Below are 112,723 nucleotides of genomic sequence, written 5' to 3'. Positions count from 1 at the left end.
AGCCAAGGTGGACGATGGCTTTGATGTGAAGCTGATCCAGACCGTGCGCGGCATGGGTTACGTGCTGGAGAGCCCTGAAACCCGATGAGGTCCATGCGCCTGACCCTGACCGCAAGGCTGACCGTGCTGTTCACACTGGTGGCGGCCTCGGTTCTGCTGGGACTGGGCGTGTTGGTGGCCTGGGCTACAGCCCGCCACTTCGTCGAACTCGACAGGATATTCCTCCACGACAAGGTGCACCTGGTAGAAAAACTCGTCGCTGAAGCCGCCACCCTTGCCGCCTTGAGGGGGGCGCTTGATGACATGCTGGACAGCCACAAGGGGCTGTTTGTGCAGGTCTGGCTGGGGGGCGATCTTATTTATGGCCAACAGGCGCTGACGCAGAACGTCCCCGCTGATTCTCTGGCACCTGGCAGGCTGATGGAGTGGAGCCACGCCGGGCAGGCGCTGCGCGGCGTCGTGGAAGACCTGCCACTCCCCGCAGCGTCGCCATTGGCGTCCACTGCCGATCGGCGAACCTTGCGGGTGCTGGTGGCCTTGGACACCGCGCACCACACCCATTTTCTGGCTGACCTGCGCAAGACGCTGGCCGCCTATCTCCTGGTGGCCACACTGGTCAGCGGTGTGTTGGGCTGGTGGGCTGCCCGCAGGGGGCTGGCGCCCCTGAAGGCGATGCGCGACAGGGCAACCTCCGTCACCTCTCACACCTTGCAGGAGCGCATGCCCGTGGCTTCGGTGCCCGTGGAGTTTGCCGAATTGGCCGCCAGTCTGAATGGCATGCTCGACCGGCTGCAGCAAGACTTCCAGCGGTTGATGGACTTTTCCAGCGACCTGGCGCACGAACTGCGCACCCCTTTGAGCAACCTGCTGACCCAGACCCAGGTGGCGCTTGCGCAGCGGCGCAGTGCCGACGAGTACCGCGACATTCTGGCCTCGAACGCCGAGGAGTTCGAGCGTCTGGCCAGGATGGTCTCGGACATGCTCTTTCTGGCCAAGACGGAAAACGGCATTGACTTGCCCCATCGCGAACGCATCCAGCTGCACCAGGAGTTGCTTGCGCTGTTCGATTTCTACGAAGCCGTGGCCGACGAAAAGCACATCCGGCTGGTGCTGGAGGGGCAGGCCGAAATGGAAGGCGACCGCCTGATGATGCGCCGTGCCATCAGCAACCTGCTGTCAAACGCGCTGCGGCATGCGGATGCCGGGTCAGATGTGGCGGTGCAGGTGGCGTCGAATGGAGGCGCCGTGACGCTGGCGGTCAGCAACCAAGGGCTACCGATAGCACCGGAGGACATCCCGCGGCTCTTCGACCGTTTCTACCGCGCCGACAGGTCCAGGGCCCATCCTGCTTCCGAAGGGGCGGGGCTTGGGCTGGCCATCACCAAGGCGATCGTCGAGTCGCACGGTGGGGCAATAGACGTCCAGTCTCATGCGGGGCAAACGCGTTTCACTATGTTGTTCGACACATCTCTCTAAGAGCCCTGGCATTGACGGTTTCAAGACAGCCATCGGGATAAAAGGGTGGCAGGACCGCTTGACCTTGTCACAGTGGCAACTCCGAGCATTTGGCTACCTCAATCGAAGGAGTCAACATGTCTCATTCACTATCTTTTGATACACCGTCCCCGGGGGGGTGGCGTATTCGTATCGCAGCTGCTGCTGTTGCAGCATTGTTGTCCGCGTGCAAGCCTGCCGTGGAGTCCGCCCAGGCAATGAGCGGATCGCAGGAAGCAGCCGCCGTTAGCGTCCAGGTTGCACGGGTCGTTGAACGTAACGCCGCGCCCGAGTCCACGCACTTGGCAAGGGTGGAAGCCGCCGAGCGCGTGGAAATCCGCCCCCGCGTTGGTGGACAGGTGATCGCGGTCCTGTTCCGCGAAGGCGAGATGGTGTCTGCTGGGCAGGCCCTGTTCAAGCTGGACCCCAGGCCATTCGATATTGCCGTTGATAAGGCAGAGGCCGAGTTGAAGCTGGCTGCGGCTCGCGAACAACTGGCGCGGCAGTCTCACGAGCGCGCGATGGCGCTGATTGTTGAGGAGGCCATTGCTTCCGAAGAAAAGGAACAGCGCGAGTCTGCGCACCGGCAGGCAGCAGCGCAGTTGGCGTCCGCAAAAGCGGCACTTGAAGCGGCTTTGCTAGACCGCGAATTCGCCACTATACGGGCGCCTATTTCCGGAATGGTTGGCCGAGCGTTGGTTACTCAGGGGCATCAAGTGGTTGGTGGTCCAACGCAGACCCCCATGGCGGTGCTGTCATCGTCCGTGCTGCATGTTCATCTGGACATCCCCTATGACGATGCTGCACTCGCCGCGGGTAAAGGTTTGGCGCTGCCGATCAAGGCAAAGCTGCAAACTGCGGGTCAAGACGGCCTCCTGGGCACAGCCACGCTGGACTACCGGGACCCAGAAGTGCAGAGCCAGACCGGTTCAGTCCGGTTGCGCGGCCGTATTGATTCGGATGCGCGCATGCTTACCGCCGGGCAACATGTGTTGGCCATCTTGCAACACCGGAACACGCAGCAAACGCTCTGGATTCCTGACAAGGCCGTAGGCACAGACCAGGGACTGCGCTTCGCAACGGCGTTTCGCCGCCTCACGCTGTACCAACGGCGCCTGTACGACGACGCGTTTCGCCTGCTAGACCCGCGCTGGCGACGCGACATCGTCGACGCGCAGCACGAGGTGGCGGCACTCATTTACGATCGCCTGCGCATCGGCCAGAGCCAGGAAGCCATCGTCGAGCAAGTGCTGGTCGACTGTATCGACGAACGCAGCCCCTACTTCGACACTGCGCGACGCGCCGAAGGGCGGCGCTACGGCGAGGCGATGATCGACAACGCGGTCGACGTGTTCAACGTACTGAACGCCTCTGTCGAGTACTGCGACGAAACGGTGCGCCGCCTGCGCCAGGAGCTCGCCGAAGGACGCCTGTCCGAGGTGCCGGAGGTGCGGCTGTCCGCGCAGGACCAGCAGGAATTCGCGGCCGCCGCGCAGGGCGTGCGGCAGGCGATGGCGCGCGTGCGCTCCGAGATCGAGTCGCTCAAGCGCTTCTATTCACGCTAAGGTCCGCCAGCCTCGGTGCGAGCGCCTGAATGACTGCTTTGATGAGAAAACGTGCCCTGACGGCTCGGCCGTGAACGGCAGCAACCGCTGCAGACTTGCCGGTCACTACTCTGATGGCGCGACAAGGCTGTTCGCTGCTTGAGTTCTTGAAGTCAGAGGCCGGTTGGTACAACGGTTGGTACAACGGGCATTTCAGGCGACACAAAGAAAAACGACTTACAGCCTTGTGAGCTGTAAGTCGTTGTTTTTTATGGTCGGCGTGGCGGGATTCGAACTCGCGACCCCTTGCACCCCATGCAAGTGCGCTACCAGGCTGCGCTACACGCCGTAAGCCTCAAATTATAGCGTGAAATCACACCATTACGGAATCGTTGAGAAGTTTCTTTATGGCGAGCAGTTCCGCGCGCACCTTGCCCCAGTCCAGCGGGCCACTCACCGGCACCGCGATGTCTGTTGGGACGGTGATGTCGGGTGTTTCCGCAACGGCCTGGGCTGTTGTGCCCGCGCGCCGCTGTTCGCGCTCCTGCTGGGCCAGTTCCTGCAGCTTGTTGCGCGCTCCGTTGATGGTGAATCCCTGTTCGTACAGCAATTCGCGGATGCGGCGGATCATCAACACCTCGTGGTGCTGGTAGTAACGCCGGTTGCCGCGCCGCTTCATGGGGCGTAGCTGCGTGAATTCCTGCTCCCAGTAACGCAGCACGTGGGGCTTCACGCCACACAGCTCGCCCACCTCACCAATGGTGAAGTAGCGCTTGGCCGGAATGGGGGGGAGATTGTTCTCCATGAAATCAATGACCTGCGAGGAAAACCATCGAATCTACTCCAAGTTCGCGCCCAATGCAAAGGGCGCGCACTCAGGCCGCTTTCAGCAGGTTCTCCAGTTTCACCGCGTCTGCGCAGAAGGCGCGTATGCCCTCGGCCAGTTTTTCGGTGGCCATGGCGTCCTCGTTCAATGCCAGGCGGAACCCGGGCTCGTCGTAGTGCACCGGCGCCAGGGTCATGTCGCGCGCCGCTTGCGCGTCCAGCCCCTTGGGCAGCGGCGCTTCGCTGGCAGCCAGTTGCGCCAGCAGGTCGGGGCTGATGGTCAGCAGGTCGCAGCCAGCCAGTGCCACGATCTGGCCGATGTTGCGGAAGCTTGCACCCATCACCTCGGTGGCGATGCCGAAGTGCTTGTAGTGGTTGAAGATGTTGCGCACCGACTGCACGCCAGGGTCGTTGGCTCCGGCATTGGCAGCTTCGTCCCACTGGCTGCCCGCCTGCTTCTTATACCAGTCGTAGATGCGGCCCACGAAGGGTGAGATCAGCTGCACCTTGGCCTGCCCGCACGCCACCGCCTGGCAGAACGAGAACAGCAGCGTCAGGTTGGTGTGGATGCCGCGTTGTTCCAGGTGGGCCGCCGCCTGGATGCCTTCCCAGGTGGATGCGATCTTGATGAGCACACGGTCGATGTGCACGCCCTCGGCCTGGTAAAGGTCAATGAGCCGTTCCGCGCGGGCAATGGTGGCTTCGGTGTCGAAGCTCAGGCGGGCGTCCACCTCGGTGGACACGCGCCCGGGCACGATGGACAGGATCTCGCAGCCAAAGCGCACCAGCAGGCGGTCCACCACCTCGTCCATGGGGCGGTTGCCGAAGCGGCGCACCGTGTCCTGCAGCAGCGGGGCGTACTCGGGCTTTTGCACCGACTTGAGGATGAGCGACGGGTTGGTGGTGGCATCGCGCGGCTGGAACTGCGCAAGCTGCAGGAAGTCGCCGGTGTCGGCAACCACCGTGGTGTGTTGTTTCAGGGCTTCGAGCTGGTTCATGGCGGGCGTTGTGTGGGTCAGACGAGGGGAACGGTCATGCGGCGGATGACCTCCGAGGTGTCGGGGCGCACGCCACGCCACCAGGCGAATGCCTCGGCGGCCTGTTCCACGAGCATGCCCACACCGTCGGCCAGGTGGCGCACGCCACTGTTCTTGGCCAGCTGCAGGAAGGGGGTGAGGCCCTTGCCGTAGACCATGTCGTAGGCGAGGCCATCGCGCCCCAGTGCACTGGCCGGAATGGGGGGCAGCTGGGCCGACAGGCTGGCCGATGTGGCGTTGATGACGACATCGAAGGTGGCCTGACCCAGGTCGTCGTAACCCCCGCCCGCCAGCACCTGGGTATCGGCGCCGCCTGCGTGGAAGTCTCGCACCAGGGCCGTGGCCTTGTCCACGGTGCGGTTGGCCACGAAGAGCAGGGCCGGCTGCTCACGCAGGATGGGGAGAATGGCACCACGGGTGGCACCACCCGCGCCCAGCAGCAACACGCGGCGCCCGGCCAGGGGCTGGCTCAGGTTGTGCGTGATGTCGCGCACCAGGCCCGTGCCGTCAAAGTTCTCGGCGTGGCAGCGGTCACCCTCGAACTTGAGCGCATTGGAGGCACCAGCGGCCCGCGCGCTTTCCGACAGGTCGGTGGCGTAGGCGCAGGCGTCGAGCTTGAAGGGCACCGTCACGTTCAGTCCCTTGCCGCCCTCTGCGCGAAAACGGTCCACGGTGGCCGCGAACTGGCCCAGCGGGCCCTCGATGGTGGTGTAGGTCAGGTGCTGGCCGGTGGCCTCGGCAAACGCCATGTGGATGGCGGGGGACTTGCTGTGGCTGATGGGGTTGCCTATGACGGCATAGCGGTCTGCAGATGCGGCGGACATGTTGGACGCAAAGTCGGTGGTGGGCAAACTTCAACATTGTCGCCGATGTGAATGGCGAACCGGATTGAACGCGGAGCCGCAATGGTTTGAATGCTGACGGCGCTGTGTTTCGTTACAGTCGATGCCATGGATACCACCGTTGCACTGCCCTCCTTGTTTGTTTCACACGGCTCGCCGATGTTCGCGCTCGACCCCGGCCAGACGGGCCCCGCGCTGCGTGCCTGCGGTGAAGCTTTGCAGGCCACGCAGCCTCGCGCGGTGGTGGTCATGTCCCCTCACTGGATGGCGCATGATGCCGCCGTGATGGCGGGCGCCCAGCCCGAAACCTGGCACGATTTCGGCGGTTTCCCAGAGCCGCTTTACCGGTTGCAGTACCCCGCTGCCGGTTCGCCGGCCTTGGCGCAAGAAGTTGTGCGGCTGCTGGGGGCGGCAGGCATACCGTCACACGCCGACCCTCAGCGCCCGTTCGACCACGGGGCCTGGGTGCCCTTGATGCACTTGTTGCCGCAGGCCAATGTGCCCGTGGTTCAGGTGGCGTTGCCTGCGTCTTTCGGGCCCAGGGAGGTGTACGCCATGGGGCGGGCACTGCGGGGTCTGCGCGAGCAGGGCGTGCTGCTGGTGGGTTCCGGCAGCATGACCCACAACCTGCGTGAGTTCTTCGGCGGCCGCCCAGAGCAGGACGCTCAAGCCGCGCCCTACGTGGAAGCGTTCAGCCGCTGGGTGGAGGACACGCTCAAGTCGGGCGACCGGGAGCGCTTGTTTGCCTACCGCGAACAGGCGCCGCATGCTGTTCGATCGCACCCGACGGACGAGCACTTTCTGCCGATCTTCTTCGCGCTGGGGGCTGCGGGCTGGGGCGAACCGGGCGGGCCGTTGCCCGACTACCTTACCCGGGAAGTCATGTACAGCTACCTGGCGATGGACGCCTTCGTCCTGCACTGAAGCACAGGGCAAGGGCGCTCAGGACACCCACTTGTTGTTGTCGTCCAGGGTGAAGCCGGTCAGGTCGCCCAGCATGGCTTCACGCAGGTTGTGGATGTCCATGAGCACGTCGAACGGGAAACCGTGCCGGCCGCCCCGGTGGTCGTGCGTGAGTTCGTTGAAGTAGTTCCGCAACCCATCCTTGTCGTCCTTGAGTTCGACCAGATGGTTGACGATGCGCGGGTACTGGCTGGCCAGGGCCGTTGGGAACTTGACGCCCTCGGTGTGGTTCAGGAACTGCTCGGCGCTCGCGGTCAGGGACTCGGGTGTCTCGTTCATGACGGCTCCTCGGCGTAGGTAGCGGCAGTTTACGCCCACCCGCTTTGCCAGGGCAACCCTTGGCGCATGCGCCAAGGGCAGCGTTCAGCACTCCACGATGTTGACCGCCAGGCCCCCGCGCGAGGTTTCCTTGTACTTGACCTTCATGTCTGCCCCCGTTTCGCGCATGGTCTTGATGACCTTGTCCAGGCTGACAAAGTGCGTGCCGTTGCCGCGCAGGGCCATGCGCGCGGCGTTGATGGCCTTGACCGAGGCAATCGCGTTGCGCTCGATACACGGAATCTGCACCAGGCCGCCCACCGGGTCGCAGGTCAGGCCCAGGTGGTGCTCCATGCCGATTTCGGCGGCGTTCTCCACCTGCTCGGGGGTGCCGCCCAGTACCGCGCACAGGGCACCTGCGGCCATGGAGCAGGCCACGCCCACTTCGCCCTGGCAGCCCACCTCGGCGCCGCTGATGCTGGCGTTTTCCTTGTAGAGGATGCCGATGGCCGCGGCCGTGAGCAGGAAATCCACCACACCTTCGTCGGTGGCGCCCGGCACGAAACGCCGGTAATAGTGCAGCACGGCGGGCACGATGCCCGACGCGCCGTTGGTTGGCGCCGTGACCACGCGGCCGCCCGCGGCGTTCTCCTCGTTCACGGCCAGGGCGTACAGGTTCACCCAGTCCAGCACCTGCAGCGGGTCCATCAGGGCCTTTTCAGGGTTGGATGTGAGGTCGCGGTGCAGCTGCGGGGCGCGCCGTTTCACCTTGAAGCCGCCGGGCAGGGTGCCTTCGGTGCGGCAGCCGCGTTCCACGCAGCCTTGCATGACGGACCAGATATGCAGCAGACCCTGGTTCACTTCCACATCGCTGCGCCAGTGGCGCTCGTTCACGCGCATCACGCCAGCAATGGACAGGCTGTGCTCGCGGCAGCGTTGCAGCAGTTCGTCGCCCGTGCGGAATGGGATCGGCAACTGCGTGGCGTCCGGGGCGATCACTTTCTGGCGCTGGCCGTCGGCGGCCACTTCCTCGCTCACCACGAAGCCGCCGCCCACCGAGTAGTAGGTGCGCTCCGCCAGCACGGCGCCGTCCGCATCCCAGGCCGACAGCAGCATGCCGTTGGCGTGGAAGGGCAGGGTCTGGGTGCGGTGGAAGAGCAGGTCTTCCTTGCCATTCCATGCGACGGTGTGCCTGCCCAGCAGGGGCAGGCACTTTTCCGCCTGGATGGCCGCGATGGCTGGCTCGATTTCCTCGATCGGCACGGTCTCGGGCTCATGCCCGCACAGGCCCAGCAGCACGGCCTTGTCGCTGCCATGGCCCTTGCCCGTGGCCCCTAGCGAACCGTAGAGCGCGCAGCGCACCCGCGCCGCCCGTTCAAGCAGACCGGCCGATTGCAAGCCCAGCACGAACATGCGGGCGGCACGCATGGGGCCCACCGTGTGCGAGCTGCTGGGCCCGATGCCGATCTTGAACAGGTCAAAGGCGGAGACAGCCATGGTCCGTTGTTCTCAGGCGTTGGCAGCGCTGGTTTCGCGCAGGTCTGCCGCGAAGGCTTCCACGGCTTCGGGTGTGGTGTCCCAAGCACACATGAAGCGGCAGCCACCGCCCGCGATGAACTGGTAGAACTTCCAGCCCTTGGCGTACATGGCCTCGATGGCTTGCGGCCGCAACTGGGCAAACACCGAGTTCACCTGCGGTGCATGCAGCACATTCACGCCGGGAATGTGGCGGATGGCTTCGTACAGCTGTTTTGCCATGGCATTGGCATGGCTGGCGTTGCGCAGCCACGCGTTGTCTTCCAGCAGTCCCACCCAGGGCGCCGAGATGAAGCGCATCTTGGACGCCAACTGCCCCGCCTGCTTGACGCGGTAGGCGAAGTCTTCCGACAGTTCGCGGTCGAAGAAGACCACCGCCTCGCCAATGGGCAGGCCGTTCTTGGTGCCGCCGAAGCAGAGCACGTCCACCCCGGCGCGCCAGGTGATCTCGCTCGGGTGGCAGCCCAGCGCGGCCACGGCGTTGGCAAAGCGCGCGCCGTCCATGTGCAGCTTGAGCTTGCGCCGCTTGGCGATGGCCGAAATGGCGCGCACCTCTTCCACCGTGTAGACCGTGCCCATTTCGGTGGCCTGCGTGATGCTGACCACCTTGGGCTTGGGGTAGTGGATGTCGCTGCGCTTGGTGACGAGCTGCTCAACGGCGTCCGGCGTCATCTTGCCCAGGCGGGCGGCGGGGCTGTCGGCCTCTGTGATGAGCAACTTGGAGCCGTTGGAGAAGAACTCGGGGCCGCCGCATTCGTCGGTCTCGATGTGCGCCACCGGTGTGCAGATGACTGAGTGGTAGCTCTGGCACATGGCGGCCAGCGCCAGCGAGTTGGCCGCCGTGCCGTTGAAGACGAAGTAGACGTCGCAGTCCGTCTGGAACAGGTCGCGGATGGCGTCGGTGGAGCGCTGTGTCCAGATGTCGTCGCCGTAACCGGGCTGGTGGCCGCTGGCGTTGGCTTGCATGAACCAGTGCGTCGCCTCGGGGCACATGCCAGCGTAGTTGTCGCTGGCGAAATGTTGGGTGTGGGGCGAGCGCACGGTCATGAATACTCCTTGAAGTCTTGTTTATTCGCTGTCGGTCACGGGCACGCAGCTGCAGAACAGGTTGCGGTCGCCATAGACGTTGTCGATACGGCCAACGGGCGGCCAGTACTTGGCATGCGCGCGGGTAGACGCGCTGGCGGCGCCCACGTCGCGGCCATAGGGGTGAGGCCAGTCGGCCTTCATCAGGCTGTCAGCCGTGTGCGGGGCGTTCTTCAGCGGGTTGTCGTCCTTGGGCCAGGCGCCGGTTTCCACCAGACGGATTTCCTCGCGGATGGCGATCATCGCGTCGATGAAACGGTCCAGTTCCTCCAGTGTCTCGCTCTCGGTGGGCTCGACCATCAGGGTATTGGCCACCGGGAAGCTCAGCGTCGGGGCGTGGAAGCCGTAGTCCATCAGGCGCTTGGCCACGTCCTCGGCCATCACGCCGCTGGTGTCCTTCAGGCCGCGCAGATCCAGAATGCACTCGTGCGCCACGTGGCCGTTGGCCGAAGCGTACAGCGTGGGGTAGTGGTTGGCCAGCCGCTTGCTGATGTAGTTGGCCGCCAGGATGGCTGCTTCGGTGGCGTGCTTCAGGCCTTCGGCGCCCATCATGCGGATGTACATCCAGGAGATAGGCAGCACTGCGGCATTGCCGAACGGCGCGGCGGAAACAGCACCCACCTTGGGCTCTACCGGTGCTGCGCCCACGCACGCACCCTGCGCCTGCGCGGAGGCATGGCCTGGCAGGAAGGGCACCAGGTCTTCCACCACGCAGACAGGGCCCACGCCCGGGCCGCCACCGCCGTGCGGGATGCAGAAGGTCTTGTGCAGGTTGAGGTGGCTCACGTCGCCACCGAACTCGCCGGGCGCAGCCACGCCCACCAGGGCGTTCATGTTGGCACCGTCCACGTACACGCGGCCGCCATGCTTGTGCACCAGGTCACACAGGTCTTTCACCTGCGTTTCAAACACGCCGTGGGTGCTGGGGTAGGTGATCATCACGCAGGCCAGGTTTGCGCTGTGCTGTTCGCACTTGGCGCGCAGGTCGTCCAGGTCCACGTTGCCGCTTTCGTCGCACTTGGTCACCACCACCTGCATGCCCACCATCTGTGCACTGGCAGGGTTGGTGCCGTGGGCGGACTGGGGGATCAGGCAGATGTTGCGATGAGCTTCGCCACGCGAGGCGTGCCAACCCTGGATGGCCAGCAGGCCGGCGTATTCACCTTGCGAGCCAGCGTTGGGCTGCAGGCTGATGCCCGCATAGCCCGTGGCTTGGCACAGCCATGCGCGCAGCTGCTCGTCCAGCAGCTTGTAGCCCTGCAGCTGGCTGGCTGGGGCGTAGGGGTGCACGTTGGCAAATTCCGGCCAGGTGATGGGGATCATCTCGCTGGTGGCGTTGAGCTTCATGGTGCACGAGCCCAGCGGGATCATGCTGCGGTCCAGCGCCAGGTCCTTGTCGGACAGGGCGCGGATGTAGCGCAGCATGCCGGTTTCGGAGTGGTGGCTGTTGAACACCGGGTGCGTCATGAACGCGCTGGTGCGGCGCAGCTCTTCGGGGATGCGGCTTTCCACGCCTTTTTCGAAGGTGTCGAAGCTGGGCAGGGCCTGGCCTTCCTTGGCGAACAGGCTCCACAGCTGGCGGATGTCGTCGCGGGTGGTGGTTTCGTCCAGGCTGATGCCGACGAACCCGGCACGCCCGCCCACGAAGCGGCGCAGGTTCAGGCCCCGGGCCACAGCGCGCTGGTGAACGGCATCGGCCGCGTCGGCGGCGCCCATGTCAAGCGTGAGCGTGTCAAACGCCGTGTGGTGCACCGTGCGTACGCCCAACTGCTCCAGCCCGGTGGCCAGGATGGCGGTGTAGGACGCCACGCGTTCTGCAATGCGTTTCAGCCCCTGCGGCCCGTGGTACACGGCGTACATGCTGGCCACCACAGCCGGCAGCACCTGGGCCGTGCAGATGTTGGAAGTGGCCTTTTCGCGGCGGATGTGCTGTTCGCGCGTCTGCAGCGCCAGGCGGTAGGCGGGGTTGCCGTGGGTGTCCACGCTCACGCCCACCAGGCGGCCGGGCAGCGAACGCTTGAATTCGTCGCGGCAGGCCATGTAGGCCGCGTGCGGGCCGCCCGCGCCCATGGGCATGCCAAAGCGCTGGGTGGTGCCCACCACGATGTCGGCACCCATTTCGCCAGGAGATTTGAGCACGGTCAGGGCCAGCAGGTCGGCGGCCAGGATCAGTGCAGCGCCCTTGGCGTGGATCTGATCGGCGCTGGCCTGCCAGTCGGCCAGCCAGCCGCTGCTGCCGGGGTACTGGTTGATGGCGGCAAAGTAATCATCACCCGCAATGGCGGCCAGCCATTCTTCGGTGGAGCGCACCACCTTCACGGTCAGGCCCAGCGGTGTGGCGCGGGTCTGGATGACTTCAATGGTCTGCGGGTGGCAGTCGCCGCTGACGATGAAGGTGTTGCCCTTGGCCTTGACGCTGCGCTTGGCCAGCGTCATGGCTTCGGCGGCAGCCGTGGCCTCGTCCAGCATGGACGCGTTGGCGATGTCCATGCCGGTGAGATCGGTCACCATCGTCTGGAAGTTCACCAGCGCTTCCATGCGGCCCTGGGAAATCTCGGCCTGGTAGGGCGTGTAGGCGGTGTACCAGGCGGGGTTTTCCAGGATGTTGCGCAGGATCACGCCCGGGGTGTGCGTGCCGTAATAGCCCTGCCCGATGAAGCTGCGCAGCACCTGGTTCTGGCTGGCCACGGCCTTGAGTTCTGCCAGTGCTGCTGCCTCGGTCACTGCCGGTGGCAGATCCATGGGCTGCGCGCGGGCGATGCTGCGCGGCACGATGCCGTCGATCAGGGCGCGGCGCGAGGCCTCACCGATGACCGAGAGCATCAGGCGCTCGTCGGCTTCAGAGATGCCGATATGGCGGGCAACGAACTCGTTGGCGTTTTCCAGGTCGGCCAGGGGCCGGGCGGTGGGCATGAGCATGGCGGGCTCCGGGGGGCTTGCGGGTGGGGTTTACTTGGTCAGTTCGCCGTAGGCGGTTTCGTCCATCAGCTCCGCGACTTCGCCAGCGTTGGACAGCTTGACCTTGAAGAACCAGCCAGCGCCCAGCGGGTCGCTGTTGGCCAGCGCGGGGTCGTTGCGCAGGTCTTCGTTGACTTCGGTGATCTCGCCGCTGATGGGCATGTACACGTCGGCGGCAGCCTTCACGGATTCGACGACGCCTGCCACGTCTTTCTGGGCCAGGACCTTGCCCACTTCGGGCAGTTCCACGAACACCACGTCGCCCAGCGCGTCCTGCGCGTGGTGCGTGATGCCCACGGTGGCGATGTCGCCTTCAACGCGGATCCATTCGTGGTCGGGGGTGTACTTCAGGCTCATGGGGTGGGCTCCTGGGGATGGAAAGGGAAAGAGGGCGGACGTGGCATCAGCCACGGAAATAACGGTTGGGCACGAAGGGCAGGGGCGCCACTTCCATCGGCACCGCCTTGCCACGGACGAGCGCCTGCACCTGCGTGCCGAGCGCAGCATAACCGGACTGCACGTAGCCCAAGGCGATGGGCTGGTTGATGGAGGGGCCGAGCAGGCCGCTGGTGACTTCGCCAATGCGCTCGCCAGCGGCGTTCTGCAGTTCCACATGCTCGCGCACGGGCACGCGCTCCTTGGCGATCAGGCCCACGCGCAGGCGCTGCGGCGGCTGCGTGCCGTCGAGCTGCGCCAGAATCTTGCTGGCGCCGGGGAAGCCACCCGCGCGGGCGCCACCCGTGCGGCGCACTTTCTGCATGGCCCAGTTGAGCGCGGCTTCCACTGGCGTGGTGGTGGTGTCGATGTCGTTGCCGTACAGGCACAGGCCTGCTTCGAGTCGCAGCGAGTTGCGCGCGCCCAGGCCGATGGGCTGCACCTCGGGCTGCGCCAGCAGGGCGCGGGCCAGCGCCTCGGCGTGTTCGGCGGGCACCGAAATCTCGAAGCCGTCTTCGCCGGTGTAGCCGCTGCGCGTCACGTACAGGCTGGCACCGTTCCACTGGTGCGCGGCACCGGTCATGAACACCAGTTGTTCCACGCCAGGCAGCAGTCGCTGCAGTGCGGTCACGGCTTGTGGGCCTTGCAGGGCCAGCAGGGCGCGTTCCGGCATGGGGATGACCTGGCAGCGCTGGCCGATGCGCGCCTGGATGTGGGCGATGTCGCCTGCCTTGCAGGCGCCATTGACGATCACGAAGATGTCGTCCCCCCGGTTGACGAACATCAGGTCGTCGATGATGCCGCCTTCGTCGTTGAGCAGCAGGCCGTAGCGCTGTTTGTTCAGGCCCAGGCCGATCACGTCCACGGGCATGAGGGATTCAAAGGCCGCAGCGGCGTCGGGGCCGACCAGGCGCAACTGGCCCATGTGCGACACGTCGAACAAGCCGGCAGCCGTGCGGGTGTGCAGGTGCTCGGCCATCAGCCCGGCGGGGTACTGCACAGGCATGCTGTAGCCCGCGAAAGGCACCATGCGCGCACCCAGTTCAATGTGCAGGGCGTTCAGCGGTGTTTGAAACAGGGGCGTGTCGGGGCTGGTCATGAGCGGACTCCATGGGGGCATGAAACAACCGTGGCATTCATCACCACGGCATCTAGCCCCCGCTGTCCGCTTTACCTGAGAGATTCACCGCCCATGCGGGGCGGCTTGCTCCTTCGGTGGGCAGCATCGTGTGCGGCCTCTCTCCAGTGGGGATGCGCAGTCAAACCCCTCGGGGCTGACGGCGTTTGCCAGTCCTTTTGCCTGAGCGTTCAGACCACCGCGATCAGCGGTCCTGCGCCTTCGGCGGCTTCCCTTGGGGAAGCGCTCTCCTGACAATCCGGAATTCTAACCCACGGCTGAAAATGTAACGTTTGGTAAACTGCTGGGTTGCCCAGAGTCCCGTGTGCCGCATTCACAAGCATAAGAAAGGTGCCTCGTGTCCGACGCCAAGCCGCTCCTCATGATCGTTGACGACAGCCGCATGTCACGCATGCTGATCAAGGCCATTGTCGTTGCGCAGCGCCCTGACTGGCGCATTGTCGAAGTCGCGTCAGGTGACGAAGCCTTGGCCCGTGTGGATGAGGAGACTCCGGATTTCATCACCATGGATGTCAACATGCCGGGTACCAACGGCCTGGAGGCGGCCGAACGCATTCTGCAAAAGCACCCTGGCATCCGCATCGCAGTCTGCACGGCCAACGTGCAGGAGCGCATGCGCGACGCGGCTGCCCGTGCCGGCCTGTTCTTCGTGGGCAAACCCATCACCGAGGCCACGGTGTCGCCTGCTCTGGCCTTTTTCGGGAAGTGACCATGGTCGATGTCAGCGACCTCAAGCGCGACGCGCTCCTGGAAATCTTCAACATCGGCGTGGGGCGTGCCGCGTCGAGCCTAAGCATGATCGTGGGCGACGAGGTGCTGCTGTCAGCCCCCAGCCTGAGCCTGTGCTCGCCGAACGAGGCGGCTGTGGCGTTGTCGGGCAAGCCGCTTACCAAGTTCAGCACCGTTTCGCAGCAGTTCTCTGGCCCCTTTGAGGCGCAGGCCATGCTGGTCTTCCCCGAGGCCAACGCATTGGAGATCGTCGGCCTGATGATGGGGGGGACCAACCTCAGTGCAGAGGAGCTGTCGGAATACGAGCAGGAGGCGATGTGCGAGATCGGCAACATCATCCTCAACTCCAGCATGAGTGTGCTGGCCGACATGTTCGCGGTGCAGTTTGACAGCACGCTGCCCGTGCACCGCTTTGGCGATTCGCAGGCCGCGCTGGTGTTGGAGGGTGAACCGGAGCAGGTGGTTCTGCTGCTGCAGGTGGACCTGAAGATCAGCCAGAAGTGCATCCACGGGCAGATCGTCTTCCTGTTGAGCGTGTCATCCCTGAGCACCCTGATGGAACTGGTCGTGTCGTACATGACGCGCATGGGCCTGGCTTGAGGGAGCAACCATGATTTCTAGGTTCGCCAATGCCCTGGAGCTGGGCATAGTGGGGCTGGATGCCGATGGCCGTGTGCGCCTATGGAACCGCTGGATGGCTGAACGATCCGGATGTTCCCGCGACGCCGTTCTGGGCCGCTCCCTTTTGGATGTGTTCCCGGAGGCGGCCAACAGCAGGCTTCAGCATGCCATCGATCTGGCGACCCGGCAGCGCCTGCCCGCTCTGCTTTCCCCGGCACTCAGCCGGGTGCGGCTGGCGCTGTATCACCGGCCTCAGGACCGGGAGATCGACCGGCGCATGATTCATCTCATTCATGTCGTGCCCTACGAGGACGACGATGAGCGGCAGGGCTGCCTGTTGCAGATCACTGACGTCACCGTCAGTGCGCACAGGGAGCAGGTGTTGCGCAACAAGGAGCACCAGCTGCGCAACGCGGCGCGGATCGCGCAGCTGGGCACCTGGGAGTGGGACCTGGAAGAGGGCGAGTCGGTGTGGTCGGACGAGCTCTACCGCATCTTGGGTTTGAGCCGCCAGACGCACGCGCCCAGCGACTGGGCATTCCTGTCGCTGGTTCACCCGCAGGAGCGCGACCAGATGGCCGAGGCGGTGGAGCTGGCAGCGCAGGGCGGGCAGGACGTGGAGCGGGACTGCACGCTGGTCCTGGCCGACGGGTCGCACAAGCACGTGCACTTCCAGGCAGAAGTGTCGCGCGCGCCCGAAGGCCGCGCCGTTAGCCTGTTGTGCACCGTGCAGGACATATCGGAGCGCAAGCGTATGGAGGCGGAGCTGCGCGAACTGGCCGCCACCGACGCGCTCACCGGTTTGCCCAACCGCCGCCATTTCCTGCTGCAGCTGGGCAGCGAACTGGCACGCGTGCAACGTCAGCCCAGCCTCAAGTCGGCGTTGCTGATGCTGGACCTTGATCACTTCAAGCTGGTGAACGACACCTATGGCCACGGCGTGGGTGATGCGGTGCTGCGGCATTTCGCGGAGCTGGCTGGCAACGAGATGCGCAAGGTGGATACCCTGGGCCGCCTGGGGGGCGAGGAATTCGCCATTCTGCTGCCCGATACCGACCTGCCCGGCGCACAGTTCGTGGCGGAGCGCTTGCGGCAGCGTGTGGAGGCTTCAGCCTTCCTGTCGAAGGGGCAGCCCGTTGCCTTGACGGTCAGCATTGGCATCGGGCTTGTGGACCCGGCCGACCACAGCCTGGAGGCCGTGCTGGCGCGGTGCGACCAGGCGCTGTACCTGGCCAAGCGCAAAGGGCGCAACCGGGTTGAGGTGAACGGGCGGTTGCCGGGCTGACCGGGCCGCGCCGCAACTGTCACGCAGGCGTGCGGTCCTGATTCTGGTCTTGTTCCAGCCGGTTCGACAACGCCCGGACTTCGAGGCGCAGGCGGTGCAGTTCGCCCAGGATCTCGGAGGCCATGGCCTTTTCGTCCTGCTCTACCTCTTTTTCAACGAAGATGGCTGCCAGCGATGCCGTGACCAGAGACAGCACCGCCAGGCCCAGCAGCACCACGAGCACCGCGAACAGCCGCGAAGCGTCCGTTGATGGCACGACGTCTCCATAGCCTACCGTGGCCGCCGTCGTGAATGACAGCCACAGCCCTTCGGAGATACTGTGCACGCTGGGGTCCAGCCACCAGAATCCCAGACCGCCAATGAGAAATATCGCTGCGACCAACGCCAGCGAGTAGAGCAGCCCTTGCCTGACCAGGCGGCGGCGATGCAGCGACAGCTTCTTCATTGCCCGGGACGACGTCACATGCCCGCGTAGTTCGGGCCGCCACCGCCTTCGGGCGTGACCCACACGATGTTCTGTGTCGGGTCCTTGATGTCGCAGGTCTTGCAATGCACGCAGTTCTGGGCGTTGATCACCAGCTGGTCGGCGCCGTCCTTGTTCACGAACTCGTAGACACCGGCAGGGCAGTAGCGGCTTTCGGGGCCTGCAAACTTCGCCAGGTTCACGCTCACCGGCACGCTGGCATCCTTCAGGGTGAGGTGTGCGGGCTGGTTCTCTTCGTGGTTGGTGTTGCTGATGAACACGCTGGAGAGGCGGTCGAAGGTCAGCTTGCCGTCGGGCTTGGGGTAGCTGATCTGCGCGCATTCGGCCGCAGGGCGCAGGTAGGTATGGTCGGCATTTGTGCGGCGGATGGTCCAGGGCGGGCGCTTCATGCCCAGCTTGGGCAGCAGCCAGTGTTCAATGCCGGTCATCAGCGCACCCACGGTGTTGCCCTTCTTGAACCAGCTCTTGAAGTTGCGCGACTGGTCCAGTTCCTGGTGCAGCCAGCTCTGTTCAAAAGCAGCCGGGTAGGCGCTCAGTTCGTCGCTGGCGCGGCCAGCCTGCAGCGCGTCGAACGCTGCTTCGGCGCAGAGCATGCCGCTCTTGATGGCAGCGTGGCTGCCCTTGATGCGCGCTGCGTTCAGGTAGCCCGCGTCGCAGCCTACCAGGGCGCCACCCGGGAACACGGTCTTGGGCAGGCTCATCAGGCCGCCAGCGGCAATGGCACGTGCACCGTAGCCAATGCGCTTGCCGCCTTCGATGTGGGCCTTGATGCTGGGGTGCGTCTTCCAGCGCTGCATCTCTTCAAACGGGCTGAGCCAGGGGTTGGCGTAGTCCAGGCCCACCACGAAGCCCAGCGTCACCTTGTTGCCTTCCAGGTGGTACAGGAAGCCGCCGCCGTAGGTGTTGCCATCCAGCGGCCAGCCAGCGGTGTGCACCACCAGGCCGGGCTTGGCCTTGTCCGCGGGAACTTCCCACAGTTCCTTGATGCCGATGCCGTAGGTTTGCGGGTCCTTGCCCTCGTCCAGCTTGAACTGGGCGATGAGTTGTTTGCCCAGATGGCCACGTGCACCTTCGGCGAACACGGTGTACTTGGCGTGCAGCTCCATGCCGAGCTGGAAGTTGTCGGTCGGCTCGCCGTCCTTGCCCAGGCCCAGGTTGCCGGTGGCCACGCCCTTGACGGAACCGTCTTCGTTGTAGAGCACCTCGGCGGCGGTGAAGCCCGGGAAGATTTCCACGCCCAGTGCTTCGGCCTGTTCGCCCAGCCATTTGGTTACGGCGCCCAGGCTGATCACGTAGCAGCCGTTGTTGTGAAAGTTGTTGGGGACGAGCCAGTCGGGCGTGCGGGTGGCACCGCCTTCTTTCAGAAAGAGCACGTCGTCACCGCTGACGGGTTGGCTGAGCGGCGCGCCCAGTTCTTTCCAGTTGGGGAAGAGTTCGGTGATGGCCTTGGGGTCCATCACGGCGCCCGAGAGGATGTGTGCGCCCGGCTCGGAGCCTTTTTCAAGGACGCAGACGTTGACCTCGGCGCCTTTCTCTGCAGCCAGCTGCTTGAGGCGGATCGCTGTGGAAAGGCCGGCCGGGCCGCCGCCAACGACCACCACGTCGTATTCCATCGCTTCGCGCGGGCCGAATTGTTCAAGCAGTTCTTGTGGGGTCATCTGGGAGTCTCTCTGGCGTTGTGGATGAGGAGCGCTCGGGCGCTAGCCAAGCAAGCTGACGCATGCCTGTCGTGCTGGCGACCGATTTTAGTGGCCTGAGGTGCACAATCTTTGTCGGCCCCCCGACATCGGGGGGGAACCCGAGGATTTCCTATGGCTTACCAGATCGATTTGTCGGGCCGCGTGGCCCTGGTGACGGGGGCGTCCAGCGGGCTGGGCGCGCAGTTTGCCCGCACGCTGGCGCGTGCCGGTGCTGCCGTGGTGCTGGCCAGCCGACGCACCGAGCGCCTGGACGACCTGCGCGTGGGCATTGAGGCCGATGGCGGTGACGCCCATGTGGTGGCGATGGATGTGACCGACCTGGCGTCCATCCGTGCCGCCGTGGCGCGAGCGGAAACCGAGGTTGGCCCTATCGACATCCTCGTCAACAACTCGGGCGTGAGCACCACCCAGCGCCTGCAGGATGTGACCGAAGCTGACTACGACTTCATCATGGACACGAATGTGCGCGGGGCGTTCTTCGTGGCGCAGGAGGTGGGCAAGCGCATGCTGGCAAGAGCCAAGGGGGCGGCGCCCGGTACCTGGGTGGGCGGGCGCATCATCAACATCGCCTCGATGGCGGGGCTGAAGGTGTTGCCGCAGATCGGTGTGTACTGCATGAGCAAGGCGGCCGTGGTCCACATGACCAAGGCCTTTGCCGTGGAGTGGGGCCGGTTTGGCATCAATGTGAACGCGATCTGCCCGGGTTACATCGACACCGAGATCAACCACCATCATTGGGAAACCGAGGCGGGCCAGAAGCTGGTGGCGATGCTGCCGCGCAAGCGTGTGGGCCAGCCCGCGGACCTGGACGCCGTGTTGATGATGCTGGCGAGCAATGAGAGCCACTTTGTGAATGGCGCAGTGATTGCTGCCGACGATGGTTTCGCGGTCTGAGGAGGTCGCATGAAGCTGGAAGTGCCCGAGCAGAAGAAACTGATCCACACGATGACCGTGCCCATACGCTGGGGTGACATGGACGCCATGGGCCACGTCAACAACACGCTGTATTTCCGTTACATGGAGATTGCGCGGTTGCAGTGGATGTTCGAGTCCGGTGTGCCGGCCAATCCGCAGGGCGAAGGGCCGGTGATCGTGAATGCGTTTTGCAACTTCATCCGGCAGCTTGAGTTCCCGGGTGAGGTGCTGGTGCGCACCTATGCCGGGGAAGCGGGCCGCACCTCGTTTGACACCTACCACGAGATGCTGCGCACAGACGACCCCGACACGGTTTATGCCAACGGTGGTGCGACGGTGGTGTGGGTGGACTTTCCAAACCAAAAGTCTGCGCCTATGCCGCAGCGGCTGCGGGAGCTTATTGGCTGACGGTTTGCTGCGTTGTTTGCGTTGACCTCAAGGGCTGTGTCCACCGGCCGCCTCGTTGAAGCGGCAGCCCCTGGGCACACACGCCTTGGCCTCCCACACATCCAGATCAGGCCGCTGGCTTGGCCTTGGGTACGCGGCCCATCAGGTAGAACTCAGGGTTGGGCTGCATGCCGCTAAAGGATGCGATGCGATTGCTCAGCCCGAAAAAGGCGGTGATGGCGGCGATGTCCCAGGCGTCCTCGTCGCTGAAGCCGTGGGCATGCAGCGCGGCGAAGTCGCTGTCGGCGATCTCGTGCGAACGCTCGCAAACCTTCATGGCGAAGTCCAGCATGGCGCGCTGGCGCGGGCTGATGTTGGCCTTGCGGTAATTCACAGCTACCTGGTCGGCCACCAGCGGCTTCTTTTCGTAGATGCGCAGAATGGCACCGTGCGCCACCACGCAGTACAGGCACTGGTTGGCCGCGCTGGTGGTGGTAACGATCATTTCGCGGTCGCCCTTGGTCAGACCGCTCTCGCGGCCAACGGTCTCAGGCGTCATCAGCGCGTCGTGGTAGGCGAAGAAGGCGCGCCACTCCGCCGGGCGGCGGGCCAGCGCCAGGAACACGTTCGGTATGAAGCCCGCCTTGTCCTGCACCTCCAGGATCTTGGCGCGGATGTCCTCGGGCAGGGTGTTGAGGTCGGGGAAGGGGTAGCGGGTCGTCTCCATCGTCTTTCTTCTGTGAGGGTCAATCTTCGAGAGATGCGCTCCAGCGGTCGTTCCAGTCTGGGGCGTTGCCGGATGATCGCAGATGCTGCAGCTGGCGCCTGTCGCGTTTGGTGGGGCGGCCCTGCTCAATGGTGGAAGCCGGTTCGGGTGCCAGACGCCTTTGCTCTGCCGACTGTTGCCGCGCCAGTATGGACGCCGCCGTTTCCTCATAGAGCAGTGCGGCTTGGGGTGCCGGGCCGCGCACGGCGCTCAGCGCCCTGACCACGACCGTGCGCGTCACGTGCCCGGCGCGGAATTCGATTTCGTCACCTACCCTGGGCTCGCGCGAAGCCTTCGCTACCTGCCCATTGACGCGCACACGGCCTTTGTCGATTTCGTCGCCCGCCAGACTGCGGGTCTTGAAAAAGCGCGCCGCCCAGAGCCATTTGTCCAGGCGGATTTTGTCTTGCACGGGAGGCTGATGGCTCATGATTCAGACCTTGGCTCCCATCGCAACGGCCCGCGCCCGGCTGGCCGTTGCGGCCTGAGCGTCCGGTTCTTGTTTGGTCGGCCACCCGCTCAGATGGCGTTCGCACAGGTCGCTCAAGGCGCGCATCCACGGTGCGCTGTCGTTCAGGCAGGGGATGTAATGGAAGGCCTTGCCGCCCGCGTGCAGGAAGGCTTCGCGCGCTTCTTGGTCGATCTCCTCCAGCGTCTCGATGCAGTCCGCGGCAAAGCCGGGGCAGACCACGTCCACGCGGCCCACGCCCGCCTTGCCCAGCGCAATGAGCGTGGGTTCGGTGTACGGTTCCAGCCACTTGGCCTTGCCAAAGCGGGACTGGAAGGTCACCACGTATTCCTCGGGTTTGAGGCCCAGCGCCTCGGCCAGCAGGCGGCCCGTCTTGAGGCATTCGCAGTGGTACGGGTCACCCAGGTGCAGCGTGCGTTCGGGCATGCCGTGAAAGCTCATGACGAGCTTGTCGGGGCGGCCGTGCGCCATCCAGTGCTGCTGCACGGAAACCTTGAGCGCGTCGATGTAGCCCGTGTCGTCGTGGTAACGGTTGACGAAGCGCAGCTCCGGCACGTTGCGCACCTGTTTGCCCCAGGCGAACACCGCGTCCAGCACGCTGGCCACCGTGGCACCGCTGTACTGTGGGTAGGCGGGCACCACCAGTATCCGCGTGCAGCCAGCAGCCTTCATCGCGTCGAGCTGGCTGGCGACGGAGGGCTGGCCATAGCGCATGGCGTAGCGCACTTCCAGCTTGTGGCCGCGCTCGCCCAGGTAGCCGCGCAGCAGGGTGGCCTGTTTCTCGGTCCACACCTTCAGCGGGGAGCCTTCGGGTGTCCAGACGGTAGCGTACTTGGCGGCAGACTTGGCCGGGCGCACCCGCAGGATGATCCCATGCAGGATCAGCCACCAGATGGGCTTGGGGATCTCCACCACGCGCGGGTCGCTCAGGAATTCCGCCAGGTACCGGCGCAAGGCGCTGGCCGTGGGCGCCTCTGGCGTGCCCAGGTTGCACAGAAGAATGCCTGTTCGGGCTGTCTGCCCATGGGTGTACGGGGGTTCTTTTCGGAAAGCCATGCGGTATTCTCACCCACCTATGCTCGATCCATCACGCATCAAGGCCATCACCCTGGACCTGGACGACACCTTGTGGCCCGTCTGGCCCACCATCGAACGCGCTGAACAGGTGCTGCTGGACTGGCTCGGGGCCAACGCGCCAGCCACGGCGGCCTTTCTGGGCGACACGGCCAACCGCAGAGCCGTTCGAACCGAGGTGGAGCGGCAATGGGCGCACATGGCCCATGACCTGTCGCTGTTGCGGCGCGAATCCATCCGCCTGGGCTTGCGCCGGGCTGGTGATGACCCGGCGCTGGCCGAGCCTGCATTCGAGGTGTTCTTTGAGCAGCGGCACCGCGTCACCTTTTACGAGGATGCGCTGCCTGCCCTGGAGGCCCTGGCCACGCGTTACCCCGTGGTCGCCTTGTCCAACGGCAACGCGGATGTGCACCGGGTGGGCATTGGCAAGCACTTCCATGGTCACGTGACTGCTCGAGAGGTGGGCGTGGGCAAACCCGATCCGCACATCTTCGGCGTGGCGGCGCGTCAGGCTGGCGTGGCCCCAGAGGCCGTCCTGCACGTGGGTGATGACGCTACGCTGGACGTGTTGGGCGCCCTGGGCGCAGGCATGCAGACGGCGTGGGTCAACCGCGCGGGGCACGACTGGCCGCATGCCCTGCACCAGCCGCATCTGGTGGTGAACGACCTGCACGCCCTGTGCGAATCGCTGCTTCGCTGACCCCCTTTTTTCGTTTCTGATCTGTGGAGACCCGCATGAGTCTGACCATTCACGGCATCGTTGCGTCACGTGCCATCCGCCCGCTGTGGGTTGCCGAAGAACTGGGTTTGGCCTACCGCCACGAGCCCACGCCCTACCAGGGCGGTGCCACGCGCACCCCGGAATTCCTGGCACTCAACCCCAACGGGCACATTCCCGTGGTGTTGGATGACAGGCCCGAGGGGCAGGTGGTGGTTTGGGAGTCGATGGCCTGCGCGCTTTACATCGCGCGTCACCACGGCAAGGGCGAGGGCATTTCACCCTCCAGCCCCCTGGAGGACGCCGAAGCCCTGCGCTGGGCTTTCTGGACCGTGACCGAGGTGGAGAAAGACGCGCTGACGGTGCTCATGCACCGCATGACGATGCCGCAGGAACAGCGCAAGCCCGACTTGGCCGAGCAGGCCGAAAAGCGCCTGCGTGTGCCTCTGCGTGTGCTGGAGCAGCATCTGGCCACGCAGGCGGCGCGCGGTTGGCTGCATCTGGCCGCCGAGCGCTTTACCGTGGCCGACATCTGCGTGGCGAGTGTGGTGAACTGGGCGCGCCCGGCGCGTCACCTGATGGAAGAGTTCCCTCTGGTCCACGAGTGGGTGCTGCGCTGCGTGAACCGCCCAGCCTACCTGGCCTTGCGCGCACGGGGTTGAGGTTTCAGCGGGGCAGGCTGCCCACCGTGCCCATGCCGCTGCGGATGGCGCCTTCCAGCGTGGCGGGGTAAGGGCCGTCGATCGCGTCTCCCGCCGCCCACAGGCCCGGGGCAATGCGTTGGTCTGGCCGCTTCAAGGCCGGCGTGCAGGCAAAGGTGGCGCGTTTTTCCACCACCGTGAGCAGTGCCTCGGCGTCCTGTAGGTCGAGTTGTTCGCGGGCCTGGGCCAGAACGGCGGTCTGCAGGGATTCCCTGTCCAGCCGGCAGGCGCTGCTGACGAAGGCCAAGAGGCCGCTGGGGCCGCCCAGGCGGGCGCGGTCGAACACGAACTGCGCGGGGCCGTGGCGGGGGCCGCTGCGCAGCGCCAGCATGGGTAACGGGCCCGGCCAGGCCGGGGTATGCCGAGTCAGCACGTAGGTGGTGGCAATGGGCTCGTAGTGCAGGCCTTCGGCGGCTGCCAGCCATTCAAGGGCTTGCGGTGCAGGGGAAGGCAGTCGCCTGACCAGGCGCGCCCCGTCCGCCACCGGGCAGGCCAGAACAACGTGATCGTATCCGGCGCCGCCATCTTCGACCCCTTGGAGCTGCCAGTTGCCTTCCTGCATGTGCAGCGCAGTGACGCGCTGCCCCAGCGCCAACCGCGCCCCGTGCCTGGTGAGCCATTGGGCAGCCTTGTCCGGGAACAGGCTTCCCAGGTCGGCTGTGGGCAGCAAGAGGTCGGCACTTCGGTAGGGCGGAAGGCCCTCGCCCAGCAGGGCGTCGCGCAAGACCCGCAGGAAAACCTGAGCGCTGGCCTGCTCCATTGGGGTGTTGAGGGCCGCCACGCACAGCGGTTCGATCATGTCCTGCTTCACGCATTCGGGCAGGCTGGAGCACAGCTCAGCCACCGTCAGGCCGGGTGCACACTTGAACCCGCGCACCCGCCAGCCCAGCGTTGCCCGCAGAAACGCCCAACGCTCGCTCCAGCGCCAGCCTGTCGCCGTGGCCATCGCGGCCAGCACGTCCAGCGGTGCAGGCCAACACCTAGCCCAAGGCGGCGTGGCAAGGCCGTGACCATCAGGGAACCGAAGGGCCAGGGGCATGGGGAGCAGGGCGTGCTGCCCTGATATGCCCACTTTCTGCATCAGGCGCAGGGTGTCGGTGTAGGCACCGATCAGGATGTGCTGGCCGTTGTCCAGCCGAAGCGCAGGCTGGCCTTCGGGGTTGGGCAGGCCGGCTGGCCAGGGGATGTCGAGCGCACGGGCCCGTCCGCCCCACTGGCGCGCCGCCTCGAACACGCTGACTTGCCAGCCCAGTTCCACGGCTCGCACGGCGGCAGCCAGCCCGGCCCAGCCGCCCCCGACGATGGCCAGGCGCCGTCCGGCTGGTTTCACAGCCGCCCCAGGGCCTGTACCTTCCAGGCCAGCCAGAACTTGCGCAAGGGCGTCAGGCTCACACGCTGCGTCAGTACCAGCATGGGGTCGGTGGCGATTTCGCGCAGCAGTGTGCGGTAGATGTTGGCCATCATCAGACCGGGCTTCTGTGTTCTGCGGTCGGCTGGTGGCAGCAGGGCCAGTGCCTCGTCGTAGGTGGCCAGCGCGCGCTCGATCTGGAAGGCCATCAGCGCCTTGAAGCGCGCGGGAAAGGTGTCGTCGCTCGCACTGCCGCGCTTGAGCAGTTCGTGGGCCTTCACGTCGAAGCGCTGCAGTTCGTTCACTGGCAGGTAGATGCGGCCACGCACGGCGTCTTCGCCCACGTCACGGATGATGTTGGTGAGCTGGAAGGCCAGCCCGAGCCGGTGGGCGTACTCGGTGGTCCGGGCCTCCGTCTGGCCGAAGATGCGTGCGGCCACTTCGCCAACCACCCCTGCCACCAGGTGGCAGTAGCGCTGCAGGTTGGCATAGTCCAGATAGCGGGACTGCTCCAGGTCCATCTGGCAGCCATCGATGATCTGCAGCAGGTGGTGTGCCTCTATGCCAAACGTGCCCAGGTGCGGCACCATGGCCTGCAGCGCGGGGTGGTCTGGCGTCTGTGCGCTGGTGGAGAAGGTGCGTGCCACCTCCTTGCGCCACCAGTCCAGCTTGGCCTGTGCCACGCCAGGGTCGGTGACTTCGTCCACCACGTCGTCGATCTCGCGGCAGAAGGCGTAGAACGCCGTGATGGCCGCGCGCCGCTGGGGTGGCAGGAACAGGAAGGCGTAGTAGAAGCTGCTGCCCGAAGCGGCGGCTTTTTGCTGGACGTAGTCTTGTGGCGTCATGCGTGGCTGGTGTGGGGCACCGGGAGTGTACCCAAGGCCGCAGCCGACGCTTCCCGGGCCAACCGGGCGGCGTGGCGGCGCATGAACATCAGGTAGAGCAGGGGCACCATGAACAGTGTGAGCACGGTGGAGAAGGCCAGCCCCCACACGATGCTGGCGGCCACCGGGCCCCACAGCAGGCTGTGCCCGCCCAGCCCGAAGGCCAGGGAGGCCAGCCCCCCGATGGTGGTGGTCGACGTGATGATGATGGGCACCACCCGCCGGCGTGCGGCGTACACGGTGGCGTGCATCAGCCCCATGCCGTTGTTCAACCTGTCGTTGGCCGCGTCGATCAGCACGATCGCGGAGTTCACCGCGATGCCTGTCAGCGCGATCACGCCGTACAGGGTGTAGAGCGAAAGCGGGTTGCCCGACAGCGCCAGGCCATAGGCCACCCCGGTGAACGCCAGCGGCACCGAGACCAGGATCATCATTGGCTGGAAGTAGCTCCGGAACTGCGCCGCCAGGATGAGGTAGATCAGCCCGATGCCAAACAGGAACAGCGACTGCATCGCCGAGAGGCTTTCCTCGATGTCTTCCAGCTCGCCGGAGAAGTCGAGGTCGATCCCAGGGTGCTGGGTGCGGACGCTTTCCCAGCCTCCCTTGATCATGTCGTTGGCCACGCGGGTGTCGGTGATCTCCTTGTCAAGGTTGGCTTCCACCGTGATGGTTCGCCGCAGGTTGTAGTGACGGATGAACCCCCGCCCCGGCTGCACGCTCACGTCCACCAGCGTTCCCAACCGCGTGACCTGGCCGTTCGGCAGCGCCACCGGCTCGTCCAGCAGTTGGCCGGGGTCGTCGCGCAGGCCAAGCGCCGCAGCACCTCGCACGCGCAGTTCGATCTTGTCGCCCTCGTCGCGGGTAAATGCCACGGTCTCGCCATCCACCGCCAGGCGCACCATGCGGGCGACCTGCGAGGCATTCAGGCCCAGGTCGCGCATCGCTTCACGGTTGAGCGCCAGCTGCAGCTGCGGTCTGCCAGGAAGGTTGTCGTCCTGCACGTCTTTCGCCCCGGGTACGCCGGCAACGATGGCCTTGATGGCGTCCGCCGCGGACTGGATCGCAGTGAAGTCGTCACCACGCACCTTGACGCTGATGGCCTTGCCAGCGGGCGGCCCGCCAGACAGCACGGTGAAGCTCTTCCTGCCTGGACCAGGCAAGGATTCGATGTCCGCGCGCATGTCCTCCACCACCTGCTGCACTTCGCGTGCCTCGGCGGTGTGCGGGTTGAGCGACACGAACACCTGGCCGTACTGGTCGCCATAGACGGGCTCGGTGTCGGTGAACTTCAGGCCGGCGGTGGACGTCACCGCACGGGCCTCGTGTTCTTCCAGGGCATCGCCCACACCCTTCAGGCGTTCACGCACGGCGCGCTCCACTGCCTGCGTGGCAGCCAGCGTGTCCTCGAGCGAGGCCGTGGCGGGCATGTCGACGTTGACGTAGAAGGCGCGAATCGGGTCGAACGCGAAGAACTGCACCCTCACCACGCCAGTGCCCAGCAATGCCACCGCCAGCCCCATGCTGGCCAGACCAACCAGTGCAAAGCGCTTCGGGCGGCGCAGCACATAGGTCAGCCATTGGCCGTAACGCAGGCGTATGGCACGGTTAAACCCGTTGCGCCAGCGTTGCACGCGCGACGGGCGGTCCAGGCGCACGCCGATCACACTGACGTGGACAGGCATCATCCAGAACGCTTCCGCCAGCGAGATGACCAGCGCCAGCGTGACGACGAACGGAATCACGAACATGAACTTGCCGACGATGCCGGGCAGCAGCATCAGGGGCAGGAAGGCCGCCAGCGTGGTGGCCACCGAAGCCAGCACGGGCTTCCAGACCTCGACCATGCCCTCCAGGCTGGCTTCCAGCGCCTGCTGGCCGCGCTCCATGCGGTAGTAGATGGACTCGACCACGACGACGGCGTCGTCCACCAGCATGCCCAGGGCGATGACGACGCCAAGCAACACGGACACGTTGACCGTGTAGCCCAGCGGAGCCAGTATGGCGAAGGTGCCAAGCAGGGAGAACGGAATCCCCAGCGCCACCAGCACGCCAATGCGCCAGCCCAGGAACAGCCAGCACACGGCCAGTACCAGCAGCATGCCGTACAGCGCGTTGGTCTGCATCACGTCGATGGCCTCCCGCGTCGGCACGGTCTGGTCGTCGGTGAGCGCCAGACGCAGGCCTTGCTGCAGGAGAATGGGGTTCTGTCCGTCGATGTAGGCGCGCACGCGGTCCATGAGTTCCAGCGTGTTGGTGCGCGATTTTTTGGTCAGCGCCATGGATATGGTCGGCTGCCCGTCCGACGCCGCGTATTGCGACGCGTTGGCGCGCGCGCGCTCGATTCGTGCCACATCACCCAGGCGCGCACCGGCCGAAGGGCGGCTGGCCGACGTGACGGGCAAGGTCGCGAGTGTCTGAGGGTCCGTGAGCACGCCGCGCAGGCTGACCGACCAGGCGCCGCCGCTGGTCTTCAGCGTTCCTGCCGAGGTGTCACGCCACCAGTTGCGCAAGGCATCTGCCACGTCGGTGGCGGTGAGTCCGCGCGCCGCAAGCGCTGCGGCGTCTGGGCTCACGAGAATTTCCGGGTCGCGCAAGCCGGAGGCAAACACCTGGTCCACGCCGCTGAGCCGCTCCAGGTCGCCCTTGATACGTCTTGCGGCGAGCCGCAGGGTTTCATCGTCGGCCTGCCCGATCAGGCGCAACGCCGCGGTGGGAAAGCCGTTGGACGTGGTGATCTCCAGGATGCGCGGGTCGCGCGCCTCGTCCGGCAGTTCGCTGGACGCCTTGTTCTGGATCTCGCGCCGCAGATCGTTCATGCGCTTGTCGAACGTGCGCTCGTTGATCTCGCGGAAGCGCACCAGCATGCTGGAGACGTTTTCCCGCGAGTTGGAGACGACGAAGCGCACATCCGCCACGCCCTTGATGGCGTCCTCAAGGGGGTTGGTGACCAGTCTTTCCACGTCCTCGGCGCTGGCCCCGGGCAGCGCGGTCGTGATGTTCACCCAGTTGAAGTTGATTTCCGGGTCCTGTTCGCGTGGCATCTGCCGGTAGCTGAACAGGCCCAGCAGCAGGACCACGACGAAGGCGATGTTGGCCAGCGGGTGGTTGGTGATCAGGGTGCGCATGATCGACACGGACGTGTTCTCCCGTCAGTCCAGTTTCTGGCCGTCTTGCAACGTGGCCTGTCCCTTGACGACAAGCTGTGTCTGCCCAGGCAGTGTGACCAGGGCGGCGCGGCCTTCCTGGGCGTGGGGAAGCGCCACGAACCGGATGGCATTGCCCTCACGGACAAACACGCCGAGCGTCTGCCCGCGTTTGACGATCAGCGTGGCGGGCACGTGCGGGGCCGGGTCGTTCCAGTGCAGCAAGCCGGTGGTTCCTGCGGGCGCGGCGCGGTCCGCCTGGGCGAATGCCAGGCGCGCGCTTTGCATCCTGGTGCTGCTCTGGACGGTGGCGGTCACCCGCAACAGGCGCAGGGGCAGCTTGTCTCCAGAGCCCTGCGGTTCAAAGGTGATCTGTTTTGCGCGTTGCAGGCTGGGGACGTCCAGAGGCGTCACGTTCGCGTGGAGTTCGGCGGCGTCCGATTGCGACAGCACGTACAGCACGCTGCCGGGTGTCACGGGTTCCCCCAGCTGCGCCAGCCTTTGCACCACGGTGCCGGAAAAAGGGGCGTGAATGCGGGTTTTCGATAGCTGCCTGCGCGCCGTCTGCAGCTGCGCTTCCGCGTTGGCCACTTCAGCCCTTTGCAGCGCCACCTCGGTTTCGCGTTGCGCCAGGGCTTCCTGTGAGAAGAAGCCCTGAGCAACCAGCTCGCGGGCACGCGTCAATTGCGCCTCGCCCAGTGTCAGCCGCGCCTGCGCGGCGTCCCGTGCGGCCTGCGCGCGTTGCTGCGCCAGTTCCATGTCTTTCGGGTCTATCTGCGCCAGCAGATCGCCCTTGCGGACCTGGGCACCCACGTCCACGGTCCAGCGCAGCAGCGTGCCCTGGACTTCAGCCGTCAGGCGCGACTCGTTGCGTGCAAGGACCTGGGCCGAGGCGCTGCGCGCCGGTTGGACCCAGACGCTGTCCAGCCGCGCGGTCTCGATGGCCGGGGGTGCCGTTGATGGGGCAGCTGCGGGTGCTTGCGCCGCGGCAGGCAGGGCAATCAGAAGGCCAAGCGCGACGGCGCCCAGCAGGCGCCGGGTTGTTGAGAGGTCTTGCATGTCAATCACTGTTCCACAGGCTCGGGTGAGAGGGATGGCCGCATTCTCGTGGCACGCCAGAGCATCAATGCCACGTCGGGCGCATGAAGGCGAGGGCGGCTCTGCCAGGTGCGCCAGTGGAGGGCTTCGATCTTGTCGAGGATGCGCAGGCCGCCCTGTACCACGAGCCGCAGTTCCCAGCCCACTCTTCCTGGCAGGCGGGCCGCCAGCGGCGCTCCCGACTCCATCAGCCGCCTCGCATGCACTGCCAGTTCCTTCACCATGGCGCGTGCGCCCGGGCTGTCGTGGTTGGGCGTCAGGCTGGTCAGCGTTACGCCATGGCGGCGCATGGTGTCCAGCGGCAGGTAATGCCGGGAGCGTGCCAGGTCCTGGCCCAGGTCCTGCCAGAAGTTGATCAGTTGCAGCGCGGAGCAGATGGCATCGCTTTCCGTCAGGGAACGGCCGTCGCGCACGCCGTACAGGTGGAGCAGCAGGCGCCCCACCGGGTTCGCGGACCGCCGACAGTAGTCGAGCAGTTCGTCCATGTCCGCGTAGCGCGCCGACTCGGCCGTGTAGCGGACATCCTGTGCGAAGGCATCCAGAAGGTCCAGCAGTGGCTGACGTGGCAGTTGGAACAGCGCCACCTGCCGCGCTAGCGGGATGAACACCTCGGGCCAGCGCGGGTCCGGGGGCGGTTCCCCGTCAAGGTGCTGCAGCAGTTCCTGCCGGTAGCTGTGCAGTGCCGCCAGGCGTTCCTCGGCAGGTGAATCGCCTTCGTCGGCCATGTCGTCGGCCGTGCGCGCGAACCGGTAGATGGCGGCGATGGGTGGACGCAGCCGCCGCGGGCAGAGCCACGAGGCCACGGGGAAATTCTCGTAATGGTCCACGCCTTGCATGCCCGGATGTTGCCACAGCGCCAAGGGCCGCCGCCGCCAGGACGGCCGGTTCGCGCACGACCCTCGGGCTTCGGTTATCATTTTGCGTTAATAACCCGCTGGTCATTAATTTTTTGGGGTGCCACAGCCATGTACCGGTTTCCTTCCCTGCCCGTTCTGCTCGTTCTGGTTGCCGCCTTGCCGGCATGCACACGTCAGGCACCGCAACTAGACCCCGTGCGCGCGGTGAAGCTGACAACGGTTGAAGCGCGCTCCCTTTCCGCTGAGCAGGAGTATGCAGCAGAGATCCGGGCGCGAACCGAATCCCGCCTGGGCTTCAGGGTAGGGGGCAAACTGGTTCAACGTCCGGCCGAGGTGGGTCAGGCCGTCAAGGCGGGCCAGTTGCTCGCCATGCTGGATGCCCAGGACCTGCGCTCGGGGGCCGAGGCCGCCGCGGCACAGGTTGTTGCCGCGCAGACGCAGCGGGACCTGGCTGCCGCGGACTTCCGGCGTTTCGAGGCTCTGCGCCAGCAAGGTTTCATCAGCGGCGCGGAACTGGAGCGCCGGGAAGCCGTTCTGCGCGCCGCCCAGGCGTCGCTGGACCAGGCCCAGGCCCAGGCCAGTGTCCAAAGCAATCAGGCGGGCTATGCGCGTTTGACCGCTGACGCGGACGGCGTTGTCGTCGGGGTGGACGCCGAGCCTGGGCAGGTCGTGTCCGCCGGTGCCCCGGTGGTCCGGCTCGCGCGCAACGGTCCGCGAGACGCGGTGCTGTCCGTCCCGGAAGATGTCGTGGCCGCCGTTCGCGCCGGGATGCCGGCCGAGGTGGCGCTCTGGTCGCGCAATGGTGACGGCAGCAAGCTGAAGCTGCCGGGGCGCGTGCGGGAAGTGGCCGCCAGCGCAGACCCGGTGACACGCACCTATGCCGTCAAGGTGGCCATAGAAGGCGCGGCGCAGCCGCCGCTGGGGGCCACGGCAACCGTCCGCTTAAAGCCCGCCACGGCTGCTGCCGCTGCGCCAGCGGTGATTCATCTGCCGACTGGGGCGCTGTGGAAGCAAGGCCAGGGAAGCGCCGTCTGGGTGTTCGACGCCGCAACGGGCACGGTGCGGGCACGGCCGGTGGAAGTGGCCGGGGTGGATGGCAATCTCGCGGTGATCGCAGGCGGACTGCGGCCGGGCGAGGAAGTTGTGAGCGCCGGTGTGCACGTGCTGACCGAAGGCCAGCAGGTCACGCGCTACGGCTCGGTCGCGTCCCGCTGATCAGGCTTTCGAGCGGAGATACCCATGAGCGACACCTCCATCCGTTCCCGTTTCAACCTGTCCGAATGGGCGCTGAACCATCAGCCGCTGACGCGCTACCTGATGGTCGTGCTGCTCGTGCTGGGTTTCGCCGCCTACTTCCAGCTGGGGCAGGACGAAGACCCCCCCTTCAACTTCCGGGCCATGGTTGTGCGTGCCTACTGGCCCGGTGCCAGCGCGCAGCAGATGGCCGAACAGGTGGCCGACAAGCTGGAGAAAACCCTTCAGGAAGTGCCGTATGCCGACATCATCCGAAGCTATTCCAAGCCCGGCGAGACGCTGATCATCTTCCAGGTGGCGGATTCTTCGCCGCCCAAGGAACTGCAGCAGATCTGGTACACCGTGCGCAAGAAGATCGGTGACATGCGCGGTACGTTGCCGCCAGGGGTGGTGGGCCCGTACTTCAACGACGAGTTCGGCGATGTGTTCGGTGTCATCTACGCGTTGCAGGGCGACGGCTATTCGCCTGCCGAACTCAAGGCCGAGGCCGACCGCATCCGCCAGGAGCTGCTCGGCGTCCACAGTGTCGCCAAGGTGGAATTGTTCGGCGTCCAGGACGAGAAGGTCTACATCGAGGTGTCGCGGCAAAGGCTTGCCACGCTGGGGCTGGACATGAACCAGGTGCTTGACCAGCTGGGGCAGCAGAATGCCGTGGCACCCGCTGGCACGGTACAGACGCCGCAGGATGCTGTGGCCGTGCGTGTGGTTGGCGCGTTCCAGTCGGTGGACGAGCTGCGGGCCATGCCCATCCGCGCAGCCAACGGCCAACAACTGCGGCTCGGTGACGTTGCTGATGTCCGGCGTGGATACATCGACCCGCCGCAGGTCAAGGTCCTGCACAATGGCAAGGACGGCATCGCCCTGGGCGTTTCCATGGCCAAGGGGGGCGACATCATCGCTCTCGGCAAGGCACTGAAGGCGAAGGTGGACGCGATAGGCGCAAGCCTGCCCGCGGGCATGCAGCTGGTCCAGGTGCAGGACCAGCCCGATACCGTGACCACCTCGGTCAACGAGTTCGTGAAGGTGCTCATCGAAGCGGTCGTGGTCGTGCTGGTGGTCAGCTTTCTCAGCCTGGGCCTGCACCGCAATCCCAACGGCCGCGGCCTGCGCCGCTTCACGCTGGACGCCCGGCCCGGGCTGGTGGTCTTCATCACCATTCCCCTGGTCCTGGCCATGACCTTCCTGGTCATGCATTACTGGGGCATCGGGTTGCACAAGATCTCGCTCGGGTCGTTGATCATCGCGCTGGGCCTGCTCGTGGACGACGCGATCATCGCGGTCGAGATGATGGTGCGCAAGCTGGAGGAGGGGTACGACATCATGCGTGCGGCCACCTTCACCTGGGACGTGACCGCCATGCCCATGCTCACCGGGACACTCATCACGGCCGCCGGTTTCCTGCCCATCGGTTTTGCCCGGTCAACCGTGGGCGAATACACCTTTGCCATCTTCGCCGTGACGGCCACGGCGCTGGTGCTGTCCTGGATCGTCGCGGTCTATTTCGTCCCCTTCCTGGGTGTCAAGTTGCTCAAGGTCAAGCCCCACACCGGGCCCGTGACCGAGGTGTTCGACGGACCCTTCTACGTGAGGTTCAGGCGCATGGTCGACTGGTGCGTCAAGCACCGTTGGCTCACCATCGGTGCCACGGTCCTGACCTTCGTGCTGGGCCTGGCCGGCATGACGCAAGTCCAGCAGCAGTTCTTCCCGGACTCCAACCGGCCGGAAATCATGGTTGACGTGTGGTTGCCTGAGGGCAGCTCCTTCTCGGCCAACGAGGAAGTGACCCGGCGGGTCGAGGAGCGCCTGCGTCAGGTGCAGGGCGTGGAGCACGTGACGACCTGGGTTGGCTCCGGCCTGCCGCGTTTCTTCCTGCCGCTGGACCAGATATTCCCGCAGAGCAACGTGTCGCAGCTGTTGCTAATGGCGGCGGACCTGAAACAGCGCGACCGGCTCGTGCGCGAACTGCCTGCGCTGCTGGCGCAGGAGTTTCCCGAGGTTCGCGGGAGGGTCAAGCTCCTGGCCAGCGGCCCGCCCGTGGCCTACCCGGTCCAGTTCCGCGTCATCGGGCCTGACCCCGCACTGCTCCGGGAGCGTGCCGATCTGGTCAAGCAGATCATGCGCGACAGCCCGAACACGCGCGGCGTGAACGACAACTGGAACGAATCGATCAAGGTGGTGCGCCTGGAAGTCGACCAGACCAAGGCGCGCGCGCTGGGCGTCAGCAGCGCGTCCATTGCCCAGACCGCCCGCATAGCCCTGGCAGGGAGCACGGTGGGGCAGTACCGCGAGGGTGACAAGCTCATTGACATCGTCCTGCGTCAGCCGCTGGCCGAGCGCGATGCGGTCTCGGAGCTGGCCAATGCCTACCTGCCCACGGCGAGCGGGCGGCCGGTTCCTTTGACGCAGATCGCGCGCCCGGTGTTTGCCTGGGAGCCCGGTGTGATGTGGCGTGAGAACCGCGAGTACGCCATCACCGTGCAGGGCGATATCGTTGCCGGACTGCAAGGGGCCACGGTCACCGACGAGTTGCTGCCCGCCATCCGTTCCCTGGAAGCGCAGTGGGCAGCCGCTGGGAACGGCTCGTACCGGGTGGACGTGGCGGGCACCGTCGCCGAGAGCAGCAAGGGCTCGTCCTCGATTGCCGCGGGCATGCCGATGATGCTTTTCATCACCTTCACCCTGCTGATGCTGCAGCTGCACAGTTTCAGCCGGGCGATGCTCGTCTTCCTCACCGGGCCGCTGGGCATGGCGGGGGTGGCCATGGCGCTGCTGCTGCTCGACCGCCCCTTCGGTTTCGTGGCGCTGCTGGGTGTGATCGCGCTGATGGGGATGATCATGCGCAACTCGGTCATCCTGATCGACCAGATCGAACAGGACCGTGCGCGCGGCGTGCCCGCTTGGGATGCGATCGTCGAGGCGGCAGTGCGCCGCCTGAGGCCCATCGTGCTGACCGCGGCCGCGGCCGTGCTGGCCATGATTCCCTTGTCGCGCAGCGTTTTCTGGGGACCCATGGCCGTGGCCATCATGGGGGGGCTGGTTGTCGCCACAGTGCTCACCTTGCTCGCCTTGCCGGCCATGTACGCGGCCTGGTTCCGAGTCAGGCGCGAGCCAGCCGTGGCCTGAGTTATCAGCCGCTGTTCAGGCCGCGAATAGGTGAATTCCCTTATCGATAAAAGTGGTATTATCTTCGGCGCTCAAGGCTTTGGACGTGTTCCGGTGCCTTGCATCCCGGATAAATGCGCTTTTGCTCATGCCGGGGTGCGGGACCGAGTGAAGCGCGTGCCCGTCCCTCACCGGCGGTTTGACGCATGGCCTTGTCTTATCTACCCACGAGAACAGGCAACTGGCGCTGCATGCACGATTCCCTCACCCACCTTGAACAGGTGGCTCGCCTGACGCACGTCAAGGACCGGGACACGACAGATTCCGTCCTTGTCGAGGTGCTTCGCGCCCTGTTGCAGCAGGCGGTCGTCACCCTGATCGAGGTGATGCCCTGGAACGACGAATGGCGCTGTCTGGTCAGGTCCCATATCGCCCCCGGCATGGTCGCGCCTGCTTCCACCTCGCCCTGGGCCTCGCCGGATGAGCTCGACCTTCTGAACGATTTCCCCCACCGCCTTGCGACGGTCGAAAGCCGGCAGACCGGCGTGTACGAGTATGCCGGGCGTCCGTGCCTGGTCGTGCCCGTGCTGTCAGATGGCGAGCGTGCGCTGCTGATCGAAGTCTTGCTGGGGGCCGAGCCAGAACCCTCCACCATCAGGATGGTGGAGGGCATTGCCCGGATTTACCAAAATTTCCTGAGCCTGCTGGACTACAGCGAACGCGATTCACTCACGTCGCTGCTCAACCGCAAATCTTTCGACGAGACCTTCTTCAAAGCCACGAGCTCTTCGGGCCGTACGCCTCCAGATGGTCTTGCCTGCGGGCAGCGGCGCGCCCACGACAGCTCTGCCTACTGGCTGGGCGTGATCGACATCGATCATTTCAAGCTGGTGAACGACCGCCACGGCCACCTGATCGGCGACGAGGTGCTGTTGCTGATCGCGCGCGTCATGCGCAGCACCTTCCGGCATGACGATCGCCTGTACCGTTTTGGCGGAGAGGAGTTCGTCGTGCTCCTGCGGGCAGACGACGAAAACGCCGCGCATGCGATCTTTGAGCGCTTCCGGCACAACGTGGAACAGTACCCCTTCCCGCAGGTTGGCCGTATCACGGCCAGCGTCGGCTTCACGCGGGTGCGTGATCACGACACGCCTGCGGCCGCCTTCGAACGGGCCGACAAGGGCGTGTACCTGGCGAAGGCCCAGGGCCGCAACCTGGTACGCGGCTATGAACGGCATGTGGGTGCCAGTGCCGAGCTGGAACACCGCCCCGAGGGAGACGTCGAACTCTTCTGATGCGCACATACGATTCCGGGTGCTGCGCAGCAGGCTTTACAATAGCCGGTTTGCTGCGTGACGCCCGCGGGCTGCGCAGCCAAAGCGTGCGCGGGTGGCGAAATTGGTAGACGCACCAGGTTTAGGTCCTGACGCCAGCAATGGTGTGGGGGTTCGAGTCCCCCCCCGCGCACCACAACGGATGGAAACACACACGGGGCAGCCGCCGGCTGCCTCATCCCTTATCTAGGAGAAAACCATGGCAGTGAACGTCGAAACCCTGGAAAAGCTGGAGCGCAAGATCACGCTTGAGCTGCCGGTTGACGCCATCCAGAAGGAAGTCGAAGCCCGCCTCAAGCGCATGCAGCGCCAGGTCAAGATGGACGGTTTCCGTCCTGGCAAGGTGCCCCTGGGCGTCGTGGCCCAGCGCTACGGCTACTCGGTGCAGTACGAAGTCATGAATGACAAGGTGGGCGAGGCTTTCAACGCCGCTGCCGCCGAGGCCAAGCTGCGTATCGCCGGGTCGCCCCGCATCAACGAAAAAGACGGCGCCGCTGAAGGCACCGTGGCGTTCGAAGCCATTTTCGAGGTCTACCCCGAAGTCAAGATCAATGATCTGTCTGGCGCATCCGTCGAGAAGCTTTCCGCCGAAGTCAATGACGCCGCCATCGACCGCACGCTGGACATTCTGCGCAAGCAGCGCCGCACGTTCGGCCAGCGCCCGCAGGCTGAGGCTGCCCAGGACGGCGACCGCGTGACCATCGACTTCGAAGGCAAGATCGACGGTGAGCCCTTCGAAGGCGGCAAGGCCGAAGGCTTCCAGTTCCTGGTGGGCGAAGGCCAGATGCTCAAGGAGTTCGAAGACGCCGTGCGCGGCATGAAGGCTGGCGAATCCAAGACCTTCCCGCTGAACTTCCCCGCCGACTACCACGGCAAGGAAGTGGCAGGCAAGCAGGCTGACTTCCTGGTCACCGTGCAAAAGGTTGAAGCCGCCAACCTGCCCGAGGTCGACGAGACTTTCGTGAAGTCCCTGGGCATTGCCGATGGCACCGTGGACGCCCTGCGCGCCGACATCAAGAAGAACCTGGAGCGTGAAGTCAAGTTCCGCCTGCAGGCCCGCAACAAGGCTGCCGTGATGGATGCGCTGATCGCCCAGGCCGAGCTGGACCTGCCCAAGGCCAGCGTGGAAGCCGAGCTGGAGCGTCTGGTGGAAGGCGCCCGCGCCGACCTGAAGCAGCGCGGCATCAAGGACGCCGACAAGGCCCCGATCCCGCCCGAGCTGTTCAAGGACCAGGCCGAGCGCCGCGTGCGCCTGGGTCTGGTGGTGGCCGAGCTGGTCAACGCCAACGAACTGCAGGCCAAGCCTGAGCAGATCGACGCCCACATCAACGAGCTGGCTGCTTCCTACGAGAGCCCGGCCGACGTGGTGCGTTGGTACAAGGCCGACAACCGTCGCCTGGCAGAGGTCGAGGCCATCGTGATCGAGAACAACGTCACGGAATTCGTTCTGGGCAAAGCTCAAGTGACCGAGAAAGCCATCAGCTTCGAAGAACTGATGGGTCAAGCTTGATCCAGCGACTGCCGGATTGACGCAAAAGGGCGGAATCACCTTCCGCCCTTTTTTCTTGCCGCTGCGCCCCCACTTGCCAAACACCCTTTCGGCTTTGGTTACAGTAGCGCTGTAACGTTTTCTGGAGCTTCCACACATGAGCGCATTGGACGCACAAAACCTGGGCCTGGTGCCCATGGTGATCGAACAGTCGGGCCGTGGCGAACGCGCCTACGACATCTATTCCCGCCTCCTCAAGGAGCGTGTGGTGTTCCTGGTGGGGCCGGTCAACGACCAGTCCGCCAACCTGGTGGTGGCGCAGCTGCTGTTCCTGGAGAGCGAGAACCCCGACAAGGACATCTCTCTCTACATCAACTCCCCGGGCGGTTCGGTGAGCGCGGGCATGTCGATCTTCGACACCATGAACTTCATCAAGCCCGACGTGTCCACCCTCTGCATGGGCATGGCGGCCAGCATGGGCGCCTTCCTGCTGGCGGCCGGTGCCAAGGGCAAGCGTTTTGCGCTGCCCAACTCGCGCGTCATGATCCACCAGCCGCTGGGCGGCGCCCAGGGCCAGGCCACCGACATCGAGATCCACGCCCGCGAGATCCTGCGCCTGCGCGCCGACCTCAACCGCGTGCTGTCCGAGCGCACCGGCCAGCCGCTGGACAAGATCGAGCGTGACACCGAGCGCGACTATTTCATGTCTGCCGCCGAGGCTGCCGAGTACGGCCTGGTGGACAAGGTGATCGACAAGCGCGGCGCCTGACCTCCCATCCGGCCCTGGCTGGCGCCGGGGCCGCTGGCTGCGCCTTCACGTATCATTGGCCCCCTGGATATCCCGAGACCGATCAAGGCACGCACACATGGCCGACAAAAAAGGCGCCAACAGCGAAAAAACCCTTTACTGCTCCTTCTGCGGCAAGAGCCAGCACGAGGTGAAGAAACTCATTGCCGGTCCGTCGGTGTTCATCTGCGACGAGTGCATTGACCTGTGCAACGACATCATCCGCGACGAACTGCCCGCCACCACGGTGAAGGCGGGCGAGGGTGACCGCCTGCCGAGTCCGGTGGACATCAAGAAACACCTCGACAACTACGTGATCGGCCAGGAAATGGCCAAGAAATCGCTGTCGGTGGCGGTGTACAACCACTACAAGCGCCTGCGCCACAAGGAAACCGCCAAGAAGGACGATGTGGAGCTGGCCAAGAGCAACATCCTGCTCATCGGCCCCACGGGTTCTGGCAAGACGCTGCTGGCCCAGACCATGGCGCGCATGTTGAACGTGCCCTTCGTGATGGCTGACGCCACCACGCTGACCGAGGCGGGCTACGTGGGCGAAGACGTCGAAAACATCATTGCCAAGCTGCTTCAGACCTGCGACTACGACGTCAGCAAGGCGCAGCAGGGTATCGTCTACATCGACGAGATCGACAAGATCACCCGCAAGTCCGAGAACCCCTCCATCACCCGCGACGTGTCGGGCGAGGGCGTGCAGCAGGCTTTGCTCAAGCTGGTCGAGGGCACCATGGCTTCTGTGCCGCCGCAGGGCGGGCGCAAGCACCCGAACCAGGACATGCTGCAGGTGGACACGTCCAACATCCTGTTCATCTGCGGCGGCGCGTTTGCGGGCCTGGAAAAGGTGATCGAGAGCCGCACAGAAGGCTCGGGCATCGGTTTTGGCGCGTCGGTCAAGAGCAAGCAGCAGCGCAGTCTGACCGAAATCTTCGCGGAGGTGGAGCCCGACGACCTGGTGCGCTTCGGCCTGATTCCTGAGCTGGTGGGCCGCCTCCCGGTGGTCACCGCCCTGGCCGAGCTGGGTGAAGATGCCCTGGTGGACATCCTGACCGAGCCCAAGAACGCCGTGGTCAAGCAATTTGCCCACCTGCTGCAGATGGAAGGCGTGGAGCTGGAGGTGCGTCCTGCCGCGCTCAAGGCCATCGCGCGCAAGGCCATCAAGCGCAAGACGGGCGCACGCGGTCTGCGCTCCATACTGGAGCAGGCGCTGATGGACACGATGTATGAACTGCCGAGCATCAGCAATGTCGAAAAGGTCGTGGTGGATGAATCCACCATTGACGAGGGCAAACCGCCCCTGCTGGTGTATCGCGAAGCCGCCCGGCAGGCTTGACCGGGCGGGCGTGGGCTCCCTGGCGGGCCCGCGCCCCCACTGGCAAGTGGGTTGAACTGGCCCGAGGTGCCCCCACTTGGCCCTACAGAAAGAGGTAAGACGATGTCCGGACACCCCCCCCTGCCCAGTGAACCCGTGACCCTGCCACTGTTGCCCTTGCGCGACGTGGTGGTGTTCCCCCACATGGTGATCCCGCTGTTCGTGGGCCGCCCCAAGAGCATCAAGGCCCTGGAGGCCGCGATGGAGAACGAGCGCCGCATCATGCTGGTGGCGCAGAAAGCCGCTGCCAAGGACGAGCCTGCCCCCGAGGACATGTTCGAGATGGGCTGCGTGGCCAGCATCCTGCAGATGCTCAAGTTGCCCGATGGCACCGTGAAGGTGCTGGTCGAAGGCGTGCAGCGCGCCAAGGTGCTGAGCGTGCAGGAGGGCGAAAGCCACTTCAGCGCGTCCGTGTCGCCAGTGGACGCGGCTGCCGAAAGTGCAGAAAGCGACGCGACCGAGCTGGAAGCCCTGCGCCGCGCGGTGATGCAGCAGTTCGATCAGTACGTCAAGCTCAACAAGAAGATCCCGTCCGAGATCCTGACGTCCATCGCCAGCATCGACGACGCCGGCCGCCTGGCCGACACCATCGCAGCGCACCTGCCGCTCAAGCTGGAGGCCAAGCAGAGCGTGCTCGACCTCGACCTGGTGTCGCAGCGTCTGGAGAACCTCTTCGCTCAACTTGAGCGGGAGGTGGACATCCTCAATGTCGACAAGCGCATCCGTGGCCGCGTCAAGCGCCAGATGGAGAAGAACCAGCGCGACTTCTATCTGAACGAACAGGTCAAGGCCATCCAGAAGGAGCTTGGCGAGGGTGAAGAGGGCGCCGACATCGAGGAGATCGAGAAGAAGATCAAGCTCGCCAAGATGCCCGCCGAAGCCCGCAAGAAGGCCGAAGGCGAACTCAAGAAGCTCAAGCTGATGTCGCCCATGTCGGCCGAGGCCACGGTGGTGCGCAACTACATCGACGTGCTGACCGGCCTGCCCTGGAGCAAGAAGACCAAGATCAAGCACGACCTGGCCTACGCCGAGGAGGTGCTCAACGAGGACCACTACGGGCTCGAAAAGGTCAAAGACCGCATTCTTGAATACCTCGCGGTGCAGCAGCGCGTGGACAAGGTCAAGGCGCCCATTCTTTGCCTGGTGGGGCCGCCGGGCGTGGGCAAGACCTCGCTGGGGCAGTCGGTGGCCAAGGCCACGGGCCGCAAGTACGTGCGCATGGCGCTGGGCGGCATGCGTGACGAGGCCGAGATCCGAGGCCACCGCCGCACCTACATCGGCGCCATGCCGGGCAAGGTGCTGCAAAGCCTGAACAAGGTCGGCACGCGCAACCCGCTGTTCCTGCTGGATGAGATCGACAAGCTGGGCATGGACTTCCGCGGCGACCCGTCATCGGCGCTGCTGGAGGTGCTGGACCCCGAGCAGAACCACACCTTTGGCGACCACTACGTGGAGGTGGACTTCGACCTGTCGGACGTGATGTTCGTGGCGACTTCCAACTCCATGAACATTCCGCCCGCGTTGCTGGACCGCATGGAGGTGATCCGCCTCTCCGGTTACACCGAGGACGAGAAGACCAACATCGCCCTGAAGTACCTGCTGCCCAAGCAGCTCAAGAACAACGGCATCAAGGACGGCGAACTGACCGTGACCGAGGATGCTGTGCGCGACGTGGTGCGTTACTACACCCGCGAGGCGGGCGTGCGTTCGCTGGAGCGCGAGCTGTCCAAGATCTGCCGCAAGGTGGTCAAGGGCCTGCTGCTCAAGAAGTACACGCCGACCGTGGTGGTGAACGCCGAGAACCTGAGCGAATTCCTGGGCGTGCGCAAGTTCACCTACGGGCGTGCCGAGCAACAGAACCAGGTGGGGCAGGTTGTGGGCCTGGCCTGGACCGAGGTGGGCGGCGACCTGCTGACCATCGAGGCGGCCTTGATGCCCGGCAAGGGCAACGTCATCCGCACCGGCCAACTTGGTGATGTGATGAAGGAGTCCGTGGAGGCTGCACGCACGGTGGTGCGCAGCCGCGCGCGCAACCTGGGCATCAAGGACGAGGTGTTCGAGAAGAAGGACATCCACATCCACGTGCCCGATGGCGCCACGCCCAAGGACGGCCCGAGCGCGGGTGCGGCCATGACGACGGCCATGGTGTCGGCGCTCACCGGTATCCCGGTGCGTGCTGACGTGGCGATGACCGGTGAGATTACCCTGCGTGGCGAGGTGACGGCGATCGGTGGCCTCAAGGAGAAGTTGCTGGCGGCGCTGCGCGGCGGCATCAAGACGGTGATCATCCCTGAGGAAAACGTCAAGGACCTCGCCGAGATTCCGGACAACGTCAAGGAAGGCCTGGAGATCGTTCCGGTGAAATGGATCGACAAGGTGTTGCAGCTGGCGTTGGAGCGCCCCACCGTGCCGTTGACCGAGGAAGAAGCGGCGCCTGTGGCAGCAGCAGCCCCTTCCGCCGACGCCTCGGGGGCCGTGAAGCACTGAAAATTTTTTCGAGCGCTTTGACGAGTGCTTGAAAATCGGTATAGAATAATGGCTTCAGACGACGCGAACAGCAATGTTCAAGAAAGCTGAAAAACGCGGGAATAGCTCAGTTGGTAGAGCGCAACCTTGCCAAGGTTGAGGTCGCGAGTTCGAGCCTCGTTTCCCGCTCCATTTTCCGAGAAAGGAAGCCCAGGCTTCCTTTTTTTATCCGGCGCACCATGCCGGAGTGCAACAGACAAGGCGCGGTAGCAAAGCGGTTATGCACCGGATTGCAAATCCGTGTAGGTCGGTTCGACTCCGGCCCGCGCCTCCAGGTTAAAGGTCTGCGCAAGCAGGTCTATGCGGGATTAGCTCAGTTGGTAGAGCGATACCTTGCCAAGGTATAGGTCGAGAGTTCGAGCCTCTTATCCCGCTCCAACACCGTCAAAAAAGGAAGCTTCGGCTTCCTTTTTTGCTTTGTGCCCTTCACACAGGCAGGGGAAGCGATATTGCCCCTGTTCGGTCTGGCAAGGCCTTTCAGGCCGCTTGCCGGTTGGTAAGTGCCGCGGGGTTGTCACCGATCTGCGCCAGGCCGCTCAGGACGTCACCCACCACAATCACCGAGGGGCTTCCCAGTTGCTGTTCGTACAGCGTCTGCTGCAGCCGCCCCAGGGTGGTGACGGCATGGCGCTGCTGGGGCAGGGTGGCGTGCTGCACGATGGCCAGGGGCGTGTGCGCGGGCAGGCCCTGGAGCAGGCCTGACTCAATCTGTTCGGCGCTGGACACACCCATGTAGATGACCAGCGTCAGCCTTGCCTGATGCGCACATTGCGCCAATGCCGCCCAGTCCGTGCCGCTGTCGCCGGGCTTGGCGTGCCCGGTGACGAACACCACACCGTGGGCGTGCTCGCGGTGGGTGAGCGGCACGTTCAGGGTCGTCACGGCCGCCAGGCCGGATGTGATGCCATTGACCACACGCACCTGGACACCCTCGGCCTCCAGGTGTTCCACTTCCTCGCCACCGCGCCCGAAGATGAAGGGGTCACCCCCCTTGAGGCGCACCACTGTCTCGCCAGCAAGGGCCGCCTGGATCATCAAACGCTCGATGAATGCCTGCGGTGTGGATTTGCAGCCCCCCCGCTTGCCAACGTGCACGATGCGGGCATCGGGCCGGGCATGAACCAGCACTTCGTCGTTGACCAGATCGTCCACCAGCAGCACGGTGGCCGAGGCAATGGCCTTGACCGCCTTGATCGTGAGCAGGTCCGGGTCGCCTGGGCCTGCGCCCACCAGGGTGACGGTGGGGCGTTGCGGTTGGGAGGTGGTCGGCATGGTCGGCTCCGGTGGGCGGGAATGAGGGGGGCGTCAGGCGGGCTGTGCCAGGGCGGCGAGGGCCGCCTCGATGTGGCGTATCTGGGTGGCGATGGGGCCGGGCAAGGCCCGTTCGCCGCGCAGAACCTGTGCGATGTACTGTGCGGTGGCCTCGCGGTCCTGGCCGGGCGGCAGGTCTGGCAGCGAGGCGAGAGAGCCTGCTTGCTGGGGTTCCACGGTGCGGCAATCGCCCTCGCTGAACAGGTCCAGCTGAGGTGTGCGGCGCGGGTCGGCTACGGGCTCGCCTTCGGTGCCGCGCAGAAGCATTGCATGGGTGCCGGTCAGGCGCAGCACGGCACCCATGCTGTGCAGGTATTCAGGGTGGGTGTAGCTGCTGACGAGCAGGCTGGGGCCGGTGCAGGGGTTGAGCAGCTTGACGAGGCTGTGCGCGCTGTTGCGCAAGCCCACGACGCGGCGCACATCAAGCAGTTTTTGCAGGGAAGGCAGCAGGCCTGCCGTGGGCAGGAACCATGTGCCGGCTTCGTCGGGCAGGTCTGCCAGAGAAGAAAGAACCGGTTGCCTGATCATGCCCTGTTGCGCCAGCGCGCCGAGCACCTCGTGTGTGGTAACGCGCCCCGGGTCCACGGTCTGGCCGTGGATCAGCACGCGCAGCCCTCGGCGGGCCAGCAACAGGGCCAGCAGGGCGGCGAGCGCAGGCAGCTTGCGCGCGCCGTTGTAGCAAGGCAGGATCACCGTGGGCACGCTGCCGCGGGCCGTGGCAGGCAGCCGGGCGTGTACGGCGTCCAGAAAACCGGCCATTTCGTCGGGGGTTTCGCCCTTCACGCGCATGGCGATGCAGAACGCGCCCACCTCCAGGTCGCTGGCCTGCCCGTCCAGCACCTGACCGAGGAGATCGCTTGCGGCCTCGCGCGACAGCGCACGAGCGCCGTCTTTGCCGCGACCGATGTCCTTGATGTAGTGAGAAATGCCCATGGCGGGATTTTCGGCGTTCTTATATGAAAACGGGTTATGTGCTGATGCGCGCAGCGACAGGATTCTGTTGAACGATGCGCTTGAGTTCGGGCACGCAGGAGCCGCACTGCGTGCCGCAGCCCAGGCGGGACTGCAGGGTGGCCAGGCGTTGGGCGGGTGTGCCATCGATGTCGGGCAGGGCCTGGCGGATGGCTTGTGCGGTGACGCCCAGGCAGTTGCATACCGGTTGGCTGCGCTCCACGGGGCCGCCGCCAGGGGCCGAGCCACGTGCCTGGAGCAGCGCCAGCCCGGTCACGGGGGTGGGCAAGGCATCGCGCAGCAAAGTGGCCAGCCAGGTGCTGCTGCGGCTGTCGCCAGCCAGCAGGAAGGCCTGCACCCGGGAGGTTCCCGTGCCAACTATACGCACGCGGCGGTGCTGGTGGCGCAGCGGATCGGCATAGCGCAGTGTGTCCTCGGTGTCCAGTTCCAGCGCCTGCACCAGGGTGTGGAGCCACCCGTCCTGATTGTCCGGTGCCTGTGCGCAGGCCGCCTGGAACCAGATGCCGCAAAGCGCAGGCAGGCCCGGGGCGGCGGCGCCCACCGCCGCGAAGGGTACACAGGCGGCGTAGTCGAAGCGGGCCATCAGGGGGCGCAGTGCCCGCTGGACTTCCAGCGCTTTTTCAGCGGGCAGCCAGGCCATGGCCTGCAGCGTCCAGGGCAACAGGGTTTTTTCAATGCGCACCGCCGCGTGCTTGAGTTCCGGTTGCCTGGACGTGGGGCAATAGGCCGATGTGGTGAGACCGTTGACGCCGGCCATGCGCTGGCCGTCCAGTCCACGGCCTCCCAGGTATTCGCTGCCCCAGTGCATCCCGATGAAACACTGGCGGCGCGCCAGTTCGTGCGATGCGCTGGCGGGCAGCACCAGTTGGCCGCGCTTGCTGGTGACGCGCACCAGGTCGCCTGTCTCGATGCCTGCGTCGGCCATGTCCTGAGGGTGCATCTGGACTTCGGGCTCGGCCACGTGGCCGAAGAGCTTGCCCAGGGTGCCGGTGCGGGTCATGCCATGCCACTGGTCGCGCAGGCGCCCGGTGGTCAGGGCGTAGGGGTAGCGCGACTCGCGTTCCTCGGCCAGGGGCACGTAGGGCAGGGCGGCGAAGCGGGCGCGGCCATCGGCGGTGGGGTACACGCCATCGGCGTAGAGGCGCTCGGTGCCGCTGGCCTGGCCTTCAGGCTGGGGCCATTGCTGCGGCGCGGCGTCCAGTTGGGCGTAGCTCAGGCCGGTGATGTCCAGGTCGCGGCCGCGAGTGCTTTCGCGGTGTTCGTTCCAGATCTGCTCGGGCGTTTCGTAGGGAAAGAGTGTGCCGGGGGCGCGCCGGGGCAGGCGTTGCTCCAGCTTGCGGGCCAGATTCACAGCGATCTGCCAGTCGTGGCGCGGGCCGTCTGCAGATGTGGCTGGCGGCGGCACGGCGGCACGCACACGGGTGATTCGGCGTTCGCTGTTGGTGACGGTGCCTTCCTTTTCGCCCCAGGTGGTGGCTGGCAGCAGCAGGTCGGCCCAGTCGCAGGTGGCAGCGCTGGCGTAGGCTTCCTGCACCACCACGAATTCGGCACGCTCGAGCGCGCGGCGCACGGTGGCCTGGTCGGGCAGTGACTGGGCCGGGTTGGTGCAGGCGATCCACAGGGCTTTGATTTCGCCGTCGGCGGCCGCCTGGAACATGTCCACTGCGGTTTTGCCTGGGGTGGCGGGCACGTCCGGCACGCCCCAAAGGGCGGCCACTTCGGCACGGTGCACCGGGTTGGCCAAGTCGCGGTGGGCCGACAGCAGGTTGGCCAGGCCGCCCACCTCGCGCCCGCCCATGGCATTGGGCTGGCCGGTGAGGGAAAAGGGCCCCGCGCCCGGCAGGCCGATCTGCCCGCAGGCCAGGTGCAGGTTGATGAGGCTGGCGTTCTTGGCGGTGCCGCTGGTGGATTGGTTGAGGCCCTGGCAATAGAGGCTCAGTGTGCGAAGGCGTGCGCTGGGGGCCATCTGGCTGGCGCCTTCTGGCACACCTGCGAACCAGCGGGCCGCGGTGAACAGGTCGGCCACGGGCACGCCGCAGATCTGGGCCACGGCATCGGGTGTGTAGCCTTGGACCAGTTCGCGCAGGGCGGTGAAGCCACTGGTGTGGCGGTCGATGTAGCCGGTGTCGATCCAACCCTCGGCCAGCATGATGTGCAGCAGGCCGTGAAAGAGCATGACGTCGGTGCCCGGCTGCAGCGGCAGGTACAGGTCGGCCAGGCTGGCGGTGTCGGTGCGGCGCGGGTCGGCCACGATGACTTTCATGCCTGGGCGTTGGGCCTTGGCATCTTCAATGCGACGGAACAGCACCGGGTGTGCCCAGGCGGCGTTGCTGCCGACGATGAAGAGACAGTCGGCGTGGTTGACGTCGTCGTAGCAGGCGGGTGGGGCGTCGGCGCCCAGGGTGAGTTTGTAGCCCGCCACGGCGCTGCTCATGCACAGGCGCGAGTTGGTGTCGATGTTGTTGGTGCCCAGCAACCCTTTGGCGAGTTTGTTGAAGACGTAGTAGTCCTCGGTGAGCAGTTGGCCGCTGATGTAGAAGCCCAGCGCATTGGGGCCGTGCTGGTGCACGATGGCCGCCAGGCGGTCAGCAGCCAGGTCAAGCGCAGCGTTCCAGGGCAGGGGCTGGGGGGCCGCACCGCGCTGGGCACGCAGCATGGGTTGGGTCAGCCGCACCTGGCGTGCGATGGCAGGGTCTGCCGTGAGGTGCAGAGTGGAGCCCTTGGTGCACAGCCGCCCGAAGTTGGCCGGGTGCTGCGGGTCGCCCCGCACGTGGGTGATGCGCTCGCCCACGGATTCGATGATCACGCCGCAGCCCACACCGCAATACGGGCAGGTGGAGCGGGTCTCCTGGGCCAGGGTGATCGGTTCGGCACTCACGTGGTTGTCTCCTCTGCGGGGCGTTCAGGCGGTCTGTGAGCAGCGCCGTGCGGGACCGGCGATGGGGCGGGCCAGGTCGGTGGCCTGGGTGGCGAGTTCACGGGCGTCCAGCCACACTTCGCCTGCTTCCACCTTGATGTTGAAGCGGGGCGTGCAACCCTCGTCCGGCGCGGCGGCCTGGCCGTCGCACAGGCCGATGGTCCAGTTGTGCAGCGGGCAGGCCACGCTGCGCCCGAAGACGATGCCCTGGCTCAGCGGCCCGCCCTTGTGTGGGCAGCGGTCGAGCAGGGCGAACACCTCGTCTTCGGTGTTGCGGAAGATGGCGACATCCAGTCCCTGCTTGCGCGCCACGCGGCGCGAGCCCAGCACGGGAATGTCTTCCACGCGGCAGATCAGGGTCCATTCGGGTTGGGGGGCGCTCATGCCACGGCTCCTTCGGAAACAACGGTCTTGACGGGTTCGAACTGGCGCACGTCCACTTCGGCTTTGGCGAATTCGAACCAGGGATCGGGTTCGCCTTCCAGTGCAGCTTGCAACTGTGCCCACAGGGCCTTGCGGCCTTCGTGGTCGTCCAGAATCTTCTTTTTCACGTAGTCCAGGCCCACGCGGTTGACGTAGTGCACGGTGCGCTCCAGGTACCAGCCTTCCAGGCGGTAGAGCTGCATGAAGGCGCCGGTGTACTCCAGCACCTCTTCGGCGGTTTTGAGCTTGGTGAAGAAGTGCGCCACTTCCGTCTTGATGCCGCCGTTGCCCGCGATGTACATCTCCCAGCCGCTGTCCACACCGATGATGCCCACGTCCTTGATGCCAGCCTCGGCGCAGTTGCGCGGGCAGCCGCTGACGGCGAACTTCACCTTGTGCGGGGCGTACATGCGCCACATGGCGCGTTCCAGGTCCTTGCCCATCTGGGTGGAGTCCTGCGTGCCCATGCGGCACCATTCACTGCCCACGCAGGTCTTCACGGTGCGCAGGGCCTTGGCGTAGGCGTGGCCGCTGGGCATGTCCAGGTCTTTCCACACGGCCACCAGGTCTTCCTTCTTCACGCCCAGCAGGTCAATGCGCTGGCCCCCGGTCACCTTGACGGTGGGGATCTGGTACTTGTCCACCACGTCGGCAATGCGGCGCAGCTCGCTGGCCGTGGTTTCGCCACCCCACATGCGCGGGATCACGCTGTAGGTGCCGTCCTTCTGGATGTTGGCGTGGCTGCGTTCGTTGATGAAGCGGCTTTGCGGGTCGTCCTTGGCCTCTTTGGGCCAGGTACTGATGAGGTAGTAGTTGACGGCGGGGCGGCACGAGGCGCAGCCGTTGGGTGTCTTCCAACCCAGGTGCTGGAACACCGCACTGGTGGTCAGCAGCTTGGAGCCATCGGGCAGCGGCGTGCGGATGGCTTCGCGCACTTCCTCGTGGCTGTGGTCGGTGCAGCCGCACATGGCCTTCTTCTTAGGTGTGGCGCTGTAGTCGCCACCGGCGGTGAACATCAGGATCTGCTCGACCAGGCCGGTGCACGAACCGCAGGACGCGCTGGCCTTGGTGTGCTTGCGCACCTCGTCCAGTGTGAACAGGCCTTTGTCCTTGATGGCCTTGCAGATGCTGCCTTTGGTGACGCCGTTGCAGCCGCAGACCTCGGCCTCGTCGGGCATGCTGGCGGCCTTGTTGTGGCCTTCGTGGCCGGTGTCGCCAATGTTGGATTCACCGAACATCAGCTTGTCGCGGATGTCGGAGACCTTGCGGCCTTCGCGCAGCAGCTTGAAGTACCAGGAGCCGTCCACGGTGTCGCCGTACAGGCAGGCACCAACAAGCTGGTCGTCCTTGATGACGAGCTTCTTGTACACGCCTCCCACCGGGTCGCTCAGCAGGATTTCCTCGCAGCCTTCGCCACCCATGAAGTCGCCCGCGCTGAACAGGTCGATGCCGGTGACCTTGAGTTTGGTGGACGTGAGCGAGCCGGTGTAGCGGCCGATGCCGAATTCGGCCAGGTGGTTGGCCAGCACCTTGCCCTGCTCGAACAGCGGGGCCACCAGCCCGTAGGCAATGCCGCGGTGGCTGGCGCATTCGCCCACCGCGTAGATGCGCGGGTCGGTCACGGTCTGCATGGTGTCGCTCACCACAATGCCGCGGTTGACGTGCAGGCGCATGCTCTCGGCCAGCGCGGTGTTGGGGCGGATGCCCACGGCCATCACCACCAGATCGGCGGGCACCTCGGTGCCGTCCTTGAATTGCACCTTGCTGACGCGGCCGCCGTTTTCACCGTTCTCGCCAGCCACCAGCGCGGCGGTCTGCGCGCCCATCAGGAACTTCATGCCACGTTCCTGCAGCGACTGCTGCAGCAGCTTGCCCGCCACATCGTCGAGCTGGCGCTCCATGAGCCAGGGGGCCACGTGCACTACCGTCACGCTCATGCCGCGCTTCATCAGGCCGTTGGCGGCTTCCAGGCCCAGCAGGCCGCCGCCAATCACCACGGCATGCTTGTACTGCGCTGCGGCGTCGATCATGGCCTGCGTGTCGGCAATGTCGCGGTAGGCCAGCACGCCAGGCAAGTCCTTGCCGGGGATGGGCAGGATGAAGGGGTTGGAGCCGGTGGCCAGGATGAGCCGGTCGTAGGGCTCGCTCATGGTGTCGCCCAGGGCGTTACGAGCGTGGACCATGCGGCGGGTGCGGTCCACCTCGGTCACGGTCCAGCCAGCGTGCAGGGTGATGCCGTTGTCCTGGTACCAGGCCCAGTCGTTGAGGACGATCTCTTCCAGCGTCTGCTCGCCCGCCAGCACGGGCGACAGCAGGATGCGGTTGTAGTTGGGGTGCGGCTCGGCACCGAAGACGGTGATGTCGTAGAGGTCCGGGGCGAGCTTGAGCAGCTCTTCCAGGGAGCGGACGCCGGCCATGCCGTTGCCGATCATCACCAGTTTTGCTTTCTTCATTGCGGCTACTCCAGTCTGAGGATTGGGGTGCTCCGGTCCCTGGCCAGGCGTGTACAGGCGCCGAGCTGGGCAGGAGCTGGATGGGAACGAGGGTGTTTCCCCGGCCGGGGACGGACGGGTGCTGGCAGGCCGGTGGCTTGCCTTTGTTTGGCAACGCACGTCGTTGTGCGCGCAACCCTTGACGCGAGGGGGTCAAGACTGGACGCTTCGTCACGCCCGCCATGAACTACGCAAGACTTGTGCCATCTGCTGCTTGCATGTGTTCGCGCTTGCGAGATACTCGGAGCCGTGCGCGTGTCCGCTGGCGTGGCGCGTGTCATCCTTCGGGCTGTCAGCCCATTTCATTCAGGTATTCAACGGGTATGACGTCGGTTTTGGTCTATTCCAGCGGTGCACGGGCCGCGGACTCCCTCTTGCCGGATCTTCAGAGCGCTGGTTTTACGGTCCTTGCCACGGCAGGCGAATGCAGCAAACTGGTGCAGGCGGTGGTGCGGCATGCACCAGACCTGGTGGTGGCCGACGTGCCCCAGCTGGACGACGCCTTTCTCAAGACCTTGCGCGCGCTGGGTGAGGTGGCACCGCTGCCCGTGCTGCTGTTCACGGCAGACGCCGACGCGCAACGCATGGCGAACGCGGTGGAGGCAGGCGTGCATGCATACGCGGTCTTGGGATACGGTGCACCCCGGCTGCGGCCTCTGGCGCTGCTGGCCCAGGCCCGCTTCAAGCGGGAGCAGGCCTTGCTCAAGCAGTTGAACGATGTTTCCACGCGCTTCGAGGAGCGCAAGGTGGTGGACCGGGCCAAGGGCATCCTCATGCGCGCGCGTCAGATGTCTGACGATGAAGCTTTCCAGTTGCTGCGTACAGCGTCGATGCACACCAACCGGCGGCTGGGGCAGGTGTCGCAACAGGTCATCCAGTCTGCACGTGATGCGGAATGCCTAAACCGTGCGGGGCAGCTGCGCATGCTCTCGCAGCGGCTGGTCAAATACCGTCTGCTGCAGTTCGCGGCGGCGCAGCCGGAACGCCACCGCCAGGGGATGGAGGAGTCGGTGCAGCGCGTGGCAGGCAACCTGGAGTTTCTGGACAAGAACCTGTCGCAACCCACCTTCGGCGACCTGCTGGCCCAGGTGCGCAAGACCTGGGCGGCGTTGATGCCCTTGTTGCGCGGTGATCCGCAGGGCGAGCGCGTGGCCGAACTCGATGCCCTGGCCGAACGGCTGCTGCAGGATGCGGAGCGGCTGGTGGGCAGCCTGGAGCAGACGGGCTCCGTGGCCACCCTGCACGTGCTCAACATGGCGGGACGCCAGCGCATGCTGTCGCAGCGCTACGCCAAGCACGTGCTGTTCGAGCTGCTGGGGGTTGGGCGTTCCACCCCGGAGCGCGAGCAGGCGATGTTTGACGCCCGGGTCGCGTTCGAAGATGGGCTGCGCTATCTGAATGGCATTCCCCTGTCGAGCGCGGCCATCCGCGACGGGCTGGCTGCGGCCGCCCAGGGCTGGGAGCAGATGTTGGCCTGCGCCAGTGGCGCGGCACGGGTGGCGGGCCGCGACCGGGCCGCGCGGCTGGAACTGCTGGCCAACGCCAGCGAAAACCTGCTGGAGGTGTTCGAGCAACTGTCCGCCCAGTACGAGAGCAGCATGCAGATGCTGATGGGGTGATGGCTGCCATCGCACCATCCTTGGGCGTGCTTCTTGCTTGAGTTGGTGCATGGCATTCGACATCGACATTGGCTTTGTCTCGCAGGCGGGCCGCAAGGACATCAACGAAGACTTCTGCGCTGCCATGCTGCCTGCACCCGGGCAGGAGGGCTGGGGTTCCATCGTTGCCATCGCGGATGGCGTGAGCACTGGCGGCATGGGCAAGGAAGCGGCGCAGACCAGTGTCACCAGCCTGGTGCGCGACTACTTCGGCACGCCCGAAACCTGGGACACCACCGTGGCGCTGGACCGCGTGATTGCCGCGCAGAACGCCTGGCTGGCGGGCGTCAACCGTCGCCGCCAACCGGCCATGGGGTTGACGACGCTTACCGCGCTGGTGCTGCGCGGTCAGTCCTACACCCTGGCGCACGTGGGCGACACGCGCTGCTACCTGCTGCGCGAGGGGCAGCTCCAGCGCCTTACACACGACCACGCGGTCAACCACCCAGACCTGCGCCACCAACTGCTGCGCGCCGTGGGGGCAGAGGATCACCTCGTGGTGGACTACCTCCAGGGCGACCTCCACGTGGGTGACCTGTTCGTGCTGGTGTCAGACGGTGTGCACGGCAAGCTGACCGAACGCCGCATGCGCGAACTGCTGAACGCATCAACTTCACAACAGGCCAGCCAGGCGCTGGTGGATGCCGCGCTGGCTGCGGGCAGCGACGACAACGTCACCGCCATGGTGGTGCGCGTGCTGGGGCTGCTCGACGCGTCGCTGCACGATGTGGCGCGCGTGGCCGAGGCGCTGCCCCTGCCCAGCCATCTCAAGGTGGGTGACGTGCTGGACGGGCTGACCGTGACGGCGCGCGTGGCCGACAACGGGGTCAATGTCCTGTACCAGGTGCGCGAACCCGCCAGCCAGACGCTCTACGCGCTCAAGGCGCTGCACCCCTCGCGGGCGCACGATCCCGACGAGCGTGCCATGCTGGCTCACGAGGCCTGGCTGGCGTCACGCATGCGCACATCGAGCGTGGCCAATCACCTCGTGCACATCCACGACACGTTGCCCCATGGCCGGGCGCGCTCGGCCTTCTACCTGCTGTACGACTGGCACAGCGGCGAGACCCTGCACCAGATGCTGGAACGCCAGAAGCGGTTCACACCCACACAGGCGGTGGGCCTGGCGGTGCAGGCCCTGCGCGTGCTGGGCCGCTTGCACCGGCAGGGCGTGGTGCACCGCGACGTGAAGCCCGAAAACCTGCACCTGGGTGAAGACGGCGTGCTGCGCCTGCTGGACATGGGCGTGGCCCTGACGGGGCGCGAACCCGAAAGCATGCGGCGCCTGCACGCGGGCACGCCCAGTTACGTGAACCCGGAGCAATGGGGTTTCCAGCTACGTGCTCTGGCAGCGGCGCCGGAAGGCGAGCATGAACTGCCCAACGCCCAGAGTGACCTGTTTGCCCTGGGCGTGACTCTGTACAAGCTGCTGACCGGCAAGCTGCCCTACGGCGAGGTGCTGCCCTACCAGGTGGGGCGCTACTACCGTGATCCCACGCCGCCCAGCCGCCACAACCCCGAAGTGCCGATCTGGCTGGACCACGTGGTCCTGAAGGCCGTGGCGCGGGACAAGGCGCAGCGTTTCGAGACAGCGGAGGAATTCGCGCTGGCGCTGGAGCGAGGGGCTTCCCGCCCGTTGACCGCGCCCCACCCGGCCACCCTGGTGGAGCGCGACCCGCTCGTCATCTGGAAGATGCTTTTCGCGGTTAGCGTGCTCTTCAACCTGCTGCTGATTTACTGGCTGCTCTTCCTGCCGAAGTGAAGTCCGGCGCTGCGGGGCGTGCCCGCCCGCCTTTCTCGGCCCAGGTGCGCGTCCAGCGGATCTGCATCACGCGCAGCATCAGCAACATGCCCAGGGCCAGCAAGGCGAACGCCACAAAACCCCACAGGTAGGTGTCGGTGTACTGCTTGCTCAAACCCATGGCATTGGGAATGAAGCCGCCGCCCAGCGCGCCCACCTCGCCAATCATCGATCCGGCCACGGCCGTGGTCATGGGCCAGCGCAGGGGCACCAGCTGGAACAGCGCGCCGTTGCCTGCGCCAAGCGCAGCAAAACAGAACATGAAGAGCAGGGTGGTGATCACCAGCGAGCCGCCGGACAGACCGCACAGCACCAGCGACACGGCCACCACACCCAGCACGCCCGACAGGGTGTTTATGCCGCCAATGCGGTCAGAAATGTAGCCGCCCACCACGCGCACGGCCGAGCCCATCAGCGCCGCCAGCATGGTCAGCTGACCGGCCTCCACCTTCGTCACGCCGAACTGGTCGTGGAAGTAGGTGGGCAAAAAGCTCGATAGGCCGATGAAGCCGCCAAAGGTCACCACGTAGATCAGGCTGAAGGCCCAGCCGTCCTTCTCGAACAGGCAGGCAATGTGCTGCCTGAAGGTCTGGTGTTCCACGTCCGGCGGCTCCTTGGCAAACACCAGCATCACCACCATCGGAATCAGCATGAAGAAGGCGGCCAGGCCGTACACGGTCTGCCAGCCGAACTTCATGGCCAGCGGCGGGGCGAACAGCACGGCCAGCACCGTGCCCGAGTTGCCCGCGCCCGCAATGCCCATGGCCAGCCCTTTGTGCTGGGGCGGGAACCAGCCCGAGCCGAGCGACAGCGCCACGCCGAAGCTGGCACCCGCGATGCCCAGCAGCACACCCATGGCCAGCACGTGGTCGTACTCGCTGATGAAGAAGTAGCCGTAAGCCAGGGCGACGATGATCAGGCCCATCTCCACCATGGCCGCGTTCTTGCGGCCGATGTACTGCGCCAGTATCCCCAGCGGAAAACGCATGAGCGCCCCGGCCAGGATGGGCACGGAGATCATGAAACCCTTCTGCGCAGCGGTGAGATCGAAGGCTTCGCTGATGAAAGGTGCCATGGCACCGTTGAGCACCCAGACCGCGAAACAGAAGTCGAAGTACAGGAATGCAGCGAAGAGGGTGGGCGCATGCCCGCTTTTCAGGAATGTGCGAAAGCCCGCCATGGCGTGAACCTTGTAAGAGGAGGGGGGGAACGGGGGGTGTCCCGGACCGGCGCTGGCCCGGAGGCAAGAGGTGCATCCATGCGGCGGCAGCCGCGGTGGAATGCAGAGGGAGGATGTCAGGCCGTCGTTAGCCTGAAACAGCGTGAGCAAAAACCGTGCCTCGGAAAGGGCGTGGCTGTGACGCTCTTTCCGAGGAGGTTTGTCCCGAATCGGGTGCTGTGGTGCACCATCTTGGTGATTCAGGGCGGGGCGTTGTCTCTCTCTGCCCGCTTTTTGTGGTTCAGGCGGCCTTTTCCACGTGGACCTGGCGGGTGTACAGGAAGTCGATCACCGCCTTGCGGTACTGCAGGTAGGCCGGGTCTTCGGCCAGCTCCACGCGGTTGCGCGGGCGCGGAAGTGCCACTGGCAGCACCTCGCCGATGGTGGCGGCAGGGCCGTTGGTCATCATCACGATCTTGTCGGCCAGCAGCACGGCCTCGTCTACGTCGTGCGTCACCATCACCACCGTGCTTTGCGTGCGTGCCACGATTTCCAGCAACTCGTCCTGCAGCTTGGCGCGGGTCAGGGCGTCCAGCGCGCCAAAGGGCTCGTCCATCAGCAGCACCTTGGGCTCCATGGCCAGGGCGCGGGCAATGCCCACACGCTGCTTCATGCCGCCAGAGATTTCGCCCGGGCGTTTCTGCGCGGCGTGCGCCAGTCCCACCAACTCCAGCGCTGCATGAGTGCGCGCGGTCAGCTGGGCCTTGTTCTCGGCAGCGGCACCGGTGCTTTTCGCCCCCGCGCCAAACACGCGTTCTACGCCCAGGTAGACGTTCTCGAAGCAAGTCAGCCACGGCAGCAGCGAGTGGTTCTGGAACACCACGGCGCGTTCCGGCCCGGGCCCCGCGATCTCGCGCCCGGCGCACAGCAGCACGCCATCGGTGGGCGTGGTGAGCCCGGCAATCAGGTTGAGCAGCGTGGACTTGCCGCAGCCCGAGTGGCCGATCAGCGCCACGAATTCGCCCTTGGCGATGCTCAGGTGGATGTCGCGCAACGCGGGGAACAGGCCCTTCTTGGTCTTGAAGGTCTGGGCCACGCCCTGGATGTCGATGTACTTTGCGTCGTTCATGATTTCACCTCTTCGAACGTGAAGGCCGTGGCCAGCTTGATCAGCGCCATCTCCAGCAGCAGGCCCACGGTGCCGATGACGAAGATCGCCACGATGATGTTGGTGACGTTGAGGTTGTTCCACTCGTCCCACACCCAGAAGCCAATGCCCACACCGCCCGTCAGCATCTCGGCGGCCACGATCACCAGCCACGCGGTGCCCACGGCCAGGCGCACACCCGTCAGCATGTAGGGCAGCACGGCGGGAAACAGGATCTTGGTCACGATCTTCCACTCGCTCAGGTTCAGCACCCGGGCCACGTTCATGTAGTCCTGCGGCACGCGCTGCACACCCACGGCGGTGTTGATCACCATCGGCCAGATCGAGCAGATGAAGATGGTCCAGATGGCGGCCGGGTTGGCGCCCTTGAACACCAGCAACCCGATAGGCAGCCACGCCAGCGGCGACACCGGCCGCAGCAGGCTGATGAGCGGGTTGAACATGCGGCTGAGGAAGCCGAAGCGTCCGATCATGAAGCCCAGCGGAATGCCCACCACCGCCGCCAGGCCGAAGCCCATGGCCACGCGCTGCAACGACATCAGCACGTTCCAGCCCACGCCCTGGTCGTTGGGGCCGTTGCGGTAGAACGGGTCCGAGAAGATCTGCAGTGCCTGCCTGCCCGTTTCCAGGGGCGACGGGATGCTGCTGCCCGTGGACACCGACACCAGGTACCACACCCCGATCAACAGCAACAGGCCGAGCACTGGCGGGACCACCCGCTGTGCCAGCTCCGTCAGATCGATCCAAGGGGCTTTGCGGGTCACCGCCTGAGGCGGTGTTGGCGCGGGTTTGCTGACAGCTTTGGTTGCCAGAGCCTGGGCCATGGTGGCGGGTTTCGCCGTGCTCGTCACTGGCGTGGCCGCTTCCAGCGGTGAATGAAAGACTGCGCTGACCATGGTGTTCTCCTCAGACCTTGACCTTGAAACTGTCTGCGTACTTCGCCGGGTCCTTGCCGTCCCACACCACGCCGTCCACCAGCTTGTGCGTGCGCATCTCGCTCTTGGGCAGGGGGGTCTTGCTGGCCGTGGCGGCCTGTTTGTAGATGTCGATGCGGTTGATGGCCTTGGCCACCCCCAGGTAGTCGGGGTGGTCCTTGATCAGACCCCAGCGCTTGTGCTGCGTCAGGAACCACATGCCGTCGCTCAGGTAGGGGAAGTTCACGGCACCGTCGTTGTAGAACTTCATGTGGTTGGGGTCGTCCCAGGTCTTGCCCATGCCGTCCTGGTAGCGGCCCAGAATGCGCTGGTTGATTGCGTCCACGCCGGTGTTCACGTAGGCGCGGTCGGCGATCGTCTCGGCCATCTTCAGTTTGTTTTGCAGGCCAGCGTCAATCCACTTGCCCGCCTCCAGAATGGCCGCCGTCACGGCGCGCGCCGTGTTGGGGTACTTCTGCACGAATTCAGCAGTGGTGCCCAGCACCTTTTCGGGGTGGTCCTGCCAGATGGCCTGGGTCGTGGTGGCGGTGATGCCGATGCCGTCCATGATCGCCCGGTGGTTCCAGGGTTCGCCCACGCAGAAGCCGTCCATGTTGCCCACGCGCATGTTGGCCACCATCTGGGGCGGCGGCACGGTGATGACCTTGGCGTCCTTCATCGGATTGATGCCGTGGGCTGCCAGCCAGTAGTAGATCCACATGGCGTGCGTGCCGGTGGGGAAGGTCTGCGCGAACGTGTACTCGCGCTTGTCCGTTTGCATGAGCTTGGCCAGGCTGGCGCCGTCCACGGCCCCCTTGTCTGCCAGCTTCTTGCTCAGCGTGATGGCCTGGCCGTTGTGGTTCAGGTTCATCAGCACTGCCATGTCCTTCTTGGGACCGGCCGTGCCCAGGTGCACACCGTAGATCAGACCGTACAGCACGTGGGCGAAGTCCAGTTCGCCGTTGACCAGCTTGTCGCGCACGCCAGGCCAGCTCGCTTCCTTGGTGGGGATGATCTTGACGCCGTATTTCTGGTCGAAACCCAGCACCGATGCCATCACTACACTGGCGCAGTCCGTCAGCGGGATGAAGCCGATCTTCACTTCCTTCTTCTCTGGCGCATCCGAGCCCGCTGCCCACACGCCGTGGTGGCCCAGGGTGGAGAACAGGGCAGCGCCTGCCAGCGCGCCCCCTTTCTTGATGAGTTCGCGCCGGTTGGGCTGCGCGGCCTGGGGTTCGGCGCGGGTTTCGACGGGGCTGGCGGTGGAGGGGAGGATTCGGCTCATGGCAATTCCTTGACAAGCGATGACCAAAAACAAAAACGGCGCCCATCACGCCGGCCGCTTTCGCAGACCGGTGATGGACGCCGTTGTCCGGGGGTGTGTCGTATCAGGACACTGGATTGGCGCCGCCGTTGGCCCAAACCGTCGATGGGGTTAAAGCACCTTCCGTGCCAGCTCTTTGTTCCAGTGGAGTGTCCGTCTTGCCGGTCAGGGCCATGCCCTGGGCTGGGCCTGCGCCCAGGCAGTGCCCAGCATGGTGCATGGTCAGGGATTTCCAAGAATGGTGCACCGCAGCAGTGCCCCCGGGCACGCTGTCAGCGCAAGCGGGCGGGCAGCACCTCAGCCATGGACAGCACGGCCTCTGCCACTTCCACCAGCCGCCGGCCCTGGTTCATGGCCATCTGCCGCATCGTGCGGTGCGCGTCCTCTTCGCTCAACTGGCGGTGTGCCATCAGCAGGCCCTTGGCCCGCTCGATCACCTTCCGCTCGTTCAGGCTGGCGCGCACGGTGTCCAGTTCCTCTTCCATCTTCTGCAGGCGGTGGGCCTGGGCATGCAACAGGTCCAGCACCCCTCGGTCAAGTTGCGAGCCCAGTGGGCGAACCGGTGCCTGCGCCTCCAGGGCGTCGGGTTCCTCAAAGAAGGGGGCGTGCGTTTCGGGCGCCACGGGGGATTCGTTCAGCGTGGCCTTCAGTCTCTCCAGGTTCTCCAGCTCCAGCCGGGCCTGCGCGAGCTTTCTGTCGCACAAGGCCTGCAGCGCCTGCGACAGGTGCATCTCCACCGTGCGCATGGCATCAATGCGGGCGCTGCAGCCTTCGAACCATGGTGTGCTCCACGCCGTGTTGAGCGCTCCGCCGTCGGCGCTCGTGCACAGCACGCGCCGCATCCGTTCCAGCTCGGCCAACTGCGGGGCCGACAAGCTGCTCTCCCACAAGGTGCGCGTACCGGGGTCGGCGAAGTCGGCGAACACCTCCAGGCACTGCTCCTGCGACTCGATCAGCCGCATCAGCCGCTGCTGCTGTCGGGCGTCCGCGCGCCCGGCGGCGAACATGGCGGCACCCGTGGCGCGCTCCTGCCCCACAAATTCCTTGCCCTGCATGAAGTTGAACAGGCTGACCAGCATGCGGGAAACGTCGGGATCGGTGGCCGTGTCTGCGGCCTCGAACACCACCGCCAGCAGGCCCGCGACCAGTTGCACGTAGGCCGCGGTCGCGCGCGGCGCGTCCCAGCGCTGGCGTTCCACACGGCGGCGCAGGCCGGGCAGGGCGTCCAGCCCCTGCAGCACGTAGGCAATGCGGCTGAACAGTCTCGCCCCGTTGGTCATGCCCTGCGGTTCGATGTTGAGTTTGTCAAAGCTGGCGCGCAGGGCTGCTTCGGTGGCGTCGCTGGCCAGCAGCTGCTCCTGGCGTGCGGTGCTGGCGTGAGCGCCGCCCGAGCCCAGGAAAAGATTCGTCAGCCCGCGCTCGCGCTGCAGGTCGTGGATCATGCGGGCGGTGGTGTCCACCAGCACGCTGGTCTGCGCCAGCTGGCGCAGATCGGCGATCTCGCAGCGCTTGGCCGCGACCAGGAAGCACAAACCCGTTTTCATCTCTTGAATACCCGCCTTTCGGAAAAACATCAGCAACAAACGTGCCTTGCCCCTGCCGCCCGGCTGGCGTTGGCGCCGCGCTTACACTCGCCGCATGCTGATTTTGGGTATCGAATCCTCCTGTGATGAAACCGGCGTGGCCCTGGTCGACGCCTCGGGTGCGGCCACGCCCAGGCTGCTGGGCCATGCCCTGCACAGCCAGATTGAGATGCACCAGGCCTACGGCGGTGTGGTGCCCGAGCTCGCCAGCCGCGACCACATCCGCCGCGTGTTGCCCCTTACTGCCGCCGCACTTGCCCAGGCGGGGCGCAGTCTGCAAGACGTTGAACTGGTGGCCTACACGCGCGGCCCCGGTCTGGCTGGTGCCTTGCTGGTGGGTGCGGGCGTGGCCTGCGCCATGGCCGCCGCGCTGGGCAAGCCCACCTTGGGCGTGCACCACCTTGAAGGGCATCTGCTGTCCCCCTTCCTCAGCGCCGATCCACCCGAATTCCCCTTCATCGCACTGCTCGTGTCCGGCGGGCACACGCAGCTCATGCGAGTGGATGGTGTAGGCCAGTACCAATTGCTGGGCGAAACCATCGACGACGCCGCTGGCGAAGCCTTTGACAAATCGGCCAAGCTGCTGGGTCTGGGTTACCCGGGCGGCCCAGCGTTGTCCCGGCTGGCGCAGCACGGCGATCCGCAGGCGTTCAAGCTGCCCCGGCCGCTGCTACATAGCGGTGACCTCGATTTTTCGTTCGCGGGCCTCAAGACGGCCGTGTTGACCCAGGCCAAGAAGCTGGGTGACGACCTGCCGTTGCGCCAAGCCGATCTGGCGGCGTCAACGCAGGCGGCCATCGTCGAGGTGCTGGTGAAGAAGGCGCTGGCAGCCGTGAGCCAGTCCGGGTTGCGACGGCTGGTGGTGGCGGGTGGGGTGGGGGCCAACAGCCTGCTGCGCGAGCAGTTGAACCAGGCCTGTGCCAAACGCGGCGTGCGGGTGCATTACCCCGAGTTGCACCTGTGTACCGACAACGGCGCCATGATCGCCCTGGCCGCTGGCTTGCGCGCCCAGGCCGGCCAATTGCCGCCATCTTCCGGCTACGGCTTTGACGTCAAACCCCGCTGGCCGCTGGCCGACTTGTCCCAGGCCGTGCAGTAAACTGGCGCACCCTTTTTGTGCTGGTGTCGCATATGTGACACTTTGCGGGCTGTGTCGAAACCCCTTTGGGCTTCCAAGAGCATCACCATGAAACTGCTGTCTTCCCTGACGCGTCTCGGCACGCGTACCCTGCGTGCGGTCTCGCGCCGCAGCGCCCTGGCCGCCATCGCTTCGATGGCCTGCATCGGCATGGCATCCGCCAACACCCCCGCTGCTGGTGCCCCCATCCGCCTGGCCCTCATCGAAGGCCTGTCGGGCCCCCTGGCCAACACGGGTGAAGCGGTATTCCGCAACCTGGTCTGGGCTACCGAACGCGTCAACGCCCGTGGCGGCGTGCGTCTGCCAGGCGGCGCACGGCCGCTGTTGGTCGAGCGTTTCGACAGCAAGGGTCAGACCGAAGAGGCGCTTTCCTCCTTGCGCGCCGCCGTGGACGCCGACATCCGCATCGTCATGCAGGGCAATTCCTCGGCCGCCGCCGCCGCCCTCATCGACGCCATCAACAAGCACAACGAGCGCGATCCTTCTCGTCAGGTGCTGTTCCTCAACTACTCGGCGGTGGACCCCATCCTCACCAACGAGAAGTGCAGCTTCTGGCATTTCCGCTTCGACGCCCATGCCGACATGCGCATGGCCGCGCTGATGGACGTCATCAAGGCCGACCGAGATGTGAAGAGCGTCTATCTGATCGGCCAGGACTACAGCTTTGGTCAGGCCGTGCAGCGCGAAGCCCGCCGCCAGCTGGGCCTGCAGCGTCCGGACGTCCGCATCGTCGGGGAAGAGCTGCACCCCATGGCCCGCGTCAAGGACTTCCTGCCGTACGCGACCAAGATCAAGGCCAGCGGCGCGCAGGCCGTCATCACCGGCAACTGGGGCAACGACCTGACGCTGCTGGTCAAGGCCGCGCGCGAAGTCGGCTTTGAAGGCAAGTTCTACACCTTCTACGGCAACGCCCTGGGCGCGCCCGCGGCCATCGGCGATGCAGGCATCGGCAAGGTGGTGGCCGTGGCCGACTGGTTCCCCAACGTCCCCGGTGCCGAGTCCAAGGCTTTCTATGAAAGCTTCCGCGCCCGCTTCCCACGCCCGGCGGACGATTACGTCCACATGCGCATGCAGCTGATGATCGAAGCCCTGGCACAGGCCATCGAGCGGGCAGCTGGTTCGACGGCAGGCATGCCTTCGGCCCAGGCCATGGCCCGGGCGCTGGAAAACGCCGACGTCACGCTGGCGGGGCAGCGTCTGCGCATGCGCGCGGCCGACCACCAGGCCCAGCAGGCGCTCGTGGTGTCCGTCATGGACCGCCAGGGAGCCCCCGGCGTGCCGTTCGACGTGGAAGGCTCCGGCTACGGCTTCCGCGTCATCCGCCAGCTGGCACCCAACGCGGCAGAGCAACCCCACAGCTGCCAGATGAACCGCCCCTGACGGCTGCTCGCCCATAATCGGCCCTTTGTTTCCAACGAAAGGGCAGGGCATGCGATCCGTCGTGGCAGAACTGGAAGAGTCGCGCATCCGTGAGGTGGCCAACGCTGGAATGGGGCGTGAAGACGTGCTGGCGTTCTGGTTTGGCGAGAGCGACGAAGTCACACCCGGTTTCATCCGCGACTCGGCGATAGCCTCCCTCAACGCAGGCGAAACCTTTTACGCCCACAACCTGGGTCTGCCTGCCTTGCGCGAAGCCCTGGGCCGCTACACGCACAGGCTGCACCCGCAGCACGACGCGGCGCATTGGCAGGGCCGCATTGCCGTCACTTCGGGCGGTGTAAACGGCCTGATGCTGGCCGCGCAAACCCTGGTGGACGCTGGCGATGAGGTGGTCGTCGTCACGCCGGTGTGGCCCAACCTGGTGGCGCAGCCGCTCATCATGGGCGGCAAGGTTCGTTGCGTCAGCCTTCACCCTGGTGCAGATGGCCTGTGGCGGCTGGATCTGGACGAGCTTCTGGCCGCTGTCACGCCCGGCACCCGCATGCTGGTGCTCAACGCGCCCAACAACCCCACCGGCTGGACGCTCACCCGCGCCGAACAGCAGGCCATCCTGGACCATTGCCGCCGCACCGGCACCTGGGTGCTGGCGGACGAGGTGTACGAACGCCTGTACTACGCCGCCAGCGGCAACGGCTGCGCGCCCAGCTTCCTGGATGTGGCCGAGCCCGATGACCGCCTTGTCGTGGTGCACAGCTTTTCCAAGAGTTTCCTCATGACGGGCTGGCGCCTGGGCTGGATGGTGTTGCCGCCCGAACTGGTGCAGCCGGTGGGCAAGCTCATCGAGTTCAACACCTCTTGCGCACCCGTGTTCACCCAGCGTGCCGCGGTAGTGGCGCTGGAGCGCGGCGACGAGGTGACGCCCGCCCTGGTTGCGCACCTGAAGCTTTGCCGCGACACCCTGGTGCCGCTATTGCAGGCTTTGCCCGGCGTTCAGGTGGCCGTGCCGCCGGGCGGCATGTACGCCTTCTTCAAGCTACCCGTCGAGGGAGACAGCCTTACGGTGGCCAAGCGCCTGGTGCGCGAGGCCGGGCTGGGCCTGGCCCCCGGTAGCGCCTTCGGCATGGAAGGGGAGGGTTGGCTGCGCTGGTGCTTAGCCAGCCGCGACGTCGATCGCCTGCGCCAGGGGGTGGCTCGCCTTCAGCGCTGGCTCGGGGTATAATCATCAGTTGCCTTCGCATGTGCGTGGGCAATTCACGCCCGTTGCGGCAGCTGGCAACCCTCCATGGGGTGCGGCAACCTGCGGCGGGTCGCATGTCAACCAAGGACTCATCCAAATGATCGCATCCTCCATCAAGGCCGAAGTCATCGCGGCCAACGCCCGTGCCGCTAACGACACTGGCAGCCCCGAAGTGCAAGTCGCCATCCTGACCGCACGCATCAACGAACTGACCCCCCACTTCAAGACCCACGCCAAAGACCACCACGGTCGCCGCGGTCTGCTGAAGATGGTGAGCCGCCGCCGCAAGCTGCTGGACTACCTGAAGTCCAAGGACTCCGACCGTTACGTCGCCCTGATCCAGAAACTGGGCCTGCGCAAGTAATTTGGTCCGGCGCAAACGCTGAACAAGAAACGCCTGGGTTGCCACGCTGCCTCAGGCGTTTTTCGCTTTTTCAACGGAGTGCTGTCGTTCAGATCGAAGCTGTGTCATTCCAACGGGGCGTCTGCAACGCCCGTCGCCTCGCTGGAATGGCATCGTGTTCTGAAGGCAAATCTCCAGGCAGGGTGCGTGGCCTCACACGCACACATCAAAGGAGCAGAACATGAGCATGTTCAACAAAGTCACCAAAACCTTCCAGTGGGGCAAGCACACTGTCCGCATGGAAACCGGCGAAATCGCCCGTCAGTCCAGCGGCGCCGTGCTGCTCGACATGGAAGGCACCGTCGTGCTGGCCACCGTCGTGGCCAAGAGCGAAGCCAAGGCCGGTCAGGACTTCTTCCCGCTGACCGTGGACTACATCGAGAAGTCCTACGCTGCTGGCAAGATCCCCGGCAGCTTCTTCAAGCGTGAAGGCCGCCCCAGCGAGCTGGAAACCCTGACCAGCCGCCTGATCGACCGCCCGATCCGCCCGCTGTTCCCCGAAGGTTTCTTCAACGAAGTGCAGGTGGTCATCCACACGCTTTCGCTGAACCCCGAGGTGGACGCCGACATCGCCGCCATGATCGCCACCAGCGCTGCGCTGTCCGTGTCTGGCATCCCGTTCAACGGCCCCATCGGTGCAGCTCGCGTGGGCTACATCAACGGTGAATACGTGCTCAACCCCGGCCAGTCCGAGCGTGCCAACAGCCAGATGGATCTGGTCGTCGCAGGCACCCAGGCTGCTGTGCTGATGGTCGAATCCGAAGCCGAGCAGCTGTCCGAAGAAGTGATGCTGGGCGCCGTGGTGTTCGGTCACGAGCAGGGCAACATCGCCATCAATGCCATCAACGAACTGGTGCGTGATGCTGGCAAGCCCGAGTGGAACTGGCAGCCTCCGGCGCAAGACGACGCCCTGATCGCCAAGGTCGAGGCCCTGGGCCGCGACAAGCTCGCCGCCGCCTACCAGATCCGCAACAAGCAGGCCCGTACCCAGGCCTGCCGCGAGGCCTACGCCGCCGTCATGGAAGGCCTGAAGGCCGAAGGCGTGGAGTTCGACGGCGTGAAGGTTGAAGGCCTGCTGTTCAACATCGAAGCTTCCATCGTGCGCGGCCAGATCCTGGCTGGTGAGCCCCGCATCGACGGCCGCGACACCCGCACCGTGCGCCCCATCGAAATCCGCAATGGCGTGCTGCCGCGCACCCACGGTTCCGCCCTGTTCACGCGTGGTGAAACCCAGGCTCTGGTCATCGCCACCCTGGGTACCGACCGTGACGCCCAGCGCATCGACGCGCTGGCTGGCGAGTTCGACGACCGCTTCATGCTGCACTACAACATGCCTCCGTTCGCCACCGGCGAGACCGGCCGCGTGGGCAGCCCGAAGCGCCGCGAGATCGGCCACGGCCGCCTGGCCAAGCGTGCCCTGGTGGCCGCGCTGCCCAGCAAGGAAGAATTCCCCTACACCATCCGCGTGGTGTCCGAAATCACCGAATCCAACGGCTCTTCTTCCATGGCTTCCGTCTGCGGCGGCTGCCTGGCGCTGATGGACGCGGGCGTGCCCATGAAGGCGCACGTGGCTGGCATTGCCATGGGCCTGATCAAGGAAGGCAACCGCTTCGCCGTGCTGACCGACATCCTGGGTGACGAGGACCACCTCGGCGACATGGACTTCAAGGTGGCCGGCACCACCAACGGCGTGACCGCCCTGCAGATGGACATCAAGATCCAGGGCATCACCAAGGAAATCATGCAGGTCGCCCTGGCCCAGGCCAAGGAAGCGCGCATGCACATCCTGGGCAAGATGCAGGAAGCCATGGGCGAGGCCAAGACCGAGATCTCGACCTTCGCGCCGCGCCTGTACACCATGAAGATCAACCCCGAGAAGATCCGTGACGTGATCGGCAAGGGCGGCGCCACCATCCGTGCGCTGACCGAAGAAACCGGCACCCAGATCGACATCGCTGAAGACGGCACCATCACCATCGCCTCCACCGACGGCGAGAAGGCTGAACTGGCCAAGAAGCGCATCGAGGAGATCACCGCCGAAGTCGAAATCGGCAAGGTCTACGAAGGCCCGGTCACCAAGATCCTCGACTTCGGTGCCCTGGTCAACCTACTGCCCGGCAAGGATGGCCTGCTGCACATCAGCCAGATCGCGCACCAGCGCGTCGAGAAGGTCACCGACTTCCTCAAGGAAGGCCAGATCGTCAAGGTCAAGGTGCTCGAGACCGACGAGAAGGGTCGCGTGAAGCTGTCCATGAAGGCGCTGATCGACCGCGAGGACGCGGCTGCCCAGCAGCAACAGCAACAACAGTGATCGTTGTTTCTGCTCATGGCTGAGTCGATGCAAGTCGTTGAGATCACCGGCTACGGCGCGCCAGAGGTGCTGCAGCTCGCCACGCGCGAGCGGCCCGCCCCCGGTGCTGGCGAGGTGCTGATCCGCGTGGCTGCGTCCGGCGTGAACCGCCCGGACGTGCTGCAGCGCACCGGCAACTACCCGGTGCCGCCTGGGGCTTCCGACATCCCTGGTCTGGAGGTCGCCGGCGTCATCGAGGCCGGTGATGCTGCTGCGCTGGCCGAAGCTGGCCTCGCCGTGGGCGACCACGTGTGTGCGCTGGTGGCTGGCGGCGGTTATGCCGAGTACTGCGTCGCCCCGGTGGGCCAGTGCCTGCCGGTGCCGCGTGGCTGGTCCGACCTGGACGCCGCTGGCCTGCCCGAGACTTTCTTCACGGTCTGGAGCAACGTTTTCGACCGTGGGCGCCTGCAAGCGGGTGAAACCCTGCTGGTGCAGGGTGGCTCCAGCGGCATCGGCGTCACGGCCATCCAGATGGGCAAGGCCATGGGTGCCACCGTCATCGTCACTGTGGGCAGCGACGACAAGGCGCAAGCCTGCCTGGCGCTGGGTGCCGATCACGCCATCAACTACAAGACGCAGGACTTCGTTCGCGAGGTGGCCAACCTTACGGGTGGCCGTGGCGTTGACGTGATCCTGGACATGGTTGCTGGCCCCTACGTGGCCCGGGAGCTGGACTGCCTTGCCGAAGATGGCCGCCTGGTCATCATCGCGGTGCAGGGTGGCGTGAAGGCCGAGATCAACGCCGGTGCCGTGCTGCGGCGGCGCCTGACGGTCACGGGTTCCACGCTGCGGCCCCGTCCGGTTGCGTTCAAGGCCGCCATCGCGCGCAGCCTGCGCCAGCACGTCTGGCCCATGCTTGAATCGGGCCGTATCCGCCCCGTGGTGTTCCGTGTGTTTCCGGCAGCTCAGGCCGCCCAGGCGCACGCCCTCATGGAGTCCAACCAGCATATCGGCAAACTGCTGCTGAGCTGGGTGGATTGAGCCTGTTTCCCTTCCCCATCGATTGACGAAGATGAAGAAACTCATTGCCGGCAACTGGAAGATGAATGGCAGCCTGGCTGCCAACAAGGCTCTGCTGGATGCGCTCAAGGGCGCTATGCCGGCGGCTGTTGGCGCTGATGTCGCGCTGTGCGTGCCTGCGGTGTACCTGCCCCAGGCGCAGTCAGAGCTGCAAGACAGTCCCATTGCCTGGGGGGCGCAGGATGTGTCTGCCCACGAGCAGGGTGCCTACACCGGCGAAATCGCGGCGGGCATGCTCAAGGACTTTGCATGCCGGTATGCCATCGTTGGCCATTCCGAGCGCAGGCAGTACCATGGCGAAAACGACGAGACCGTTGCAACCAAGGCGCAACGCGCCCTGGCCGCTGGCATCACGCCGATCGTCTGCATTGGCGAGACGCTGGCCGAGCGCGAGTCCGGCCAGACCGAGGCGGTCGTCAAGCGCCAGCTGGCTGCTGTGATCCACACCGTCGGTCACTGCACCAGCGAAATCGTCGTGGCTTACGAGCCGGTATGGGCCATCGGCACCGGCCGCACGGCCACTCCAGAGCAGGCCCAGGCCGTGCATGCGGTGCTGCGTGCCCAGTTGCAGGCGGCCACGGCCCACGCCGACCGCATCCGCATCCTCTACGGCGGCAGCATGAACGCAGGCAATGCCGCGCAACTGCTGGCGCAGCCCGACATCGATGGCGGGCTCATCGGTGGCGCCTCTCTCAAGGCCGAAGACTTTCTGAAAATCATCGCTTCATGCCCTCAAGTGGGTTGAGGCAAAAGCATCCGGAGAAAACATGAACATTCTGATGACCATCCTTCTGGCGGTGCAGTTGCTGTCCGCCATCTCCATGATCGGCCTGATCCTGGTTCAGCACGGCAAAGGTGCCGACGCGGGCGCTGCGTTCGGTGGTGGCGCTGGTTCTGCCACGCTGTTCGGCGCCACGGGTGGTGCCAACTTCCTGTCGCGGACCACTGCGGTGCTGGCGACGGTGTTTCTGGCGGCGACGCTTGCCCTGGCCTACTTCGGCAACCTGCGTCCGGCCAGCTCTGGCAGCGTCCTGGAAAACCTGCCCGCCGAAACGGTTCCCGAGACTGGCTCGCAGCAGATTCCCGCTCCCGCACAACCGGCGGCTGGCGCCGGTCAGATTCCTGGGCAGTGACGCCCCGGTCAACCTGGGTGGGGTCGGGTTCCTGCGTTGGAAATTTGACGTTCCGAGCGGGTAAATCCCGATACCCACAAAAATTCTGTCCCTATTCGGGGTAGAATGCTGAAGTTCGCTGAGCGGCGGGCGAGGTACAGCAAGAACCCGCAGCTCACCGATATCTTCCTAAGCCGACGTGGTGAAATTGGTAGACACGCTATCTTGAGGGGGTAGTGGCGAAAGCTGTGCGAGTTCGAGTCTCGCCGTCGGCACCATCACATACACAGGCGCCTGCAGGGCGTCTCCGGGGCAAGCAATGAACCTTGAGCAATACCTTCCCGTACTGTTGTTTGTGTTGGTGGGCTTGGCTGTCGGGGTACTCCCCCAGGTGTTTGGCTACATCCTGGGTCCCAACCGTCCCGACCCCGAAAAGAATTCCCCCTACGAATGCGGCTTCGAAGCCTTCGAGGATGCGCGCATGAAGTTCGACGTGCGCTATTACCTCGTCGCCATTCTCTTCATCCTCTTTGATCTCGAAATCGCCTTCCTGATTCCCTGGGCCGTGGCCTTCGCCGACATCGGTGCCACAGGTTTCTGGGCTGGCGTGATGTTCCTGGCCATCCTTGTCGTGGGTTTTGCCTACGAATGGAAAAAGGGTGCCCTGGATTGGGAATGATGTTGGCGTACAGGCTTCGGAGTAACGCATGATCGAAGGTGTCTTCAAGGAAGGCTTCATCACCACCAGTTATGACTCGGTGGTGAACTGGGCCAAGACCGGCTCGCTGTGGCCCATGACCTTTGGTCTGGCCTGCTGTGCCGTCGAAATGATGCATGCCGCCACGGCGCGCTACGACCTCGCACGCTTCGGTGCCGAGGTCTTCCGTGCCAGTCCGCGGCAGTCCGATCTGATGATCGTGGCCGGCACGCTGTGCAACAAGATGGCGCCAGCCCTGCGAAAGGTGTACGACCAGATGGCTGAGCCACGCTGGGTGCTGTCGATGGGCTCCTGTGCCAACGGCGGTGGTTACTACCACTACAGCTATTCGGTGGTTCGCGGCTGCGACCGCATCGTGCCGGTGGACGTCTATGTCCCGGGCTGCCCGCCCACGGCCGAGGCCTTGCTGTACGGCATCATCCAGCTGCAGCAGAAGATCCGTCGCACCAACACCATTGCGCGCGTCTGAGCGCGCCGGAGGTTTCAGAACATGACCGGTACTACGATGGACGTGGCTCCGGGGGCGGCTCCCGTTGCCGTTGACCCCGAGGCTTTGCGCCAAACCCTGGCCGACTGCCTGGGTGACAAGGTCCAGCAGATCAGCGTCGAACGCGGTGAAGTCACCGTAGTTCTGAACGCGGGCGGCTACTTCGAAGCCATGCAACTGCTTCGCGACGCGCCGGGTTGCCGCTTCGAACAGCTGCTCGACATCTGCGGTGTCGATTACTCCACCTATCGCGAGGGTGCCTGGGAAGGCGCCCGTTTTGCCGTGGTGGCGCACCTGCTGTCGGTCAGCCTGAACCAGCGCGTGCGTGTGCGCGTGTTCTGCCCCGACGACGATTTCCCTGTGGTGCCTTCGGTCTCGTCGCTGTGGACTTCGGCCAACTGGTACGAGCGCGAGGCCTTCGACCTCTACGGCATCGTGTTTGAAGGCCACGACGATCTGCGTCGCATCCTCACCGACTACGGTTTCATCGGGCACCCTTTCCGCAAGGATTTCCCGCTGTCTGGCCACGTGGAAATGCGCTACGACGCCGAGCGCCGTCGCGTGATCTACGAACCCGTCACCATCGAGCCGCGCGAGATCACGCCGCGCATCATCCGCGAAGACAACTACGGCGGACTGCACTGATCATGGCTGAAATCAAGAACTACACCCTGAACTTCGGTCCGCAGCACCCGGCAGCGCACGGCGTGCTGCGACTGGTGCTGGAGCTGGACGGCGAGGTCGTGCAACGCGCCGACCCGCACATCGGCCTGCTGCACCGCGCCACCGAGAAACTGGCCGAGCACAAGACCTTCATCCAGTCGCTGCCCTACATGGACCGGCTGGACTACGTCTCGATGATGTGCAACGAGCACGCCTATTGCCTGGCCATCGAGAAGCTGCTGGGCATCGAGGTGCCCATCCGCGCGCAGTACATCCGCGTGATGTTCAGCGAGATCACCCGCCTGCTCAACCACCTGATGTGGCTGGGTTCCCACGGCAACGACTGCGGCAGCTCCACCATCCTGATCTACGCCTTCCGCGAGCGCGAAGACCTCTTCGACATGTACGAAGCGGTGTCGGGTGCCCGCATGCACGCGGCGTACTTCCGTCCGGGCGGCGTCTACCGCGACCTGCCGGACGCGATGCCGCAGTACAAGGTCAGCAAGATCCGCAACGCCAAGGCGATGGACGAGCTGAACAAGAACCGCCAGGGTTCGCTGCTCGACTTCATCGACGACTTCACGAAGCGCTTCCCCACCTACCTGGCTGAATACCACACGCTGCTGACCGACAACCGCATCTGGAAACAGCGCACGGTGGGCATCGGCGTGGTCAGCCCCGAGCGAGCGCTCAACATGGGCATGACCGGCCCCATGCTGCGCGGCTCTGGCATTGCCTGGGACCTGCGCAAGAAGCAGCCCTACGACGTCTACGACCGTCTGGACTTCGACATTCCCGTCGGCAAGACCGGTGACACGTACGACCGTTACCTCGTCCGCATGGAAGAGATGAACCAGTCCAACCGCATCATCAAGCAGTGCGTGGACTGGCTGCGTGCGAACCCCGGTCCGGTCATCACCGACAACCACAAGGTGGCGCCGCCTTCGCGCGAGTCCATGAAGTCCAACATGGAAGAGCTGATCCACCACTTCAAGCTCTTCACCGAAGGTTTCCACGTGCCCGAGGGCGAAGCCTACGCTGCCGTCGAGCACCCCAAGGGCGAGTTCGGCATCTACCTGATGAGCGATGGTGCCAACAAGCCTTACCGCCTGAAGATCCGCGCGCCTGGTTTTGCGCACCTGTCCTGCCTGGACGAGATGGCTCGTGGCCACATGCTGGCAGACGCGGTGGCCATCATCGGCACCATGGACATCGTGTTTGGAGAGATTGACCGATGACCTCTGAAAAACAAGCCGTACAGGCACAGGCCTTTTCCGAGGCCACGCTGGCACGCTTTGCCCGCGAAGTGGCCAAGTACCCTGCCGACCAGAAACAGTCTGCCGTGATGGCATGTCTGTCCATCGTGCAGCAGGAGCAGGGCTGGGTCAGCCCCGAGGCCGAAAAAGGCATCGGCGACTACCTCGGCATGCCCGCCATCGCCGTGCACGAGGTCACGACCTTCTACAACATGTACAACCAGAAGGCGATGGGCAAGTTCAAGCTCAACGTCTGTACCAACCTGCCGTGCACGTTGCGCGACGGCGGCAAGGCGCTGCAGTACCTGGAAAAGAAACTCGGCATTCACATGGGTGAGACCACGGCCGATGGCCTGTTCACGCTGCAGCAATCCGAGTGCCTGGGTGCCTGCGCCGATTCCCCGGTGATGCTCGTCAACGACCGCCACATGTGCAGCTTCATGAGCAACGAGAAGCTCGACCAGTTGATCGACGGCCTCAAGGCTGCGGAGGGCCAGGCATGAACGTCAACCAGGTGTTGCAACAGTTCCAGGCCAAGGGCCTGGAAACCTGTTTCCACGGCCGCCACATCAACCCGCAGATCTATGCTGGGCTGGATGGCAGCAACTGGTCCATCAAGGACTACGAAGCGCGCGGCGGCTACGAAGCACTGCGCAAGATCCTGGGCAATGATGGCGGTGAAGGCCTCACCCAGGACCAGGTGATCGCGACTGTCAAGGACTCCGCCCTGCGTGGCCGTGGCGGCGCCGGCTTTCCCACCGGTCTGAAGTGGAGCTTCATGCCCCGCCAGTTCCCGGGTCAGAAGCATCTCGTCTGCAACTCGGACGAAGGTGAGCCCGGTACCTGCAAGGACCGCGACATCCTCATGTACAACCCGCACATCGTGATCGAGGGCATGATCATTGCCGCGTACGCGATGGGCATTTCCGTGGGATACAACTACATCCACGGCGAAATCTTCCAGGTCTACGAGCGCTTCGAGGCCGCCCTGGAAGAGGCGAGGGCGGCAGGCTACCTGGGGGACAACATCCTGGGTTCGGGCTTCAGCTTCCAGCTCCACGCCCACCATGGTTTTGGCGCCTACATCTGCGGCGAGGAAACCGCGCTGCTCGAATCGCTGGAAGGCAAGAAGGGCCAGCCGCGTTTCAAGCCGCCGTTCCCGGCCAGCTTCGGCCTGTACGGCAAACCCACCACCATCAACAACACCGAAACCTTTGCGGCGGTGCCCTGGATCATCCGCAACGGTGGCCAGGCCTACCTTGAATGCGGCAAGCCGAACAACGGCGGCACCAAGATCTTCTCGGTCAGCGGTGACGTGGAGCGCCCGGGCAACTACGAGATTCCCATGGGTACGCCCTTCAGCACACTGCTCGAACTCGCCGGGGGTGTGCGTACTGGCCGCCAGCTCAAGGCCGTGATCCCCGGCGGATCTTCGGCACCCGTGCTGCCTGCCAACATCATCATGGACTGCACGATGGATTACGACTCCATCAGCAAGGCAGGCTCCATGCTGGGTTCCGGCGCCGTCATCGTGATGGACGATTCCCGCTGCATGGTCAAGTCCCTGCAGCGCCTGAGCTATTTCTACATGCACGAGTCCTGTGGCCAGTGCACGCCCTGCCGCGAGGGCACGGGCTGGCTGTGGCGCATGGTCGATCGCATCGAGAACGGCCAGGGCCGTCCGAGCGACATGGCGCTGCTCGACAACGTCGCGGAGAACATCATGGGCCGCACCATCTGCGCGCTGGGTGATGCCGCTGCCATGCCGGTGCGCGGCATGATCAAGCACTTCCGCCACGAGTTCGAGCACCACATCGAACACAAGACCTGCATGGTCCCGGCTTACGTTTAACCAGAGCTGAACATGGTTGAAATCGAACTCGACGGCAAGAAGGTGGAAGTGCCGCCCGGCAGCATGGTCATGCATGCAGCCGAGAAGGCAGGCACCTACATTCCGCACTTCTGCTATCACAAGAAGCTGTCCATCGCGGCCAACTGCCGCATGTGCCTCGTGGATGTCGAAAAGGCACCCAAGCCCATGCCCGCCTGCGCCACGCCCGTCACCATGGGCATGGTGGTGCGCACCAAGTCCGACAAGGCCGTCAAGGCCCAGAAGTCGGTCATGGAATTCCTGCTGATCAACCACCCGCTGGACTGCCCTATCTGCGACCAGGGCGGTGAGTGCCAGTTGCAGGATCTGGCCGTCGGCTACGGTGGTGGCGCGTCCCGCTACGAAGAAGAAAAGCGCGTGGTGTTCCACAAGGATGTCGGCCCCCTCATCTCGATGGAAGAGATGAGCCGCTGCATCCACTGCACCCGCTGCGTGCGTTTCGGCCAGGAAATCGCCGGCGTCATGGAGCTGGGCATGAGCCACCGTGGCGAACACTCCGAGATCGAGACCTTCGTTGGCCAGTCGGTGGATTCCGAGCTGTCGGGCAACATGATCGACCTCTGCCCGGTGGGGGCGCTGACGAGCAAGCCTTTCCGCTACAGCGCCCGTACCTGGGAACTGTCGCGCCGCAAGTCCGTCAGTCCACACGATTCCACGGGCTCCAACCTGATCGTCCAGGTGAAGAACGGGCAGGTGCTGCGCGTGGTGCCCCTGGAGAACGAGGCTGTCAACGAATGCTGGATCGCCGACCGCGACCGCTTCAGCTACGAAGCACTCAACGGTGCCGACCGCCTTACCCAGCCCATGCTGAAGCAGGGCGGCGAGTGGAAGGCCGTGGATTGGCAGACTGCTCTGGAATACGTGGCCAATGGCCTGAAGCAGATCAAGAACGACCACGGCGCGCAGGCCATCGGCCTGCTGGCCAGCCCGCACAGCACGGTCGAGGAACTGGCGTTGGCCGGTGCACTGGTGCGTGGTCTGGGCAGCCAGAACATTGACTCCCGTCTGCGCGCCGCCGACTTCGGCAACGCGGCGCCTGCTGGACAGGCTCGCTGGCTGGGCCTGCCCATCGCCGCGCTGTCCAGTCTTCAGCGCGTGTTCGTCATCGGCTCCAACCTGCGCAAGGACCACCCGCTCTTCGCGCAGCGCATCCGCCAGGCCGCCCGCAAGGGCGCGCAGGTGAGCGCGCTGGTGGACGCCGCGCCCGCATGGGCCATGCCCGTGGCCAACGTGCTTCAGGCGGATGCCTCCGGCTGGAGCGCTGCGCTGGCTGGCGTTGCCGCGGCCGTGGCGCAGGCCAAGGGTGTGGCCGCTCCGGTCGATGCGCAGGCATCCGACGCAGCGCGCGCCATCGCCGAATCGCTGCTGAGCGGTGAAAACAAGGCTGTTCTGCTTGGCAACGCTGCCGCGCACCATCCCCAGGCTTCCAGCCTGTTGGCTCTGGCGCAGTGGATTGCTGCTCAAACCGGTGCGAGCTTTGGCTACCTGACCGAAGCAGCCAACACCGTTGGCGCGCAGCTGGTCGACGCGCTGCCCGGTACGGGTGGCCAGACGGCCGCACAGATGTTGGCTGGTGGCGTGAAGGCCGCCGTGCTGCTCAACGTCGAAGCCGGTGCCGATACTGCCGCGCCGGGCTCTGCCCTGGCGCAGGCCGACATGGTGGTCACGCTCAGCCCGTTCAAGACCAATCTGGACGTGAGCGACGTGCTGCTGCCCATTGCGCCGTTCAGCGAAACGTCGGGTTCCTTCGTCAACGCCGAAGGCCGCCTGCAGAGCTTCCATGCTGTGGTCAAGCCTCTGGGCGAGACTCGCCCTGCCTGGAAGGTGCTGCGCGTGCTGGCCAACCTGCTGGGGCTGCCCGGTTTCGAGCAGGAGTCTTCCCAGGCTGTGCTGGCCAAGGCGCTGCCCGGTGTCGAAAGCGGTGCCGTGGTGCCCGCTGGCCGACTGAATAACGGCACGTCCGCTGCCATCGACACGGGTGCGGCCCAAGGCAAGCCCTGCGTGGCCGCGATCTACGAACTGGACGCGCTGGTGCGTCGCTCGCCGTCGCTGCAGGCCACGGCCGATGCACGTGCCGCCCGCGCCGCCGAAGCCGAGGGAGTGAGCGCATGATCGACGCGATGTACAACGGGGGCCTGAACCTGATCGCAGCCTCCTGGTGGCAGACCGCAGCCTGGCCGGTGCTGTGGAACCTGATCAAGATCGTGGCGGTGCTGGCACCGCTCATGGGCGCCGTCGCCTACCTGACGCTGTGGGAGCGCCGCCTGCTGGGTTTCATGCAGGTTCGCCTCGGTCCCAACCGCGTGGGCCCCTTCGGTTTGCTGCAGCCCATCGCCGATGCGGTCAAGCTGCTGAGCAAGGAGCTCATCAACCCCAGCGCCGCGAGCAAGGGTCTGTTCCGACTGGGCCCGATCATGGCCATCATGCCCGCGCTCGCCGCGTGGGTGGCCGTGCCTTTCGGCCCGGAAGCCGTGCTGGCCAACGTCAACGCCGGTCTGCTGGTCATCCTGGCCATCACCTCCATCGAGGTGTACGGCGTGATCATCGCTGGCTGGGCGTCCAACTCTAAGTACGCCTTTCTGGGCGCGCTGCGCGCTTCCGCACAGATGGTGAGCTACGAGATCGCCATCGGCTTCTGCTTCCTGGTGGTCGTCATGACGGCCGGCAGCCTGAACCTGGTTGACATCGTCAACTCGCAGAACCGTGGCATGGCTGCCGACATGGGGCTCAATTTCCTGTCGTGGAACTGGCTGCCGCTGCTGCCCATCTTCATCGTGTACCTGATTTCCGGTGTGGCCGAAACCAACCGCCACCCCTTCGACGTGGTCGAGGGTGAGGCCGAGATCGTTGCCGGTCACATGGTCGAGTATTCGGGCATGGGCTTCGCCATCTTCTTCCTGGCCGAATACGCCAGCATGTGGCTGGTGTCCATCCTGGCCGTGCTGATGTTCCTGGGTGGCTGGGCCGCACCGATCGACAGCGCGCTGTTCAACTGGATTCCCGGCTGGATCTGGCTGGGCTTGAAGACCTTTGTCGTGGTGTCCATGTTCATCTGGATTCGCGCCACCTTCCCGCGCTTCCGCTACGACCAGATCATGCGTCTGGGCTGGAAGATCTTCATTCCCGTGACCCTCATCTGGTTGCTGCTGGTCGGCGGCCTGATGCAGACCTCCTGGAACATCTGGAAATAAGGAGGCCCGAACAACATGTCTGCCACCGCTGTTGCGCCTTTCTCTTTCCGCGACTTCTTCAAGAGCTTCCTGCTGGTCGAGCTGTTCAAGGGCATGGCCCTGACCGGCCGCTACGCGCTGCGCCGCAAGGTGACCGTGCAGTTCCCCGAAGAGAAGACGCCTCTGTCTCCCCGTTTCCGCGGCCTGCATGCCCAACGCCGTTACGAAAACGGCGAAGAGCGTTGCATTGCGTGCAAACTCTGTGAAGCTGTCTGCCCTGCGATGGCCATCACCATCGAATCCGACCAGCGCGAGGACGGCACCCGCCGCACCACACGCTACGACATCGACCTGACCAAGTGCATCTTCTGCGGTTTCTGCGAAGAGGCCTGCCCGGTCGATGCCATCGTCGAGACCCACATCTTCGAATACCACGGTGAAAAGCGGGGAGACCTGTACTTCACCAAGGACATGCTGCTGGCTGTTGGCGACCGCTACGAAAAAGAGATCGCCGCTGCCAAGGCCGCGGACGCCAAGTACCGCTGACCGCCCGAGGCTCAAGACGACCATGGATTACCAAGCTGGCTTCTTCTACCTTTTCTCGGCGGTGCTGCTGTTCGCGGCCTACCGGGTCATCACCGCGCGCAACCCCGTGCACGCGGTCCTCTACCTCATGCTGGCCTTCTCGCAGGCGGCAGCCGTGTGGCTGCTGCTGAAGGCCGAGTTCCTGGGCATCACCCTGGTGCTGGTGTACCTGGGCGCCGTGATGGTGCTGTTCCTGTTTGTGGTGATGATGCTGGACATCAACATCGACGCCATCCGCGAAGGCTTCTGGAAGCATTTCCCGCTCGCTCTGATTCTGGGCGGACTGGTGAGTGCCGAGCTGATCGCCGTGCTGTGGGCTGGCTTCCCGCGCCTGACGGTGAACGAGCTGGCCGCAACCAGCGCGATGCACGCGGCAGACCACTCCAACACCCACGCACTGGGCGTGCTGCTCTACAGCGAGTACCTGTATCCCATCCAGGTCGCTGCGGTCGTGCTGCTGGTCGCCATGATCACGGCGATTGCGCTGACCCTGCGCCACCGCAAGGACAGCAAGGCCATCGACCCGGGCATCCAGGTCAAGGTGAAGGCGGCCGATCGTCTGGTGGTGGTGCCCATGGCGGCCACCCGTACCGCCGAGCCTGCCGCAGAACAAGTCAACGAGGAGGGCAAGGCATGACGAGCCTCACGCTGGGTCATTTCCTGTCGCTGGGCGCGATCCTTTTCGCGCTGTCCGTGGTGGGTATCTTCCTGAACCGCAAGAACCTGATCGTGCTGCTCATGGCCATCGAGCTGATGCTGCTGGCCGTGAACATGAACTTCGTCGCGTTCTCGCACTACCTGGGCGACATGCAGGGACAGGTCTTCGTGTTCTTCATTCTGACCGTGGCTGCTGCCGAGTCGGCCATCGGTCTGGCCATCCTGGTGCTGCTGTTCCGCAACAAGTCGTCCATCAACGTGGACGAGCTCAACACGCTCAAGGGCTGAGGCTCAAGGGTTTTTACGCAAAGTCACAACAATGAGTACAAGCCTTTCTGCAAGCACGCTGCTGGCGGTGCCCCTGGCACCGCTGGTGGGGTCGGCGCTGGCCGGCATTCTGGGCACAACCTTGGGTGGGAACTGGATCGGCCGCCGCGCGTCGCACACCCTCACCATCCTGGGTGTGCTCGTGGCGTTCATCATCTCCGCCATGACGCTCAAGAGCGTGGCCATGGACGGGGCGCGCTTCAACGAGACCATCTACGAATGGATGGTGGTGGGCGGCCTGAAGATGGAAATCGGCTTCATGGTCGACGGTCTCACCGCCATGATGATGTGCGTGGTGACCTTCGTGTCGCTGATGGTGCACATCTACACCATCGGTTACATGGAAGAGGACGCTGGCTACAACCGCTTCTTTGCCTACATCTCTCTGTTCACCTTCTCCATGCTCATGCTGGTCATGAGCAACAACCTGCTGCAGCTGTTCTTCGGCTGGGAAGCGGTGGGCCTGGTGTCCTACCTGCTGATCGGTTTCTGGTTCAACAAGCCGACGGCGATCTTCGCCAACATGAAGGCCTTCCTGGTCAACCGCGTGGGTGACTTCGGCTTCATTCTGGGCATCGGTCTCATCGCTGCCTACACCGGCAGCCTGAACTACACCGAGATCTTCGCCAAGGCGCCGGAGCTGGCCGCCATCGAATTCCCCTGGTACATCCTGGGCCAGGACGCGATGCTGGTCACGGTGATTGGCATCTGCCTGTTCATCGGCGCGATGGGCAAATCCGCCCAGTTCCCGCTGCACGTCTGGCTGCCGGACTCGATGGAAGGCCCCACGCCTATCTCCGCGCTGATCCACGCCGCCACCATGGTGACCGCAGGCATCTTCATGGTTGCGCGCATGTCGCCGATCTATGAGCTGTCCGATACGGCGCTGAACTTCATCCTCGTGATCGGTGCCATCACGGCCCTCTTCATGGGCTTCCTGGGCATCATTCAGAACGACATCAAGCGCGTGGTGGCGTATTCCACGCTGTCCCAGCTCGGCTACATGACGGTGGCCCTGGGTGCGTCGGCCTACTCGGTCGCGGTGTTCCACCTGATGACCCACGCCTTCTTCAAGGCGCTGCTGTTCCTGGCAGCAGGCTCGGTCATCATCGGCATGCACCACAACCAGGACATCCGCTGGATGGGTGGCGTGCGCAAGTACATGCCTATCACCTGGATCACCTCGCTGCTGGGTACGCTGGCGCTGATCGGCACGCCCCTGTTCTCCGGTTTCTATTCGAAGGACAGCATCATCGAGGCGGTGCACTTCAGCAACCTGCCAGCGGCCGGTTTCGCCTACTTCGCCGTGATGGCTGGCGTGTTCGTCACGTCCTTCTATTCGTTCCGTCTGTACTTCCTGGTGTTCCACGGCAGTGAGCGTTACGACCAGAACCCCGATGCGCATCACGACGACCATCACCACGATGACCACGGCCACCATGGCGATGGCAAGCCGCATGAGTCGCCCTGGGTGGTGACGGTGCCGCTGCTCCTGCTGGCGATCCCTTCCGTTGTCATCGGTTACCTGACCATCCAGCCCATGCTGTTCGGCGACTTCCTGGCTGACGCCATCCGCGTGAACGCCGAGCTTCACCCGGCGATGGAACGTTTCGCCGAGGAGTTCCATGGTCCCCTGGCCATGGCAATGCACGCGCTGAGCACGCCTCCGCTCTACCTGGCTGCAGGTGGCGCACTGCTGGCCTGGTACATGTACATGGTGAACCCGGCGCTGCCGGCGGCCATCGCCAAGGCACTGCGCCCCATCATCGTGATCCTCGAAAACAAGTACTACATGGACTGGATCAACGAGAACATCATCGCCAAGGCCGCGCGCGGTATCGGCGTGGGTCTGTGGAAGGGCGGTGATCGCGGTCTGATCGAAGGAGCCGTGGTCAACCTGAGCTGGAAGATCATCGGTGCCGTGTCCGCGGTGGTGCGCCGTGCCCAGACCGGTTTCCTGTACCACTATGCGTTCGTGATGATCGTGGGCGTGCTGGCGTTCATGACCTACTTCGTGTGGCTCGCCAAATAAGGAGAAGAACAAAATGGGTTTGTTGAGCCTTGCGATCTGGGTGCCGATCTTCTTCGGTGCCGTGCTGCTGGCTGTGGGCCGTGACGAGCATGCCAACGCCGTACGCTGGATTGCGCTGATCGGCGCGCTGGCCGGCCTAGCCGTGACTGTGCCGCTGTACACCGGTTTTGAAGTCGGTTCCGCCGCGATGCAGTTCGTCGAGAAGAGCGTCTGGATCGAGCGTTTCAATGTGCACTACCACCTTGCCGTGGACGGCATCTCGCTCTGGCTGATCCTGCTGACGGCATTCATCACCGTGGTCGTCGTGATCGCCGGCTGGGAGGTGATCACCGAGCGTGTCAACCAGTACATGGGCGCGTTCCTGATCCTGTCCGGCCTGATGATCGGCGTGTTCGCCGCCGTCGACGCGATGCTGTTCTACGTGTTCTTCGAGGCCACGCTGATCCCGATGTACCTGATCATCGGCATCTGGGGCGGGCCGAACAAGATCTACGCAGCCTTCAAGTTCTTCCTGTACACGCTGCTCGGCTCGCTGTTGATGCTGATCGCGCTGATCTACCTGTACAACGTCTCTGGCGGCAGCTTCGATCTGGCCACGTGGCACAAGCTGCCCCTGGGTGCTGGTGCGCAGACGGCACTGTTCTTTGCCTTCTTCGCGGCGTTCGCTGTGAAAGTGCCGATGTGGCCGGTGCACACCTGGCTGCCCGACGTGCACGTGGAAGCGCCTACGGGTGGTTCCGCCGTGCTGGCAGCCATCATGCTGAAGCTGGGCGCCTATGGCTTCCTGCGCTTCTCGCTGCCCATCGCCCCCGACGCGTCCCACGAGTGGGCCGGCTTCATGATCGGTCTGTCGCTGATCGCGGTGATCTACGTCGGCCTGGTGGCCATGGTCCAGAAGGACATGAAGAAGCTGGTGGCGTACTCGTCCGTGGCGCACATGGGCTTCGTCTCGCTGGGTTTCTTCCTGTTCAACGATCTGGCGGTTTCCGGTGCCATCGTGCAGATGATCGCCCACGGTTTTGTGTCGGCAGCCATGTTCCTTGGCATCGGCGTGCTGTACGACCGCGTGCATTCCCGCGAGATCGCCGATTACGGTGGTGTCGTGAACACCATGCCCAATTTCGCCGCCTTTGCGCTGCTGTTCACCATGGCCAACTGCGGCCTTCCGGGAACCGCGGGCTTCGTGGGTGAGTGGATGGTCATCCTGGGCGCGGTGAAGGTCAACTTCTGGGTGGGCGTGGCTGCCGCCACGGCGCTGATCTTCGGTGCCGCCTACTCGCTGTGGATGTTCAAGCGCGTCTACCTGGGCCCCGTCGGCAACGACAACGTCAAGGCGCTGCTGGACATCAACAAGCGTGAGTTCCTGGTCATGACCCTGCTGGCCATCATGGTGCTGTACATGGGCATTCATCCCAAGCCCTTCACCGACGTGATGAACCCGTCGGTGACGGAGCTGCTGAAGCACGTGGCCGTCTCCAAGCTGCCCTGAGTTTGACCCTAGATTCGAAAGAGCACAACAATGATTGACAGTCTCAGCTGGGCCACGGTCTATCCCGAACTGCTGCTGTTGGGGATGGCCTGCGTGATCGCCCTGTTCGATCTGGTGGTCAAGTCTCCGCTGCGCGGCGCGACTTACCGTTTGACCCTGTTGACCTTGGCGGTGGTTGCCGCGCTGGAGGGTTACCTTGCAGCCAGCGGTCAGACGCTGGAAGGTTTTGGCGGCATGGTGGTGAGCGACCCCATGGGTGCATGGCTCAAGTGCTTCGCCGCGATCGCCATGATGGTGACACTGGTCTACGGCCGCCCTTACGCGGGTGCCCGTGACATGCTGCGCGGTGGCGAGTTCTTCACATTGGCCATGTTCGCGCTGCTGGGCATGTTCGTGATGATCTCCGGTCACAACTTCCTGGTCATCTACATGGGCCTGGAGACGCTGACCCTGTCCAGCTATGCGCTGGTGGCCCTGCGCCGCGACGAGGCCCGTGCCACCGAGGCTGCCATGAAGTACTTCGTGCTGGGTGCCTTGGCCAGTGGCTTCCTGCTCTATGGCCTGTCGCTGGTCTATGGTGCTACCGGTTCGCTGGACATCCCGACCGTGGCCCAGGTGATCGCCGCCGGGGTCGAGCAGAAGCAGGTGCTGGTGCTGGGTGTCGTGTTCGTGGTCGCCGGTCTGGCCTTCAAGCTGGGCGTGGTTCCCTTCCACATGTGGGTGCCTGACGTCTACCACGGCGCCCCCACGGCGATCACCCTGGTGATCGGTGGCGCGCCCAAGCTGGCAGCGTTTGCCATCGTCGTGCGCCTGCTGGTGGAAGGTCTGCTGCCCGTGGCTTTCGACTGGCAGCAGATGCTGGCGGTGCTGGCGGTGGTATCGCTCCTCGTGGGCAACCTGGCTGCCGTGGCACAGAGCAATTTCAAGCGCATGCTGGCCTTCTCGACCATTGCGCAGATGGGCTTCATGCTGCTGGCTTTCGTCGGCGGCGTGGTGAACGGTGACACGAGCAACGTGGCCAATGCCTATGGCGCGGCCATGTTCTATGTCGTGACCTATGTGCTGACGACGCTGGCCACCTTTGGTGTGATGCTGCTCCTGACACGCGAGGGTTTCGAGTCCGAGGAGATCTCCGACCTCGCCGGCCTCAACCAGCGCAGTCCGCTCTATGCTGGTGTGCTGGCAGCTTGCATGTTCTCGCTCGCAGGCGTGCCGCCCCTGGTCGGTTTCTACGCCAAGCTGTCTGTGCTGCAGGCACTGCTGCAGGCGGGCGGTGGCATCTACGTCGGTCTGGCCGTGTTTGCCGTCATCATGTCCCTGATTGGCGCCTTCTACTACCTGCGTGTGATCAAGGTCATGTACTTTGATGCCCCCACGCAGACGGCACAGATTGTTGCTCCCCTGGATGTGCGCGCGGTGCTGTCCGTCAACGGTGCACTGGTTCTGGCGCTTGGCATTGTTCCCGGCGGCTTGATGGCCCTTTGTGCCGACGCCGTGCGAGCCATGCTGGCCTGAGGTATCCTAGCCGGATGAGTTCTTCATTCTCCGTCTGGCTGGTGATAGCGGCGGCCTTCCTGGCCGCCAACCTCCCGTTTGTCAATGAACGGCTGTTGGCCGTGCTGCCCCGGCGTGCCTCCGTGGGCAAGTCCTTGTGGTTGCGGCTGGGCGAGCTGGCGCTTCTGTACGTGGTTGTGGGTGGGCTCGGGCTGGCACTTGAACAGCACCAGGGCCAGATCTACCCCCAGGGTTGGGAGTTCTACGCCATCACCGCGTCGATGTTCCTGACGTTTGCCTTCCCAGGATTTGTCTACCGCTACCTGGGCCGCCACAGGTAAACCCAACATGTCTTTGTTGCCAGAGTTGCAGCCTGCGCATTTGCGAGAGGTGACGCTGAGCAGTGAAACTGTTTTTCGCGGGCACTTTCTTCATGCGATGAGAGACCGGGTCGGCCTGCCGGATGGCGGTGAGGCGACCCGGGAATACATCGTGCACCCTGGCGCGGTCATGGTCATTCCGCTGCTTGACGACGGCCGGGTCGTGCTCGAACGGCAGTACCGTTACCCTTTGCAGCGCGCCATGATCGAGTTCCCGGCTGGAAAGCTGGACCCCGGTGAGGATGTGCTTGGCTGCGCGCAGCGCGAGCTGCAGGAGGAAACCGGCTACGCCGCCCGCGAGTGGGCGCGGGCCGGGGTGCTGCACCCGGTGATTTCGTACGCGACGGAATTCATCGATGTCTGGTTTGCCAGGGGGCTTGTGCCGGGGGCCAGGCAGCTTGACCAGGGGGAGTTTCTCGATGTGCTGGCGGCAACCCCCCAAGAGTTGCTGGACGCCTGCCGCGAGGGCGTGGTCACAGACGCCAAGACCTTGGTGGGGGCCCTGTGGCTACAGAACGTGCTCGCTGGGGCGTGGCAGCTCGACTGGCAGACGGCCAATCTTGAGGCATTGCCATGAAGGTGCTGAACCTGGCGTGTGCCGAGATGCACCTGTTCGAAGGGTGGTTTGCGTCGGAAGAGGATTTTCAGACGCAACTGGCGCGCGGCATGCTGGAGTGCCCAGTGTGTGGCGACAAGCACATCGAAAAGCGCCTGAGCGCTCCCCGCATCAACCTGGGCCAGCGTGCCGAGCCGCAACCGGGCGTGGCGGCAACGCCTGCCGCCGTGCCCGACCCTGCCGCCCATCCTCAGCTGCAGGCGGTCATGCTCCAGGCCTTGCGTGAAGTCATGTCCAGGACCGAAGACGTGGGCGAGCGTTTCGTCACCGAGGTGCGGCGTATGCATCAGGGCGAGATCGAACACCGGGGCATACGCGGGCGCGCCACGCTGGAAGACGCCCGCGAGTTGCGGGAGGAGGGTATCGACGTGGTGCCGTTGCCAGACCTCCCGCTCCTGAAGGAAACCCTGCAGTGAGTCCCCGCCCGGCCGGGGCGGGGTTGCCGGGTCAGGGGTAGAGGCCGCGCAGGTCGCGCGCACGCAGGATGCGGTGGCACGCCACGATGTACGTTGCAGTGCGCAGGCTGACGCCGTGCTCCTCTGCCACGTGCCATACCGTGTCGAAGGCGCTGCGCATGATCCTGATCAGGCGCTCGTTGATCTCCTCTTCGCTCCAGAAGAAACTGGAGAAGTCCTGCACCCATTCGAAGTAGCTCACGGTCACGCCACCGGCGTTGGCGATCACGTCCGGCAGGACGAGCACACCACGGTCGCGCAGGATGTCGTCGGCGGCGGGCGTCGTAGGGCCGTTGGCACCTTCAATGATCATGCGGGCACGGATGCGCCCGGCGTTGCTTTCGGTGATCTGCTGCTCCAGGGCTGCGGGGATGAGGATGTCGCAGTCCACTTCCCAGAAGGCGTCGTGGCTGATGACCTCTGCCTGGGGGAAGCCGGCCACGGAACCGGTTTCAGCGACGTGGGCCATCAGGGCGGGAACGTCCAGCCCGGCTTCGCGGTAGATGGAGCCCCCGTGGTCCTGCACGGCAACCACGCTGGCGCCTGCCTCGGCGAAGAGCTTGCCAGCCACGCCACCCACGTTGCCAAAGCCCTGGACGGCGACACGGGCCGTGCTGACATCAAGACCGATGCGGCGCGCGGCTTCGACACCCACGGTGAAGACGCCGCGGCCGGTGGCTTCGCGGCGGCCAAGTGAACCGCCCAGGTCCACGGGCTTGCCCGTGACCACGCCGGTGGCGGTCTCGCCGACGTTCATGGAGTAGGTGTCCATCATCCACGCCATGACCTGGTCGTTGGTGTTCACGTCGGGAGCGGGGATGTCCTTGGTCGGACCGATGATCAGGCCGATCTCGCTCGTGTAGCGGCGGGTCACGCGCTCCAGTTCGGCACGCGAGAGCGTGCGAGGATCGACGCGGATGCCTCCCTTGGCGCCGCCGTAGGGCACGTTCACGGCGGCGTTCTTGATGGACATCCACGCCGACAGGGCCATCACCTCGGAGAGGGTCACGTCCTGGTGAAAGCGCACGCCGCCCTTGCCCGGGCCGCGCGAGGTGTTGTGCTGGACCCGGTAGCCTTCGAAATGGGCCACCGTGCCATTGTCCAGGTGGATGGGGACGTCAACGATCAGGATGCGCTTCGGGCGCTTGAGGGTTTCGACCCAGCGGGCCAGATCACCCAGATAGGGGGTGACGCGGTCCACCTGCTGCAGGAAGATGCCCCAGGGGCCAAGGTGGTCGGCCTGCAGGTAGGACGGCAGCGCGTGAGCCGTCGGGGAGGCGGGAAGGCGAGTGATCGCAGAGGTGTTGTCCATATGTGGAACAAGTGGTTGAACGTGGAACGGAGAATAGTCCTGCCCACTTCGCTTGTCCAAGGCCAAAGGACAATTGCTTCATGCAAAAAACGCATGACCTTGGGGGACTCAGTGCAGCGGTTTCAGAGGGCGCGGTTCAAACCGTTTCCAGGGCATTGGCTCGTCTTCGTACGCGCGGCCATTGACGGTGAGCCCCTGCGCCGAGAGTTTGCCGGCGGTCGTGGGGCCGATGCCGGGAACCCGGTGGATCAGGTCGTTCCAATCCCGAAAGGGCCGGGCCGACAGGATCTTCTGGCTGGTGCCTGGGCCGATACCCTTGATCGCCACCAGATCCTCGGGCGGGGCCTGGTTGGCATCGACAGCGGCCAGGGCGCCGGCGGTGAACAGCGCCGTCAGGCATCCGGACAGCACAGCAAGCATGTGTGGCATGGTGACACTCCCTTTCGTTGTGGTGCAGCACAATCTGTGCATGCAATGTAATTTGACGCGTAACCGCGCACAAGCCGTGCGCGGCAGTGCCCTGAGCCCGGGAGCCAAGGCATGATCGATCCCGCAAAGATCCCCGTGGTGGGAACAGACGCGCACCTGCCCCCCGTGCCTGCGCGCGTCCTCACTCCCGACGCTCTGCGCGAACGTTTCCTGCATCCGCCGATCTGGCTTCCGGAGGTTCGGCGCGAGCCTCGCTTCACCGACAGGGCGCCCAGGCATGCGTCGGTGCTGGTGCCGGTGGTGGCCCGGGACGAGCCCACGCTGCTGCTGACACAGCGCACATCACACCTGCCCACCCATCCCGGCCAGATCGCGTTCCCCGGGGGCAAGCTCGACGAGGACGACGCCGACGCCGTGGCGGCCGCCTTGCGCGAGGCGCAGGAGGAGGTGGGGCTGGAGCCCGTCCATGTGGAGGTGCTGGGCAGTTTGCCGGAATACGTCACCGGCACGGCGTTCATCGTCACCCCGGTGGTGGCTTTGGTGCACCAAGGCTTCACCTTGCACCCGAACCCGGGAGAGGTGGCCGATGCTTTCGAGGTGCCCTTGCATTTTCTGATGAACCCTGCCAATCACCGCCGTCACGCCATGATGTGGGAGGGGCAGGCGCGCGAGTGGTTTTCCATGCCTTACCGCGACCTGCAGGGCGAGCGCTTCATCTGGGGCGCGACTGCTGGCATGCTGCGCAACCTGTACCGGTTTCTGATCGCCTGATGGTGGCTCGACGGGGAAGGGCTGGCGCACGGGTTAGACCCGGTGTGGCGTTGGCTGCGGCCGCCGCTATGATGCGCAGATGAGTTTCTTCGCGATCTTGTTGGCCTTGCTGCTGGAGCAGGCCCGCCCGCTCGGGCACGACAACGTGGTGCACGGCGGCATGCGGTCGTGGGTGCGCTGGGTCCGCCACACGCTCGACGCCGGTTTGCGGCACCACGGCTGGTCGGCATGGCTCCTGGCTGCTGGTTTGCCTGCGCTGCTGGCGGCGGTGGTTTACCTGGTGCTGTGGAGCTTCAGCGGCCTGCTGGCGTTTGTCTGGACGACGGTCGTGCTCTACATGACCCTGGGGTTTCGCCAGTTCAGTCACCATTTCACGGCCATCCGTGAATCGCTGGAGTCGGGTGACGAGGCTGGAGCGCGCGCAGCGCTCGCGCAGTGGCAGGGCGTCGATGTGAACGACCTTCCCCGGCAGGAGGTGCTTCGGCATGTCATCGAGCATTCGGTGCTGGCGGCGCACCGTCATGTTTTCGGTGTGCTGGTCTGCTTTGTCGTTCTGGCCTTCCTCGGGCTTGGGCCAGCAGGCGCGGTGCTTTACCGCGTTGCGGAGTACCTGTCGCGCGTGTGGCGCGGCGGCGCCCAGGACGCCCCCAGCGAGGCACTCCAGCATTCGGCTGACGTGGCCTGGCGGGGCCTGGATTACGTGCCTGCCCGGGTGACGGCCCTGGGCTTTGCCATTGCAGGCAATTTCGAGGAGGCGGTCGCCTCGTGGCGGCAGGACGCCGACCGCCTGGGAGCGCCCAACGACGGGGTGGTGCTGGCTGCGACGGCGGGAGCCATCAATGTCAGGCTGGGCGGGCGCCCTCTCGGGGGCGGACCGGAGCTTGCCATCCCTGGCACGGAAGGCCGGGACCCCCAGCTGGCGCACCTGGCGAGCGTTGTCGGCCTGGTGTGGCGCAGCGTCGTCCTCTGGCTCTTGCTGCTTGCTCTGGTCACGCTCGCACGCCTGGTCTGACAGACTCAGTAACGGGGCTGCGACAGCTCCCAGAACAGGTCGCCGTACAGCCGGTAGCGGTTGGCACTGATGGTGCCCGCGCCATCGCTTGCCACCGCTTCCCGCACGGCGCAGCCCGGCTCGTGCAGGTGCGTGCAGTTGTAGAAGCGGCAATGGCCCAGGTGTGCCTCCAGATCGGGCATCAGCCGCGCCAGCATGGTCGGTTCTATGTGGTGCAGGCCGAATTCCTGAAAACCCGGTGAGTCGATCAGTGCCGTGCGCCGGCCTTCGCCCACCCAGTACCACGTGGTGCTGGTGGTAGTGTGCTTGCCGGAATTGAGGGCCTTGGAGATTTCACCGGTCAGCACGCGGGCCTGTGGCACCAGCCGGTTGATCAGCGTGCTTTTGCCTGCCCCCGAGGGGCCGAGCACCAGGGTGGTGTGGCCGTCCAGCCGCTGTGCCAGCTCGGTCACGCTGGGGTCATCGGTGCCGGTGAGCGAGAGCGGCAGCACCGTTTCTCCCATCGCCCGGTAGGGGGCGAGCCGCTCCCAGGCGCGCTGGAACGCATCGTTCAGGTCGCGCTTGTTCAGTGCGATCAGCACGGGAATGCCTTCGGCGCGCGCGGCGATCAGGGCCCGTGTGAGCTGGCCTTCCGAGAACTCCGGCTCTGCCGCCAGCAGCACGAGCACCTGGTCCAGGTTGGCCGCGAACGACTTGGTCCGGATCTCGTCCTGCCGGTACAGCAGGTTGCGGCGGTCTTGCAGCTTTTCGATGATGCCTTCGTCACCGCTGTGCTGCCACCAGACCCGGTCGCCCACCACTGCCTGGCTCTTCTTGCCCCTGGGGTGGCAAAGCAGGCGGCTGCCGTCGTCCGCTTCCACAAGGCAGTGGCGCCCGTGCGCCGCCACCACCAATCCGTTCTGGAGTCTGTCTGTCATGAAGTTGCCACGCCCAATCTGGTCAATCTCTCGCTGGCCGGTGGGTGTGAATAGTAGAAGCGCACGTACGCGGGGTCTGGTGTGAGTGTGCTGGCATTGTCCCGGTAGAGCTTGAGCAGTGCCTGGGCGAGGTCTTTGCCGCTGGTGTGCCTGGCTGCAAACGCATCAGCCTGGAACTCGTGCTTGCGCGAGAGCTGGTTGCCCAGCGGTGTGGCGAAGAAGGTCACGAGTGGCGCGATGTTGAGGAACAGGAGCAGGGCCAGCGCGCTGTTGGGGGCGTCCATGTTGGGGGTGACGCCCACGCCGGTGTAGAACCACAGTTGCCCCTGCAGCCACCCCAGAAGCGCAAAACCCAGCAGGCTGACGGCGAAAAGTGTGACGATGCGTTGCAGGATGTGCCGGTGGTGGAAGTGGCCGAGTTCGTGTGCGAGCACCGCGTCCAGCTCGTCAGGGCTGAGCTGCTTGAGCAGCGTGTCGAAGAAGACAACCCGCTTGGCCGGGCCGAAACCGGTGAAGTACGCGTTGGCGTGCGCGCTGCGGCGGCTGCCGTCCATGACGTAGAACCCCCGCGCCGAAAAACCGCAGCGTTTCATCAGCGCCTGTGCTCGGTCACGCAGTTCTTCGTCTTCCAGGGGGGTGAACTTGTTGAAGACCGGGGCGATGATGGTCGGGTAGATGACCAGCAGCAACAGGTTGAAACCCATCCAGGCAGCCCAGGCCCAGAACCACCACCAGGGGCCCGCCGTTTCCATCAGCCACAGGACCAGGGCCGCGAGGGGCAGCCCGACGATGGCTCCCAGTACCAGGCCCTTGACGCCGTCGCTCAGCCAGAGCTGCAGGCTGGTCCGGTTGAAGCCAAACCTCTCTTCCAGCCGGAACGTCCGGTACCAAGCCAGGGGCAGTCCGATCAGGCCCTCGACCAGGAAAAAACCGGCCAGCAAAAGCAGCTGCTGCCACATCCCGTTGCCGATCCAGCCGCGCAGCGACTGGTTGAGCAGGTCGAGCCCCCCCAGCAGTGTCCAGCCGACCAGCACGGCGGCCCCCAGTGCCATTTCGATCAGCCCCAGCTGAGACTTGGCGATGGTGTAATCCGCGGCCTTCTGGTGCGCATCCAGGTCGATGACGCCTGAAAAGGCCGGTGGCACCTGGCCGCGGTGTAGCGCGACGTGTCGAACCTGGCGGTGCGCCAGCCACAGGCGGGTCAGAAGGCCTGCCAGCAGCAGCAGGCAGAAGGCCACGGTCCAGGCCGTGGAGGATGGGGCCGAAACAACATTCATCGGTGGGAGTCTAGCGAAACTGCCGGGGTCAGGTGCGGGATCAGCGAGAATCGCAGGTTATGAGTTTGCAAGACAACCCCGTGGCCGCGACGGCGGCCGAGGCGGGCCCCGTGCCCGCCGATGCACAGCCCACCCTCGCGCGCAGCGACCAGAACCTGGTCTGGCTGGACTGCGAGATGAGCGGTCTGGACCCGGAGCGTGAGCGTTTGCTGGAAATCGCGGTCGTCATCACGGGCCCGAACCTGACCCCTCGCGTGGACGGGCCGGTGCTGGTCATCCACCAGAGCGACGAGGTGCTTGGCGCCATGGATGCCTGGAACAAGGGAACCCACGGCAAGAGCGGCTTGGTCGACAAGGTCAAGGCCAGTACCCTGAGCGAGGCGCAGGCCGAGGCGCAGCTGCTGGAGTTCATCCAGCGCTATGTGCCCAAGAACGGCTCGCCGATGTGTGGCAACACCATCGGTCAGGACAGGCGCTTCCTGGTGAAGTACATGCCCAAGCTGGAGGGTTATTTCCACTACCGCAACCTGGACGTCAGCACCCTGAAGGAACTGGCCAAGCGCTGGAAGCCCGAAGTCTATGCCGCGTTCAAGAAGCAGCAGCGGCACACGGCTCTGGCCGATGTGCACGAGTCGATTGACGAACTGGAACACTACCGTCAACATTTCCTGCGTTGAGTCTTTCTGCCTTTCCCGAAGCGTCGGACCGGCCCCCTCAGATGGCTGGCTGCCGCTGAACACAAAAACATATCCACCATGAACATGTCCCTCAAGCCCGCGACGCGAGCGGGTCAAGAGCACCTGCGCCAGATGCTTCGCCTCGCGGCCGCTGTCGCCTTCCTCATCGCCGTGGGTTTCTACGCGTCCTTCAACGGGCAGGCCGTGCCTGGCCTGCCCACCCAGGGGCTCTGGTTCCTGATCGTGGCGGCGGCCGTCGGCGGCTACATGGCCATGAATATTGGCGCCAACGATGTGGCCAACAACATGGGGCCCGCCGTGGGCTCGGGTGCCATTACCCTCGGTTGGGCGATCCTGATCGCTGCGGTCTTCGAGGCGCTGGGCGCCATCGTTGCCGGCGGCGAGGTGGTCGGAACGATCAAGGGGGGGATCATCGATGCCAAGGCCTTTGCCGACCCGGAACAGTTCACCTGGCTGATGCTGGCGGCGCTCCTGGCGGGCGCGCTGTGGCTGAACCTAGCGACCATGCTGGGCGCGCCGGTGTCGACCACCCACTCCATCATCGGCGCGGTGATGGGCGCCGGCATTGCGTCGGGCGGATGGGGTCTGGTCAACTGGGGCACCATCAGTTCCATCGTTGCGAGCTGGGTGGTGTCTCCCGTCATGGGGGGGCTGGTTGCGGCGCTGTTCCTCTACGTGATCAAACGCACCATGACATACCAGGCCGACATGACGCAGGCGGCAGCGCGCATGGTGCCGCTGTTTGTGGCGCTGATGGCGTGGGCGTTCGCCACCTACATGCTGCTCAAGGGTGTGTCGCAGGTCATCAAGATCGGCTTTGGTGCCTCGATTTTCTGGGGTGGGGTGATCGCGGTGGCTGTCTACCTGCTGGCCAAGAAGCCGATTGCCCGCCAGGCGCGCAAGCAGTCGAACAGCAAGGACGGGGTGAACGCGCTTTTCACCTGGCCGCTGGTGTTTTCTGCGGCGCTGCTGAGCTTCGCCCACGGCGCCAACGACGTGGCCAACGCCATCGGCCCCCTGGCAGCGATTTACGAGGCCGTGATATCGGGTGCAGTGGCCGCCAAGGCCGCCACCCCTCTCTGGGTGATGGTGCTGGGCGCCCTGGGACTGTCCGTGGGTCTTGCACTGTACGGGTCGCGGCTCATCCTGACGGTGGGCAAGGAGATCACCGAGCTCGACCGCATGCGCGCCTACTCCATCGCCATGTCCGCCACCTTGACGGTGATCGTCGCATCCCACCTGGGCATGCCTGTGTCGTCGACCCACGTGGCGATTGGCGCGGTGTTTGGCGTGGGGTTCCTGCGTGAACTGCTCAAGGTCAACTACGCGAAGATGGAGGCGATCGTGCGCGCGGGGCACCAGGGTGAGGACCGCGAAGCTGTCGAGGCCTACCTGGTGAAGTTCGAGGCCGCTCCGGTGGAAGAGAAGAAGCGCATGCTGGCCGAGATGAAGAAACGCGCCAAGGCTCGCGCGTCTCTGCCGCAGGTGGCGGAGAGCGACGTGGGCCCCTTCGACAAGAAGGAGCGCAAGGCCTTGAAGAAGGCCTACAAGCAGGAGATCGTCAAGCGCGCCGTGGTGATGCGCATCGTGGCGGCCTGGATCATCACCGTTCCGGCGACGGCCGTGCTGGCAGCGGGCATCTACCACGGCATCCAGGCGGTGATGACCCCTTGAACAGCGGAAATTAGGGGAAAACCCGAAACCGTGCCATAATTCGATTTGCGCCGCTTTCGAGCGGCGTTAACGCACATCTGCCCCACGCTTTGGCTTCGCGCCGGCATGTTTGCCGGACTTGCTGTCTAAAACAGCAATCGATTCGCCTCACGCATCCCTGAATTCGCCGTTCGACGGCGGTCTGGCATGCCGATCTGTTTGTGGTTGATGTTTTTTGTGACCACGAACAGACCGGGTGCTCTGGAGCCATCATGGCTCCCGGGGGCTCGTCTTGTTCATTTGCGCATTCGATACAAGCGCAAGGACGAACAACATGACGGAAATTCAAAACAACCCCTTCGAAGCCCTGGGTCTCGCACCTCAGCTGGTTCAGGCCGTGACGGACCTCGGCTTCACCCAGCCGACCCTGGTGCAGCAGGCGGCCATTCCCAAGGCCATGGCTTCGGGCGCTGAGGCATCCAGCTTCATCGACCTGATGGTTTCGAGCCAGACGGGCAGTGGCAAGACCGCTGCCTTCCTGCTGCCTGTGCTGCACACGCTGATCCAGCAGCAGGCCGAGGCCGAGGCGCAGGAACGCGCCGAATGGGACAAGCTGGTGGCACAGGCCGAAGCCGAAGGCAAGCCCGCGCCCAAGCGCCCCAAGCGCAAGAACCCGCTGCTGGCCCGCCATTTCAAGCCTGCCGTGCCCGGCGCGCTGGTGCTGTGCCCCACGCGTGAACTGGCCCAGCAGGTGGCACATGACGCCATCGACCTGGTCAAGCATTGCCGCGGCCTGCGCATTGCCAACGTGGTGGGGGGCATTCCCTACCAGGTGCAGATCGCCAAGCTGCAGAACGCCGATCTGGTGGTGGCCACGCCCGGCCGCCTGCTCGACCTGCAGCGCAGCGGGCAGATCCAGCTGGACAAGGTGCAGTTCCTGGTGGTGGACGAGGCCGATCGCATGCTGGATCTGGGCTTCTCGGACGACCTGGCCGAGATCAACCGTCTGACGGCTGCCCGCCACCAGACCATGATGTTCAGCGCCACCTTCGCGCCGCGCATCCAGCAGCTGGCCACCCGCGTGATGCGTGAGCCGCAAAAGATCCAGATCGACACGCCGCAGGACAAGCACGTCAACATCGAGCAGATGCTGTTCTGGTGTGACAGCCCCGAGCACAAGCGCAAGCTGCTGGACCACTGGCTGCGCGATGCCTCCATCGATCAGGCGATCGTTTTCGCCAGCACCCAGATCGAGTGCGATGCGCTGGCCGAAGAGCTGCAGCAGGTGGGTTTCTCTGCCGTGGCATTGCACGGCGCGCTGAGCCAGGGCCTGCGTAACCGCCGCCTGATGGCGCTGCGCGATGGCCGCGTGCAGATTCTGGTGGCCACCGACGTGGCTGCCCGGGGCATTGACGTGCCGACCATCACCCACGTGTTCAACTTCGGTCTGCCGATGAAGGCCGAAGACTACGTCCACCGTATTGGCCGCACGGGCCGTGCTGGCCGCCAAGGCTTGGCTGTGACCATGGCTGAGTTCCGCGACCGCCGCAAGATCGGCGACATCGAAGCGTACAGCCAGCAGGCCATCAAGACGCAGACCATTCCTGGCCTGGAGCCGAAGAAGCCGGTGTACGAGCCGCGCAACGACGCGCGCCGTCCGGGCCGTGGCGGTCCGCGCCGCCATGGTTCGGGTGGCGGTTTCGGTGGTGGCGCTCGTGAATTTGGCGGCGGCCGTGGCTTTGGCGGCGGCGACCGGAGTTTTGGCGGTGAGCGCGAGGCTGGCACCGGTCCGCGCCATGGTTTTGGCCGTGGCGACGGTGGCCGTCAGTCCTTTGGTGGTGACAACCGCCCGCGCAGCCAGGCTTCGAAGTCGTTCGGCGGCAAAGGCCGCGCCAGGTAATAGCCCTGCATTTCATCGCAGCCCTGGTCGCGCAGGAAATCCAGCTGAGCCTGGGTTTCCACGCCTTCTGCGATGACCTTGAGCCCCAGGCTGTGGGCCATGCGGACGATGGCGGCAACGATGCTGGCGTCTTCGGGATCGTTGGTCACGTCCTGCACAAAGCTCTGGTCAATCTTCAGCTTGTAGACCTGGAAGCGCTTCAGGTAGTTGAGTGAAGAGTACCCCGTGCCAAAGTCGTCCACCGACATCAGAATGCCCTGCCCGTGCAGGGCATTCATCGTTTCAATCGCCCCCTCGGGGTCATGCATGGCGGCGCTTTCGGTCAGTTCCAGCTCCAGATTGCCGGGCGGCAAGCCGGTGTCCTGCAGGATCTGGACGATGACCGCTGGCAGCTGAGGTTGGCGGAACTGCACGGCGGACAGGTTGACTGCTAGCACCATGGGGGGCAAGCCTTCGTCCATCCAGCGGCGCACCTGGGCAGCGGCCGTGCGAAGCACCCACTCACCGATGGCCAGGATCTGTCCGCTGCTTTCCGCGACCGGTATGAACTCGGCAGGGGACACCGGACCCCATTCCGGGTGGTTCCAGCGCAACAAGGCTTCGATGCCGACAAACTCGCCGGTCGAGACGTTGACCTGTGGCTGGTAGTGCAGGCTGAGTTGCTGACGCTCGAGCGCGCGCCGCAGGGCATTTTCCAGCTGCAGTCGGCGGATGGAGTGGGCCTGCATTTCGTGTGTGAAGAAGCTGTACCCGTTGCGCCCCTCTTGTTTGGCGCGGTACATGGCCGTGTCGGCGCAGCGGTACAAGGTCTCGAAATCGGCCCCGTCGTCAGGGAAGAGGGCGATACCGATGGACGGGGTGACGGTCAGCTCCTGCTGATCCACCTGGTAGGGGCGTGCGACCAGTTCAAGAAGTTTGCGGGCCATGTGTGCCGCACCTTCGGCGGCGGTGTCGGGCAGCAAGGCGACAAACTCGTCCCCGCCCAGGCGTGCCACGGTGTCCTGTTCGCGCACCAGGGACTGGATGCGCCTGGCGACCTCGATCAGCACGCCATCGCCAATCTGGTGCCCGAGCGAGTCGTTGATGTTCTTGAAGTGGTCCAGGTCGATGAAAAGCAGGCTCAGCGGACTTTGGTGCCGCTTGGCCTGGCTGAGGTCGTGCTGCACCCGGTCCTTCAGCAAGGTGCGGTTGGCCAGGCCCGTCAGTGAGTCATAGAAGGCAAGGTTGCGTATCTTGGCTTCCTGGGCCTTGCGCAGCGTGGTGTCGGTGAAGATGGCGATGTAGTGCGTGGTCTGGCCGTCGTCGTCCTGGACCCGGGTGATGGACAACCACTCCGGAAACACTTCGCCGTTGCGGCGCCGGTTCCAGACTTCGCCCTGCCATTCGCCATGCCTTTGCAGCTCCCGCCACATGCGCTGGTAAAAGCCCGGTCCGTGCCTGCCAGAAGCAAGCACCCTTGGCGTTTTGCCGATGACGTCCTGCGGTGTGTAGCCCGTGATTTCGGTGAAGGCGGGGTTGACCTTGATGATGCGCTTTTGCGCGTCGGTGATGAGGAAGGCTTCGCTGCTTTGCTGGAACACCTTGGCCGCCAGAATGAGGTCTGCCTCAGTCCGCTTGCGTTCGGTGATGTCCCGTGTGAGCAGGATGAAGCGCTGGTTTTGGCCCGGCTCCAGCGCCTTGCACGAGACCGACAGCTCGTACCAGTGAATGCCGTCGGGCATCGGCAGGGTGTACTGCCGCCCGCTGGAGCGGCCGTGCAGCTGGGCATCGCGCATGGCCTGGGTGATGGTGGCGCAGGCTTCTGCTGGCAGGATGTCGTGAATGAAGCGGCCGCCCAGCTGCTGGGCTGCGGGCACGATCAGTTGGCTTTCGTCCAGCGCGTGGACGCGGTACTGGCGGCCTTCCATGTCCAGCTCGAACAGCAGGTCGGGGATGGCGTCAAGGGTGGCCTGCAGCTGGTCCTGCACACTGCGGATTTCGAGGGTCCGCTGCATCACCTGTTCCTCCAGCGAGAGGCGGTGGAGCTTCTGGTCGAGCACCAGCTTGAGCAGGTAGGACAGCATGCCACTGAAGACCAGTGCCGCGAGTGCGTAGATGCCCAGCTCAGCCGACCGGTTCCAGCCACCGCGCGGTGCCAGGCTCAGCGTCCATTGGCCATTGGGAACCCGCAGGGTCCTTTCCACGGGTTCGTGCAGCTGCGCACCCTGCATGACACCTGGCGAGGCAGCGATGACCTGGCGGGTGCCAGTGTCTGGCTTGATGCGCCAGAGCTCGTAATCGTAGCCCTGCTCGGGCAGGCCATCCATGCCGGTTGATGCGAGCGCGTCCGGGAAGCGGATGATGACGTTGGCGAACCCCCAGAATGCTTCCTGGCCCTTGTCATCGGGCAGGAAGATGGGCAGCCTGCCCACGGCCCCGACGCCGCCCTGGGCCAGGTTGAGCGGGCCTGCCAATGTCAGTCGACCGGTGTCTCGCGCAAGAAAGGCCTCCGGGCTCTGTGCGGGGTCGGCCAGCTGGTTGAACCCTATCGATCCGATGTTGGGCCCCAGGGGTACGGCGTGCCGGATGACCCCTCCCGGGGACAGCGCCAGGGACTGCACCCCGGGGTAGAAGGGCAGGATCTGTGAAGCGACTTCCTCGAACTGGCGCACCTCGCCGCCGTCCTTGCGGACGATCGCCGCCAGCAGGTAGGTGGCAGACATCAGCCGCTGTATGCGGCTTTCGATGACCTGCGCCTGCTCGGTGGCGATGCTCAACGCCGTGGCGCGCTGGACCGAGGAGCGGCGCTGCTCGGTGTGCCAGATGAGGTAGGCGAACAGCAGGGCGCAAGAAAGGAACACCAGCCCCGCCAGGGCCCAGTGCTGCCTGGACCGGTGGACTGGTGCATGGGCCTGCGCCAGCTCGAACTTCATGCCATGCCGTTGCGCCTGGCCAGCTCAACGAACAGGCCGGAATGGTCAAGGTCGCCCAGGCCGTCTGTCACTGCCTGGGCGTACAGCTGTTCGAAGAGGCCGGTGATGGGTGCTTCGAATCCCAGGCTTTCGGCGGTGAGGAGCGCGTTGCGCATGTCCTTGAGCTGGACCGTCATGGCCGCGCGTTTGGCAAAGTCGTTTTCGACCATGCGCTGGCCGTGCACCTGGAGAATCCGGCTCTCGGCGAAGCCGCCGCCAATGGCTTCGCGCACCTTGCCGATGTCCGCGCCGCCTTTCTGGCAAAGCAGCAGGGCTTCAGCCACGGCACCGATGGTGATGCCGACGATCATCTGGTTAGCCAGCTTGGCAAGCTGGCCGGTTCCGTGACCGCCCACGTGGGTGGCCTGCCCGAGCACGCCGAGCACCGGCTGAGCCCTCTGGAAATCGTCTGCCCGCCCCCCGGCCATGATGGCCAAGGTGCCTTGTTCGGCGCCGACCGTGCCGCCTGAAACGGGTGCGTCAAGATGGGCGACACCGTGGCCTTCCAGCCGGGCGGCATGCGCCTGCGCCTGGGCGGGGCGTATGGAGGACATGTCGACCACAAGCTGGCCCGCGCGCATGGCCTGCAAGGCCTCGGGCTGGAACAGCACATCGGCAACGGCGTCGCCGTCAAGAAGGAGGGTGATGACGATGTCGGCCTGGGCGATGGCCTGTGCGGGCGTGTCGTGGACCTGAGCGCCAAAGGCGGTGAGGCGTTCTGCCTTGTCGCGTGAGCGGTTCCAGGCGTGGACCGGGTAGCCGGCTTCACACAGCCGCTTGCCCATGGGAAAGCCCATCATGCCGATACCCAGCAGGGCAATCTTCGGCAACGGTTGGCCAGCGCTGGGAGAGGTGGTCTTCGTCATGGCAGGTGGGCCCATGCCTTGGCGGAAAGCCGCCGCGGTACAGGCGAGGGCTGGCAACTAAGAGAGAGATGGAGCGGGCGATGGGAATCGAACCCACGTCTTGAGCTTGGGAAGCTCAGGTCCTACCATTGAACGACGCCCGCGATGCCCGCATTGTATGCGACTATTTCCATTTCACAGGCTCGCACGCAACGCGGTTTTCTGGATTTTGCCCAGCGCGCTTTTGGGCAGCGCCTGCAGAAACACCACCTTGCGCGGCAGCTTGAAGCGGGCGATTCGGGCTTGCAGATGCGCCATGACGAGTGCTTCGCTCAAGGCCGCGCCCGCAGGGTCGTCGCTGCGTACGATGGCGGCGACAGGCACCTCGCCCCAACGGGCGTCGTCCATCCCGATCACCGCGCACTCCGACACCCCGGGCAGTGTCACCAGCTGGTTTTCGATCTCTGCGGGGTAGATGTTCTCGCCGCCGGAGATGATCATGTCCTTGCTGCGCCCGACGACCGAGATGCAGCCGTCCTGTGCCCGAACGCCCAGGTCGCCGCTGTGGAACCAGCCCGCGCGCAGGCCTTGCCCCGGGGTGGGGTTCTGGGTGTTCCAGTAGCCACGCATGAGGTTCGGTGCGCGCAGGCAGATTTCCCCGGCCTGGCCCTGGGGCACCTCGCTGCCTTGGTTGTCGAGCAGTTTGACCTCGACGTCCGGTGCCGGCCAGCCAGCGGCGCCTTCGCGCTCGATGGCGTCGTCCAGCGGCAGGCAGATGGACACCGGCCCGGTTTCGGTGCTCCCGTAGATCTGGCCGACGGGGATGCCGCGCTCGTGGAACGCACGCAGGTAGGCCAGCGGGATGGTGGATGAGCCCGTCATGATGCCGCGCAGGCTGCTCAAGTCGGCGTGGTTCCAGTCCGGGTGGTCGATCACCGCGCGCAGGGTGGCGGGCACCAGAAGCGAGAGGCTGGGGCGAAGTTCGCGCACGGCCTTCAGCCAGGTGCCTGGCTCGAAACGCGGCAGCAAGCTGACAGGCAGCCCGGCGAGCAGTGCTGGCAACGTCTGGATGCACAGGCCCCCCACGTGGAACATGGGCAGAGCGCTGAGCACGTGGTCGTCGGGGGTGAATTGGTGCGCCCATTCGCTGGCGCGGGCGTTCGCCAGCAGGCCGTGCTGGGTGTGGATCGCTCCCTTGGGATGGCCGCTGGTGCCTGAGGTGTACACCAGCAGCACAGGGGTTTGCCCGTCGACGGCAGGCAAGGGCAGGCCGCGTGGCGACGGGGTCTGTATCAGCGCGTCATGGTGCCGGGTTTGCCACCCGCCGGTCTGCAGGGCCTGCGCGGCCTCATGGCAGGCGTCGTCGTGCACCAGCAGGCCAGGTTGCGCCTGGTTCAGCACGTCGCGCAGCTCGGGCACGGCCAGCCGGAAGTTCAGGGGCATGAACACCGCGCCAACCCTGGCGCACGCGAAAAGCGTGGCAAGTTGCAGTTCGTGGTTCATGCCCAGCCACGCCACCCTGGGGCCCGTATCGCTCGCGTGTCTGCGCTCCAGGCTGTGGCCCAGCAGGGACTGCAGGTGGCCCGTGACCCGTTCCACCCGGCGCCAGAAATTGGCGTAGCTGTAGCTGCGGCCAGTGAAGCGCAGCGCGGTCGCGTCGGGTGTCAGCCGGACTCGCCGGGTCAGTGCCGCAGTCAGCGGAGACGTTTCGTTGGTGCCTTGCTCGCCAAGACTCATGCGTCGCTTTCACCCGGTTCGTAGAGCGCCTCGCGCCCGATGCGGTCCATGCACAGTTCCGCCGTCCAGGGCAGCATGAGCGAGCCACAGCGGGCGTCGCGGTAGAGCCGTTCGAGCGGCAGCGACTTGAGCATTGACTGACCACCGCAAGTGCGGATGGCCAGGCGGGCCAGATCCTGGGCGTTTTCCATGATGGTGTACTGGGCCGCGTAGGCGCGCAGGCGCGAGGACTTGGGCGGGTCCAGCCGGGCGTCTTCGATGGCACGCAGGAACAGGTTGCGTGTCTGCTCCAGTTTGATGAACATCTCGGCCACGGCGATCTGCTTGGTGGCGAACTGGCGCCGCTTGATGGGGCCCGTGCCGGGGATTTCGCCGCGCAGGTAGGCCACCGTGAAGTCGTAGGCGGCCTGGGCGATGCCCATGTAGGTGGGAGCCAGCGTCATGAACATGTGGGGCCAGCGGCTCGCCGCCTGGAAGTAGATGCCCTGTGGCATCAGCGCGGCTTCGTCGGGCACGAACACGTCCTTGAAGACGAGGTTGCGCGACACGGTGGCGCGCATGCCCAGCGGGTCCCAGTCGCCTTCAACGGTGACGCCTGGCGCATTGCGCGGCACGGCGAGGTAGAGCGTGTCGCGGCGGGAGAGGTCGGCATCCGGTTTCTTCTCGGTGCACAGCACGCCGAAATAATCGGCCGCGTCTGACAGGGACGCGAAGATCTTCTTGCCGTTGATGAGCCAGCCGCCATCGGTCTTGACGGCCGTGGTGCCGAAGGGCTGTGCGCCAGCGGCTGCGGCGCCGCCTTCCGAGAAGGGCTGCGCATAGATGGCGCCTTCCCTGACGACGCGGTGGAAATGCACGGCCTGGTGTTCGCGGTGCAGGGCGCGTTGCTCGGGCGTCATGTCCAGGTCTTCGGAGAGCAGGCCGCTCCAGAGCATGGTGCACACGTGCATGTTGAAGGTAAGTGCCGTGGCGCCGCACGAGCGGCCGATCTCGGCCGAGACGAGCGCGTAGGTGGCGTAGTCGGCGCCATGGCCGCCGTGGGTTTCGGGCACGCACAGGCCCAGCAGGCCGGCGTCGCGCATGTCGGCGTAGTTCTCGAACGGGAAGGCGGCATCACGGTCAAGCTGCGCCGCACGTGGCGCGAACCGCTCCTGTCCCAGCTCCCGGGCCAGGGACATCAGCTGGCGTTGCTTGTCGGTCAGCGGGTAGTCGTCGCCGCAGATGGGCATGTGGACGCGGGGCAGGGTCATGGCTTCAGTCCTGGGTTGAAGAGAGGGTGTCGAGGAAATCGGCGACGGCGGCATTGAAGGCGTCTGGGCGCTCGAAATTCACGAGATGGCCCGCGCCTGCAATTTCCACGTACTGGGCGCCGGGAATGCGTGCGGCCATGCGCTGCATGACGCTGGGCGCTGCGGTCCGGTCGTGTTCTGCCGCTAGGCACAAGGTGGGAACGGTGATGGTGGGCAGGGCGGCACGCTGCTCGAACGTGACCAGGGCCTGAAGCGCGGCGCGGTAGCTGGCCGGCGGGATGGCTCCCATGCACGCCTTGGCTTCGGCCAGTGATGCGGCGGATGCGTTCGGCGCGGCCATGGCGGGAACGAGCCGTTCGGCCACCTGGGCCAGGGTTTGGCCTGCATCCAGCGGCGCCAGCCGCTGGGCGAGGAACTGCTGCTGGAAGTCGCCGCTGCCGTGTCCGAAGGCGGGGCTGGTGGCCGCCAGCACCATGGCCTGGATGCGTTCAGGCATCACGGTCCAGGCTTGCAGTGCGACCATGCCGCCCAGGCTGTGGCCGATCAGGATGGCGCGCTCCACGCGGGCGGCATCCAGCATGCGCCGCAGCGCTTCGGCCAGGCCAGGGAAGTCGTAGGGGGCGATCAGCGGGCTGCGGCCATAGCCGGGCATTTCCCAGGCCAGGGTGTGGTAACCCTGCTGGGCAAAGGCCTGTTGCTGGTGGTGCCACCCGGCGCTGCCTCCGCCGATGCCGTGCAGGAAGACGAGCGCCGGACGCGCCGAGTGCTCGCTCCCGGTTTCCTGGTAGCAGGGGATGGGCTCCCCGGTGCCGTTGCCGGTCATACCGTTCACCGTTGCACCGGCGTGGCGTCGAACACACCCGGCACGATCTGGCCAGCGTCGATGACGACCGTATCGTCCAGCCGGATGGTGCAGCCGCGCATGGGCAGATCGAAGTGGCCCAGCGTGTGACGGCCTGCCACCTCGTTGGCACCCGTGGAATAGAGAAAGTTGCCCGCAAAGGCGCGCAGTTCGGTGCCATTGCAGTCGCGCTTGTCGTAGAAGGTCATGGCGTCCCAGCGCGCGGCGGGGTTGAGGCCGAAGCCCACGTGTGACACGGCGTAGGCGCCTCTGTGCCCCTCGCTGGCGGCCCAAGCCGCATAGTGTTCGCGCATCATGTCCACGTCCACGCCCTGGCCGTCGATGGCCGTGATGGCATCGTCCTGGATGGTGAGTTCGATGGTGTCGCGCAGGTAGCGCTTGAAGGTGAGGTTCACATCTCCCGGGGCCATGACCAGGCGCCCCTGGACCGAGCCCGCAGCCGGGAAGGCGAGCGCCAGCCCGCCGGGCCAGTGCGAGACCATGCCCGGTTTGCCGCAGAAACCCCAGACGCCGCCAACCACGGCCTTGTTCAGGTTCACGCGCAGATCGGTGCCTGCCGCCGAGGTGACGTGCATCTGCGCCGTACCGCGCAGCATGCGCATGGCCTGGCGCACGGTGCCTTCGAGTGCGGGGTCGGGTTGAGTGCGTTCCAGGATTTCCGGGTGCTCGTTGGAGATCATGTACAGGCGCGGCACGTTGCCATCGGCGCCCTTGAGGATCACGGGCAGCTCCGGTGCGTGCAACAGGCCTTCAACGGTGCAGTCCACCACCATCGTGCAGCGGGCCAGTGCAGCCACCACGGGGGCAAGTTGTTGCAGTGCGTCGCTGGCGCCGGTGGAGCGCACGGGCACAGGGGCGTTCAGCGGCGGTGTGGGCAGCACGACCTCGAACACACGGGCACCCAGGCGCTCCAGCGCCAGGCGTGCCAGCTCCACATTCACGCGGCGCGACTGTGTTTCGGCCACCACGGCAACGGTGTCACCGGGTTGCACGTTGCAAAGGCCAAAGCTGCGCTCGAAGGCGGCAAGCCATTTGTGTTCTATGCGTTCTACCAGCATGTTTATCTCCTGTTGCTCAGAATACATGAATATTCATACAATGACAACATGAGACACCCTGACTCCGCATTGGGCGCGGCCCGCGCGCCGGACTTCGAGCCCGCTCATTTCCGGCAGGCGCTGGCGCGCTTTGCCACCGGGGTGACGGTGATCACCCTGCGCGTGCCGCCCGAGTCGCGTGTGGAGGGTCGGCCCTTCCTGGGGGTCACGGCCAGTTCGTTCAACTCGCTGTCTCTGTCGCCGCCGCTGGTGCTGTGGAGCCTGCGCAGCCAGTCTGCGGCGCAGCCGTTCTTCTGCACTGGCAGCCACTACGTCATCAACGTGCTTGGCGCGGACCAGATGGCACTGTGTGAACGTTTTGCCAAAGGGCAGGGGGACCGGTTCGCTCAGACGGCCTACCACCTGAGCGACAACGGTCTGCCCATACTGGATGGTGTGCAAGCCTGGTTCGAGTGCCACAACCGCAGCCGCTACGACGAAGGTGACCATGTGCTGTTCGTGGGAGAGGTGGAGCGCTGCGGCTTTGCGCAGGAGGCCGGGCCGCCGCTGGTGTTCCACGGGGGCCGGCTGGCGACCACCCGGGGGCTGGACCATGGCCAGGCCTGACGCACCGGTGCCGGGCGAGCCTTTCGTTCACGATTACCTGGCTTACCTGCTGGCACGCGCCAGCCACCAGGTGTCGCAGGAATTTCACCGCGAGGTGGAGCGGGCGGGGCTGAGCGTGCCGGAGTGGCGCGTGCTGGCCACGCTCTCTCGCGGTGGGGCGATCACCCTGGGGGAGCTGGCCGAAACCGTGCTGGCCAAGCAGCCTACGGTGACCAAGCTCGTCATCCGCATGGAGGCCGCCGGGCTGGTGAGCCGCGCCACCGGCACGACCGACCGGCGGCAAGCCCTGGTCAACATCACGCCCGAGGGCCGCACCCGGGTGGAGGGCTTGCTGCAGGCGGCCAAAAAGCACGAGGCCCGCGTACTCGCCGACCTGGGGGCCGACGAGGCGCGGGCGCTCAAGGAAGTGCTGCGGCGGCTTATTTCAGGATATCGCCCACGCAGAGGTACTTGATCTCGACGTAGTCGTCCATGCCGTGGTGCGAGCCTTCGCGGCCCAGGCCAGACTGCTTCACGCCGCCGAAAGGCACGTGCTCGGTGGCCAGAATGCCCACGTTGATGCCGACCATGCCGTATTCCAGCGCCTCGCCCACGCGGTAGATGCGCCCGATGTCGCGGCTGTAGAAGTAGCTGGCCAGGCCGAACTCGGTGTTGTTGGCGGCGTCAATGGCTTCCTGCTCGGTCTTGAACTTGAAGACCGGTGCGAAGGGGCCGAAGGTTTCCTCGCGGGCGCAGAGCATGTCGGCTGTGGCGTCTGCCACCACGGTGGGCTCGAAGAACTGCCCTTGCAGGCGCTTGCCACCCACCAGCACGCGGCCACCCTTGGCCTTGGCGTCGTCCACATGGCGCTGCACTTTTTCAAGAGCGGCCTCCTCAATCAGCGGGCCCTGGTTCACGCCTTCGTCAAAGCCGTTGCCCACCTTGGCGGTGGCCACCTTGGCGGCGAACTTGGTCACGAACTCGTCGTACACGCCTTCCTGCACGTAGATGCGGTTGGAGCACACGCAAGTCTGCCCCGCGTTGCGGTACTTGCTGGCAAAGGCACCTTCCACGGCGGAGTCGATGTCCGCGTCGTCAAAGACGATGAAGGGGGCGTTGCCGCCCAGTTCCAGCGACATCTTCTTGACGGTGGGCGCGCACTGCGCCATGAGGATACGGCCCACCTCGGTGGAACCGGTGAAGCTGAGGTGGCGAACCACGTCGCTGGCGCAAATGACCTTGCCCACGGCAATGGAGTTGGCGCTGTCGGCGGTGATGACGTTGAGCACACCCGCCGGAATGCCTGCGCGGATAGCCAGCTCGGCGGCGGCCAGCGCGGTGAGTGGCGTGAGTTCCGCGGGCTTGATGACGACAGGGCAGCCTGCGGCGAGTGCCGGAGCCACCTTGCGGGTGATCATGGCCAGCGGGAAGTTCCACGGCGTGATGGCCGCGCAAACGCCGATGGGCTGTTTGAGCACCAGCAGACGGCGGTTGTTGTCGAACTGGGGCAGGGTTTCACCGTTGACGCGCTTGGCCTCTTCGGCAAACCACTCCACGAAGCTGGCGCCGTAGGCGACTTCGCCCTTGGCTTCGGGCAGCGGCTTGCCCTGCTCGGCGGTCATCAGGCGGCCCAGGTCGTCCTGGTTGGCCATCAGCAGGTCGTACCACTTGCGCAGGATGTTGCTGCGTTCCTTGGCGGTCTTGTTCTTCCAGGCGCCCCAGGCGGCGTTGGCTGCGGCAATGGCCGCTTCAGCGTCGGCCGGGCCCAGGTTGGCCACGTCGGCCAGCTTCTGGCCGGTGGCGGGGTCGAGCACGTCAAAACGGCTGCTGCCAGCCACCCACTGGCCGTTGATCAGCGCGTCGGTCTTGAGCAGGGTGGGGTCCTTCAGTTGCGCGAGGGGGGAGGCCTTCATGTCCATGGTTGTCTCTCTAGGTGTAGGCAAAAAGAAAAGGTTAGCGCCAAAGCGTTGACCGTGCAGTCACCGGTATTTCACCCCGGGCAGCACGCACAGCATCTCGTACAGCAGGTTGGCGCCCAGAAGTGCCGTGTTGCCAGACGGGTCGTAGGCGGGTGACACCTCGACCAGGTCGCAGCCCACGAGGTTGAGGCCCCGGCAGCCGCGCACGATCTCCAGCGCTTGCGGCACGTTCAGTCCACCGATCTCGGGCGTGCCGGTGCCGCCCGCGTAGGCGGGGTCGATGCCGTCGATGTCGAAGCTCAGGTAAGTGGGCGTGTTGGGCCCGATGGCTTCGCGGATGCGCGCCATCAGCGGTGCCAGCGATTGCCACCACACTTCGTGCGCGGGCACGATGGTGAAACCCTGCTGGCGCGGCCAGTCGAAGTCTTCGGCCGAGTAGCCGCTGCCGCGCAGGCCGATCTGCCAGACCTTGTTGCCTTGCAGCAGGCCTTCTTCCACCGCGCGGCGGAAGGGGGTGCCGTGCGCCAGCGGCTCGCCGAACATGTCTGGGTTGACGTCGGCGTGGGCGTCCACGTGGATGAGCGCCACCGGGCCATGCTTGGCCGCCACCGCCCGCAGGATGGGCAGCACGATGGTGTGATCACCACCCAGGGTGAGCGGGATGCAGCCGCTGTCGACCACGGGGCGGTAGTGCTGCTCGATGATATCCACCGACTTGGGCAGGTGGAAGGTGTTGATGGCCACGTCGCCCAGGTCAGCCACCTGCAGGGCGTCGAAAGGGGCAGCGCCGGTGGCCATGTTGTAGGGGCGGATCAGGCAGGACTCGGCCCGTATCTGGCGCGGGCCGAAGCGTGCGCCGGGCCGGTGGCTGGTGCCTATGTCCAGCGGCACACCGATGAAGCAGGCGTCCAGCCCTTCGGGGCTGGCAGCAGTGGGCAGGCGCATCATGGTGGCGGGGCCACCGAAGCGCGGCATCTCGTTGCCGCCCAGGGGTTGGTTCTTGTCCGGCATCATGTCTCCGATAGGGCGGGGTAGGCGGCGGGGCCCGGGAGCTGCAGGCGGAACACGCCCACCAGCCGTGCCAGCCGGTCCGCCTGCTGGCGCAGGCTTTCGGCAGCGGCGCTGCTTTGCTCCACCAGTGCGGCGTTTTGCAGGGTGGCCTGGTCAATGCGGCCAATGGCATCGCTGACCTGGTGGATGCCCTGGTACTGGGCCGTGGTGGCGCTGTGGATCTGCTCGATCAGGCCGCTGACCTGTTGCACCTGGTCAACGATCCGGTGGATGGATTCGCCAGCCTCGTGGACCTGGCTGACGCCCGTTTCCACCTTGCTCACGTTGTCACCGATGAGTTGCTTGATCTGCTTGGCGGCTTCGGCGGAGCGCTGCGCCAGCGAGCGCACTTCCCCCGCCACCACGGCAAAGCCCCGGCCTTGTTCACCAGCGCGAGCGGCTTCCACGGCGGCGTTGAGCGCCAGGATGTTGGTCTGGAACGCGATGCCGTCGATGACCCCGGTGATCTCGCTGATGGTGCGGGACGAGGCTGCGATGTCCTGCATGGTGGCCACCACCTGTGTGACGGACTGGCCCCCCGCCTGCGCGGCGCTGGACGCGTTGGCGGCCAGGCGGTTGGCCTGTTCCGCGGTGTCGGCGCTGTGCTTGACGGTTTCGGCCAGCTGCTCCACCGACGCCACGGTGCGTTGCAGATCGTTGGCCTGTTGTTCTGTGCGTTGGCTCAGGTCGAGGTTGCCGCTGGCAATCTCGGCCGAACTGCTGGCGATGCTGTCGCTGCCCTGGCGCACTTCGCCCACCAGTTCGGCCAGCTGCCGACGCATGGTGGCCATGGCGGCCATGACGCTGTTGCGGTCAGTGGCACCGGTGCGCACCTGGGTGGTCAGGTCACCCTCGGCGATGGACAGGGCGATGGTGGCAACGTCCTTCGGTTCGCCGCCCATCTGCCGCGTGACCGAACGCATCACCAGCCAGGCGGCCAGAATGCCCAGGACGATGGCCAGAACCGACGCGGCCAGCTGCGTGGACAGTGACAACTGGAACACTGCCGCGCCCTTGTCTGCCAGTTGTGCGGCCACGCCGGACTTGAAGGACCACTCCTTGTCAATCGCGTCCAGCGTGGCACGGAACAGGCGCTCCGACTTGCCGGTGAAGAGCCTGCGGGCTTCTTCGATTTTTTCTGGGTCTTCAAGCGACTCGCGCGATACGGCCTTGAGCTTGTCCCAGTCGCTCATGGAGCGCTGTGTCGCTTCGGTCACGGCTGTCCAAAGCTCGCGGTCCTCGTCGTTGACGAGCAGTTTTTCGTGCGCGGCGAGTTCCTGGTTCAGTTGCGTGTAGGCCTCGGCGATCTTGGCTTCGAGGATGTCCATCTCGTCGGCCGAAACAGTCATCAGGTGCTGGCCCTGCACCATGCGGATGCTGGCCACCTTGTCCTGCCAGGTCTTGACCGCAGCGAGCGAGGGCGTGGTCGTGCTGGCGTAGTAATCCAGTGCGTCGTGGATGGTGGCCATCTGCCGAACGGAGATCGCCGCCATGGCCACCAGCAGTACCAGCAGCAGACCGAACGCCCACGCCAGGCGGGCGCCCAGCCGCATCTTTTCAAGCAACTTCATCATTGCGGTGCGTCACTTGCGGCGGCCGCGCAGCCATTCCAACGTCATCATCAGCGCGGTGGTGAAGAGGATGAGCAGCGTGGCCACTGCGGCGATGGTGGGGGAGATGTTTTCGCGGATGCCGGTGAACATCTGGCGCGGCAGCGTCACCTGTTCGGGCCCGGCCAGGAACAGCGTTACCACCACCTCGTCGAACGACGTGGCGAAGGCGAACAGCGCACCCGAGATCACGCCCGGGGCGATGACCGGCAGCGTCACGCGGAAAAAGGTTTCCAGCGGGCTAGCGCCCAGGCTGAGGCTGGCCTTGACCAGGTTGAGGTTGAAGCTTTGCAGCGTGGCCAGCACGGTGGTCACCACGAAGGGCGCACCCAGCGCGGCGTGAACAAGGATGAGGCCGAGGTAGGAGTCGTTGAGGCCCAGGCGTGCAAAGTACAGGTAGGTACTGACGCCCACCACCACGATGGGCACCACCATGGGGGAGATGAGCAGGCCGGTGATCAACCCTTTGCCCGCAAACTTGTTGCGTGCCAAGCCCATGGCCGCCAGCGTGCCCAGTACCGTGGCCAGCAACGTGGCCGCCGGGGCCACGATGAAGCTGTTGCGCGTGGCGCGGGCCCATTCGGGCGCGTTCCACATTTCACGGTACCACTGCAGCGACCAGCCTTCGATGGGGTAGGCCAGGAAGGTGCTGTCGCTGAATGACAGCGGCACGATCACCACGATGGGCAGGACCAGAAAGACCAGCACCAGCACGGCTGCCAGCCGCAGGGCCAGCCAGCCCAGCTTGTCGAACAGGCCGTAGTAGGCGGGGAATTCGGGGAGCTTGAACATTGGTGTGCTTCCTTCAACCCAGGCTCAGCTCGGCCTTGGAGACCTTGCGGTAGAACGCGTAGAGAACCAGCGTGGCGGTCAGCAGCACGCCACCCAGGGCGCAGGCCATGCCCCAGTTGACTTCGACGTTGGTGTACTGGGCCACGTAGTAGCTCAGCATCTGGTCGCCAGCGCCGCCCAGCAGCGCGGGGGTGACGTAGTAGCCAATGCAGGTGATGAACACCAGCAGGCCGCCCGCGGCCACACCGGGGTAGGTTTGCGGCAGGTACACGCGGAAGAAGGCGGCCAGCGGCGGGCTGCCCAGCGATATGGCAGCGCGCAGGTAGTTGGGCGGCACGGACTTCATGACGCTGTACAGCGGCAGGATCATGAACGGCAGCAGGATGTGCACCATGGCGATGATGACGCCTGTGCGGTTGAACAGCAGGGGCAATGGCGCATCGGTGACGCCGATGGCCATGAGGAAGCGGTTGATCAACCCGTTGTTCTGCAGCAGCACGATCCAGGCGGCAATGCGCACCAGCACCGATGTCCAGAAAGGCAGCAGAACGAGGATCAGCATCATGTTGGCCTTGCGCTCACTCAGCGTGCTGAGCCAGTAGGCCAGGGGGTAACCGATGAGCAGCGCAATGGCAGTGACCACCGCGCTCATGTGGAAGGTGCGCAGCAGGATGTCGCTGAAGGCAGCTTCGTCGGCGGGCACGCGCTCGATGCCACCTTCGGGCGAGCGCTTGAGGTCGATGGCGGTGAGCAGGTAGTCGGGCGTCCAACGCGAGCTGTTCTTGGCAATGGCCTGCCAGTAGGGCAGTTCACCCCAGCGCTCGTCGTGGGCCAACAGGGCTTCGCGGGCCTGCGCTGGCGAAAGGTTTTCACCCAGCGGCAGGGCGCGGTAGGTGCCCATGATGAGGGAGCGGCTGCCCGCCACCTCGCTGTTGAGGCGGCGTGCCAGCACGCCAGCCCGCGCGGTCTCTTCAATGGATGAGAGGTCTTGCAGGATGGCGGCATAGGCGGCGTCCGGCGGCGGGCCGTGGCGGTCCCAGCCGTCGAGCGCCTGCCCCGTGCGGGGCAAGGCATCTGCGACTTCGGGATTCTCCACCGCCCGCACCAGCAGACTGGCCAGCGGAACCAGGAAGAACACCAGCAGGAAGATCAGCAGAGGCAGGGTGAGCGCCACGGCGCGCACCTTCTTGCGCCTTTCGGCGCGCCGCAACTGCTGGGCCAGATCGGTTCCGCCGGCAATCATCATTGTGCAGCCCAGGCAGCGAAGCGCTTCTCCAGGGCCTCGCCCTGGTCAGCCCAGAAACCGATGTTGAACTGCAGCGAGTCCTTGCTGTTGGCGGGGGACGTGGGCAGCAGGTCCAGCACCTTGGCGTCCAGCTTGGACAGCGCCTTGTTGTTGGTCGGGCCGTAGGAGATGTTGCGGGCGTACTCGGCCTGTGCGTCCATGGAGCTGGCGGTGGCGATGAACTTCATCGCGGCGTCCTTGTTCGGGGAGCCTTTCGGGATGACCCAGTAGTCCAGGTCGTAGATGCCGCCGGTCCAGGTGATCTTCAGGTTCTTGCCTTCGCGCTGGGCCGCGTCGATACGGCCGTTGTAGGCGGTGGTCATGGCCACGTCGCCAGCCACCAGGAACTGCGGGGGCTGCGCACCGGCTTCCCACCACTGGATGTTGGGCTTGAGCTCGGTCATCTTCTTGAACGCGCGCTCGGCGCCGTCCTTGGTGGCCAGCACTTTGTACACGTCGGCGGGCTTGACGCCATCGGCCATCAGCGCGAATTCGAGGTTGTAGCGGGCGCCCTTGCGCATGCCACGCTTGCCGGGGAATTTCTTCACGTCCCAGAAGTCGGCCCAGGTGACGGGACCAGACTTGAGCTTGTCGCCGTTGTAGGCCATGACGGTGGACCACACGAAGGCACCCACACCGCACTCGTGTACGGCAGCGGGCTGGAAGTCAGCCTTGTTGCCGATCTTGGCCCAGTCGATCTTCTCGAACAGGCCTTCGTCGCAGCCGCGGTTCACGTCGGGGCTTTCCACCTCGACCACGTCCCAGGTGATCTTCTTGGCTTCGACCATGGCCTTGATCTTGGCCTGCTCGCCGTTGTACTCCACGCCGGTGATCTTGCCGCCGGAGGCCTTCTCGTAGGCCTCGAAATAGGCCTTCTTCTGCGCGGCGCCGTTGGCACCGCCGAAGTTGACGACGGTCAGGTTCTGGGCCATGGCGGGCAGTGCAGCCAGGGCGGCAACGGCCAGCAGTACGGGTTTGAGTTGCATGGGTCCTTCGTCATTTCGTGTGGAACACAACACTCACAATGCTCCCCTGGTTGTTGAGCCCGGTGGGCATG

The 112,723-nt window shown here is 65.2% G+C and carries 97 protein-coding genes, 7 tRNA genes and 2 riboswitches (1 of these 106 cut by a window edge); of the genes, 57 read left to right on the top strand and 47 right to left on the bottom strand.

What is annotated here, in order from left to right; translation table 11 throughout:
* The 3 genes from ACYVHH_RS00520 to ACYVHH_RS00510 all read left to right on the top strand — a co-directional run.
* On the top strand, positions 1–88 hold the 3' portion of the coding sequence (locus ACYVHH_RS00520) for a heavy metal response regulator transcription factor (protein ID WP_460563035.1). The gene continues 596 nt to the left of window position 1, outside the view; only the last 88 of its 684 coding nucleotides appear in the window; its start codon lies beyond the left edge, outside the window; the stop codon is at positions 86–88.
* Positions 89–93: 5 nt separating this feature from the next.
* Positions 94–1,476: a heavy metal sensor histidine kinase gene (locus tag ACYVHH_RS00515; protein WP_460563034.1), complete on the top strand. Its 1,383-nt coding sequence runs from the start codon at positions 94–96 to the stop codon at positions 1,474–1,476.
* Between the two features lie 236 nt (positions 1,477–1,712).
* Positions 1,713–3,059 (top strand): efflux RND transporter periplasmic adaptor subunit, encoded by a 1,347-nt coding sequence (locus tag ACYVHH_RS00510; RefSeq protein ID WP_460563033.1) that lies wholly within the window; start codon positions 1,713–1,715, stop codon positions 3,057–3,059.
* A 251-nt stretch (positions 3,060–3,310) separates the two neighbouring features.
* Here ACYVHH_RS00510 and ACYVHH_RS00505 read toward each other — a convergent pair.
* The 4 genes from ACYVHH_RS00505 to aroE form a co-directional block, all read right to left on the bottom strand.
* A tRNA-Pro gene (locus tag ACYVHH_RS00505) sits at positions 3,311–3,387 on the bottom strand.
* 24 nt (positions 3,388–3,411) lie between these two features.
* On the bottom strand, positions 3,412–3,843 hold the full coding sequence (locus tag ACYVHH_RS00500; protein WP_460563032.1) for a MerR family transcriptional regulator: 432 nt from the start codon (positions 3,841–3,843) through the stop codon (positions 3,412–3,414).
* A gap of 70 nt (positions 3,844–3,913) precedes the next feature.
* On the bottom strand, positions 3,914–4,861 hold the full coding sequence (gene tal, locus ACYVHH_RS00495; RefSeq protein ID WP_460563031.1) for a transaldolase: 948 nt from the start codon (positions 4,859–4,861) through the stop codon (positions 3,914–3,916).
* 17 nt (positions 4,862–4,878) lie between these two features.
* Positions 4,879–5,724: a shikimate dehydrogenase gene (gene aroE / locus ACYVHH_RS00490; RefSeq protein WP_460563030.1), complete on the bottom strand. Its 846-nt coding sequence runs from the start codon at positions 5,722–5,724 to the stop codon at positions 4,879–4,881.
* A 126-nt stretch (positions 5,725–5,850) separates the two neighbouring features.
* Here aroE and ACYVHH_RS00485 point away from each other — a divergent pair, with 126 nt between their 5' ends.
* Entirely contained in the window at positions 5,851–6,666 is an 816-nt protein-coding gene (locus ACYVHH_RS00485; RefSeq protein ID WP_460563029.1) for a DODA-type extradiol aromatic ring-opening family dioxygenase, read from the top strand.
* A gap of 18 nt (positions 6,667–6,684) precedes the next feature.
* Here ACYVHH_RS00485 and ACYVHH_RS00480 read toward each other — a convergent pair whose 3' ends face one another.
* From ACYVHH_RS00480 to gcvT, 6 genes are all read right to left on the bottom strand, one after another.
* On the bottom strand, positions 6,685–6,984 hold the full coding sequence (locus ACYVHH_RS00480; RefSeq protein ID WP_460563028.1) for a hypothetical protein: 300 nt from the start codon (positions 6,982–6,984) through the stop codon (positions 6,685–6,687).
* An 84-nt stretch (positions 6,985–7,068) separates the two neighbouring features.
* Positions 7,069–8,460, bottom strand: a complete 1,392-nt coding sequence (locus ACYVHH_RS00475) for an L-serine ammonia-lyase (RefSeq protein ID WP_460563027.1) — start codon at positions 8,458–8,460, stop codon at positions 7,069–7,071.
* Between the two features lie 12 nt (positions 8,461–8,472).
* A complete protein-coding gene (locus ACYVHH_RS00470) occupies positions 8,473–9,546 on the bottom strand; it encodes a threonine aldolase family protein (RefSeq protein WP_460563026.1) in 1,074 nt (357 codons plus the stop codon).
* Positions 9,547–9,567: 21 nt separating this feature from the next.
* Positions 9,568–12,504 carry an aminomethyl-transferring glycine dehydrogenase gene (gene gcvP / locus ACYVHH_RS00465; protein ID WP_460563024.1) on the bottom strand — a complete coding sequence of 979 codons (2,937 nt, stop codon included), beginning with the start codon at positions 12,502–12,504 and terminating at the stop codon, positions 9,568–9,570.
* Positions 12,505–12,534: 30 nt separating this feature from the next.
* Positions 12,535–12,900: a glycine cleavage system protein GcvH gene (gene gcvH, locus ACYVHH_RS00460; protein WP_460563023.1), complete on the bottom strand. Its 366-nt coding sequence runs from the start codon at positions 12,898–12,900 to the stop codon at positions 12,535–12,537.
* Between the two features lie 46 nt (positions 12,901–12,946).
* On the bottom strand, positions 12,947–14,077 hold the full coding sequence (gene gcvT, locus ACYVHH_RS00455) for a glycine cleavage system aminomethyltransferase GcvT (RefSeq protein WP_460563022.1): 1,131 nt from the start codon (positions 14,075–14,077) through the stop codon (positions 12,947–12,949).
* Positions 14,078–14,129: 52 nt separating this feature from the next.
* Positions 14,130–14,234: riboswitch (glycine riboswitch) on the bottom strand.
* A gap of 22 nt (positions 14,235–14,256) precedes the next feature.
* A riboswitch (glycine riboswitch) is annotated at positions 14,257–14,359 on the bottom strand.
* Positions 14,360–14,453: 94 nt separating this feature from the next.
* Between gcvT and ACYVHH_RS00450 the strand changes: the two genes are divergently transcribed.
* The 3 genes from ACYVHH_RS00450 to ACYVHH_RS00440 are packed head-to-tail and all read left to right on the top strand — an operon-like array spanning position 14,454 to position 16,751.
* A complete protein-coding gene (locus ACYVHH_RS00450) occupies positions 14,454–14,825 on the top strand; it encodes a response regulator (protein WP_460563021.1) in 372 nt (123 codons plus the stop codon).
* A gap of 2 nt (positions 14,826–14,827) precedes the next feature.
* The gene (locus ACYVHH_RS00445) at positions 14,828–15,445 is read left to right on the top strand and encodes a chemotaxis protein CheC (protein ID WP_460563019.1); all 618 of its coding nucleotides are present in this window, start codon (positions 14,828–14,830) and stop codon (positions 15,443–15,445) included.
* Between the two features lie 10 nt (positions 15,446–15,455).
* Complete coding sequence (locus tag ACYVHH_RS00440; RefSeq protein ID WP_460563017.1) at positions 15,456–16,751, top strand: sensor domain-containing diguanylate cyclase; 1,296 nt, start codon at positions 15,456–15,458, stop codon at positions 16,749–16,751.
* 19 nt (positions 16,752–16,770) lie between these two features.
* Here the strand turns inward: ACYVHH_RS00440 and ACYVHH_RS00435 are convergent, their stop codons facing one another.
* Positions 16,771–17,196: a potassium channel family protein gene (locus tag ACYVHH_RS00435; RefSeq protein WP_460563016.1), complete on the bottom strand. Its 426-nt coding sequence runs from the start codon at positions 17,194–17,196 to the stop codon at positions 16,771–16,773.
* A gap of 14 nt (positions 17,197–17,210) precedes the next feature.
* The gene (locus ACYVHH_RS00430) at positions 17,211–18,893 is read right to left on the bottom strand and encodes an electron transfer flavoprotein-ubiquinone oxidoreductase (RefSeq protein ID WP_460563015.1); all 1,683 of its coding nucleotides are present in this window, start codon (positions 18,891–18,893) and stop codon (positions 17,211–17,213) included.
* Positions 18,894–19,046: 153 nt separating this feature from the next.
* On the opposite strand from ACYVHH_RS00430, the gene ACYVHH_RS00425 reads away from it, so the two are divergent.
* Positions 19,047–19,829: an SDR family oxidoreductase gene (locus ACYVHH_RS00425; protein WP_460563014.1), complete on the top strand. Its 783-nt coding sequence runs from the start codon at positions 19,047–19,049 to the stop codon at positions 19,827–19,829.
* 9 nt (positions 19,830–19,838) lie between these two features.
* A complete protein-coding gene (locus ACYVHH_RS00420; protein WP_460563013.1) occupies positions 19,839–20,258 on the top strand; it encodes an acyl-CoA thioesterase in 420 nt (139 codons plus the stop codon).
* Positions 20,259–20,364: 106 nt separating this feature from the next.
* Here the strand turns inward: ACYVHH_RS00420 and ACYVHH_RS00415 are convergent, their stop codons facing one another.
* The 3 genes from ACYVHH_RS00415 to hemH are packed head-to-tail and all read right to left on the bottom strand — an operon-like array spanning position 20,365 to position 22,528.
* A complete protein-coding gene (locus ACYVHH_RS00415; protein WP_460563012.1) occupies positions 20,365–20,964 on the bottom strand; it encodes a peroxidase-related enzyme in 600 nt (199 codons plus the stop codon).
* 19 nt (positions 20,965–20,983) lie between these two features.
* Positions 20,984–21,433 (bottom strand): RNA-binding S4 domain-containing protein, encoded by a 450-nt coding sequence (locus ACYVHH_RS00410; protein ID WP_460563011.1) that lies wholly within the window; start codon positions 21,431–21,433, stop codon positions 20,984–20,986.
* A 3-nt stretch (positions 21,434–21,436) separates the two neighbouring features.
* The gene (gene hemH / locus ACYVHH_RS00405) at positions 21,437–22,528 is read right to left on the bottom strand and encodes a ferrochelatase (RefSeq protein ID WP_460563010.1); all 1,092 of its coding nucleotides are present in this window, start codon (positions 22,526–22,528) and stop codon (positions 21,437–21,439) included.
* Positions 22,529–22,547: 19 nt separating this feature from the next.
* Between hemH and ACYVHH_RS00400 the strand changes: the two genes are divergently transcribed.
* Both ACYVHH_RS00400 and ACYVHH_RS00395 read left to right on the top strand, forming a co-directional pair.
* Positions 22,548–23,246, top strand: a complete 699-nt coding sequence (locus tag ACYVHH_RS00400) for an HAD family hydrolase (protein ID WP_460563009.1) — start codon at positions 22,548–22,550, stop codon at positions 23,244–23,246.
* A gap of 35 nt (positions 23,247–23,281) precedes the next feature.
* Complete coding sequence (locus ACYVHH_RS00395; RefSeq protein ID WP_460563008.1) at positions 23,282–23,926, top strand: glutathione S-transferase family protein; 645 nt, start codon at positions 23,282–23,284, stop codon at positions 23,924–23,926.
* Between the two features lie 4 nt (positions 23,927–23,930).
* Here ACYVHH_RS00395 and hpnE read toward each other — a convergent pair whose 3' ends face one another.
* Genes hpnE through hpnC form a run of 5 tightly spaced genes read right to left on the bottom strand, consistent with a single transcriptional unit; the run spans position 23,931 to position 31,274 of the window.
* Positions 23,931–25,295 carry a hydroxysqualene dehydroxylase HpnE gene (gene hpnE / locus ACYVHH_RS00390; protein ID WP_460563007.1) on the bottom strand — a complete coding sequence of 455 codons (1,365 nt, stop codon included), beginning with the start codon at positions 25,293–25,295 and terminating at the stop codon, positions 23,931–23,933.
* On the bottom strand, positions 25,292–26,158 hold the full coding sequence (gene hpnD / locus ACYVHH_RS00385; RefSeq protein ID WP_460563006.1) for a presqualene diphosphate synthase HpnD: 867 nt from the start codon (positions 26,156–26,158) through the stop codon (positions 25,292–25,294). The genes hpnE and hpnD overlap by 4 nt, the downstream gene beginning before the upstream one ends.
* The gene (locus tag ACYVHH_RS00380) at positions 26,155–29,322 is read right to left on the bottom strand and encodes an efflux RND transporter permease subunit (RefSeq protein WP_460563005.1); all 3,168 of its coding nucleotides are present in this window, start codon (positions 29,320–29,322) and stop codon (positions 26,155–26,157) included. The genes hpnD and ACYVHH_RS00380 overlap by 4 nt, the downstream gene beginning before the upstream one ends.
* Before the next feature lie 24 nt (positions 29,323–29,346).
* On the bottom strand, positions 29,347–30,399 hold the full coding sequence (locus ACYVHH_RS00375; protein WP_460563004.1) for an efflux RND transporter periplasmic adaptor subunit: 1,053 nt from the start codon (positions 30,397–30,399) through the stop codon (positions 29,347–29,349).
* Between the two features lie 5 nt (positions 30,400–30,404).
* Positions 30,405–31,274, bottom strand: a complete 870-nt coding sequence (gene hpnC, locus ACYVHH_RS00370; RefSeq protein ID WP_460563003.1) for a squalene synthase HpnC — start codon at positions 31,272–31,274, stop codon at positions 30,405–30,407.
* 129 nt (positions 31,275–31,403) lie between these two features.
* Between hpnC and ACYVHH_RS00365 the strand changes: the two genes are divergently transcribed.
* The 11 genes from ACYVHH_RS00365 to ACYVHH_RS00315 all read left to right on the top strand — a co-directional run bounded on the left by ACYVHH_RS00365 (position 31,404) and on the right by ACYVHH_RS00315 (position 43,549).
* Positions 31,404–32,510 (top strand): efflux RND transporter periplasmic adaptor subunit, encoded by a 1,107-nt coding sequence (locus ACYVHH_RS00365; protein ID WP_460563002.1) that lies wholly within the window; start codon positions 31,404–31,406, stop codon positions 32,508–32,510.
* Positions 32,511–32,534: 24 nt separating this feature from the next.
* Positions 32,535–35,672, top strand: a complete 3,138-nt coding sequence (locus ACYVHH_RS00360) for an efflux RND transporter permease subunit (protein WP_460563001.1) — start codon at positions 32,535–32,537, stop codon at positions 35,670–35,672.
* Between the two features lie 230 nt (positions 35,673–35,902).
* A complete protein-coding gene (locus tag ACYVHH_RS00355; RefSeq protein ID WP_460563000.1) occupies positions 35,903–36,946 on the top strand; it encodes a GGDEF domain-containing protein in 1,044 nt (347 codons plus the stop codon).
* An 88-nt stretch (positions 36,947–37,034) separates the two neighbouring features.
* Positions 37,035–37,121 (top strand) — tRNA-Leu (locus tag ACYVHH_RS00350).
* Positions 37,122–37,184: 63 nt separating this feature from the next.
* Positions 37,185–38,495 (top strand): trigger factor, encoded by a 1,311-nt coding sequence (gene tig / locus ACYVHH_RS00345; RefSeq protein WP_460562999.1) that lies wholly within the window; start codon positions 37,185–37,187, stop codon positions 38,493–38,495.
* A 136-nt stretch (positions 38,496–38,631) separates the two neighbouring features.
* A complete protein-coding gene (clpP, locus tag ACYVHH_RS00340) occupies positions 38,632–39,243 on the top strand; it encodes an ATP-dependent Clp endopeptidase proteolytic subunit ClpP (protein ID WP_460562998.1) in 612 nt (203 codons plus the stop codon).
* Positions 39,244–39,340: 97 nt separating this feature from the next.
* On the top strand, positions 39,341–40,606 hold the full coding sequence (gene clpX / locus ACYVHH_RS00335) for an ATP-dependent Clp protease ATP-binding subunit ClpX (RefSeq protein WP_460562997.1): 1,266 nt from the start codon (positions 39,341–39,343) through the stop codon (positions 40,604–40,606).
* Between the two features lie 102 nt (positions 40,607–40,708).
* A complete protein-coding gene (gene lon, locus ACYVHH_RS00330; RefSeq protein WP_460562996.1) occupies positions 40,709–43,132 on the top strand; it encodes an endopeptidase La in 2,424 nt (807 codons plus the stop codon).
* A 95-nt stretch (positions 43,133–43,227) separates the two neighbouring features.
* Positions 43,228–43,303 (top strand) — tRNA-Gly (locus tag ACYVHH_RS00325).
* 68 nt (positions 43,304–43,371) lie between these two features.
* Positions 43,372–43,445, top strand: a tRNA-Cys gene (locus ACYVHH_RS00320).
* Positions 43,446–43,473: 28 nt separating this feature from the next.
* A tRNA-Gly gene (locus ACYVHH_RS00315) sits at positions 43,474–43,549 on the top strand.
* 99 nt (positions 43,550–43,648) lie between these two features.
* Here ACYVHH_RS00315 and cobA read toward each other — a convergent pair.
* From cobA to nirB, 5 genes are read right to left on the bottom strand one after another with little or no spacing between them, the layout of a single operon-like run.
* Entirely contained in the window at positions 43,649–44,443 is a 795-nt protein-coding gene (gene cobA, locus ACYVHH_RS00310; RefSeq protein ID WP_460562995.1) for a uroporphyrinogen-III C-methyltransferase, read from the bottom strand.
* Between the two features lie 33 nt (positions 44,444–44,476).
* A complete protein-coding gene (gene ybiB, locus ACYVHH_RS00305) occupies positions 44,477–45,415 on the bottom strand; it encodes a DNA-binding protein YbiB (protein ID WP_460562994.1) in 939 nt (312 codons plus the stop codon).
* Between the two features lie 34 nt (positions 45,416–45,449).
* A complete protein-coding gene (locus ACYVHH_RS00300; RefSeq protein WP_460562993.1) occupies positions 45,450–48,332 on the bottom strand; it encodes a nitrate reductase in 2,883 nt (960 codons plus the stop codon).
* A 24-nt stretch (positions 48,333–48,356) separates the two neighbouring features.
* Positions 48,357–48,755, bottom strand: a complete 399-nt coding sequence (nirD, locus tag ACYVHH_RS00295) for a nitrite reductase small subunit NirD (RefSeq protein ID WP_460562992.1) — start codon at positions 48,753–48,755, stop codon at positions 48,357–48,359.
* Positions 48,752–51,247 carry a nitrite reductase large subunit NirB gene (gene nirB, locus ACYVHH_RS00290; RefSeq protein WP_460562991.1) on the bottom strand — a complete coding sequence of 832 codons (2,496 nt, stop codon included), beginning with the start codon at positions 51,245–51,247 and terminating at the stop codon, positions 48,752–48,754. The genes nirD and nirB overlap by 4 nt, the downstream gene beginning before the upstream one ends.
* A 362-nt stretch (positions 51,248–51,609) precedes the next feature.
* Here nirB and ACYVHH_RS00285 point away from each other — a divergent pair, with 362 nt between their 5' ends.
* Both ACYVHH_RS00285 and ACYVHH_RS00280 read left to right on the top strand, forming a co-directional pair.
* Positions 51,610–52,905, top strand: coding sequence for a type IV pili methyl-accepting chemotaxis transducer N-terminal domain-containing protein (locus ACYVHH_RS00285; RefSeq protein WP_460562990.1), 1,296 nt, complete (start codon positions 51,610–51,612; stop codon positions 52,903–52,905).
* A gap of 49 nt (positions 52,906–52,954) precedes the next feature.
* Entirely contained in the window at positions 52,955–54,706 is a 1,752-nt protein-coding gene (locus tag ACYVHH_RS00280) for a protein kinase domain-containing protein (protein WP_460562989.1), read from the top strand.
* Here ACYVHH_RS00280 and ACYVHH_RS00275 read toward each other — a convergent pair.
* From ACYVHH_RS00275 to ACYVHH_RS00255, 5 genes are all read right to left on the bottom strand, one after another.
* On the bottom strand, positions 54,663–55,925 hold the full coding sequence (locus ACYVHH_RS00275; protein ID WP_460562988.1) for a nitrate/nitrite transporter: 1,263 nt from the start codon (positions 55,923–55,925) through the stop codon (positions 54,663–54,665). The two genes, ACYVHH_RS00280 and ACYVHH_RS00275, sit on opposite strands and share 44 nt — an antisense overlap.
* 280 nt (positions 55,926–56,205) lie before the next feature.
* Positions 56,206–57,033: an ABC transporter ATP-binding protein gene (locus tag ACYVHH_RS00270; protein WP_460562987.1), complete on the bottom strand. Its 828-nt coding sequence runs from the start codon at positions 57,031–57,033 to the stop codon at positions 56,206–56,208.
* Positions 57,030–57,896, bottom strand: coding sequence for a nitrate ABC transporter permease (ntrB, locus tag ACYVHH_RS00265; RefSeq protein ID WP_460563134.1), 867 nt, complete (start codon positions 57,894–57,896; stop codon positions 57,030–57,032). The genes ACYVHH_RS00270 and ntrB overlap by 4 nt, the downstream gene beginning before the upstream one ends.
* A gap of 82 nt (positions 57,897–57,978) precedes the next feature.
* Positions 57,979–59,271 (bottom strand): CmpA/NrtA family ABC transporter substrate-binding protein, encoded by a 1,293-nt coding sequence (locus ACYVHH_RS00260; RefSeq protein ID WP_460562986.1) that lies wholly within the window; start codon positions 59,269–59,271, stop codon positions 57,979–57,981.
* Positions 59,272–59,582: 311 nt separating this feature from the next.
* On the bottom strand, positions 59,583–60,854 hold the full coding sequence (locus ACYVHH_RS00255; RefSeq protein WP_460562985.1) for a nitrate- and nitrite sensing domain-containing protein: 1,272 nt from the start codon (positions 60,852–60,854) through the stop codon (positions 59,583–59,585).
* A gap of 94 nt (positions 60,855–60,948) precedes the next feature.
* Here ACYVHH_RS00255 and tsaD point away from each other — a divergent pair, with 94 nt between their 5' ends.
* The 26 genes from tsaD to ACYVHH_RS00125 all read left to right on the top strand — a co-directional run bounded on the left by tsaD (position 60,949) and on the right by ACYVHH_RS00125 (position 85,714).
* Positions 60,949–61,992, top strand: a complete 1,044-nt coding sequence (gene tsaD, locus ACYVHH_RS00250) for a tRNA (adenosine(37)-N6)-threonylcarbamoyltransferase complex transferase subunit TsaD (protein ID WP_460562984.1) — start codon at positions 60,949–60,951, stop codon at positions 61,990–61,992.
* A gap of 87 nt (positions 61,993–62,079) precedes the next feature.
* The gene (locus ACYVHH_RS00245; protein WP_460562983.1) at positions 62,080–63,411 is read left to right on the top strand and encodes a branched-chain amino acid ABC transporter substrate-binding protein; all 1,332 of its coding nucleotides are present in this window, start codon (positions 62,080–62,082) and stop codon (positions 63,409–63,411) included.
* A 49-nt stretch (positions 63,412–63,460) separates the two neighbouring features.
* The gene (locus ACYVHH_RS00240) at positions 63,461–64,630 is read left to right on the top strand and encodes a pyridoxal phosphate-dependent aminotransferase (protein ID WP_460562982.1); all 1,170 of its coding nucleotides are present in this window, start codon (positions 63,461–63,463) and stop codon (positions 64,628–64,630) included.
* Positions 64,631–64,745: 115 nt separating this feature from the next.
* On the top strand, positions 64,746–65,012 hold the full coding sequence (gene rpsO, locus ACYVHH_RS00235; RefSeq protein ID WP_460562981.1) for a 30S ribosomal protein S15: 267 nt from the start codon (positions 64,746–64,748) through the stop codon (positions 65,010–65,012).
* 220 nt (positions 65,013–65,232) lie between these two features.
* Positions 65,233–67,362 carry a polyribonucleotide nucleotidyltransferase gene (gene pnp, locus ACYVHH_RS00230; RefSeq protein ID WP_460562980.1) on the top strand — a complete coding sequence of 710 codons (2,130 nt, stop codon included), beginning with the start codon at positions 65,233–65,235 and terminating at the stop codon, positions 67,360–67,362.
* Between the two features lie 27 nt (positions 67,363–67,389).
* The gene (locus tag ACYVHH_RS00225; protein ID WP_460562979.1) at positions 67,390–68,382 is read left to right on the top strand and encodes an NAD(P)H-quinone oxidoreductase; all 993 of its coding nucleotides are present in this window, start codon (positions 67,390–67,392) and stop codon (positions 68,380–68,382) included.
* A 31-nt stretch (positions 68,383–68,413) separates the two neighbouring features.
* Positions 68,414–69,166 carry a triose-phosphate isomerase gene (gene tpiA / locus ACYVHH_RS00220; protein WP_460562978.1) on the top strand — a complete coding sequence of 251 codons (753 nt, stop codon included), beginning with the start codon at positions 68,414–68,416 and terminating at the stop codon, positions 69,164–69,166.
* A gap of 22 nt (positions 69,167–69,188) precedes the next feature.
* Positions 69,189–69,554, top strand: coding sequence for a preprotein translocase subunit SecG (gene secG / locus ACYVHH_RS00215; protein WP_460562976.1), 366 nt, complete (start codon positions 69,189–69,191; stop codon positions 69,552–69,554).
* Between the two features lie 172 nt (positions 69,555–69,726).
* Positions 69,727–69,811 (top strand) — tRNA-Leu (locus ACYVHH_RS00210).
* A 41-nt stretch (positions 69,812–69,852) separates the two neighbouring features.
* Complete coding sequence (locus ACYVHH_RS00205; protein ID WP_460562975.1) at positions 69,853–70,212, top strand: NADH-quinone oxidoreductase subunit A; 360 nt, start codon at positions 69,853–69,855, stop codon at positions 70,210–70,212.
* A 28-nt stretch (positions 70,213–70,240) separates the two neighbouring features.
* Positions 70,241–70,720, top strand: a complete 480-nt coding sequence (locus tag ACYVHH_RS00200; RefSeq protein WP_460562974.1) for a NuoB/complex I 20 kDa subunit family protein — start codon at positions 70,241–70,243, stop codon at positions 70,718–70,720.
* A gap of 36 nt (positions 70,721–70,756) precedes the next feature.
* Entirely contained in the window at positions 70,757–71,383 is a 627-nt protein-coding gene (locus ACYVHH_RS00195; RefSeq protein WP_460563133.1) for an NADH-quinone oxidoreductase subunit C, read from the top strand.
* 2 nt (positions 71,384–71,385) lie between these two features.
* Positions 71,386–72,639: an NADH-quinone oxidoreductase subunit D gene (locus ACYVHH_RS00190; RefSeq protein WP_460562973.1), complete on the top strand. Its 1,254-nt coding sequence runs from the start codon at positions 71,386–71,388 to the stop codon at positions 72,637–72,639.
* Positions 72,636–73,160: an NADH-quinone oxidoreductase subunit NuoE gene (gene nuoE, locus ACYVHH_RS00185; RefSeq protein ID WP_460562972.1), complete on the top strand. Its 525-nt coding sequence runs from the start codon at positions 72,636–72,638 to the stop codon at positions 73,158–73,160. The genes ACYVHH_RS00190 and nuoE overlap by 4 nt, the downstream gene beginning before the upstream one ends.
* The gene (gene nuoF, locus ACYVHH_RS00180) at positions 73,157–74,509 is read left to right on the top strand and encodes an NADH-quinone oxidoreductase subunit NuoF (RefSeq protein WP_460562971.1); all 1,353 of its coding nucleotides are present in this window, start codon (positions 73,157–73,159) and stop codon (positions 74,507–74,509) included. The genes nuoE and nuoF overlap by 4 nt, the downstream gene beginning before the upstream one ends.
* A gap of 12 nt (positions 74,510–74,521) precedes the next feature.
* Positions 74,522–76,660 carry an NADH-quinone oxidoreductase subunit NuoG gene (nuoG, locus tag ACYVHH_RS00175; protein ID WP_460562970.1) on the top strand — a complete coding sequence of 713 codons (2,139 nt, stop codon included), beginning with the start codon at positions 74,522–74,524 and terminating at the stop codon, positions 76,658–76,660.
* Entirely contained in the window at positions 76,657–77,739 is a 1,083-nt protein-coding gene (gene nuoH, locus ACYVHH_RS00170; protein ID WP_460562969.1) for an NADH-quinone oxidoreductase subunit NuoH, read from the top strand. The genes nuoG and nuoH overlap by 4 nt, the downstream gene beginning before the upstream one ends.
* A 15-nt stretch (positions 77,740–77,754) precedes the next feature.
* On the top strand, positions 77,755–78,264 hold the full coding sequence (gene nuoI / locus ACYVHH_RS00165) for an NADH-quinone oxidoreductase subunit NuoI (RefSeq protein WP_460562968.1): 510 nt from the start codon (positions 77,755–77,757) through the stop codon (positions 78,262–78,264).
* Between the two features lie 22 nt (positions 78,265–78,286).
* Positions 78,287–78,940, top strand: a complete 654-nt coding sequence (locus tag ACYVHH_RS00160; protein WP_460562966.1) for an NADH-quinone oxidoreductase subunit J — start codon at positions 78,287–78,289, stop codon at positions 78,938–78,940.
* Positions 78,937–79,248 carry an NADH-quinone oxidoreductase subunit NuoK gene (gene nuoK / locus ACYVHH_RS00155; protein WP_460562965.1) on the top strand — a complete coding sequence of 104 codons (312 nt, stop codon included), beginning with the start codon at positions 78,937–78,939 and terminating at the stop codon, positions 79,246–79,248. Before ACYVHH_RS00160 ends, nuoK begins: the two co-directional genes overlap by 4 nt.
* 31 nt (positions 79,249–79,279) lie before the next feature.
* Complete coding sequence (gene nuoL / locus ACYVHH_RS00150; RefSeq protein WP_460562964.1) at positions 79,280–81,319, top strand: NADH-quinone oxidoreductase subunit L; 2,040 nt, start codon at positions 79,280–79,282, stop codon at positions 81,317–81,319.
* Between the two features lie 13 nt (positions 81,320–81,332).
* Positions 81,333–82,808: an NADH-quinone oxidoreductase subunit M gene (locus tag ACYVHH_RS00145; protein WP_460562962.1), complete on the top strand. Its 1,476-nt coding sequence runs from the start codon at positions 81,333–81,335 to the stop codon at positions 82,806–82,808.
* A 30-nt stretch (positions 82,809–82,838) separates the two neighbouring features.
* Positions 82,839–84,323: an NADH-quinone oxidoreductase subunit NuoN gene (gene nuoN, locus ACYVHH_RS00140; protein WP_460562961.1), complete on the top strand. Its 1,485-nt coding sequence runs from the start codon at positions 82,839–82,841 to the stop codon at positions 84,321–84,323.
* A gap of 14 nt (positions 84,324–84,337) precedes the next feature.
* Positions 84,338–84,643, top strand: coding sequence for a DUF2818 family protein (locus ACYVHH_RS00135; RefSeq protein ID WP_460562960.1), 306 nt, complete (start codon positions 84,338–84,340; stop codon positions 84,641–84,643).
* Positions 84,644–84,650: 7 nt separating this feature from the next.
* Positions 84,651–85,259: an NUDIX domain-containing protein gene (locus tag ACYVHH_RS00130; RefSeq protein ID WP_460562959.1), complete on the top strand. Its 609-nt coding sequence runs from the start codon at positions 84,651–84,653 to the stop codon at positions 85,257–85,259.
* The gene (locus ACYVHH_RS00125) at positions 85,256–85,714 is read left to right on the top strand and encodes a DUF1178 family protein (protein ID WP_460562958.1); all 459 of its coding nucleotides are present in this window, start codon (positions 85,256–85,258) and stop codon (positions 85,712–85,714) included. Before ACYVHH_RS00130 ends, ACYVHH_RS00125 begins: the two co-directional genes overlap by 4 nt.
* A 31-nt stretch (positions 85,715–85,745) precedes the next feature.
* Here the strand turns inward: ACYVHH_RS00125 and ACYVHH_RS00120 are convergent, their stop codons facing one another.
* A complete protein-coding gene (locus ACYVHH_RS00120; protein WP_460562957.1) occupies positions 85,746–87,065 on the bottom strand; it encodes a Glu/Leu/Phe/Val family dehydrogenase in 1,320 nt (439 codons plus the stop codon).
* Positions 87,066–87,173: 108 nt separating this feature from the next.
* Positions 87,174–87,485 (bottom strand): ComEA family DNA-binding protein, encoded by a 312-nt coding sequence (locus ACYVHH_RS00115; protein ID WP_460562956.1) that lies wholly within the window; start codon positions 87,483–87,485, stop codon positions 87,174–87,176.
* A 120-nt stretch (positions 87,486–87,605) separates the two neighbouring features.
* On the opposite strand from ACYVHH_RS00115, the gene ACYVHH_RS00110 reads away from it, so the two are divergent.
* Together ACYVHH_RS00110 and ACYVHH_RS00105 are read left to right on the top strand one after the other, a co-directional pair.
* A complete protein-coding gene (locus ACYVHH_RS00110; protein ID WP_460562955.1) occupies positions 87,606–88,265 on the top strand; it encodes a CoA pyrophosphatase in 660 nt (219 codons plus the stop codon).
* Positions 88,266–88,344: 79 nt separating this feature from the next.
* On the top strand, positions 88,345–89,277 hold the full coding sequence (locus ACYVHH_RS00105; protein WP_460562954.1) for a CobD/CbiB family protein: 933 nt from the start codon (positions 88,345–88,347) through the stop codon (positions 89,275–89,277).
* A 5-nt stretch (positions 89,278–89,282) separates the two neighbouring features.
* On the opposite strand, the gene rsgA is transcribed toward ACYVHH_RS00105, so the two are convergent.
* Positions 89,283–90,194, bottom strand: a complete 912-nt coding sequence (rsgA, locus tag ACYVHH_RS00100; RefSeq protein WP_460562953.1) for a ribosome small subunit-dependent GTPase A — start codon at positions 90,192–90,194, stop codon at positions 89,283–89,285.
* Entirely contained in the window at positions 90,191–91,471 is a 1,281-nt protein-coding gene (locus tag ACYVHH_RS00095) for a M48 family metallopeptidase (RefSeq protein ID WP_460562952.1), read from the bottom strand. Before ACYVHH_RS00095 ends, rsgA begins: the two co-directional genes overlap by 4 nt.
* Positions 91,472–91,530: 59 nt before the next feature.
* Here ACYVHH_RS00095 and orn point away from each other — a divergent pair, with 59 nt between their 5' ends.
* The 3 genes from orn to ACYVHH_RS00080 all read left to right on the top strand — a co-directional run bounded on the left by orn (position 91,531) and on the right by ACYVHH_RS00080 (position 95,722).
* Positions 91,531–92,148 carry an oligoribonuclease gene (gene orn, locus ACYVHH_RS00090; RefSeq protein WP_460562951.1) on the top strand — a complete coding sequence of 206 codons (618 nt, stop codon included), beginning with the start codon at positions 91,531–91,533 and terminating at the stop codon, positions 92,146–92,148.
* A gap of 78 nt (positions 92,149–92,226) precedes the next feature.
* Positions 92,227–93,843, top strand: a complete 1,617-nt coding sequence (locus ACYVHH_RS00085) for an inorganic phosphate transporter (RefSeq protein WP_460562950.1) — start codon at positions 92,227–92,229, stop codon at positions 93,841–93,843.
* 313 nt (positions 93,844–94,156) lie between these two features.
* Positions 94,157–95,722, top strand: coding sequence for a DEAD/DEAH box helicase (locus tag ACYVHH_RS00080; protein WP_460562949.1), 1,566 nt, complete (start codon positions 94,157–94,159; stop codon positions 95,720–95,722).
* Here the strand turns inward: ACYVHH_RS00080 and ACYVHH_RS00075 are convergent.
* From ACYVHH_RS00075 to ACYVHH_RS00045, 7 genes are all read right to left on the bottom strand, one after another.
* Positions 95,647–98,634 (bottom strand): bifunctional diguanylate cyclase/phosphodiesterase, encoded by a 2,988-nt coding sequence (locus tag ACYVHH_RS00075; RefSeq protein WP_460562948.1) that lies wholly within the window; start codon positions 98,632–98,634, stop codon positions 95,647–95,649. The two genes, ACYVHH_RS00080 and ACYVHH_RS00075, sit on opposite strands and share 76 nt — an antisense overlap.
* Positions 98,631–99,539, bottom strand: coding sequence for an NAD(P)-dependent oxidoreductase (locus ACYVHH_RS00070; RefSeq protein ID WP_460562947.1), 909 nt, complete (start codon positions 99,537–99,539; stop codon positions 98,631–98,633). The genes ACYVHH_RS00075 and ACYVHH_RS00070 overlap by 4 nt, the downstream gene beginning before the upstream one ends.
* Before the next feature lie 69 nt (positions 99,540–99,608).
* Positions 99,609–99,682, bottom strand: a tRNA-Gly gene (locus tag ACYVHH_RS00065).
* Positions 99,683–99,713: 31 nt separating this feature from the next.
* A complete protein-coding gene (locus ACYVHH_RS00060) occupies positions 99,714–101,255 on the bottom strand; it encodes a class I adenylate-forming enzyme family protein (protein ID WP_460562946.1) in 1,542 nt (513 codons plus the stop codon).
* On the bottom strand, positions 101,252–102,505 hold the full coding sequence (locus ACYVHH_RS00055; RefSeq protein WP_460562945.1) for an acyl-CoA dehydrogenase family protein: 1,254 nt from the start codon (positions 102,503–102,505) through the stop codon (positions 101,252–101,254). The genes ACYVHH_RS00060 and ACYVHH_RS00055 overlap by 4 nt, the downstream gene beginning before the upstream one ends.
* Before the next feature lie 4 nt (positions 102,506–102,509).
* Positions 102,510–103,328: an alpha/beta fold hydrolase gene (locus tag ACYVHH_RS00050; RefSeq protein ID WP_460562944.1), complete on the bottom strand. Its 819-nt coding sequence runs from the start codon at positions 103,326–103,328 to the stop codon at positions 102,510–102,512.
* 5 nt (positions 103,329–103,333) lie between these two features.
* Entirely contained in the window at positions 103,334–104,425 is a 1,092-nt protein-coding gene (locus ACYVHH_RS00045; protein WP_460562943.1) for a peptidase M29, read from the bottom strand.
* A 48-nt stretch (positions 104,426–104,473) separates the two neighbouring features.
* On the opposite strand from ACYVHH_RS00045, the gene ACYVHH_RS00040 reads away from it, so the two are divergent.
* On the top strand, positions 104,474–105,031 hold the full coding sequence (locus ACYVHH_RS00040) for a flavin reductase family protein (protein WP_460562942.1): 558 nt from the start codon (positions 104,474–104,476) through the stop codon (positions 105,029–105,031).
* Entirely contained in the window at positions 105,018–105,485 is a 468-nt protein-coding gene (locus ACYVHH_RS00035) for a MarR family winged helix-turn-helix transcriptional regulator (protein WP_460562941.1), read from the top strand. The genes ACYVHH_RS00040 and ACYVHH_RS00035 overlap by 14 nt, the downstream gene beginning before the upstream one ends.
* Here the strand turns inward: ACYVHH_RS00035 and ACYVHH_RS00030 are convergent.
* From ACYVHH_RS00030 to ACYVHH_RS00005, 6 genes are read right to left on the bottom strand one after another with little or no spacing between them, the layout of a single operon-like run.
* On the bottom strand, positions 105,451–106,929 hold the full coding sequence (locus ACYVHH_RS00030; protein ID WP_460562940.1) for an NAD-dependent succinate-semialdehyde dehydrogenase: 1,479 nt from the start codon (positions 106,927–106,929) through the stop codon (positions 105,451–105,453). The genes ACYVHH_RS00035 and ACYVHH_RS00030 overlap by 35 nt on opposite strands.
* A 60-nt stretch (positions 106,930–106,989) precedes the next feature.
* Positions 106,990–107,940, bottom strand: coding sequence for an agmatinase (gene speB / locus ACYVHH_RS00025; protein ID WP_460562939.1), 951 nt, complete (start codon positions 107,938–107,940; stop codon positions 106,990–106,992).
* Complete coding sequence (locus tag ACYVHH_RS00020; RefSeq protein ID WP_460562938.1) at positions 107,940–109,553, bottom strand: methyl-accepting chemotaxis protein; 1,614 nt, start codon at positions 109,551–109,553, stop codon at positions 107,940–107,942. The genes speB and ACYVHH_RS00020 overlap by 1 nt, the downstream gene beginning before the upstream one ends.
* Positions 109,554–109,562: 9 nt before the next feature.
* Positions 109,563–110,381: an ABC transporter permease gene (locus tag ACYVHH_RS00015; protein ID WP_460562937.1), complete on the bottom strand. Its 819-nt coding sequence runs from the start codon at positions 110,379–110,381 to the stop codon at positions 109,563–109,565.
* A gap of 13 nt (positions 110,382–110,394) precedes the next feature.
* Positions 110,395–111,627 (bottom strand): ABC transporter permease subunit, encoded by a 1,233-nt coding sequence (locus ACYVHH_RS00010; protein WP_460562936.1) that lies wholly within the window; start codon positions 111,625–111,627, stop codon positions 110,395–110,397.
* Positions 111,624–112,652 carry an ABC transporter substrate-binding protein gene (locus ACYVHH_RS00005; RefSeq protein ID WP_460562935.1) on the bottom strand — a complete coding sequence of 343 codons (1,029 nt, stop codon included), beginning with the start codon at positions 112,650–112,652 and terminating at the stop codon, positions 111,624–111,626. Before ACYVHH_RS00005 ends, ACYVHH_RS00010 begins: the two co-directional genes overlap by 4 nt.
* Positions 112,653–112,723 lie beyond the last annotated feature (71 nt).

This window comes from Hydrogenophaga aquatica (assembly GCF_054780915.1).
This window is presented reverse-complemented; position numbering and strand designations above follow the sequence as displayed.

What these genes read in the sequence shown, in the direction of transcription:
- gcvT (WP_460563022.1), bottom strand. Translation starts at nt 14,077, where the DNA reads ATGACCAGCCCCGACACGCCCCTGTTTCAAACACCGCTGAACGCCCTG.
- ACYVHH_RS00375 (WP_460563004.1), bottom strand. Translation starts at nt 30,399, where the DNA reads ATGCAAGACCTCTCAACAACCCGGCGCCTGCTGGGCGCCGTCGCGCTT.
- ACYVHH_RS00190 (WP_460562973.1), top strand. Translation starts at nt 71,386, where the DNA reads ATGGCTGAAATCAAGAACTACACCCTGAACTTCGGTCCGCAGCACCCG.
- ACYVHH_RS00395 (WP_460563008.1), top strand. Translation starts at nt 23,282, where the DNA reads ATGAGTCTGACCATTCACGGCATCGTTGCGTCACGTGCCATCCGCCCG.
- ACYVHH_RS00365 (WP_460563002.1), top strand. Translation starts at nt 31,404, where the DNA reads ATGTACCGGTTTCCTTCCCTGCCCGTTCTGCTCGTTCTGGTTGCCGCC.
- ntrB (WP_460563134.1), bottom strand. Translation starts at nt 57,896, where the DNA reads ATGGCCCAGGCTCTGGCAACCAAAGCTGTCAGCAAACCCGCGCCAACA.
- ACYVHH_RS00130 (WP_460562959.1), top strand. Translation starts at nt 84,651, where the DNA reads ATGTCTTTGTTGCCAGAGTTGCAGCCTGCGCATTTGCGAGAGGTGACG.
- ACYVHH_RS00485 (WP_460563029.1), top strand. Translation starts at nt 5,851, where the DNA reads ATGGATACCACCGTTGCACTGCCCTCCTTGTTTGTTTCACACGGCTCG.
- nirD (WP_460562992.1), bottom strand. Translation starts at nt 48,755, where the DNA reads ATGAGCGCCCCCCAACCCGAATGGACCCTGATCTGCCGCGTGGAAGAC.
- pnp (WP_460562980.1), top strand. Translation starts at nt 65,233, where the DNA reads ATGAGCATGTTCAACAAAGTCACCAAAACCTTCCAGTGGGGCAAGCAC.
- nuoF (WP_460562971.1), top strand. Translation starts at nt 73,157, where the DNA reads ATGAACGTCAACCAGGTGTTGCAACAGTTCCAGGCCAAGGGCCTGGAA.
- aroE (WP_460563030.1), bottom strand. Translation starts at nt 5,724, where the DNA reads ATGTCCGCCGCATCTGCAGACCGCTATGCCGTCATAGGCAACCCCATC.
- ACYVHH_RS00105 (WP_460562954.1), top strand. Translation starts at nt 88,345, where the DNA reads ATGAGTTTCTTCGCGATCTTGTTGGCCTTGCTGCTGGAGCAGGCCCGC.
- nuoL (WP_460562964.1), top strand. Translation starts at nt 79,280, where the DNA reads ATGAGTACAAGCCTTTCTGCAAGCACGCTGCTGGCGGTGCCCCTGGCA.
- ACYVHH_RS00470 (WP_460563026.1), bottom strand. Translation starts at nt 9,546, where the DNA reads ATGACCGTGCGCTCGCCCCACACCCAACATTTCGCCAGCGACAACTAC.
- nuoE (WP_460562972.1), top strand. Translation starts at nt 72,636, where the DNA reads ATGACCTCTGAAAAACAAGCCGTACAGGCACAGGCCTTTTCCGAGGCC.
- nuoH (WP_460562969.1), top strand. Translation starts at nt 76,657, where the DNA reads ATGATCGACGCGATGTACAACGGGGGCCTGAACCTGATCGCAGCCTCC.
- ACYVHH_RS00120 (WP_460562957.1), bottom strand. Translation starts at nt 87,065, where the DNA reads ATGGACAACACCTCTGCGATCACTCGCCTTCCCGCCTCCCCGACGGCT.
- hpnD (WP_460563006.1), bottom strand. Translation starts at nt 26,158, where the DNA reads ATGACGCCACAAGACTACGTCCAGCAAAAAGCCGCCGCTTCGGGCAGC.
- ACYVHH_RS00480 (WP_460563028.1), bottom strand. Translation starts at nt 6,984, where the DNA reads ATGAACGAGACACCCGAGTCCCTGACCGCGAGCGCCGAGCAGTTCCTG.
- hemH (WP_460563010.1), bottom strand. Translation starts at nt 22,528, where the DNA reads ATGGCTTTCCGAAAAGAACCCCCGTACACCCATGGGCAGACAGCCCGA.
- lon (WP_460562996.1), top strand. Translation starts at nt 40,709, where the DNA reads ATGTCCGGACACCCCCCCCTGCCCAGTGAACCCGTGACCCTGCCACTG.
- gcvP (WP_460563024.1), bottom strand. Translation starts at nt 12,504, where the DNA reads ATGCTCATGCCCACCGCCCGGCCCCTGGCCGACCTGGAAAACGCCAAC.
- ACYVHH_RS00500 (WP_460563032.1), bottom strand. Translation starts at nt 3,843, where the DNA reads ATGGAGAACAATCTCCCCCCCATTCCGGCCAAGCGCTACTTCACCATT.
- clpP (WP_460562998.1), top strand. Translation starts at nt 38,632, where the DNA reads ATGAGCGCATTGGACGCACAAAACCTGGGCCTGGTGCCCATGGTGATC.
- ACYVHH_RS00435 (WP_460563016.1), bottom strand. Translation starts at nt 17,196, where the DNA reads ATGAAGAAGCTGTCGCTGCATCGCCGCCGCCTGGTCAGGCAAGGGCTG.
- ACYVHH_RS00045 (WP_460562943.1), bottom strand. Translation starts at nt 104,425, where the DNA reads ATGCTGGTAGAACGCATAGAACACAAATGGCTTGCCGCCTTCGAGCGC.
- hpnC (WP_460563003.1), bottom strand. Translation starts at nt 31,274, where the DNA reads ATGCAAGGCGTGGACCATTACGAGAATTTCCCCGTGGCCTCGTGGCTC.
- ACYVHH_RS00440 (WP_460563017.1), top strand. Translation starts at nt 15,456, where the DNA reads ATGATTTCTAGGTTCGCCAATGCCCTGGAGCTGGGCATAGTGGGGCTG.
- ACYVHH_RS00410 (WP_460563011.1), bottom strand. Translation starts at nt 21,433, where the DNA reads ATGAGCCATCAGCCTCCCGTGCAAGACAAAATCCGCCTGGACAAATGG.
- ACYVHH_RS00080 (WP_460562949.1), top strand. Translation starts at nt 94,157, where the DNA reads ATGACGGAAATTCAAAACAACCCCTTCGAAGCCCTGGGTCTCGCACCT.
- ACYVHH_RS00270 (WP_460562987.1), bottom strand. Translation starts at nt 57,033, where the DNA reads ATGAACGACGCAAAGTACATCGACATCCAGGGCGTGGCCCAGACCTTC.
- ACYVHH_RS00430 (WP_460563015.1), bottom strand. Translation starts at nt 18,893, where the DNA reads ATGACCCCACAAGAACTGCTTGAACAATTCGGCCCGCGCGAAGCGATG.
- ACYVHH_RS00255 (WP_460562985.1), bottom strand. Translation starts at nt 60,854, where the DNA reads ATGAAAACGGGTTTGTGCTTCCTGGTCGCGGCCAAGCGCTGCGAGATC.
- ACYVHH_RS00015 (WP_460562937.1), bottom strand. Translation starts at nt 110,381, where the DNA reads ATGTTCAAGCTCCCCGAATTCCCCGCCTACTACGGCCTGTTCGACAAG.
- ACYVHH_RS00020 (WP_460562938.1), bottom strand. Translation starts at nt 109,553, where the DNA reads ATGATGAAGTTGCTTGAAAAGATGCGGCTGGGCGCCCGCCTGGCGTGG.
- ACYVHH_RS00425 (WP_460563014.1), top strand. Translation starts at nt 19,047, where the DNA reads ATGGCTTACCAGATCGATTTGTCGGGCCGCGTGGCCCTGGTGACGGGG.
- ACYVHH_RS00355 (WP_460563000.1), top strand. Translation starts at nt 35,903, where the DNA reads ATGCACGATTCCCTCACCCACCTTGAACAGGTGGCTCGCCTGACGCAC.
- ACYVHH_RS00200 (WP_460562974.1), top strand. Translation starts at nt 70,241, where the DNA reads ATGATCGAAGGTGTCTTCAAGGAAGGCTTCATCACCACCAGTTATGAC.
- ACYVHH_RS00360 (WP_460563001.1), top strand. Translation starts at nt 32,535, where the DNA reads ATGAGCGACACCTCCATCCGTTCCCGTTTCAACCTGTCCGAATGGGCG.
- ACYVHH_RS00260 (WP_460562986.1), bottom strand. Translation starts at nt 59,271, where the DNA reads ATGAGCCGAATCCTCCCCTCCACCGCCAGCCCCGTCGAAACCCGCGCC.
- rpsO (WP_460562981.1), top strand. Translation starts at nt 64,746, where the DNA reads ATGATCGCATCCTCCATCAAGGCCGAAGTCATCGCGGCCAACGCCCGT.
- orn (WP_460562951.1), top strand. Translation starts at nt 91,531, where the DNA reads ATGAGTTTGCAAGACAACCCCGTGGCCGCGACGGCGGCCGAGGCGGGC.
- ACYVHH_RS00475 (WP_460563027.1), bottom strand. Translation starts at nt 8,460, where the DNA reads ATGGCTGTCTCCGCCTTTGACCTGTTCAAGATCGGCATCGGGCCCAGC.
- ACYVHH_RS00145 (WP_460562962.1), top strand. Translation starts at nt 81,333, where the DNA reads ATGGGTTTGTTGAGCCTTGCGATCTGGGTGCCGATCTTCTTCGGTGCC.
- ACYVHH_RS00420 (WP_460563013.1), top strand. Translation starts at nt 19,839, where the DNA reads ATGAAGCTGGAAGTGCCCGAGCAGAAGAAACTGATCCACACGATGACC.
- ACYVHH_RS00225 (WP_460562979.1), top strand. Translation starts at nt 67,390, where the DNA reads ATGCAAGTCGTTGAGATCACCGGCTACGGCGCGCCAGAGGTGCTGCAG.
- ACYVHH_RS00445 (WP_460563019.1), top strand. Translation starts at nt 14,828, where the DNA reads ATGGTCGATGTCAGCGACCTCAAGCGCGACGCGCTCCTGGAAATCTTC.
- ACYVHH_RS00030 (WP_460562940.1), bottom strand. Translation starts at nt 106,929, where the DNA reads ATGGACATGAAGGCCTCCCCCCTCGCGCAACTGAAGGACCCCACCCTG.
- ACYVHH_RS00400 (WP_460563009.1), top strand. Translation starts at nt 22,548, where the DNA reads ATGCTCGATCCATCACGCATCAAGGCCATCACCCTGGACCTGGACGAC.
- ACYVHH_RS00280 (WP_460562989.1), top strand. Translation starts at nt 52,955, where the DNA reads ATGGCATTCGACATCGACATTGGCTTTGTCTCGCAGGCGGGCCGCAAG.
- nuoK (WP_460562965.1), top strand. Translation starts at nt 78,937, where the DNA reads ATGACGAGCCTCACGCTGGGTCATTTCCTGTCGCTGGGCGCGATCCTT.
- ACYVHH_RS00195 (WP_460563133.1), top strand. Translation starts at nt 70,757, where the DNA reads ATGGACGTGGCTCCGGGGGCGGCTCCCGTTGCCGTTGACCCCGAGGCT.
- cobA (WP_460562995.1), bottom strand. Translation starts at nt 44,443, where the DNA reads ATGCCGACCACCTCCCAACCGCAACGCCCCACCGTCACCCTGGTGGGC.
- ACYVHH_RS00510 (WP_460563033.1), top strand. Translation starts at nt 1,713, where the DNA reads ATGAGCGGATCGCAGGAAGCAGCCGCCGTTAGCGTCCAGGTTGCACGG.
- ACYVHH_RS00160 (WP_460562966.1), top strand. Translation starts at nt 78,287, where the DNA reads ATGGATTACCAAGCTGGCTTCTTCTACCTTTTCTCGGCGGTGCTGCTG.
- speB (WP_460562939.1), bottom strand. Translation starts at nt 107,940, where the DNA reads ATGCCGGACAAGAACCAACCCCTGGGCGGCAACGAGATGCCGCGCTTC.
- ACYVHH_RS00285 (WP_460562990.1), top strand. Translation starts at nt 51,610, where the DNA reads ATGACGTCGGTTTTGGTCTATTCCAGCGGTGCACGGGCCGCGGACTCC.
- ACYVHH_RS00115 (WP_460562956.1), bottom strand. Translation starts at nt 87,485, where the DNA reads ATGCTTGCTGTGCTGTCCGGATGCCTGACGGCGCTGTTCACCGCCGGC.
- nuoN (WP_460562961.1), top strand. Translation starts at nt 82,839, where the DNA reads ATGATTGACAGTCTCAGCTGGGCCACGGTCTATCCCGAACTGCTGCTG.
- ACYVHH_RS00060 (WP_460562946.1), bottom strand. Translation starts at nt 101,255, where the DNA reads ATGAGTCTTGGCGAGCAAGGCACCAACGAAACGTCTCCGCTGACTGCG.
- ACYVHH_RS00070 (WP_460562947.1), bottom strand. Translation starts at nt 99,539, where the DNA reads ATGACGAAGACCACCTCTCCCAGCGCTGGCCAACCGTTGCCGAAGATT.
- ACYVHH_RS00055 (WP_460562945.1), bottom strand. Translation starts at nt 102,505, where the DNA reads ATGACCCTGCCCCGCGTCCACATGCCCATCTGCGGCGACGACTACCCG.
- ACYVHH_RS00135 (WP_460562960.1), top strand. Translation starts at nt 84,338, where the DNA reads ATGAGTTCTTCATTCTCCGTCTGGCTGGTGATAGCGGCGGCCTTCCTG.
- secG (WP_460562976.1), top strand. Translation starts at nt 69,189, where the DNA reads ATGAACATTCTGATGACCATCCTTCTGGCGGTGCAGTTGCTGTCCGCC.
- ACYVHH_RS00035 (WP_460562941.1), top strand. Translation starts at nt 105,018, where the DNA reads ATGGCCAGGCCTGACGCACCGGTGCCGGGCGAGCCTTTCGTTCACGAT.
- tig (WP_460562999.1), top strand. Translation starts at nt 37,185, where the DNA reads ATGGCAGTGAACGTCGAAACCCTGGAAAAGCTGGAGCGCAAGATCACG.
- tpiA (WP_460562978.1), top strand. Translation starts at nt 68,414, where the DNA reads ATGAAGAAACTCATTGCCGGCAACTGGAAGATGAATGGCAGCCTGGCT.
- ACYVHH_RS00010 (WP_460562936.1), bottom strand. Translation starts at nt 111,627, where the DNA reads ATGATGATTGCCGGCGGAACCGATCTGGCCCAGCAGTTGCGGCGCGCC.
- clpX (WP_460562997.1), top strand. Translation starts at nt 39,341, where the DNA reads ATGGCCGACAAAAAAGGCGCCAACAGCGAAAAAACCCTTTACTGCTCC.
- ACYVHH_RS00415 (WP_460563012.1), bottom strand. Translation starts at nt 20,964, where the DNA reads ATGGAGACGACCCGCTACCCCTTCCCCGACCTCAACACCCTGCCCGAG.
- ACYVHH_RS00050 (WP_460562944.1), bottom strand. Translation starts at nt 103,328, where the DNA reads ATGACCGGCAACGGCACCGGGGAGCCCATCCCCTGCTACCAGGAAACC.
- ACYVHH_RS00075 (WP_460562948.1), bottom strand. Translation starts at nt 98,634, where the DNA reads ATGAAGTTCGAGCTGGCGCAGGCCCATGCACCAGTCCACCGGTCCAGG.
- ACYVHH_RS00085 (WP_460562950.1), top strand. Translation starts at nt 92,227, where the DNA reads ATGAACATGTCCCTCAAGCCCGCGACGCGAGCGGGTCAAGAGCACCTG.
- ACYVHH_RS00040 (WP_460562942.1), top strand. Translation starts at nt 104,474, where the DNA reads ATGAGACACCCTGACTCCGCATTGGGCGCGGCCCGCGCGCCGGACTTC.
- ACYVHH_RS00095 (WP_460562952.1), bottom strand. Translation starts at nt 91,471, where the DNA reads ATGAATGTTGTTTCGGCCCCATCCTCCACGGCCTGGACCGTGGCCTTC.
- ACYVHH_RS00240 (WP_460562982.1), top strand. Translation starts at nt 63,461, where the DNA reads ATGCGATCCGTCGTGGCAGAACTGGAAGAGTCGCGCATCCGTGAGGTG.
- nuoG (WP_460562970.1), top strand. Translation starts at nt 74,522, where the DNA reads ATGGTTGAAATCGAACTCGACGGCAAGAAGGTGGAAGTGCCGCCCGGC.
- nirB (WP_460562991.1), bottom strand. Translation starts at nt 51,247, where the DNA reads ATGAAGAAAGCAAAACTGGTGATGATCGGCAACGGCATGGCCGGCGTC.
- nuoI (WP_460562968.1), top strand. Translation starts at nt 77,755, where the DNA reads ATGTCTGCCACCGCTGTTGCGCCTTTCTCTTTCCGCGACTTCTTCAAG.
- ACYVHH_RS00005 (WP_460562935.1), bottom strand. Translation starts at nt 112,652, where the DNA reads ATGCAACTCAAACCCGTACTGCTGGCCGTTGCCGCCCTGGCTGCACTG.
- ACYVHH_RS00205 (WP_460562975.1), top strand. Translation starts at nt 69,853, where the DNA reads ATGAACCTTGAGCAATACCTTCCCGTACTGTTGTTTGTGTTGGTGGGC.
- ACYVHH_RS00245 (WP_460562983.1), top strand. Translation starts at nt 62,080, where the DNA reads ATGAAACTGCTGTCTTCCCTGACGCGTCTCGGCACGCGTACCCTGCGT.
- gcvH (WP_460563023.1), bottom strand. Translation starts at nt 12,900, where the DNA reads ATGAGCCTGAAGTACACCCCCGACCACGAATGGATCCGCGTTGAAGGC.
- tsaD (WP_460562984.1), top strand. Translation starts at nt 60,949, where the DNA reads ATGCTGATTTTGGGTATCGAATCCTCCTGTGATGAAACCGGCGTGGCC.
- ACYVHH_RS00125 (WP_460562958.1), top strand. Translation starts at nt 85,256, where the DNA reads ATGAAGGTGCTGAACCTGGCGTGTGCCGAGATGCACCTGTTCGAAGGG.
- ACYVHH_RS00515 (WP_460563034.1), top strand. Translation starts at nt 94, where the DNA reads ATGCGCCTGACCCTGACCGCAAGGCTGACCGTGCTGTTCACACTGGTG.
- ACYVHH_RS00380 (WP_460563005.1), bottom strand. Translation starts at nt 29,322, where the DNA reads ATGCGCACCCTGATCACCAACCACCCGCTGGCCAACATCGCCTTCGTC.
- rsgA (WP_460562953.1), bottom strand. Translation starts at nt 90,194, where the DNA reads ATGACAGACAGACTCCAGAACGGATTGGTGGTGGCGGCGCACGGGCGC.
- ACYVHH_RS00110 (WP_460562955.1), top strand. Translation starts at nt 87,606, where the DNA reads ATGATCGATCCCGCAAAGATCCCCGTGGTGGGAACAGACGCGCACCTG.
- ybiB (WP_460562994.1), bottom strand. Translation starts at nt 45,415, where the DNA reads ATGGGCATTTCTCACTACATCAAGGACATCGGTCGCGGCAAAGACGGC.
- ACYVHH_RS00275 (WP_460562988.1), bottom strand. Translation starts at nt 55,925, where the DNA reads ATGGCGGGCTTTCGCACATTCCTGAAAAGCGGGCATGCGCCCACCCTC.
- tal (WP_460563031.1), bottom strand. Translation starts at nt 4,861, where the DNA reads ATGAACCAGCTCGAAGCCCTGAAACAACACACCACGGTGGTTGCCGAC.